At 43.0% G+C, this 84,558-nt stretch carries 76 protein-coding genes, 1 tRNA gene, 1 other RNA gene, 2 pseudogenes, 2 riboswitches and 1 other annotated feature; of the genes and pseudogenes, 17 read left to right on the forward strand and 63 right to left on the reverse strand.

Features of this window, described 5'->3' with window-relative positions; all coding sequences use genetic code 11:
- Positions 1 to 418: 418 nt before the first annotated feature.
- From ACLTL4_RS00275 to ACLTL4_RS00305, 7 genes and pseudogenes are all read right to left on the reverse strand, one after another.
- Entirely contained in the window at positions 419 to 1,678 is a 1,260-nt protein-coding gene (locus tag ACLTL4_RS00275) for a DUF4179 domain-containing protein (protein WP_412320133.1), read from the reverse strand.
- A gap of 12 nt (positions 1,679 to 1,690) precedes the next feature.
- Positions 1,691 to 2,212: a sigma-70 family RNA polymerase sigma factor gene (locus tag ACLTL4_RS00280; protein WP_248835830.1), complete on the reverse strand. Its 522-nt coding sequence runs from the start codon at positions 2,210 to 2,212 to the stop codon at positions 1,691 to 1,693.
- Between the two features lie 235 nt (positions 2,213 to 2,447).
- Positions 2,448 to 4,751 (reverse strand): hydratase, encoded by a 2,304-nt coding sequence (locus ACLTL4_RS00285; RefSeq protein WP_147632908.1) that lies wholly within the window; start codon positions 4,749 to 4,751, stop codon positions 2,448 to 2,450.
- 130 nt (positions 4,752 to 4,881) lie between these two features.
- Positions 4,882 to 5,475, reverse strand: a pseudogene (locus ACLTL4_RS00290) (ABC transporter ATP-binding protein); the annotation flags it as partial.
- A gap of 16 nt (positions 5,476 to 5,491) precedes the next feature.
- Complete coding sequence (locus tag ACLTL4_RS00295) at positions 5,492 to 6,229, reverse strand: tyrosine-type recombinase/integrase (protein WP_022118231.1); 738 nt, start codon at positions 6,227 to 6,229, stop codon at positions 5,492 to 5,494.
- Between the two features lie 7 nt (positions 6,230 to 6,236).
- Positions 6,237 to 8,105, reverse strand: coding sequence for a D-alanyl-D-alanine carboxypeptidase family protein (locus ACLTL4_RS00300; RefSeq protein WP_412290939.1), 1,869 nt, complete (start codon positions 8,103 to 8,105; stop codon positions 6,237 to 6,239).
- Positions 8,106 to 8,219: 114 nt separating this feature from the next.
- The gene (locus ACLTL4_RS00305) at positions 8,220 to 8,816 is read right to left on the reverse strand and encodes a nucleoside recognition protein (protein WP_412290940.1); all 597 of its coding nucleotides are present in this window, start codon (positions 8,814 to 8,816) and stop codon (positions 8,220 to 8,222) included.
- Between the two features lie 132 nt (positions 8,817 to 8,948).
- Between ACLTL4_RS00305 and ACLTL4_RS00310 the strand changes: the two genes are divergently transcribed.
- Together ACLTL4_RS00310 and ACLTL4_RS00315 are read left to right on the forward strand one after the other, a co-directional pair.
- Positions 8,949 to 9,034 (forward strand) — tRNA-Ser (locus tag ACLTL4_RS00310).
- 93 nt (positions 9,035 to 9,127) lie between these two features.
- On the forward strand, positions 9,128 to 9,985 hold the full coding sequence (locus tag ACLTL4_RS00315) for a homocysteine S-methyltransferase family protein (protein ID WP_022118584.1): 858 nt from the start codon (positions 9,128 to 9,130) through the stop codon (positions 9,983 to 9,985).
- A 174-nt stretch (positions 9,986 to 10,159) separates the two neighbouring features.
- On the opposite strand, the gene ffs is transcribed toward ACLTL4_RS00315, so the two are convergent.
- From ffs to ACLTL4_RS00345, 6 genes are all read right to left on the reverse strand, one after another.
- Positions 10,160 to 10,421, reverse strand: an RNA gene (gene ffs, locus ACLTL4_RS00320) — signal recognition particle sRNA large type.
- A gap of 60 nt (positions 10,422 to 10,481) precedes the next feature.
- Positions 10,482 to 11,399 carry a quinolinate synthase NadA gene (gene nadA, locus ACLTL4_RS00325; protein WP_173866190.1) on the reverse strand — a complete coding sequence of 306 codons (918 nt, stop codon included), beginning with the start codon at positions 11,397 to 11,399 and terminating at the stop codon, positions 10,482 to 10,484.
- A complete protein-coding gene (locus ACLTL4_RS00330; RefSeq protein WP_022118586.1) occupies positions 11,396 to 11,947 on the reverse strand; it encodes a transcription repressor NadR in 552 nt (183 codons plus the stop codon). Before ACLTL4_RS00330 ends, nadA begins: the two co-directional genes overlap by 4 nt.
- Positions 11,948 to 11,961: 14 nt before the next feature.
- Complete coding sequence (gene nadC, locus ACLTL4_RS00335; protein WP_147632915.1) at positions 11,962 to 12,813, reverse strand: carboxylating nicotinate-nucleotide diphosphorylase; 852 nt, start codon at positions 12,811 to 12,813, stop codon at positions 11,962 to 11,964.
- The gene (locus ACLTL4_RS00340) at positions 12,806 to 14,095 is read right to left on the reverse strand and encodes an L-aspartate oxidase (RefSeq protein WP_022118588.1); all 1,290 of its coding nucleotides are present in this window, start codon (positions 14,093 to 14,095) and stop codon (positions 12,806 to 12,808) included. Before ACLTL4_RS00340 ends, nadC begins: the two co-directional genes overlap by 8 nt.
- Before the next feature lie 92 nt (positions 14,096 to 14,187).
- Complete coding sequence (locus tag ACLTL4_RS00345; protein WP_264297096.1) at positions 14,188 to 14,322, reverse strand: hypothetical protein; 135 nt, start codon at positions 14,320 to 14,322, stop codon at positions 14,188 to 14,190.
- Positions 14,323 to 14,370: 48 nt separating this feature from the next.
- On the opposite strand from ACLTL4_RS00345, the gene ACLTL4_RS00350 reads away from it, so the two are divergent.
- On the forward strand, positions 14,371 to 15,753 hold the full coding sequence (locus ACLTL4_RS00350) for a CapA family protein (RefSeq protein ID WP_412290944.1): 1,383 nt from the start codon (positions 14,371 to 14,373) through the stop codon (positions 15,751 to 15,753).
- A 688-nt stretch (positions 15,754 to 16,441) separates the two neighbouring features.
- On the opposite strand, the gene ACLTL4_RS00355 is transcribed toward ACLTL4_RS00350, so the two are convergent.
- The 3 genes from ACLTL4_RS00355 to tadA all read right to left on the reverse strand — a co-directional run bounded on the left by ACLTL4_RS00355 (position 16,442) and on the right by tadA (position 20,431).
- Complete coding sequence (locus ACLTL4_RS00355; protein WP_412320134.1) at positions 16,442 to 17,473, reverse strand: YibE/F family protein; 1,032 nt, start codon at positions 17,471 to 17,473, stop codon at positions 16,442 to 16,444.
- Positions 17,474 to 17,675: 202 nt separating this feature from the next.
- Positions 17,676 to 19,832: a purple acid phosphatase family protein gene (locus tag ACLTL4_RS00360; protein WP_226911758.1), complete on the reverse strand. Its 2,157-nt coding sequence runs from the start codon at positions 19,830 to 19,832 to the stop codon at positions 17,676 to 17,678.
- Between the two features lie 125 nt (positions 19,833 to 19,957).
- A complete protein-coding gene (gene tadA, locus ACLTL4_RS00365) occupies positions 19,958 to 20,431 on the reverse strand; it encodes a tRNA adenosine(34) deaminase TadA (RefSeq protein ID WP_412320135.1) in 474 nt (157 codons plus the stop codon).
- Positions 20,432 to 20,608: 177 nt separating this feature from the next.
- On the opposite strand from tadA, the gene ACLTL4_RS00370 reads away from it, so the two are divergent.
- Entirely contained in the window at positions 20,609 to 21,346 is a 738-nt protein-coding gene (locus ACLTL4_RS00370) for an anaerobic ribonucleoside-triphosphate reductase activating protein (protein WP_412320137.1), read from the forward strand.
- 142 nt (positions 21,347 to 21,488) lie between these two features.
- Here ACLTL4_RS00370 and ACLTL4_RS00375 read toward each other — a convergent pair whose 3' ends face one another.
- The 13 genes from ACLTL4_RS00375 to ACLTL4_RS00435 form a co-directional block, all read right to left on the reverse strand.
- Positions 21,489 to 23,156, reverse strand: a complete 1,668-nt coding sequence (locus ACLTL4_RS00375) for a leucine-rich repeat protein (RefSeq protein WP_173882146.1) — start codon at positions 23,154 to 23,156, stop codon at positions 21,489 to 21,491.
- The gene (locus tag ACLTL4_RS00380; protein WP_173882145.1) at positions 23,110 to 23,523 is read right to left on the reverse strand and encodes a hypothetical protein; all 414 of its coding nucleotides are present in this window, start codon (positions 23,521 to 23,523) and stop codon (positions 23,110 to 23,112) included. The genes ACLTL4_RS00375 and ACLTL4_RS00380 overlap by 47 nt, the downstream gene beginning before the upstream one ends.
- Before the next feature lie 330 nt (positions 23,524 to 23,853).
- The gene (locus ACLTL4_RS00385) at positions 23,854 to 25,104 is read right to left on the reverse strand and encodes a hypothetical protein (RefSeq protein WP_412320138.1); all 1,251 of its coding nucleotides are present in this window, start codon (positions 25,102 to 25,104) and stop codon (positions 23,854 to 23,856) included.
- 123 nt (positions 25,105 to 25,227) lie between these two features.
- The gene (locus ACLTL4_RS00390; RefSeq protein WP_022118149.1) at positions 25,228 to 26,400 is read right to left on the reverse strand and encodes an NADP-dependent malic enzyme; all 1,173 of its coding nucleotides are present in this window, start codon (positions 26,398 to 26,400) and stop codon (positions 25,228 to 25,230) included.
- A 167-nt stretch (positions 26,401 to 26,567) separates the two neighbouring features.
- Positions 26,568 to 26,849, reverse strand: a complete 282-nt coding sequence (locus tag ACLTL4_RS00395) for an acylphosphatase (protein WP_022118148.1) — start codon at positions 26,847 to 26,849, stop codon at positions 26,568 to 26,570.
- Positions 26,850 to 26,904: 55 nt separating this feature from the next.
- Positions 26,905 to 28,356, reverse strand: coding sequence for an aminoacyl-histidine dipeptidase (locus ACLTL4_RS00400; RefSeq protein ID WP_173895741.1), 1,452 nt, complete (start codon positions 28,354 to 28,356; stop codon positions 26,905 to 26,907).
- 21 nt (positions 28,357 to 28,377) lie between these two features.
- Complete coding sequence (locus tag ACLTL4_RS00405) at positions 28,378 to 29,163, reverse strand: SGNH/GDSL hydrolase family protein (RefSeq protein ID WP_173865993.1); 786 nt, start codon at positions 29,161 to 29,163, stop codon at positions 28,378 to 28,380.
- A 7-nt stretch (positions 29,164 to 29,170) separates the two neighbouring features.
- Entirely contained in the window at positions 29,171 to 31,066 is a 1,896-nt protein-coding gene (locus tag ACLTL4_RS00410; RefSeq protein WP_022118145.1) for an ABC transporter ATP-binding protein, read from the reverse strand.
- Entirely contained in the window at positions 31,050 to 32,810 is a 1,761-nt protein-coding gene (locus ACLTL4_RS00415) for an ABC transporter ATP-binding protein (RefSeq protein WP_022118144.1), read from the reverse strand. The genes ACLTL4_RS00410 and ACLTL4_RS00415 overlap by 17 nt, the downstream gene beginning before the upstream one ends.
- Complete coding sequence (locus ACLTL4_RS00420; protein WP_022118143.1) at positions 32,803 to 33,312, reverse strand: MarR family winged helix-turn-helix transcriptional regulator; 510 nt, start codon at positions 33,310 to 33,312, stop codon at positions 32,803 to 32,805. Before ACLTL4_RS00420 ends, ACLTL4_RS00415 begins: the two co-directional genes overlap by 8 nt.
- Before the next feature lie 123 nt (positions 33,313 to 33,435).
- Positions 33,436 to 34,155 carry an N-acetylmuramoyl-L-alanine amidase family protein gene (locus tag ACLTL4_RS00425; RefSeq protein ID WP_226911760.1) on the reverse strand — a complete coding sequence of 240 codons (720 nt, stop codon included), beginning with the start codon at positions 34,153 to 34,155 and terminating at the stop codon, positions 33,436 to 33,438.
- Positions 34,156 to 34,358: 203 nt separating this feature from the next.
- The gene (locus ACLTL4_RS00430) at positions 34,359 to 35,282 is read right to left on the reverse strand and encodes an Rpn family recombination-promoting nuclease/putative transposase (RefSeq protein ID WP_173865992.1); all 924 of its coding nucleotides are present in this window, start codon (positions 35,280 to 35,282) and stop codon (positions 34,359 to 34,361) included.
- Between the two features lie 403 nt (positions 35,283 to 35,685).
- Positions 35,686 to 35,862 carry a recombinase family protein gene (locus tag ACLTL4_RS00435; RefSeq protein ID WP_022117962.1) on the reverse strand — a complete coding sequence of 59 codons (177 nt, stop codon included), beginning with the start codon at positions 35,860 to 35,862 and terminating at the stop codon, positions 35,686 to 35,688.
- A 382-nt stretch (positions 35,863 to 36,244) separates the two neighbouring features.
- Here ACLTL4_RS00435 and ACLTL4_RS00440 point away from each other — a divergent pair, with 382 nt between their 5' ends.
- From ACLTL4_RS00440 to trpA, 8 genes are all read left to right on the forward strand, one after another.
- On the forward strand, positions 36,245 to 37,132 hold the full coding sequence (locus tag ACLTL4_RS00440; RefSeq protein ID WP_173865990.1) for a hypothetical protein: 888 nt from the start codon (positions 36,245 to 36,247) through the stop codon (positions 37,130 to 37,132).
- Positions 37,133 to 37,193: 61 nt separating this feature from the next.
- Positions 37,194 to 37,460: a binding site (T-box leader), on the forward strand.
- Between the two features lie 144 nt (positions 37,461 to 37,604).
- Positions 37,605 to 39,062 (forward strand): anthranilate synthase component I family protein, encoded by a 1,458-nt coding sequence (locus tag ACLTL4_RS00445; RefSeq protein ID WP_412290955.1) that lies wholly within the window; start codon positions 37,605 to 37,607, stop codon positions 39,060 to 39,062.
- On the forward strand, positions 39,062 to 39,628 hold the full coding sequence (locus tag ACLTL4_RS00450) for an anthranilate synthase component II (protein ID WP_412290956.1): 567 nt from the start codon (positions 39,062 to 39,064) through the stop codon (positions 39,626 to 39,628). The genes ACLTL4_RS00445 and ACLTL4_RS00450 overlap by 1 nt, the downstream gene beginning before the upstream one ends.
- 56 nt (positions 39,629 to 39,684) lie before the next feature.
- On the forward strand, positions 39,685 to 40,698 hold the full coding sequence (gene trpD, locus ACLTL4_RS00455) for an anthranilate phosphoribosyltransferase (RefSeq protein ID WP_412290958.1): 1,014 nt from the start codon (positions 39,685 to 39,687) through the stop codon (positions 40,696 to 40,698).
- Between the two features lie 3 nt (positions 40,699 to 40,701).
- Positions 40,702 to 41,487: an indole-3-glycerol phosphate synthase TrpC gene (trpC, locus tag ACLTL4_RS00460; protein WP_215659074.1), complete on the forward strand. Its 786-nt coding sequence runs from the start codon at positions 40,702 to 40,704 to the stop codon at positions 41,485 to 41,487.
- Positions 41,484 to 42,095 carry a phosphoribosylanthranilate isomerase gene (locus ACLTL4_RS00465; RefSeq protein WP_412290960.1) on the forward strand — a complete coding sequence of 204 codons (612 nt, stop codon included), beginning with the start codon at positions 41,484 to 41,486 and terminating at the stop codon, positions 42,093 to 42,095. Before trpC ends, ACLTL4_RS00465 begins: the two co-directional genes overlap by 4 nt.
- Positions 42,096 to 42,127: 32 nt before the next feature.
- A complete protein-coding gene (gene trpB / locus ACLTL4_RS00470) occupies positions 42,128 to 43,312 on the forward strand; it encodes a tryptophan synthase subunit beta (RefSeq protein WP_147632682.1) in 1,185 nt (394 codons plus the stop codon).
- Positions 43,305 to 44,078, forward strand: coding sequence for a tryptophan synthase subunit alpha (gene trpA, locus ACLTL4_RS00475; RefSeq protein WP_412320139.1), 774 nt, complete (start codon positions 43,305 to 43,307; stop codon positions 44,076 to 44,078). Before trpB ends, trpA begins: the two co-directional genes overlap by 8 nt.
- A gap of 57 nt (positions 44,079 to 44,135) precedes the next feature.
- Here the strand turns inward: trpA and ACLTL4_RS00480 are convergent, their stop codons facing one another.
- The 8 genes and pseudogenes from ACLTL4_RS00480 to ACLTL4_RS00515 form a co-directional block, all read right to left on the reverse strand.
- On the reverse strand, positions 44,136 to 45,218 hold the full coding sequence (locus ACLTL4_RS00480) for an ATP-binding cassette domain-containing protein (RefSeq protein ID WP_022118118.1): 1,083 nt from the start codon (positions 45,216 to 45,218) through the stop codon (positions 44,136 to 44,138).
- A 104-nt stretch (positions 45,219 to 45,322) separates the two neighbouring features.
- A complete protein-coding gene (locus ACLTL4_RS00485; protein WP_022118117.1) occupies positions 45,323 to 46,333 on the reverse strand; it encodes a FecCD family ABC transporter permease in 1,011 nt (336 codons plus the stop codon).
- A 4-nt stretch (positions 46,334 to 46,337) separates the two neighbouring features.
- On the reverse strand, positions 46,338 to 47,477 hold the full coding sequence (locus ACLTL4_RS00490) for an ABC transporter substrate-binding protein (protein ID WP_173897767.1): 1,140 nt from the start codon (positions 47,475 to 47,477) through the stop codon (positions 46,338 to 46,340).
- The gene (locus ACLTL4_RS00495) at positions 47,474 to 47,923 is read right to left on the reverse strand and encodes a hypothetical protein (RefSeq protein ID WP_215658742.1); all 450 of its coding nucleotides are present in this window, start codon (positions 47,921 to 47,923) and stop codon (positions 47,474 to 47,476) included. Before ACLTL4_RS00495 ends, ACLTL4_RS00490 begins: the two co-directional genes overlap by 4 nt.
- 82 nt (positions 47,924 to 48,005) lie before the next feature.
- On the reverse strand, positions 48,006 to 48,593 hold the full coding sequence (locus ACLTL4_RS00500; RefSeq protein WP_215658743.1) for a hypothetical protein: 588 nt from the start codon (positions 48,591 to 48,593) through the stop codon (positions 48,006 to 48,008).
- 85 nt (positions 48,594 to 48,678) lie between these two features.
- Positions 48,679 to 49,941 (reverse strand): sirohydrochlorin cobaltochelatase, encoded by a 1,263-nt coding sequence (locus tag ACLTL4_RS00505; RefSeq protein WP_022118113.1) that lies wholly within the window; start codon positions 49,939 to 49,941, stop codon positions 48,679 to 48,681.
- A gap of 183 nt (positions 49,942 to 50,124) precedes the next feature.
- Positions 50,125 to 50,306: riboswitch (cobalamin riboswitch) on the reverse strand.
- Between the two features lie 226 nt (positions 50,307 to 50,532).
- Positions 50,533 to 52,152, reverse strand: coding sequence for an AAA family ATPase (locus ACLTL4_RS00510; protein ID WP_412320141.1), 1,620 nt, complete (start codon positions 52,150 to 52,152; stop codon positions 50,533 to 50,535).
- A gap of 55 nt (positions 52,153 to 52,207) precedes the next feature.
- Positions 52,208 to 52,384 (reverse strand): annotated as a pseudogene (locus ACLTL4_RS00515) (sugar O-acetyltransferase); the annotation flags it as partial.
- Between the two features lie 378 nt (positions 52,385 to 52,762).
- Here ACLTL4_RS00515 and ACLTL4_RS00520 point away from each other — a divergent pair.
- Positions 52,763 to 53,245, forward strand: coding sequence for an RNA polymerase sigma factor (locus tag ACLTL4_RS00520; protein WP_022118110.1), 483 nt, complete (start codon positions 52,763 to 52,765; stop codon positions 53,243 to 53,245).
- A gap of 67 nt (positions 53,246 to 53,312) precedes the next feature.
- Positions 53,313 to 53,828 (forward strand): hypothetical protein, encoded by a 516-nt coding sequence (locus tag ACLTL4_RS00525; protein ID WP_412320143.1) that lies wholly within the window; start codon positions 53,313 to 53,315, stop codon positions 53,826 to 53,828.
- Between the two features lie 351 nt (positions 53,829 to 54,179).
- Here the strand turns inward: ACLTL4_RS00525 and ACLTL4_RS00530 are convergent, their stop codons facing one another.
- The 6 genes from ACLTL4_RS00530 to ACLTL4_RS00555 all read right to left on the reverse strand — a co-directional run bounded on the left by ACLTL4_RS00530 (position 54,180) and on the right by ACLTL4_RS00555 (position 60,970).
- Positions 54,180 to 57,530, reverse strand: coding sequence for a leucine-rich repeat protein (locus tag ACLTL4_RS00530; protein ID WP_412320144.1), 3,351 nt, complete (start codon positions 57,528 to 57,530; stop codon positions 54,180 to 54,182).
- A 147-nt stretch (positions 57,531 to 57,677) separates the two neighbouring features.
- Positions 57,678 to 57,941, reverse strand: coding sequence for a 30S ribosomal protein S18 (gene rpsR, locus ACLTL4_RS00535; protein ID WP_022119136.1), 264 nt, complete (start codon positions 57,939 to 57,941; stop codon positions 57,678 to 57,680).
- Positions 57,942 to 57,963: 22 nt separating this feature from the next.
- The gene (locus ACLTL4_RS00540; protein ID WP_022119135.1) at positions 57,964 to 58,404 is read right to left on the reverse strand and encodes a single-stranded DNA-binding protein; all 441 of its coding nucleotides are present in this window, start codon (positions 58,402 to 58,404) and stop codon (positions 57,964 to 57,966) included.
- Between the two features lie 15 nt (positions 58,405 to 58,419).
- On the reverse strand, positions 58,420 to 58,707 hold the full coding sequence (gene rpsF / locus ACLTL4_RS00545) for a 30S ribosomal protein S6 (protein ID WP_022119134.1): 288 nt from the start codon (positions 58,705 to 58,707) through the stop codon (positions 58,420 to 58,422).
- A 201-nt stretch (positions 58,708 to 58,908) separates the two neighbouring features.
- Positions 58,909 to 60,594, reverse strand: a complete 1,686-nt coding sequence (locus tag ACLTL4_RS00550) for a glycosyl hydrolase family 18 protein (protein ID WP_022119133.1) — start codon at positions 60,592 to 60,594, stop codon at positions 58,909 to 58,911.
- A 217-nt stretch (positions 60,595 to 60,811) separates the two neighbouring features.
- Positions 60,812 to 60,970, reverse strand: coding sequence for a hypothetical protein (locus tag ACLTL4_RS00555; RefSeq protein WP_022117920.1), 159 nt, complete (start codon positions 60,968 to 60,970; stop codon positions 60,812 to 60,814).
- Positions 60,971 to 61,720: 750 nt separating this feature from the next.
- On the opposite strand from ACLTL4_RS00555, the gene ACLTL4_RS00560 reads away from it, so the two are divergent.
- Positions 61,721 to 62,485, forward strand: coding sequence for an adaptor protein MecA (locus tag ACLTL4_RS00560; protein WP_022118283.1), 765 nt, complete (start codon positions 61,721 to 61,723; stop codon positions 62,483 to 62,485).
- Positions 62,486 to 62,631: 146 nt separating this feature from the next.
- Here ACLTL4_RS00560 and ACLTL4_RS00565 read toward each other — a convergent pair whose 3' ends face one another.
- The gene (locus tag ACLTL4_RS00565; RefSeq protein WP_022118282.1) at positions 62,632 to 62,841 is read right to left on the reverse strand and encodes a DUF1858 domain-containing protein; all 210 of its coding nucleotides are present in this window, start codon (positions 62,839 to 62,841) and stop codon (positions 62,632 to 62,634) included.
- Between the two features lie 217 nt (positions 62,842 to 63,058).
- On the opposite strand from ACLTL4_RS00565, the gene ACLTL4_RS00570 reads away from it, so the two are divergent.
- The gene (locus ACLTL4_RS00570) at positions 63,059 to 63,232 is read left to right on the forward strand and encodes a DUF362 domain-containing protein (protein WP_022118281.1); all 174 of its coding nucleotides are present in this window, start codon (positions 63,059 to 63,061) and stop codon (positions 63,230 to 63,232) included.
- Between the two features lie 65 nt (positions 63,233 to 63,297).
- On the opposite strand, the gene ACLTL4_RS00575 is transcribed toward ACLTL4_RS00570, so the two are convergent.
- From ACLTL4_RS00575 to ACLTL4_RS00615, 9 genes are all read right to left on the reverse strand, one after another.
- Entirely contained in the window at positions 63,298 to 63,960 is a 663-nt protein-coding gene (locus ACLTL4_RS00575; protein ID WP_173897774.1) for a helix-turn-helix domain-containing protein, read from the reverse strand.
- A 275-nt stretch (positions 63,961 to 64,235) separates the two neighbouring features.
- Positions 64,236 to 65,564, reverse strand: coding sequence for a replicative DNA helicase (gene dnaB, locus ACLTL4_RS00580; RefSeq protein WP_022117926.1), 1,329 nt, complete (start codon positions 65,562 to 65,564; stop codon positions 64,236 to 64,238).
- Positions 65,565 to 65,578: 14 nt separating this feature from the next.
- A complete protein-coding gene (gene rplI, locus ACLTL4_RS00585; RefSeq protein ID WP_022117927.1) occupies positions 65,579 to 66,025 on the reverse strand; it encodes a 50S ribosomal protein L9 in 447 nt (148 codons plus the stop codon).
- Positions 66,026 to 68,077 carry a DHH family phosphoesterase gene (locus ACLTL4_RS00590; RefSeq protein ID WP_022117928.1) on the reverse strand — a complete coding sequence of 684 codons (2,052 nt, stop codon included), beginning with the start codon at positions 68,075 to 68,077 and terminating at the stop codon, positions 66,026 to 66,028. It lies immediately after the preceding gene.
- Between the two features lie 73 nt (positions 68,078 to 68,150).
- On the reverse strand, positions 68,151 to 69,251 hold the full coding sequence (locus tag ACLTL4_RS00595; RefSeq protein ID WP_022117929.1) for an AI-2E family transporter: 1,101 nt from the start codon (positions 69,249 to 69,251) through the stop codon (positions 68,151 to 68,153).
- Between the two features lie 28 nt (positions 69,252 to 69,279).
- A complete protein-coding gene (locus ACLTL4_RS00600) occupies positions 69,280 to 70,062 on the reverse strand; it encodes an RluA family pseudouridine synthase (RefSeq protein ID WP_022117930.1) in 783 nt (260 codons plus the stop codon).
- Positions 70,063 to 70,084: 22 nt separating this feature from the next.
- Complete coding sequence (metK, locus tag ACLTL4_RS00605; protein WP_147632695.1) at positions 70,085 to 71,272, reverse strand: methionine adenosyltransferase; 1,188 nt, start codon at positions 71,270 to 71,272, stop codon at positions 70,085 to 70,087.
- Positions 71,273 to 71,472: 200 nt separating this feature from the next.
- Positions 71,473 to 71,569: riboswitch (SAM riboswitch) on the reverse strand.
- A 14-nt stretch (positions 71,570 to 71,583) separates the two neighbouring features.
- Positions 71,584 to 72,876: a UDP-N-acetylglucosamine 1-carboxyvinyltransferase gene (locus tag ACLTL4_RS00610; RefSeq protein ID WP_022117932.1), complete on the reverse strand. Its 1,293-nt coding sequence runs from the start codon at positions 72,874 to 72,876 to the stop codon at positions 71,584 to 71,586.
- A 308-nt stretch (positions 72,877 to 73,184) separates the two neighbouring features.
- A complete protein-coding gene (locus ACLTL4_RS00615) occupies positions 73,185 to 73,697 on the reverse strand; it encodes a shikimate kinase (RefSeq protein WP_022117933.1) in 513 nt (170 codons plus the stop codon).
- A 128-nt stretch (positions 73,698 to 73,825) separates the two neighbouring features.
- Between ACLTL4_RS00615 and ACLTL4_RS00620 the strand changes: the two genes are divergently transcribed.
- The gene (locus ACLTL4_RS00620; RefSeq protein WP_022117934.1) at positions 73,826 to 75,583 is read left to right on the forward strand and encodes a DUF885 domain-containing protein; all 1,758 of its coding nucleotides are present in this window, start codon (positions 73,826 to 73,828) and stop codon (positions 75,581 to 75,583) included.
- A 218-nt stretch (positions 75,584 to 75,801) separates the two neighbouring features.
- Here ACLTL4_RS00620 and ACLTL4_RS00625 read toward each other — a convergent pair whose 3' ends face one another.
- The 10 genes from ACLTL4_RS00625 to ACLTL4_RS00670 all read right to left on the reverse strand — a co-directional run bounded on the left by ACLTL4_RS00625 (position 75,802) and on the right by ACLTL4_RS00670 (position 84,198).
- Positions 75,802 to 76,188 (reverse strand): MarR family winged helix-turn-helix transcriptional regulator, encoded by a 387-nt coding sequence (locus ACLTL4_RS00625; RefSeq protein WP_147632703.1) that lies wholly within the window; start codon positions 76,186 to 76,188, stop codon positions 75,802 to 75,804.
- A 77-nt stretch (positions 76,189 to 76,265) separates the two neighbouring features.
- Positions 76,266 to 77,126, reverse strand: coding sequence for a 16S rRNA (cytidine(1402)-2'-O)-methyltransferase (rsmI, locus tag ACLTL4_RS00630; protein WP_248835547.1), 861 nt, complete (start codon positions 77,124 to 77,126; stop codon positions 76,266 to 76,268).
- Positions 77,127 to 77,133: 7 nt separating this feature from the next.
- Complete coding sequence (locus ACLTL4_RS00635; RefSeq protein WP_022118497.1) at positions 77,134 to 77,904, reverse strand: tRNA1(Val) (adenine(37)-N6)-methyltransferase; 771 nt, start codon at positions 77,902 to 77,904, stop codon at positions 77,134 to 77,136.
- A complete protein-coding gene (locus ACLTL4_RS00640) occupies positions 77,894 to 78,814 on the reverse strand; it encodes a stage 0 sporulation family protein (RefSeq protein WP_022118498.1) in 921 nt (306 codons plus the stop codon). Before ACLTL4_RS00640 ends, ACLTL4_RS00635 begins: the two co-directional genes overlap by 11 nt.
- The gene (gene holB / locus ACLTL4_RS00645) at positions 78,814 to 79,809 is read right to left on the reverse strand and encodes a DNA polymerase III subunit delta' (RefSeq protein WP_022118499.1); all 996 of its coding nucleotides are present in this window, start codon (positions 79,807 to 79,809) and stop codon (positions 78,814 to 78,816) included. Before holB ends, ACLTL4_RS00640 begins: the two co-directional genes overlap by 1 nt.
- A gap of 262 nt (positions 79,810 to 80,071) precedes the next feature.
- Positions 80,072 to 80,431 (reverse strand): hypothetical protein, encoded by a 360-nt coding sequence (locus tag ACLTL4_RS00650; protein WP_412320146.1) that lies wholly within the window; start codon positions 80,429 to 80,431, stop codon positions 80,072 to 80,074.
- Positions 80,432 to 80,528: 97 nt separating this feature from the next.
- On the reverse strand, positions 80,529 to 81,131 hold the full coding sequence (locus tag ACLTL4_RS00655) for a guanylate kinase (RefSeq protein ID WP_412320148.1): 603 nt from the start codon (positions 81,129 to 81,131) through the stop codon (positions 80,529 to 80,531).
- A 238-nt stretch (positions 81,132 to 81,369) separates the two neighbouring features.
- Positions 81,370 to 82,626 (reverse strand): RNA-guided endonuclease InsQ/TnpB family protein, encoded by a 1,257-nt coding sequence (locus tag ACLTL4_RS00660; RefSeq protein WP_412320149.1) that lies wholly within the window; start codon positions 82,624 to 82,626, stop codon positions 81,370 to 81,372.
- A 55-nt stretch (positions 82,627 to 82,681) separates the two neighbouring features.
- A complete protein-coding gene (gene tnpA / locus ACLTL4_RS00665; protein ID WP_412320150.1) occupies positions 82,682 to 83,092 on the reverse strand; it encodes an IS200/IS605 family transposase in 411 nt (136 codons plus the stop codon).
- Positions 83,093 to 83,334: 242 nt separating this feature from the next.
- Positions 83,335 to 84,198, reverse strand: coding sequence for an Rpn family recombination-promoting nuclease/putative transposase (locus ACLTL4_RS00670; protein WP_412291528.1), 864 nt, complete (start codon positions 84,196 to 84,198; stop codon positions 83,335 to 83,337).
- Positions 84,199 to 84,558 lie beyond the last annotated feature (360 nt).

Genomic DNA, 84,558 nt, shown 5'->3' on the forward strand with positions numbered 1-84,558 from the left:
CGCACCATATTTTACAATGCAGTTCGTCTGCACATTGCCAAAAGCTCCTGGCCTGACGGGGGGCGCTTAAGCGGAACAGCCTTTCAAGCCAAAAGGCAGAACATGAAAAAACAGTATCCACTCTTTTTACTATCTTGATGCGGAACGTTTTGATTCTAAAAACTTTCTGCGTGCACCAGCGTGGCAAAAGGCTGTTTCCTGCCAGCGTGTAAAATATGATATGAAGTGTTTTTAAAAACTATGGCCGTTCAAAAACGTACAGCAATGTGCAAAATGAACAATTCCCAAGAAGGCACTTTTACGTGCCCTTCGGGGAATTCGTTCATTTGCACATGCAATACTATTCTTTTGCAAACACTATTTTAAAATGTGCGGCATTTCAGTTCTTTACACCTGCCGGGAAACCAACGGTCAATTTTTATTTGTCAAATGTAATTTCTTTATGATACACTGCATGTTCTGCAATATATTCCTCATAGGTTTTCGTCTTTTTCTTTTCTTCGTAATCTTCGGAGAAGTAATATCCTTTCAGTTCGTTCATATATTCATCTTCATCGCAGAGGTAAATATTGACTTTCGAGGTATCATACCCATAGGTCTGGCGGCAGTCGGTAATATCTCCGGCGTAGTCCATGCGTTCTCCGTTTGCATCGAAGACTTCTGCGAAATAGTATTTGCCGTCTGTCTCGCTTTTGTCTTTCGGATATACTCGCAGTTCATATCTGGTTTTTACGACTTTTTCCAATCCGACTCCGTCATCGTTGACTTCGTTTACTTCCACGGTCTGTGTATCTTTTGTATCCAGTTTGACATTAAGATCAAAGTCCCAGTTTCCTTCGTAAATTTTTTCATCCGCAACCGTGAAGTTTACATTGTCAAAGCGAATGGAATCCAGTGCCATATGGCAGGTAAAGGTATCGGTCGGTTCTGTCTCCAGAGAACTTAAATCTACTCGCAGCATACCGGCAAAGGTGTGATCGTCCACAAATTTTCCTTCCATATAATTAAATAAAAATGTTTTTTCATCCGGCATGAAGCTAAAGGTATTCTCTCCGCTGATGGCTGCCTGGTCAAAGTTTAAAATATAGTCTTTGACATGATCTTTGATTTTTATATCTTCTGGAAATGGCTCTTCACTGTAAAGGCTCATAGCAATGTACATGGCATTTTTATTATAGTAAACTTCGGATAATGTCACAGTAATGCCATTGGATGTCTTTGTATAGGCTCCATCTGCCGGAACTTCCGAATCATCATCAATTCCTGTATTGCCATTTTTGCTGTCTGCATTTTTTACTGTTTTGTCCGCTTTCTGATCTGCTGTGTTTTCTGTGGACTGTGTCAGAGTTTCTGCAACCTGACTGAAATCTCCTTTTACGCTGGTGTTGTTTTCCACCTGTTCAAAAATGTGACCGATCAGTGGCATTTTTGCTGCAAAAGATGGATTGGAAATACATAACACCGATGCCAGTGCCACCGCAGCTGCCATTCCCATTCCGGCTTTTGCCGTTTTTCGAAACGCTGTTTTCTTCCGTCTCTTTTTCCCCTCTTCAATGCCTGCCCGGACCCGCTGATCCAGATCTTCCGGCACCGGAATCTTATCAAAGCCTTCGATCTGCTCCGGATTTTCGATATATTCAAATGTTTTCTGTTCTTTTTTCTGTTTCTCTCTATTCATCATTACGAACCCCTACCCTTCTTCTAAGATCAGTTTTAATTTTCTTTTTGCTCTGGAAAGATCTGATTTAACAGTCCCTTCTGCTCTTCCCGTATAAGCTGCAATTTCGGAAATTTTCTTATCTTCAAAATATTTCTGTTTTATGATAGTTCGATACGGCTCTTCCAGAGATTCAACTGCATTGTGCAGATCGATGATCTCTTCACGGCTTGCCCCGCCATTCTCTTCTGCTCTGTCCCGTATCTCCGCATCCAGGCTTCCGATTTCTCTTTCCGCTTTTCGGAACATTTCGTTTGCACAGTTATAAATAATGCGTGTCATCCATGTGCGGAAATAGTTCGGATTTTTCAGATCTTTGATGGAAAGCATCCCGATGGTAACGGCTTCCTGGAAAACATCTCCCGCCAGATCTACATTTTTTACATAGCAGAATGCATTCCGGTAAAAATAGTCTTTATGAAGCTGTATCAATTCTCCGTAAGCTTTTGTATCGCCTTTTTTGGCTTTCCGTATCAGCCACGCTTCGCTGCTCATGTTTTATCACCTCCCAGGTTCTATGCCGGATTTTTTTGTATCCTGCATTTTCTGTAGGTTAGATGCTCTCCACCGGTAAAAGGTTGCAATGATGCAAAATTTTTTGCCCCCAACATCATTTTCATAAAAAGGACGGCAAATTTAAAATCTGCCGTCCTTTTTATTTTAGATGCCAGGGTAAGCGTAAGAAGTACGAATTCGTATGACACCTTTTTAATCTTAACCTCTTTATTTTTTATTCTTCTGAAGAATCTCTGTAGTAGTTGATCAGACATCCTTTGAGGATAATCGTTCTTTCATCATCCGTCAGTTCATCCATTTTCAGGGTGATTTCTTTTAATCCATCTCCGACAACATAAGCTTTCATTTCTTTTGCTTTGTCTTTGACTGCCTGTTTTACGTTCGGGATAAACAGGTAATCGCCGTTTGCAAACGGAAGCTCCCCTTTGTCAATGATAAATGGAAGCATACCCCAGTTGATCAGGTTGGAGCGGTATCTCTTTGTCGCATATTCATTTGCGATGTTTGCCCAGCCGCCCAGTACTTTCTGACAGGATGCAGCCTGCTCACGTGCGGAACCATCTCCCGGTTTTACTGCGAAGATCGTGCTTCCGATACAGGTATTTTCACTGTTCATATCCGGATATGCTTTTTTGATCTCATCCCAGACCGGTTTGAGTTCATCAAAAGCTTCACATGGACAGTTTCCGGCTTCGCGGGCTTTTTCTGCTTTCTGTACTTCTTTTGCACGTCCTACATATGCCGGATCTTTTCTGGAGAGTGCAAATTCTGCCAGTCCAAGCGGGTTAGAACGGTAGGAAGATGTCTCTCCGGATGGGATCAGCTCGTCGGTTGTAGTAACCGGATCGTGGATCTCGGATACGACTTTCAATACCATATTTTCTGCCAGCGGTGCCATTTCCGGCCAGTCTTTGATGTTCGGACCAAACTGGATCTCCTGATCCGGATCTGCCACGCCCTTGCTGTCAAATACACGGTTTGCGTAAATAGAACTGTCGAAGTAATATTTTGGATTGCTGAAATCTACGTCCACATCGGTAGCCGCAGTCAGGTATCCTTTGTTTGCTGCAGTAGCTGCGATGGAACGTGCATCCATCAGTGCTACGGAAGAAATCTGGCCATTCTGCAGTTTGCTTCCTTCACGGTTCGGGAAGTTACGTGTAGAGTGACGGATACTCAGGGCATTGTTTGCCGGTGTATCACCTGCTCCGAAACATGGTCCGCAGAATGCTGTCTTCACGATCGCACCTGCTGCCATCAGATCTGCCAGTCTGCCGTTTCTTGCCAGTTCTACATAGATCGGAGTACTTGCCGGGTATACGCTTAACGTAAAGGCATCTGCTCCGATGTTGGAACCTTTCAGGATATCGGCTGCCGCACAGATGTTTTCGAATCCGCCGCCTGCACATCCTGCGATGATTCCCTGCTCTACATAGAGTTTGCCGTTATGTACTTTATCTTTCAGAGAATATTCTACCGCTCCGCCAAGGCTGACTTTTGCTTTTTTCTCTACATCGTCCAGAATATCCATCAGGTTTGCATTCAGCTCGTCGATGGTGTAGGTGTTGCTTGGATGGAACGGCATCGCAATCATCGGACGGATTTCGCTTAAGTTTACATAAACCATGCCGTCATAGTATGTAACTGCACCCGGATTCAGTGCTTTATAATCTTCACTTCTGCCATGGATATCATAGAAATCTCTGATCTTGTCATCATCGGTTCTCCAGATGGAGGACAGGCAGGTCGTTTCGGTTGTCATAACATCCACACCGATACGGAAATCTGCACTCAGTTTCTCTACGCCCGGTCCGACAAATTCCATGACTTTGTTCTTTACATAGCCATTTTCAAAGACAGCTCCGATGATCGCCAGAGCAACGTCCTGAGGACCGACACCTTTCATCGGCTCACCGTCCAGATAAATCGCTACCACACCCGGCATATTGATATCGTAAGTTTTGGAGAGCAGCTGTTTTACAAGCTCCGGTCCGCCTTCGCCCATCGCCATGGTTCCCAGTGCACCGTAACGTGTGTGGGAGTCTGATCCGAGGATCATCTTTCCGCCGCCTGCCAGCATTTCTCTTGCGAACTGATGGATAACTGCCTGATGAGGCGGTACATAGATTCCACCATATTTTTTCGCACAGGTAAGTCCAAACATATGGTCGTCCTCGTTGATCGTTCCGCCTACTGCACAGAGGCTGTTATGGCAGTTTGTCAGTACATAAGGGATCGGGAATTTCTCCAGTCCTGACGCTCTTGCTGTCTGAATGATTCCTACAAACGTGATATCGTGAGATGTCAGTTTGTCGAACTTAATCTTTAATTTATCCATATTACCGGATGTGTTGTGTTCCTGTAATATATTATAAGCGATTGTATTCTTCGCAGCCTCTGCTTTTGAAGGAACACCATCGCCCATTTTTTGTTTCAGTATTGCTTCTGCATCATGGTTATCTTCCACGATCTCGGTGCCGTTTACCAGATAAACTCCGCCGTCATATAACTTGACCATGTTCTACCTCCTGAAAATTGAAATCTTATTCACGAAACGGGCAGAATTCTGTCTTTTGCCCGCATAGGTAAAGTATAATCGCATCCGGCTAAAAAAGCAAGATGCGATTGTTTTCGGCATCAAACTTCTTTGCTTCATCTTTATCATGTGCAGCATAAAGTATGGTTGTGCCGTATCTTTCATGTAATTTTTCTATTTCTGTCCGGATCTGAACCTGAACTTTTTCGTCCAGACCATTTAAAGGCTCATCAAACAGAAAAAGTTTGGGTTTGCGGATGATCGCCCTGCCAAGAGCCACCCTCTTTTTCTGTCCTTCTGAGAGAATCTTCAGCCTGCGGTTTAACAGTTCTTCCAGTCCCAGCATATCTGCTGCTTCTTTTACAGCCGCTTCGATCTGCTCCGTGGAACATTTTTTCAGTTTCATTCCAAACGAAAGATTATCGTAAACGGTCATATTTTTATACAGACTGTAATACTGAAAAACCATGGCAATCTCCCGGTCTTTTGGTTCGACGTCATTAATCGGTTTTCCGTCCAGTTCCAGGATGCCTTCCGTCACATCTTCTGCTCCGGCGATCATACGAAGAACGGTGGATTTTCCGCATTTCGGAGAACCGGTAAGTATCACAAACTCTCCGTCTTCCATTTCGAGATTAAAATCTTTTACCGCCCAAAATCCATTTGGATACCGTTTGCTGACATGCTTAAGGGAGAGCTTTGCCATATTTTTTCTCCTGTTTTTATTTTGTGTTCTTGAAGTTATCCATCAGCTCTTCCAGCTCAGCGAGCAGACAGTCTACTCTGCCGTAGAAAGCGTCGTTATTGGTCGGATTATCCAGCTCTCTTTCGATATGTATCAGCTCTTCTGTCAGTGCATGGATACGGTTCTTTCCTGCATTGTCTTTGTAGAGCATGTAACGGCTTCTCTCATTTTCTTCCGGGGTCATCTTTTTCAGAACAACTTCTACGTTTGGTTTTTCTCCGATATAACGGTAAGTGATCGATGGTGATGCATGGTTCAGAAGATTCTGGATATAGTAAATATCGTTTGTCTCTTTGTAATATCTCCATGCAAAGGTTTTACGCATTGTCTGTGCACCGATCGCATTCAGTCCCATGCTCTTTCCGACGTTTTTAAATACGCGGTAAGCCTGTTCTCTGGAAAGCGGTGCCGGTGAACCGGAATGTCCGAGGATCAGATAAGCCTCCGGATCTTTGCCTTCTGTATACTGGCTGATGATCTCTTTGAGTTCCTGCGGAATCTGAAAAGTACGTTTGATATTTTTTGTTCCGATACTTGCTTCAATGCTGTCTTTATCCCTGATGTCTTTGTTGCGGAATTTCAGGATCTCCTGAAGCTGCAGACCGGTCCCCACTCCTATCTCAAATAAAATATAGTACTTGTCATCTACCTCTCTTAATTTCTGTTTAAATTTTTCAAGTGTTGTATCATCCTTGATCGGTGCTACCCAGTTCATACTCTTTTTAATCCTCCTCTTCTTTTTTCAGATCCTCTGTTTTTGGCTGTTCTGCCGGCAGGATCTCTTCTTCGGGTTTTTCTGTTGGTTTTATTTCTTTTGTTTCTTTTGTTTCCTGTGCTTCTTTTGCTTTCTGCCGGTCGATCAGCTCTTCCATTTCCCGTAATCGCTTCTCTTCTTCTTCGGCTTCTCGCTTTCTGCGTTCCTCTTTCTCAAGTTCTGAACGAATCTCTGACTCGATCTCTTGGAAAGATTTGCTGTCTATATTTTCTTCTATCTTTCTTCGCTGTTCTTTGTCCTGCTCGCGTTCTTTCCTTGCCAGCTTATCGTTTTTGTCACGCATGTAAGCGATGACGATAAGCGGGATCATAAGCAGGATCAGGATCATCCCTACCGTCGCAGACAGCATTTCGTGCTGATCTACCCAACCGTTGAAGGATGTCCATATATTCAGGAATCCAAATGTTATATTATCCATAAATTCATCAACTTTCTCTTCGAACCCTTTGCTGCCGGATGCATCTTTTTCCGGTGCTTCTGTACTTCCCGCTGTCTCTGTTTCACTGCCATTTGTGTCTGTCTGACCCTGCAGTGTCGCATCTGAAATTTCTGTCTTTGTCACCTCAAATGCCGGATTGTTAAACTTTAAGGTTTCCTCTCCGACTTCCCAGCCCTGATAACTGTAAACAATCTTGTTTCCGTCACAGAAACCTCGCTTCAGCTTGTCCGTTTTTAGTTTTTTCGGGATCGTAACGCTTACGGTACTTTTCCCTTCGACCGCCCAGATACCGGCTTCTTTCTGATCCAGAACGGATGCTGTGCCGAAATGACAGATACCTGCCAGCTGTCCGAGTGTTGTCGTATCAAGAGCCGCATCGATCTCTTCGTGGCGGAATTTGTCGAACCCGTAATCTAAAAGTTCCGCAGATTCATTAAAGGTTTTCCAGGAACCATTGACGCGAAGCTCAACACACACCAGCGTCTTGCCGTCTTTCTTTGCATAAGTAACGAGCGTGTTCCACGCTTCGTCCGTAAATCCCGTCTTGCCGCCCTCGCAGTCTTTGTAAGTAAACTCACCGTCTTCATAGAGCATTTTCTGGTGATTGACCAGCCAGCGGTCTTCTTTCATATATTTTGTTTTCGGGATTTTGTATTCGACTGTTTTTGTTATTTTCCGGAACAGCGGAATCTGAAAGGCTGCCTGAGCAATCAGTGCCATATCGTGGGCACAGGTATAATGTTTTTTGTTGTGCAGACCATGCGGATTGACAAAGTGGGTGTTGACGCAGCCAAGCTCTTTTGCCTTGTCATTCATCATCTTCACAAAATTGTCCATCGATCCGCCGACGTACTCTGCGATCACATTTGCCGCATCGTTTGCAGATGCCAGCATGATCGCATACAGGGCAGAACGGACTGTGATCTTCTCCCCGACGGACAGCCAGATCTGGCTGCTGTCCGAATCGATCGGAGCAAGTGCACTCTCAGATGCTTTCACTTTTGTATCCAGGTCACTGTCACTGATGTGCTCCAAGGCGACCAGCATCGTCATGATCTTGGTGATGCTCGCCGGATACAGTTTTGCTTCTGCGTTTTTGCTGTAAAGAAATGCCCCTGTATCCAGATCCATGACAGTTGCACCTTCTGCTTCTACCCGGGGACCCTGGGGCCATTTTTTCAATTCATTTGTCTCTATCGTCCAATCATATGCCTCTGGAGTTTCTTCTACATATTCCTCCGTCTCTTCTGTGTACGTCTCATCATACACCTGTTCATCCTGGGCAATATCTTCTGCCGCAAACAGAACAGTCGGAGAAATGGTTGCAAGTACTATGGCGATGATAAGAAGACATGAGAGAAAATTTCTTTTCTTCATATGCTATCTCCGTTATTTTCTGAAGTGCAGTTATCTGCTTTCCTTTTAACCCTTGGTTCTAAGTATATTATAATCATCCTGTTTTTTCAAGATTGTTATTACAGGATAACACTGTCAAAAAGTATCTTTTGTCATTTTTTCTTTTATTTTGCAGAAAATAACCGCCGTTGCCGTGCTTACCAGTGTTGCTGCGATAGCCGCTCCGGTGATGGCAGAGGGATTGCTGCTTCCGTACTGACTGCGATAGGCGATCACGCTGACCGGTATCAGCTGAAGGGAAGAAATATTTAAGATCAGGAAGGTACACATCTCATTGCTTGCGACTTCTTCGGGCAGACCTTTTTCTTTTTTTATTTCTGCCAGTTCTTCCATCGCTTTTAATCCCGCCGGCGTTGCCGCTGATCCAAGCCCGAGAATATTTGCGATCATATTTGCCGCGATATATTCCTGTGCCTTATGTCCTTTTGGAATCCCCGGGAAAAGAAAATGGATAAACGGCTTTAATTTTTCGGACCATTTTCTGATCAGTCCGGCTCCTCTGGCTATCTCCATCACGCCAACCCAGAGTGCCATCATTCCGGTCATGGTGATGCACAGCGTCACGGCATCTTTTGCCGATGCAAATGCCGCATCTGTCACTGCCTGCATATTTCCCGTGACTGCCCCATAGACGATCCCAAGCAGTATCATTCCTATCCAGAGATTATTCATATTATAGTTTTCACCATTGTGCTTTTATTTATCACAGTTTATGCACTTTTTTCATACAAAAATACATTCTCTGTTCTTTTTCCGGCTTGACTATTTTTTCCGCTGCATTTATAATGAAATGCGTATTCGCATGGAGACGTAGCGAAGTGGCCGTAACGCGCCTGACTCGAAATCAGGTTGTCCTCCGGGGCACGAGGGTTCAAATCCCTCCGTCTCCGTTAACTATTCAAATTAATATAAGTTTATACAAAAAAGTACTGTACGGCTCATTCTATTCACAGTGCTTTTTCTTGTATAATGGAGGAAAATCTATGCAGAAACAGGATTTTAAGAAACTTTTTGAACATGGACCTGTAATTCTGGACGGTGCGACCGGCTCTAATCTCATGAAAGCCGGTATGCCAAAAGGTGTATGTACTGAAAAATGGGTTCTGGAACATCCGGATACGATCATCCAGCTTCAGAGAGCCTATGCAGAAGCAGGATCTCAGATCATCTATGCTCCTACTTTCGCTGCAAACCGCATCTCTCTGGCAAATCACGGTCTTTCTGGTCAGGTAGATCATTATAACCACGCCCTTGTTGCTCTCTCAAAAGAAGCCGTACAGGGAAAGGCTCTGATCGCCGGAGATATCACCACGACCAGCAAAATGGATGCAGAATACGATGAGCTTCTTTCTGCTTATGAAGAACAGATCACAGCTCTGGTGGATGCAGGCGTGGATCTGCTGATCGCTGAGACGATGATCGGTGCAGACGAAACCATGGCAGTGATCGATGCCGCACATGCTGTCTGCGACCTTCCGATTCTCTGTTCTCTGACCATGCAGGCTGACGGCAGTCTTTTCTTTGGCGGAAATATTTTCGAGACAGCACCGATGCTCGAAGAGATGGGTGCAGATGCGGTCGGTATCAATTGTTCTACAGGCCCTGATCAGCTCGAAAATATTATCCAGAATCTTGCCGGCAGTCTCTCTGTTCCGGTCATCGCCAAACCAAATGCCGGTATGCCGACGATCAACGATCAGGGAATTGCTGTTTATGATATGACACCGGAGTATTTCGGCAAAAGCATGAAACGTCTTGTTGACCTTGGTGCCTCCATGGTCGGCGGATGCTGCGGAACAGATCCTTCTTATATTAAGGCACTTGTAAACGCAATCCGCTAAATTTTCTCTTACCCGGATCGTATCCAGACCGAACGTATGTGAGGCTTTGCAATTTTATCAGCCGATCAGGTATTGGCATAATAAAAAGACATACATCGCAGGATTTTTCTGTTTTGTATGTCTTTTTTATATAATCATGAATTTTTTCTTATTTTATTTGCTTGCATTTTTTTACCACGCACCGCACTTTGAACTTCCGCCACAAACGTTACTCCTACAGTTAGCTCAATCCAGGCACCCTCGCGTCACACAAAAGGTTCTGCTTAGTGCTGCTGCATTCCTGCCCTGACACGGTTCACAGATTTCTGTTGCACGAGACCCAAACGTCATCACCACTTATAGAAGGCAGCTTTGCAGCTAAAAACCCTCGGATTGGTATCACCCCTGCTGTAGCGGATTGCAGGTACAGGGCACCGCTATCTCCCCGGCTGCGTGGTCTAAGTTACTATATCGTGAATCCGCTGTTTTGTCAAGTTTTACTTCGGATTTTACCCCATCAGCCACCAAGCTCTACCATGCGGTTGATACATCTTCCTGCTCCTTCGAGCACGTTTTGCGGAAGGTGGATCTCTTCGCCGCCTCTTCCTTTCAGGCAGTTATAGACATCCATAAGTGTTGTGATCTTCATGTTCATGCAGGTGAGCGGAACTGCCAGCGGATAGAATTTTTTATCCGGACAGGCAAACTGAAGGTGTTCTACAATGCTGTTCTCTGTTCCGATGATAAATTCTTCTTTATCGGATTTCTTTGCAAAATCCATGATCCCTGTGGTAGATCCGACATAATCTGCTTTTTCGACAACTTCCTGACGGCATTCCGGATGGACCAGAAGCAGTGCATCCGGGTGATCTGCCCTTGCTTTTTCGACATCTTTTGCACTGACTACGATATGACGCGGGCAGCCACCTTTATAAAAAGCAAAGGTTTTTTCCGGAAGCTGTTCCGCTACATAGCGTCCCAGGTTCGGATCTGGAATAAACAGGATTTTGTCGTTTTCCAGATGACTGCAGATTTCCACTGCTGAAGAAGAAGTCACGCATACATCACATTCTGTCTTGAGTTCTGATGTTGTATTGATATACGCCACAACCGTATAGTCCGGATATTCTGCTTTTAAGGTGCGAAGACCTTCCAGATCAAGCTGTTCTGCCATCGGGCATCCGGCTGCAGGGTTTGGCAGCCATACTTTTTTATCCGGGCTTAAAATTTTACAGGTCTCGGCCATAAAACGCACACCGCACATGATCACGCCGCTGCATTTGCTTTTGGATGCCTGTACGCTCAGTCCGTAAGAATCTCCCATATAATCTGCTACTTCCAGAATTTCCTGACCTTGATAAGCATGAGCCAGAATACATACATCCTGTTCTTTTTTCATACGCAGGATCTCCTGCTGAATTTCTGCTATTGTCATTCTTCGTTTCCTTCCTGTTTTGTATTCTGCTCCCATGGCTGAAGCGGTGCCAGGAGTCCTGCTTTTTTCAGTTGTTCTTCGATCAGATCCAGTCTCTCTTCGCTCGCTGCTTCAACCAGATGATAGTGATAACCGGATGTTGCATTACTCAGTGCACTGGAATTACTGTTGTTCAATGCGGTAATAAATTCATTTACATCCTGTCTTGACCTGATATCCATTTCTGCACTGACTCTTCCATAGACTCTGTGGCTGATACTGATATTGCAGATCCTGCCGCCACAGTCCACGATCAGATTCATTTCTTCTGCTGTCTGATCCGATTCATGACGAACTTTAAATTCACGAACGCAGCTGCTGTCCTGCTGTATCACATATCCTCTTGTTGTTGATAAAATTCCCGGAGTCGCTGCACGAATCACTGCCATATCCTGCACGATCACCTGGCGGCTGACTCCAAACTGGCTCGCCAGTTTCCTTGCAGCAACCGGTTCATCTGCATTCTGAAGAAAGTTTAAAATTTCATTTCGTCTTTCCGCAGTATTCATAGTCCCAGCTCCTTTCAGACTGCATGAAGGTTCTTCATGGAAATGTCCAGAATCGGAGCAGAGTGTGTCAACGCTCCGCTGGATACGAAATCAACTCCGATTTCACGGATGCGTGCAATATTTTCTTTTGTAATGTTTCCGGAGCATTCCGTCTGTGCTCTTCCATCGATCAGTTCCACAGCCTGTTTCATCACTTCCGGTGTCATGTTGTCGAGCATGATAATATCTGCTCCGGCCTCCACCGCTTCTTTTACCTGCTCCAGGGTTTCTACTTCAATCTCGATTTTGCGTACAAACGGAGCATATTCTTTTGCCATTGTGATTGCTTTTGTGATGCTTCCGGCTGCACCGATGTGATTATCTTTCAGAAGTACACCGTCTGATAAGTTGTATCTGTGGTTGCATCCTCCGCCCACACGCACTGCATATTTTTCAAATACACGGCAGTTTGGCGTCGTTTTTCTGGTATCCAGAAGTGTTACTTTGCTTCCTTCCAGAAGTTTTGCGACCTGTCTTGTATAAGTGGCAATTCCGCTCATTCTCTGCAGATAATTCAGTGCCACACGTTCTCCGGATAACAGTACACGGATGTCTCCGGTAAGCGTTGCCATCAGCTCACCTTTTTTTACCTCATCACCGTCTTTGCATTTAAAATCAATTTCCGTTTTCTCATCCAACATCTGAAAAACTCTTGCATAGACATCCAGTCCGGCGATAATTCCGTCTTCTTTTGCGATCAGATCTACCGTTCCTTTTACCTCGGTCGGCATAACTGCATTTGTAGAAACGTCTTCACTTGTGATATCTTCCTGCAGTGCCATACGGATCAGCTGATCCGCCTGCATTTTCATAGTTATACTATTCATTTGCTTTTTTCATCCTCTCTATCTCATTCAGCACTTGTTTATGATACCCTTCCAAAATTACATTCTGGTCTTCATATTGATTCAGATCCAGTCGGTCCGGTCTGCACATCTCCGGTGCTTCTCCAAATATCATATCATCTGCTGCCCGTCTTGCAAAGACCAGAGATTCCAGAAGCGAATTGCTTGCCAGACGGTTCTTTCCATGGACACCATTGCAGCTTGTCTCACCGCAGGCATAGAGTCCACGCATGGAAGTCCGGCTGCTCAAATCTGCCTGGATACCTCCCATAAAATAGTGCTGTGCCGGAACAACCGGAATCGGCTCTTTTCTCGGATCAAATCCTTCCTCAATACAGTGCTGATAAATGTTCGGGAAATGCTGCATGATCGTTTTTTCACCCAGCGGACGCATATCTTCCCAGACAAAATCAGTACCGTCCTTTTCCATCTGCTCAAAAATCGCCTGACTGAGCAGATCCCTTGGCTGAAGTTCATTCGTAAAACGCTGACCGTTTTTGTCATAAAGAAGTGCCCCTTCGCCACGGACAGATTCTGAAATCAGGAAACGTCTTCCCGGTTTATGTGAAAATAAAGTTGTCGGATGGATCTGTATGTAATCCAGATGCTCTAATTTCACCTGATGTTTCATTGCAATACCAAGTCCGTCTCCGGCAATATGCGGATAGTTGGTAGAATTCTGGAAAAGACCCCCGATACCACCGCATGCCAGCACAACAAACTGGGAACGGATCGGATAAACATTATTTTTTGCATCCATTGCAATCACACCGCCGCAGATATTGTCTTTCGATATGATATCTACCATCGTCATATACTCACAGATTTCAATATTTTCTTTTGTCTTTACCTGATCCAGAAGCGTCTGCGTAATCTCTTTTCCGGTAATGTCCTCATGGAAGAGGATTCTTGGTCTGGAGTGTGCACCTTCTCTTGTAAATGCAAGCTCGCCATCCTCTGCACGCACAAAATCTACATTTCTCCACAGCAGATCACGAATGATATCGTTGGAGCTTCGGATCATCAGATTGACCGCTCTTTTATTATTTTCATAATGCCCTGCACGCATGGTGTCTTCAAAATAATCCTCATAATCATCTTCACCACGCAGCATGCAGATACCGCCCTGTGCCAGAAACGAATCTGACAGATCCGCCCCCTGCTTTGTAAGCATCAGAATTTTTTTTCTTTTTGGAAGATTCAGGGCACAGTAAAGACCTGCCGCTCCGGTACCTACAATAATGGCATCATAATATTCATTCATTTTCTTATACCTCTTTCCTGTCACGGATTTGTTTTGCCATGAACGACATTATACTACTGGTCTTTGCACGTGTCAAGACACCTGTATATTTTCTACTGCCTTCCTGTTTTAACTCCCATTACTTTTTTCATGGCATCAAAGAAGAATCTCTGCTCTTTTGTAAAAAGAACTGCTTTCACTCTTTTTTCACGGTTTACTTTTTCTTGTTTTTCCTCTATAATCACCATAGAGCAACCAGCCATGGGAGTTACTAAGTTTTCAGAAGGGGCAAAGTCATGGATAAAAACAAATTAAACCACAATGCTGACAGGGGCAGTAACAAACAGCAGCAGCTGTACCTAAACATCGCTTTTTTCGGTGTTTTCGCCTGTGCCGCCCTGATTTTTTTACTGCTGGCTTTTGATAAAATACCGCCAGTCAGTGAACACAAAAAAGCAGAAAAAGAAACGTTATCAACCGAAGCTCAGTCCGAGACCGGAACCGAGTCTGCCACACCGAAAGAAACACTTGCTGCTGAGACAAGCATCACGATCAGCCTGATGGGTGACTGCACTCTTGGCTCTGCTCCGGATTCTGACCAGTACAACAATTTTGATGCTTATCAGTCCGTATATGGTATTGATTATTTCTTCCAGAATGTGAAATCTTACCTGGAAGGGGATGATCTTTCCATTATCAACCTGGAAGGTGCACTGACAACCGCTGAGAATTCAGCCAGCAAGAGCGATGTTTATAAAGGCGATCCTTCCTATGTTTCCGCACTCTCTAACAGTTCGATCGAGGCTGTCAACCTTGCCAACGATCACACCGAAGATTACGGAACCGCCGGTCTGACCGAAACACAGACCACTCTGAAAGACGCAGGGATCACGACTTTTGGCAACGACGATACCTCTGTTCTTGAGATCAAAGGCATCAAGGTCGGACTTGTCGGTATATCTGCCATTGACAAACAGGTAAGTGAGTGCAGGACACAGCTGACAAATGATATCAATGCAGTAAAAGAACAGGGTGCAAACCTGATCATCGTAAATTTCCACTGGGGAGCGAACGGCGAGACAACACCAGACAGCGACCAGACAACACTGGCACACGCAGCGATTGATGCAGGGGCAGATCTGGTAGTCGGACATCATCCTCACGTTCTGCAGGGTATGGAAGTTTATAATGGAAGAACGATCTTCTACAGCCTGGGAAGCTTCTGCGATGGTGTAAATATGTACCCGGACGACATGGATACCGTTATTTTCCAGCCGACCTTTACTTTCAGTGCAGGCAAAGAGCTGACCCAAACAACGAATTCCATCATTCCTTGCACGATTTCTTCCGACAGCACATTCAACAACTATCAGCCGACACCGGCCGAAGACAGTGAGAAGACCAGAATCGAAGAAAAAGTCAAAGAACTGAGCAATCAGATCGGAAACAGCATTTCCGGAGATAATTCCGATGCAAACAGTACATCTGACTCCGCAAATACCACGGATTCAAACAGCACATCCGGCTCAGATGGAAATACAACCGCTTCCTCTGAAAGTGAGACTTCTTCCGAGAGCGAAACTTCCTCTGAGACAAGTTCAGATGGAAGCAGCAGTGATGGCAGCGATAATTCCGCTTCTGACGGAAACGACTCCACAAAACTGTTTTTACCGGAATAAAAATTTACCGTTGGTTTCCTGGCAGATGTAAGGAATGGAAATGCCGCACATTTTAAAATACTGTTTGCAAATGAACAGTATTGCATGTGCAAATGAACGAATTCCCCGAAGGGCACGTAAAAGTGCCTTCTTGGGAATTGTTCATTTTGCACATTGCCGTACGTTTTTGAACAGCCATAGTTTTTAAAAACACTTCATATCATATTTTACACGCTGGCAGGAAACAGCCTTTTGCCACGCTGGTGCACGCAGAAAGTTTTTAGAATCAAAACGTTCCGCATCAAGATAGTAAAAAAGCAGAGGCACAGTGACGGCGGCAAATTTTCGTTACTTTACTTCTGCTTTTTCATGTTCTGTATTTTGGCTTGAGAAAGCTTTTCGCTTAAGCACTCACTGGCAGGCCAGGAGCTTTTGGCAATGTGCAGACGAACTGCATTGTAAAATATGGTGCGTAAAATAATACAGCCATGATGAATTCGAAAACAAATCGCTCTGACGGTAGCAAGGCTTCCGTCGTGAGGTTTGCGATGTTGCCGCCCCAAAGAGCCGCTGTCTGAGCCTCGAAGAGGCGAGTTTAGGCGAAGGGCGGCTAACACACGAGCGAACCGAACAGGAAACGCAGCGTGTCAGGAGATTGTTTTCGAATCATTATGGCGTGCTATTTTACACAACTATTTTTTTATAACATTCATTTGTACATTCTAAAACCTCCGCTGTATACTTTCGCCGATATCACAGACACGATCGGCACAGTCAGTACAATCCCCAATGTTCCTGAAATTCCTTTTATTACTTCAATACCGATCGAATACATATTTACTACCTGAAGGTACGGCATAATGTATGCATAAATTAAGATCATCGTATTGATCGCTCCTCCGGTAAATGCGAGGATCAGTGTATTTGACATGGTACCCATCATATCTTTTCCCACATGTATCCCTGACTTAAACAGTTCTTTCGCCGTCAGCTCCGGTCTTTTATTATGGATTTCTTCTATTGTCGAGGAAATAGAAACTGCAACATCCATGACTGCTCCAAGAGATGCAATCAGGATACCGGAAAACAGTACTCCGCCTATCTGAAGTTTACTGTTCTGAGACACATACACCATCGTTTCGATATCTTCAATGTTATAACCTGTGATTCTGGTTATTTTTCCAAATACTGTCGCAAATATGCCTGCGATCAGTACGCCTGATATCGTTCCCGTCATAGCACAGATTCCTTTTTTTGTACTTCCGCAGATCAGATAAATCGAAACAATCGTCACCACGATCACCACTGCGACTGCTGCCAGGAAGGGAGAGACACCTATGTACATCAGCGGAATGTATAAGTAAATAATGCAGATAAAGGTAAAAACAAGTGCCAGCATAGATTTCAGTCCACGTTTTCCTCCAACCAGAAATAATGCCGCTCCTAAAACTGCAACGATCAGCCATATAAAATTACCTCTGTCATAGCCATAAATACTTCCTGACAGTTCATCGCCATAACTGCTCAGCTGCACGATCACATTCGTTCCCTTTTTGCAATAAGTTCCGTAAAGATAACCATTCATGTTGTTTGCTTCGCATATTTTTCCTTTATATTTTCCTGATGTGATCTCTACTTTCACATTCTGGCTTCCGCCATTGACTTCTTTGTTTACTGTGTTATCCTCTACAACCTCAACAACTTTTGCTTTTACAAAATAAAAATTATCATCTGAAAGCAAAGGAACTCTGGTTATATTGGAATTAAATAACCAAAGTCCCGCTGCGAAGATTATGAGGAAAACCACAAATATTGCATTTGAATATTTTTTCATTTTCCGAATCCTCTGTTTTAATATAGTTCAGTTCTGCAACCATTTGCTTTGTGGCCCGCCGCCTGTAAAGTCGAAAGCCACCTCACATCTTATGTGTTTCATCTGAAAATTATTTTGTTTTTACTTTAAATGTAATCTTCTGCTTTCCAAAGGAAGCCGTTACTTTTACTTTCTTTTTGCTCTTTTTCACAGCTTTCATTTTTCCTGTACTGGAAATTTTTACAACTTTTTTGTTTGAAGTTTTGTATTTTACGTTCTTTCCTGTAACACCGTTGATGGTCAGGCTGAGCTGTACCGTTTTGCCTTTCTTTAAAGCAATAGTTGAACCTGCTTTTACTGTCTTCTTTCCTGCTTTCAGCTGTAATTTTGCTGTTGCAGCAGGCGTTACGTTGTTGTCTGTATTGTTGCCGTTATTATTGTTGTTATTGTCATTTTTGTTTGTTTCTTTTTTCTGCAGATTTACTTTTGCTTCCAGAAGACTGTCATACTGATTTTCAAATTTTTTCTTTGCAATGAGCAGCTGCATATCCATAGTCTTGTCCAGTAAAGTTGAGAATCCGGCTTTTAAAGCAGTGCTGTCGCCTCGCTTATAATCACCCTGAGCATAGCCATAGTAATTCAGCATATCATTTGCATTATCTGCATCATTCGTCTTATCATATACGGCTGCCAGCTGTACTGCACCTTTATCCTCTGCTGTATATTTCATCAGGTCTTCGGCTGCTGCAATTTCGCTCTGCAGTTTATTCCAGGATGCTTCTGTATAACCATCGTTTTTGATTTCTTTCGCCTGTGCGATCAGATCCTTCATGGAAACCTTTTCGCCTGTTTTGTAAAGTGTATAATCATCTGCATATTTGTTTCCATTGTAATCGTATGTTTTGATAACGATGGATTCATCCGAAAAATCAATGGTTGAGAATGTCGGAATCTGTGTGTTGGAACGCTCTGCGATGTAATACTGTTTTGTGGTTGCCAGTTTATAGAACTTACTTCCTGATGCAGAACCAGCCGCAATGTAAAGTGTTCCTTCCGGATTGATCGCTACAGAATCATCATACTGGATCGCTGTTCCGTCTGCCATCAGATAGGATCTTGCATAAGAATGATCATGTCCGGTTAAGCACATATCAATACCGAACTCATCCATCAGCGGTGCAAACAGTGCTCTTAAGTTTGCTCCGTCTGTGTCAGAGTGCGGCTGACCGGAACCATAGATGTCGTGATGGAACATAACAACTTTCCATTTCGCATCCGGATTGCTTTCCACTGCTTTTTTCAGAAGTTCTCTGTGTTCAACGGTATTTCTGTTGTTGCTGTTCAGACTGATAAACAGTACGTTTCCATAGCTGAAGTAATAGTCAGAACCAGAGTTTGTGCTTCCAAGTCCGTCTTCTGAATTCGGATTATTGTAGTGATATTTATAATCGGTTCCTTTGCTCTCGTGATTACCAATGGTCGTTGCCAGCGGGAGCATTCTCAAAAGTGCCGGATAAGTAAATCCTGCATATTCGCTTTCTCTGACATTCTTTCCATCTGAACTGTCTGTTCCTGCATAGTCAATCTGGTCTCCTGCCGACAGAATAAAGCTTGCATTTGGTGCTGTGATCTTTGCCTGTTCCAGGGTTTTATTCCAGTTAAAGGTATCTACTGCAATATTGATATCATCGGCAGTTCCCTGACCCTGTGAGCCGGATGCTCCGATCTGCGGATCACCTACGAGAATTGTCTGAAAGTTTGTTGTCTTTTTTGTTGTATAGGACTGAACTTCACTCCAGTTTGGATTTTTTACATCATCGGTATAACTGTAATAATAGGTTGTATTTTCTTCAAAAAGTCCTTCAACCGTAACTTTATTAGATGCTTTATATGTATTTTTCTGATTCGAACGATTGATCTCCGTTGCCGTTCCTTTAAATTCCTGTGCATCGCTCAAATCTTCTTTTTTTCCGATTTTTACTGCCGGCTCGCCCTTTTTCTGGCTGTACCATGCAAATCCCAGATCTTTTGCTGTCTTACCAGGTGTTAAGATAATTCTTGATGAATCATAGGATTCACCTTCTCCGGTAAGATTTCCCTGATCGTCTTTTTTATTCCAGACATTATCTTTCCAGGTGGCATAATCTGAAATATTCTGTGTATCTGTAAATAATGTGCTGCTTGCACTTGTCTCTCCATATGCAAAAACATTGACCGGTGCTGATGTTGCTGCTACTGTTACTGCCATTGCTGCAGCGATGATCTGCAAAGCTTTCATTTTCTTCATATTTTTTATTCTCCTCTGCCTTCACAGGCTCTTTTTAAATGCATTTTGATTCTTTTATTGATAAGTCTTATCATTTGGCAGTATACAGGTGTTATGTAAAGACAGTTTGCGGATATGTGTAAAATCTAAGTAAATTTAACTTTCTTTTTTTCCCGCAGCTCTTTAAAAAATTCACTCAGCATGGTGCTGCATTCTTCCTGAAGAACTCCTTTTGTCAGTTCCACCTGATGATTGAAGCGATCCATCTGCAAAATATTTAAAACGGAACCGGCACAGCCAGCCTTCGGATTCATGCTTCCGATGACTACCCTAGATACTCTCGCCTGAACGATTGCCCCGGCACACATCTGGCATGGTTCTAACGTAATGTACATCGTACATCCTTCCAGTCTCCAGTCACCAAGTTTTTTGCTTGCTTTCCTGATCGCATTGAGTTCTGCATGGGAAAGTGTATTTTTATCGGTGTTTCTGCGATTGTAACCACGTGCGATAATTTTATCTTCATAAACGATCACGCAGCCAATCGGAACTTCATCCAGTGTTTTTGCTTTTTTCGCCTGTCGGATGGCTTCCTTCATATATTTTTCGTCTGTTGTCATATTTTTCTTTTGCCTTTCTGTAAATGTGGTATACTGAAAATATCATTTTTTATACAAATTCAAGTCGAACGCACGTGAGACTTAGCATGCGATTCCGGTCATCTCTGGCTAATATTTGCCTGACAGAATCGCTGTGTATACATTGATTTTTTGCAATTTTAATTCCAGGAGGTTTTTATGAATATTCATGGTTTTATCACTTTAACTCTATTAGATTACCCGGAGCATCTCGCTGCTTCTGTTTTTCTGGGCAGCTGCAACCTGCGATGCCCTTTCTGTCAGAATGGAAACCTTGTCCTTTCGCCGGAAAATGAACCTTCCATCTCCGAAGAAGAAGTGCTTGCCTTTCTGAAAAAAAGAAGCGGTATTCTCGAAGGAGTCTGTATCAGCGGCGGTGAACCTACGCTGTATCGCGAACTTCCGGATTTTATATCAAAGATCAAAGCTCTTGGATATCTTGTGAAATTGGATACAAACGGAACAAATCCGGAAATGCTTCGTTTTCTTTATGAAAATCATCTTCTTGATTATATTGCCATGGACATCAAAACGCAACCGGAACAATATGCAAAAGTTTCCGGGCTGCAGCCGGATGCTGCAGGCACACAGAAACTTCTGCAAAATATCAATCTTTCAAAAGAATATATTATGTCCTGCGGCATAGATTATGAATTTCGCACGACCGTTGTGGCGGAGCTTCACCGTGATGAGGATTTTAAGGAACTCGGGAAATGGCTGTCCGGATGCCGCCGCTATTATCTGCAGCCTTACCGGGAATCAGAACACATTCTTGCTTCCATGAGAAATCCAGATGTCTGTTTTCACGCTCCTGATACAGAATCTCTGCATCGTTATATTGAAATTCTTAAAAAGACAATTCCAAATGTGGAATTGCGCGGAAAAGATATCAAGTAAATAATTTTGGGCACATCTAAATTCCGTTTTACTGTCTCAACATTAAGTGCTTTAATCTGTTTTTCATTATACAAAAATGCCTGTGACATTTTATAATCCAAAAACGTCACAGGCACTTATTTTTATTCCGAGCATATTTCTTTTATTTAATTTTTACACTCTTTGGTAATCCGCTTGCTCGAAGCAATTTTGTATAAAGTTTCTTTTTTGATTTCGGAACTTTCACAACAGCATTCTTTGAAATACCTTTGAAAGCATTGCTTCCGATCTTTTTCAGGTTCTTGCTTTTAATTATAATTTTCTTCAGATTTTTACAGTTTTGAAATGCACTTTTACCAATCTTTTCCGTTGTTTTTCCAACAACCAAAGTTCTTACCTTCTTATTTCCTTTCAGTGCATTTTTTGCTACGGATGTAACCTTATATTTTTTTCCATTCAGTTTTACTGTACTGAAAATTCTCAGGTTCTTCTTTTTTTCACCATTCACTGTACTGGTAATCATCTTTGCAGTATTTTTTCCGGTTATGCGGTATGTAAAAATACCTATCTTATTCTGATCCGGAACCTGAGACGGTGTCTCCGGCGTCTGTGATTCCTCTGTCTCAACCGGCTTTTTTTCCAGTGCTGCGATTGCATCCTCGATTGCTTTTGCCATCTGGTCTACTTCCGCCTGCTCCGTGATATTCTTTCCACGTATCACTTTATCGATTGCTTCCTGTACTGCTGAAAAGTCTTTGTAATCGTCCTTCTTCAACGCATTTGCTTTTTCGATCGCTTCATCCACTTTCTTATAATCTGCGTCTTTGTACGTCAGAGTAAATGTTTGTGTATGGGTTGCTGTATCAGCTGTAATGGTAATTTCTGTATTTAAAGTCTCACAGTTGTCAGCAGTGATTTCCACCGGATAAGTGCCTGCTTCAAGTTCAGCAAAATTTGCCGTTTCCTGTCCATTTACTTTTATGACCGCACCTGTCAGTCCAGATGGAGTCACAGTAAAGAAAACGGAATATTTTACATTCGGCAAAAGCGGTGTTTCACCCTGACTGAAACGATAGATACCGCCAGCAGCACTGATTTCATTATAGAAATCTTCTGTTTTCATATACTCGATCGTTTTCGCTGTACCTGCCCCATCTTTATTTGCACAGGCAGATACATTTTCCGTCTCGGCAAAGAAATTATTTTCAAAAGTTGCCAGAGCTTTATCGGAACTGTCTTTTTTTCCTGCGATTGCACCAAAACGTTTATACGGAAGTGTGGCAGTATACTGCGTCAGATCAATTTCGCCGCCAAAATAGCAGTGGCTGACTGTATTATCACTGCCGTCCTTTGAATTCGTGCCAACCACACCAACAATACCGCCCATATCCGTGATTCCTTTTCCAAGTGGTGTCAGTTTACCGGTTGAACAGCAATTTATAATTTTTGCAGTTCCGCTGATCTGACCTGCGATCCCTCCAGTTTGAGGAGCGTAAGACTTTATATCTCCGGAATTAGAACAGTAACGTATTTCCGAAGTTCCCATGACCATTCCTGCAATTCCACCTACGTAAAAACTGCTCACATCATTGGTTATTGTGATATTACCTTTATTTTGACAATATTCTATTACTGTATTTTCTGCATATCCACACAACCCGAAAGTTCCGTTGATATACTTGTCATGATTATTGAACACTACTTCCGATATACAATCAGAAATTTTTGCACCATCCGTATATCCGGCAAGTGTACCTAAAAATACATATCCTTCCCCGGCATCATCAATATTCCCTTTGAGCGTCAGTCCGGAAATTTCCGCCCCCCCCAAGGAATCCGAATAATCCTCCAATATCCTCTTTTCCATACATTGAAGCATAATCAATATTTGAAATACTATGACCGTTTCCATAAAATTTACCACTGAAATAATGTTCAACATCTCCTTCGTCATTGGTACATCCGATCGGCGTCCACTCAACACCTGTCAGATCCAGATCTGCTTCAAGAGATACCACCGCATTTGTCCTGTTATCGTACTTACCGGCATTTACATCTTTTGCAAATTGCAAAAGTTCGTCAACGGCTGTGATAACTGTCTTGCTTTCCTGCCCGTTTTCTTCTGCCAGTGCTGTCGCTGGAACAAGCGACATCACAAGGCACAATGTAAGCATAAAACTCAGTAATTGTTTTTTCATACTCTTTTTCCTCCTGTCAGATAATGTCAAAATTTACATTTGCTGATTTTATGATGCCAGGGTCAAAAGGTCTAAATCCACATGAGCTTGCTCATAGGTGGATGAAAGACCTTGGGACCCGCTCCGATATGAGCATAAAAGTGGGATGATAATCCCACGATATGCGAATACTGGTGAGGATTGTGGAAGTGCAACGCACGGAACAATCCGCAGGCATCATAGTTGGGGATTTTTGACCCCATCATCATTTTATTATAACAGAAAACATTTTTAAATGGAACTAGCCAAACGGTTAGTATGTTGCGGTCTACAATATTTTTACAAAAACATTTATATCAGATTTTTGCACCAGTAACCAAAGGTCTGTTCTTTTATTTCCGATGTCCGCTCTGTTTTTGCCCTGCGAAACTCCGGAAATCCAAACATTTCTGCCATATTTTTTTCGCCATAAAATCCAGGGATTCCAAGAATATAGCCTCCCTCTTTACCTTTTCCTATCATCAGATGCTGATGCTGATAATATCCATGCATCAGAAAACTGTTGCTTCCCTGCCGCAGACCTTTCTGCCAGAGAATTTTTAAGTCCGATGGCTGAATGCGAATTGCATCTTCTATCTTTTCATCCTGCACCGGCTGAAAATGTATATAACGTGCTGTGGCACGATTCCATCTGGTATCCGTTCCCGGCTCGCAGCCCTGACATTTGTTTTCTGTTTCTGCACTTCTGATTTCGTTCTCGTTTTCAGATTTTCCCGCAGTTTCTTTTTGTGATATTTCTTCATCTGTTTCTTTTGGTCTTTCTTTCTGTGATACTGCATCCTGTAATTCCTGCGATATTTTTTCTGATACTTCTTTTTGAAATGTTTCTTCCGATATTTTTCCTGATCTATCTTTCAATGATACTTTTTCTGGTATTTCTTCTGACACTTCTTTTGAGAATATTTCTTCCTGTATCTCTTCTGCTGTGATTTCCGGCTCCGCTTTCGCATGTTCCGTTATATCCAGATTTATATTTTCTTCCTGCAATTCCTGATCAGCTTCTGACTCTGTAGATTTTTCACTTTTTTCGTTTTCCTTAATCCCAACATTTTCTTTATCTGTTTCATTTTCTTCAACGGCTTCTTTATCCGTTTCACTCTTTTTGACATTTTCTTCGTCTGTTTCTGCCTTTATTTCTTCTGGTTTCCCAAGATTTTCGATCGCAATTGGCTCATCATCGAAAACGGTCATCCAGTTTCTACCGCTCTGACTTCTGATATAGATTCCACAGACTTGTTCAAAACGACAGGATTCTTCCACAAACGGTTCTTCTGGAACGGTAAAACGCCGGTCAAATCCACTGCCCTGTGTCTGCCCTTCTCCGATCAGGAGAATAATAGGATTGTTTTTTCTGCTCTCTTTTGGCTGTCGCACAATTCCGAATACTTCTGTTTTTCCATCCAGCATTCTTATATTTTGAATATGTATCTGGATGCGGCAAATGGCATTTCGCAGTTCTATTTTTGCAAACCCTGTATTCTGCATCTTCTTTCCATTTACATATTCATAAATATAAGCCACAAAACGATGATAATCTGCCATCCATCTCGTCCTCCACAGACCTCGATTTTCTGGTGTGATTATATGCTCGTTTTGTGGCTCATATGCAAGGCAGATATTTCTGCCCTCTGTATCACAGAACTGTAACCATTTTTTCCGGTTCTTTTATATTCTTGCTGCTCCTGTTTCTCTTGCAACTTTTGCAACTGCCGCAGATACTGCTTCTTTTACTCTCGGATCAAATGGATCCGGAATAATGTAATCTGCCCTCAGTTCACTTTCATCGATCAGGTTCGCGATCGCATGTGCTGCCGCTGCGTTCATCGGATCATTGATATCTTTTGCACGTACATCCAGTGCACCGCGGAAGATTCCTGGGAATGCCAGTACGTTATTGATCTGATTCGGGAAGTCACTGCGTCCGGTACCGACTACGGCTGCTCCTGCCTTCATTGCCAGATCCGGCATGATTTCCGGAACCGGATTTGCCATAGGGAAAAGGATCGGATCTTTTGCCATGGTCTTTACCATTTCTTCCGTTACGGTTCCCGGTGCGGATACTCCGATAAATACATCTGCACCTTTCAGTACGTCAGCGAGGCTTCCTGCCTGTTTTTCTCTGTTGGTGATCGCTGCCATCTTTGCTTTTTCTTCATTCAGACCTTCTCTGCCTTCATAGATGGCACCCTTGCGGTCGCACATGATAACATTCTTCAATCCAAGCTCGATCAGCAGTTTGATGATCGCACTTCCGGCTGCTCCTGCACCGGACATAACTACTTTAATATCTTCGATTTTTCTTCCGGTAAACTTCAGTGCATTCAGCAGTGCTGCTGCTGTTACAACGGCCGTTCCATGCTGGTCATCATGAAATACCGGAATGTCGCAGCGTTCTTTTAGTTTTCTTTCAATTTCAAAGCATCTCGGTGCAGAAATATCTTCCAGATTGATGCCTCCGAAACTTCCGGCAAGAAGTGCCACCGTATTGACGATCTCGTCTACATCTTTGCTGCGAATGCAAAGTGGAAAAGCATCCACATCGCCAAATTCTTTAAACAAAGCACACTTTCCTTCCATAACCGGCATACCTGCTTCCGGTCCGATATCTCCAAGTCCGAGTACTGCTGTGCCGTCCGTTACGACAGCCACCAGGTTTCCTCTTCTTGTATACTTATAAGACAAATCAACGTCTTTTGCAATCTTCAGGCAAGGTTCTGCAACTCCCGGTGTATAGGCCACTGCCAGATCTTCCGGTGTCTCAATTTTTGCTCTGCTGATCACTTCGATTTTTCCATTCCATTTTTCATGCTGATTTAAAGCAAATTCTTTTTTATCCATTTTTATTTTCCTTTCTTTTTCGGATACAATTTGCATAGTAATTCTGTACTCTTATCATTACCAGATGACTGTCTGTTTACAACCATCTTTATCAAATCTGCATGAACACCTGACGTTTTCTTTTCTCACCCGTAACTGTTCTGTATCTTTACAGCTACTTTCACCCTTTAATAACCTGTTACACGAAATCCTTTTTCACCTGGCTGCAGCGGCATACGCCTTGCTTCTATGTCTGTGATCCGTATGGATCTGGCTTCATAGAGGCGGGCAAGGAGGCGGTCTATATCAGAATCCCGTCCCTGTACTTCCATCTCGACCCTTCCGTCACAAAGGTTGCACACCCATCCGGTCAGTCCGAGATCATCGGCAGCATACTTCGCCTGATAACGAAATCCTACCATCTGCACATCTCCGGAAAAATAAAAATGTTTTCTTACTTTATCCCTCATAGGCTTTCTCCTTTGCCTCTGCCTGATTTTTCATTCTGTATAAAACAGTTATAATTTATGCCTTAATATTTTCCAGCACTTTTACCAGATAATCCCACATACGTGCGGTAGAAGAAATGGAAAGAACTTCTTCTGTTGTATGGATATCCTTCATGGTCGGTCCAAAGGAAACTGCATCCAGACCTTCGATCTTCTCATAGAAAAGACCACATTCCAGACCTGCATGGATCGCTTTTACTTCCGGTCCGTCTCCGAACAGCTCTTTGTAAGAATCTACCATAATGTCACGCAGTTTGGATTCTTTGCGGTACTCCCATGCCGGGTAGTCGCCCTCTGTTACACAGTCTCCGCCCAGGAATTCGCTGAGGTAGCAAACCTTTGCAGTCAGTGCATCTTTTGCACTGTCAATGCTGCTTCGCACACTGCTGACAATTTTGCATTCTTCTTCGTTTAGCATCAGAATACCAGGGTTGATAGATGTCTCTACCAGTCCTTCGATGGAACCGCTCATTTTCTGGATGCCATATGGCACCTGTACCAGGAAGAAAATAATCTTTTCCTGACTTACCTGCTCCAGAGCTTTTTCGGTTGTCTCACCGATTTTTTTCACAGTCACGGTAATGCCTTCATCGGTTCCGGTATATTCCGTTCTCCAGTCATTCTGAAGTTTCTCTGCTGCAGCAAAAATTGCTTCTTCTGCTTCTTTATCTGCAACAAAAACAGCTTTTGACAGTCTCGGGATCGCATTGTCCTTTGTGCCGCCTTCCAGTGCTGTCAGGCAGAACGGGATATCCTGTTCCAGTGTAAATAAAGCCTGTCCGATCAGTTTGTTGGAGTTTGCTCTGTTTTTATCAATCTCTGCTCCTGAATGTCCGCCGTTCAGTCCGGAAATAACCAGCTCATATTTTTCTCCGCTTACCTCCTGATATCTGACCGGAATCGTTGTGATTGCAGAAAGTCCGCCTGCACAGCTTACCCACAGATATCCTTCTTCTTCGGAATCCATGTTGATCAGGTATTTACCTTTCAGCTGTGAGCAGTCCAGAGCTTTTGCTCCGAGAAGTCCTACTTCCTCATCTGTTGTGATAACCACTTCCAGTGCCGGATGTTTCAATGTATCATCATCAAGGATTGCCAGTGCATATGCAACTGCAATTCCGTCGTCTCCGCCAAGTGTTGTTCCGTTCGCAGTAACATAATCGCCTTCGATCATCAGATCCAGGCCATCTTTTTCAAAGTCGTGTGTGGAATCTGCTGTTTTTTCGCAGACCATATCACAGTGTCCCTGCAAAATAACGACTGGTGCATCTTCGTATCCTGCGGATGCTGCTTTGCGGATCACAACATTGTTGCTGTCATCCTGACTGCACTCCAGGTTACGTTCTTTTGCAAACTGTACCAGATAATCACTAATCTGTTTTGTATGATAGGAACCATGTGGAATTTTACAAAGCTCCTCAAAATAATAAAATACTTTTTCCGGTTTTAAACCACTTAAAACACCCATTTTCATTTCCTCCAGACATTTTTATTGTCGTCCGAATCCAGACAGCACTTCCATTGTATAATTAAATATTTTCTGATACGTTTCCGCATCAAAGTGTACGCCGTCCTGTGTGGAATATCCACTCTCCAGCAGATAGGAATTTGTCTCTATCCAACCAGTCTCTGACGGAAGATTATTATAAAGAATATTGTTAAAATTCGCAATATCCTCATTGGAAATATACGGATGATTTTCTACCGGATTTACCGACATATAGTAGACTTCGGCTCCTTTTTCCATCCACTGAGGAATTTTCTCTTTCAGAAGATCAATATATCCCCATGCATTTCCAAGATCGTTGACTCCCATATTGATAATGATCACAGATCCCTGCGTCACTGACTCATCAATCTCTCCAACGGCAGTATCCTGAAACCAGGATAATCCCGCTGAAACCTGACCGATCCACACGCAGCCGGAATCTCCGACTGTTTCATGCATGCCGACCGTCCTGGAATCTCCGACAAAAATATACTGCGTCACATCAAACGATGTCTCGCTGCTCTGCTCTTCCGTTTGTTGTTCTGTTTCCACTTGCTGCGTCTCCGTCTGTTCTTCTTTTTCCGACATTATTTGTGTTGCTTTGCTTACTGCAACAGCATTGGTACGGATACAGCTGAAATTGTATTCTTCCAGACAATCCCACGCCATATCCAGCAGCACTTCTCTTGTCGGTGTACCAAGCGGTGCCTTCGCCCCGGCTGTAAATGCCGGAATAAAAAGGCAGCACAGAAGCAGAATCCATCTGCTAAACTTTCTTTTCTTCATGATCACATCATTCCAGTTCAAATGCTCCTGTATAAAGCTGATAATATTTGCCTTTTTCGGCGATCAGCTTATCGTGAGATCCTCTCTCAATAATACGTCCCTGCTCCAGCACCATTATAACATCAGAATTTCGTACTGTCGACAGTCTGTGTGCAATAACAAATACGGTACGTCCTTTCATCAGAGCATCCATACCTCTCTGTACGATTGCCTCTGTTCTGGTATCAATCGAAGACGTAGCCTCATCCAGGATCATAACAGGCGGATCAGCTACCGCTGCTCTTGCGATTGCGATCAGCTGACGCTGTCCCTGTGAAAGGCTTCCGCCATTTCCTGTGATCACCGTATCGTAACCATTCGGAAGCAATCGGATAAAGTCATCCGCATTTGCAAGTTTTGCTGCTGCATAGACTTCCTCATCCGTTGCATCCAGTTTTCCGTAACGGATGTTTTCCATGATCGTTCCGGTAAACAAGTTTGTTTCCTGCAGAACCACACCAAGAGAACGTCTCAGGTCTGCCTTTTTGATCTTGTTGATATTGATGTCATCGTAACGGATTTTTCCGTCAGCCAGATCATAGAAACGATTGATCAGGTTTGTGATCGTTGTTTTTCCGGCTCCGGTAGAACCTACAAACGCCACTTTTTGTCCCGGTTCTGCATACAGACTGATATTGTGGAGCACGATCTTTTCTTCATTATAACCAAAATCTACATCATAGAACCGCACTTCGCCACGCATTTTTGTGTAAGTCAGCGTTCCATCGCCATGCGGATGTTTCCATGCCCACAGTCCGGTTCTTTCTTTTGATTCCGTCAGCTCACCGTTCTCGTCATATTTTGCATTGACCAGTGTAACGTATCCTTCGTCAACTTCCGGCTCTTCATCCATCAGTTTAAAAATACGTTCTGCTCCGGCAAGTGCCATGACAACCATATTCAGCTGATTTGAAATCTGACTGATCGGATTCATAAAGCTTCTGCTCAGCTGCAGGAAAGATGCAATCGTACCAACCGTCATACCGCCTGCACCGCCAAGAGCCATTGTGCCTCCGATTGTTGCCAGCAGCACATACTGCAGGTTTCCGAGATTACCCATGATCGGCATCAGGATATTTGCGAAACTGTTTGCTGCGGATGCATCCTTGCATAATTCTTCGTTTTTCTGGTCGAAAATCTCTTTTGCTTTCTCTTCGTGACAGAATACTTTGATAACTTTCTGTCCGTTGATCATCTCTTCGATATAACCATTTACATCACCAAGAGCTTTCTGCTGACGTATAAAATAATAACCACTCTTTCCGGCAACACGGCCTGTCACTTGAAGCATGATAAATACAAAGCAGAGTACAAAAATGGTAAGCTGCCAGCTTGTGAAAAGCATGGCAAAAAACACAGAAATAATTGTGATCAGAGAGGAGAACATCTGCGGGATACTCTGTGCAAGCATCTGACGCAGCGTGTCCGTATCGTTCGTATAATGGCTCATAATATCGCCATGTGTATGCGTATCAAAATAACGGATCGGCAGTGTCTGCATATGTTCGAACATCTCGTCTCGAATACGTTTTAACGTTCCCTGTGCGATACTTACCATCGTTCTGTTGTAAAACAGGCAGGCAAGGATTCCCACTGCGTAAATACATCCCATGATCAAAATGGAACGGAACAGCGGTGCAAAGTCCGGTGTGGCTGCCTGAAGCAGCGGTGTGATATAACTGTCGATCAGTGTCTGCAGATACAGTGAGCAGGACACCATGGCAAGTGCATTGACCACGATACAGATCAGGACAGCAGCAAAACGCAGTTTATAATGTCCGATATAAGACATCAGTCTTTTTACAACATCTTTATTTACTTTTGCCATTCCTTCCGGTCCTTTTTTGTTATTCGGCTGTCTCATCTTCGCTTCCTCCTTTCACCTGAGAATAGTAAACCTCCTGATAGATCTCATTGGATGCAAGCAGCTCTTCATGCGTGCCAACCGCAGAAATATGGCCTTTATCCATAACAATAATCTTGTCCGCATCCTGTACCGATGAAATACGCTGTGCGATGATAAATTTCGTTGTATCCGGGATTTCCTCACGGAATGCCTTTCGGATCAACGCATCTGTTTTCGTATCTACCGCACTGGTAGAGTCATCCAGAATCAGGATTTTCGGTTTTTTCAGAAGTGCTCTTGCAATACAGATTCTCTGTTTCTGACCGCCGGATACATTGCTTCCGCCCTGCTCAATGTAAGTATCGTATTTATCCGGGAATGTCTGGATAAAATCGTCAGCCTGGGCGAGCTGACAGACATGAATCAACTGTTCATCTGTCGCATTTTCATTTCCCCAGCGTAAGTTTTCTTTGATCGTTCCGGAGAACAGCACATTTTTCTGAAGAACCATCGCTACCTGATCACGCAGAGCTTCCAGATCATATTTTCTTGTGTCCAGACCGCCTACTTTCAGGCTTCCTTCTGTGACATCATAAAGTCTCGGGATCAGCTGAACCAGCGTTGTCTTTGCCGAACCGGTTCCTCCGATGATACCAACCGTCTCACCGGATCTGATATTTAAATTAATATCAGAAAGACAGATCTTATCCTTTTTCCCTGTGTAGCTGAAGCTTACATGATCAAATACAACGGAACCGTCTTTTACTTCTGTTACCGGAGATTCTCCATTTGTAAGGTCGCTTTTCTCATTAAGAATCTCTACAATACGCTCTGCAGATGCTCTGGAAATAATGATCATAACAAATACCATCGACAGCATCATAAGACTCATCAGAATCTGCATCGCATAAGAAACAAGGCTCATCAGCTGACCGGTAGACATACCATTTACCGGATCATTTCCGGTTGTAACGATCAGTTTTGCACCAAACCAGGAAATCAGAATCATACATGCATACATGCAGAACTGCATCAGCGGCATATTGAATGCGATCAGTTTTTCTGCAAATGTAAAATCGTTATAAATCGATGTGGAAATTTTTTCAAATTTCTCAATCTCATGATCCTCACGGACATAAGATTTCACAACACGGATTCCGTGAAGATTTTCCTGCACAACATTGTTCAGTTTATCGTAAGTTTTGAAAACTTTTTCAAATACTGGATGTGCATGTGTCATAATAAAATACAGTCCGATGCCAAGAATCGGTGCCGCCGCCAGGAAAATCACTGCCATCTCAGAATTTACCTGAAATGCCATAAACATAGAAAAAACAAGCATGATCGGTGCACGGACTGCCATACGGATGATCATCTGATATGCATTCTGCACGTTGGTAACGTCCGTTGTCAGACGCGTTACGATACTTGCCGTTGAAAATTTATCAATATTGGAGAAAGAAAAATTCTGTACATTGTAATACATATCCTTTCTCAGGTTCTTTGCAAATCCGGCAGATGCCCGTGCGGCAAATTTACCGGAAAGCACACCGAACATCAGTGAGATCATCGCTGTGACAGCAAGCAGAATACCCATCTTCCAGATATATCCCAGGTTCTGTGCCTGAATACCGTAGTCGATCAGTCTTGCCATCAACATCGGAATGATCACTTCCATGATTACTTCAAGCGTGACCATCGCCGGAGATAAAAGGGAATCCTTCTTGTACTCACGGATGCTCTTCATCAGTTTCTTAATCATGATTGGCCTCCTTATTATCTTTTTTTTCGTAACATTTGTTTTTTATCGAACATTCCAGATCTTCTATGAGGTTCTCGCGAATCTTCTGTGTCAGCTGAAACAGACAGTCAATATCGTCCGCTGTCATATCCTTTACCAACAGCCGTTCCATTCTACGGATTTGCTCTTTCACAAGATCACTGGCTTCATCGCCCTTTTCCGTCAGAACAATTTTCTTCAGTCTCGCATCCCCGGGATAAGACTGCATTTCAATATATCCATTCTGCTCCATTTTCTGCAAAATACCGGCAACAGTAGAGCGTGTAAGGCAGAAACGCTTCACAATATCCCGCGGAAAAATGTCCTTTTGAGGATTTTCTTTAATATACTTTATAATCCCGCCCTGGACATACTGGAGATCATAAATTCCACTTTTTTTCTTATCGTACTCAATTTTTCGATATAAAAGATTGGATAATGACAAGATCTCTCTGCCCACTTCACGTTTTTCTCCAAAATCCATCTTCGCTTCACCTCCTGTCTGATTGTTCGTTGTCGAACAATTATAAGGCGAATAAAATTTTTTGTCAATCGTTATATCGCACCAATTTTTTCATCTGAAATCAAATATTTTTGGAAGCATACTTTACATCTTTGCCGCAAAATATTTTTGGATACCGTCACAAATCGATTCTGCTGCCTTCTGCTGATAGGTATCTGTAATTAAAAGTGCTGCCTCCCTCTCATTCGACAGAAAACCGCATTCCACGATCACCGCCGGAGCTTCACTCCGTTTCAATATGTAGTACGTGTCATTCGCCTTGATTTCCCGCGGTCTTTCGATCTGCAGCTCTTTATTCATAACATTCTGAATACATCCGGCGATCTCCTTGCCCTCTGCCGAAGTCGTATAATAAAAAACCTGAGGTCCCGATACATACTCCTCCGTGTAACTGTTCTGATGAATACTGACCGCCATCGCCGGTTTTGTCTCCCTGATCTTTGCACACCGGTTCCTCATATCCGTGCTCTTTTTATTTCCCTGCTCCGGTCCCTTTACACTTTCGTCCGCCTCCCGCGTCATCACAACCTCAAATCCCGCCTTCTCCAGACAAACTTTTAGCTTCTTTGCAATCGCCAGATTGATATCCTTTTCCTTCGCCTGATTGATTCCAATCTTCCCCGGATCATCACCACCATGCCCCGCATCAATCAAAATAACCTTCTTCTCCACACTGCCGGAAGCCGGAAGTACATTTTTTACTCCGCCCGTAAAAAGCAGAATTGTACACGCCAGCACCAGAATTCCCATCCATACTTCCGCAGGGATATTTTTCAGCCGCAGATCATACATCAAAACCGTCACCCATTTTTGGACTCTTGTGACAGTTTATTCAGAAAGAAACCCATTTAAGAACAGGTTAAATGCAAATCATAATTACCTGGCACTGTTAGGACGCCACTTTTTCAGTGGCGTCCTGTTAGAAGTGGGAGTCTTCTCCGACTAAGATAAAAAATCTCTGCAAGAGTTCCTGCCGTAAGTCGCTCCTGCAGAGGGGAAATGTTCATTTAATCCAGTGCCTGTTCAAACTCCTGAACGGTATTTGCCTTTAATGCTTTTGTAAACCAAATGTCCAAAAGATCTACATCCGGTTCTTCTTCGATTCTTTTCCTCGTCTTTTCATCCACGCCTCCTTTCATTTCCAGCACACGTAAAATAAATTCCACTCTGCTGGCTTTCTTTTCCTCTTCCCTTCCAAGCTCAATTCCTTTCGCAATGCCCATCTTTTCCAGCCTCTCTGCCACATCACACATACTATGCACCTCCTTCTTTTTCTTGAACATTTCTTTATAACGGTCGTCACCTGTCATTACCTGCAACAGTTTTAACACTTCATCTACATGCTTTATTTCTGTCGGATCATCCGGGATATAATCTTTGTTCTTTCTTTTTTTCACAAAGAAATTTGCTACGATTCGAAAATCACTTTGGAATCTTTCTATTTCTTCCTCTGTAAGCCATGCGATCTCAAAGACCTGCATACTGTAGTCATTTACAAACTTATCCAGCCCTTCCGGTATTTCCATCAAAGATTTAATATTTTTCTTGCTGTTCCAGTGTCTGTCCGTTCCAAAGTATAATACGATTGTTACCACCGGAAGAATCTTTTTTCTCTCTTCCAATAACTGACTGCGGTACGCTGTCCCGTCATATCCTATCACGCGGAACGGCATATTTTTTTCCACAACACTCTGGTTCTCAATCCCGCAAATCGCAAGCTCTACTTCCTTTTCTTTCCAGTACTTGGCTACGTCTCGCTCCAGCTCATGTACCTTTTCATCTTCCGCCTTGTACTGTGAATGAATGGACGTATTTTCCAGTGCCTCCGGCAGGATTCTTTGTTCTCCTGCAAAAAGCAGTCCATTCATAATATCCGCAAATACATCATTATAATCTGCCAGAATCTTTTCTGTAATATCCTTTTCTCCCATAGCTTCTCCTTTTCTTTTGTTCTTTTTACGTGAAGAAGCCACAGGATGTAAGTTTTTCCCTCAAATAACATTTCAGGTAATACTGCTTACTTTTAAGTATACGAAAAATTTTTATTTCTTCAAGCCGCTTCACGCAGGTCTTTTTTAAATTGGATTTTCCTGCCGAACGGCATTGAATTTTCATTGAGTTTTGAAAAGCAATACGATTTTTGCTTTCTGTTTGATAGATATATAATATATTTTACTTCTGTTTTGTGTTTATTATAATTATCTATGTGATGTTTGTCAACTATTTTGTTATGTGCTTTGCATGGTATTTTTACATACACTTTATAAAATCAACATCAAAAGTAAACTTTATAACAATAGGGAGGCAACCCTCCCCATCAAAAAATTTCATCTTTTATCCTTCTTTTAATTTTCTGATCAGCTTACGATATTCCGGACGTTCAAAGTCTTTTCCGGACTGATAATCGCAGTAAATATTTTTTGGTGAAATACTATATGGTTTTAATGCCATGATCTGCCTGTCTATGTGCTGCTCTTTTGTAGAAACTCTGATATATGCATATTGTTCCATCTTCATCCTCCTGTGCTATGATTTTTCTCTTAAATAATACAAGCGCTGCCGCGAAGATGAGATGCCCCTTCGCTTCATAAATATTGCAAATAAATTTATATCTATATCAGTAATATATTTTATACAATATGTAACTCTCTATTTTATTTTTAAATTTTCTATAAACTTTTCAAAATCTCTTGTCAAATATTTCAATCAATGTTACTATATCTTCAAAGCATATTTCTCTTTACGGTATTTCTACCATCTGTTTTTTCTAATCTCATTTCAGAAATCCATGCTTTTATCCCATCAAAAAAATAAAAAGCAGGAGTTCTGAATAAAAAACAGAAACAGACTTTTTATCTGTCTTTTATCTCCTGCAATACAGGAGGTAATGCCTATGGCAAGAAAAAAGACAGCTGCTACGAAGAAAAAGCAGGCTGGAAAATTGCACACATCTGCAAACCGCAAATATAAAGACACGGTATTTCGTATGCTATTTGCAGATAAATCCAATCTTTTGTCACTCTATAATGCAATGAGCGGAAGCGATTATCACGATCCTTCCAAACTGCAGATTATTACACTGGAAAATGCGATTTATATAGGTATGAAAAACGATCTGGCATTTGTTATCGACACAAATCTGTTTTTATACGAACATCAGTCAACCTATAATCCAAATATGCCGCTTCGCAACTTGTTCTATATTTCCAGTGAATACCAGAAAATGGTGGATTCAAACAAACTCTATTCTTCGACACTGTTAGAGATTCCTGCACCGCATTTTGTTGTTTTCTATAATGGAACCACAAAGCAGGAAGACAGCTGGTACAACTACCTGTCAGACTCCTATCATAATTTTTCCGGTATTCCCGATCTGGAACTGAAAGTAGTGACCTTAAATATTAATAAAGGACATAATAAAGAATTGATGGAACAGTGTCAGACCTTAAACGAATATGCTCAATATGTAGAGAAAGTCCGTACTTATACAAAAGAAGACAACTTAGATAACGCTGTGGAACGTGCCGTAAATGAATGTATCCGTGATGGAATTCTCGCAGATTTTCTCGCCCAAAACAAATCGGAGGTAATTGCTATGAGTATTTTTGAATATGACGAAAAAGCAGTTCGACAAGTATACTATGAAGATGGACTTAAAGCTGGCATACGAACCGGCATTTTAAATATGCTGAAAGCAAAAAAGTATTCCCTGGAAGAGATTTCTGAAGTTTTTCAGGTTCCGGTAGAGGAGATTGAGCAAATAAAAAAACAACAAATATAATTTCCCTATTGACAAATCCCCACCCCGGTTTTATACTCAGAAACAACAAAATATTTATCACTTTAAACCGATGAACAAGAGAAGTAAGCAGGAAGTTTTATTCCCAGAGAGCTGCAGGCGGTGTGATTGCAGTAATAAAGATTTTGCCGAATGGACTTGTGAGGGCAGTCTGAAACTGTATATTTTCTTTATCAAGATATAAGGAGTAGGAACTGACGGTGGCTCGATCCGTTATCAGCAGAGTATGTATGAATGTACATAACAGAGTGGCTGCAATGCAGCAATTTGGGTGGTACCGCAGAAGTAATTTATAGCTTTTGTCCCTTTAGAGGGGACAGAAGCTTTTTTTATTATGTCAGGGTCATAGGTCTGAAACCACGATATGCAAATATTGGAGCAAATTGTGAGAGTACGAAATACGAAGCAATTCGTATGGCATTTTTATATATTTATAAAAGGAAAGGAGTATCGCATGTATCCAGATTGTGATGAGATTTTAAAACTTGCAAATGATTACGATATTATTCCGGTCTGCCGTGAAATTTATGCAGATGTTATCACACCGATCACGCTTCTTAGAAAGCTGTCCGGCATCAGCAGCAGATATTACCTGCTGGAAAGTATTGAGGGCGGCGAAAAATGGGGACGCTATTCTTTTCTCGGATACGATCCGGTGATGCGTGTTTCCTGCAAGGAGGGCGTGGTAACCATCGAAAAGGGCGATGAGGTTGCAACAAAGCAGACAGACAAACCGCTCGATGTTCTGCGTGAAATCATGAAGGATTACAAAGCTCCACGTCTTGCAGGACTCCCTCCTTTTGCCGGAGGATTTGTCGGATATTTCGCATATGCCATGATCGGATATGCGGAACCGACACTGAACATCAAAAAGGGCATGTTCAATGATTATGATATGATGCTGTTTGATAAGGTCATTGCCTACGATCATCTGACTCAGAAGATCAGCGTCATTGTAAATATGAAGACCGACCGTGTGATGGAGAATTACGGAAAAGCTGCTGCCGATATCCAAAATATCATCAATATTATCCGCACTGCCCCGGCTCCGGAAATCCCGGTTTCTTCTTCAAAAGTGAATTTTACCTGCAATGTCACTCAGGAAGAATACTGTAAGCTGGTTGAAAAAACAAAAGAATACATCATCGATGGTGATATTTTCCAGGCAGTTATTTCAAGACAGTTCTCCACTCCTTACGAGGGCAGCCTGATCAACCCGTACCGTGTACTGCGTACCACAAATCCTTCTCCGTACATGGTGTACCTGAGCATTGACGGTGAAGAGATCATGAGTACTTCCCCGGAAACGCTGGTCCGTCTGGAAAATGGCCGCCTGACTACATTCCCGGTAGCCGGTTCCAGACCGAGAGGCACAACACCGGAGGAGGACAAGGTTCTGGAAAAGGATCTGCTTTTCGACGAAAAAGAACTTTCCGAACACAATATGCTCGTCGATCTCGGCAGAAATGACCTCGGTAAAATTTCGAATTTTGATTCGGTTGAGGTTACAAAATACATGATGATCCACCGCTATTCCAAGATCATGCACATCTGCTCACAGGTTGAGAGCAATATCCGCAGCGACTGCGACGGCTTAAGTGCGATTGAAAGTGTCCTGCCGGCCGGAACGCTTTCCGGTGCACCAAAGATCCGTGCATGTGAGATCATCGAAGAACTGGAAAGTGAACAGCGTGGGATTTACGGCGGTGCACTCGGTTATCTTGATTTTACCGGAAACCTGGATACTTGTATCGCGATCCGCATGGCAGTCAAAAAAGATGGTCATGTGTATGTTCAGGCGGGCGGCGGTATTGTCGCTGACAGTATTCCGGAAAATGAATATATGGAATCCTACAACAAAGCACTCGCTGTTATGAATGCCGTGAAAAATGCAAAGGAGGTGCTGGAATAATGATTCTCTTAATTGATAATTATGATAGTTTTTCTTATAATCTTGTTCAAATGGCAGGAAGTATCAACCCGGATATCAAAGTCATCCGAAATGATGCCATGACCGTAGAAGAAATCCGTGCCCTCGCACCTTCTCACATCATTCTGTCCCCGGGACCTGGTTATCCGAAAGATGCCGGTGTCTGCGAAGAGGTTGTGCGGCATCTTCAGGGAAAAATCCCGATCCTCGGCGTGTGTCTCGGACATCAGGGCATCTGCGAAGTATACGGCTGCACCATTTCTCATGCAAAACAGCTGATGCACGGAAAAAAGAGCCGCATCCACATCGATAACAACAGTCCGATCTTCAAAGGACTGGACGAAGAAATGGATGCCGCCAGATATCATTCACTGGTTGCTGTCCGTGAAACCGTTCCGAATGTTCTTCAGGTGATCGGGGAAGATAAAAACGGAGAAGTGATGGCAGTACAGCATAAAACGTACCCGGTATATGGACTGCAGTTCCATCCGGAATCCATTCTCACACCGCAGGGACGCATCATTCTTGAAAACTTTTTAGATTTATGATGCCTACGGATTGTTCCGTGCGTCGCACTCCCACAATATACAGGAGGAAATTTACCATGATAAAAGAAGCTATTTACAAACTGATCAACCACAAAGATCTTACATATGAAGAATCACTCGCTGTTATGGGCGAAATGATGGACGGCACCGCAACTCAGGCTCAGATGGGTGGATTTCTGACTGCACTGCGTATGCAGGGGGAAACCATTGACGAGATCACTGCTTTTGCCACGGTTATGCGTGAAAAAGGTGTCAAACTTCACCCGGAACGTGATGTCATGGAAATTGTCGGAACCGGCGGAGATGAAGTCGGAACTTTCAACATTTCCACAACTTCTGCTTTCGTTGTTGCCGCTGCCGGAATTCCGGTTGCAAAGCACGGAAACCGCAGTATTTCCAGCCGAAGCGGAGCTGCCGATGTACTTGAAAACCTTGGTGCAAAAATGGATCTGACAGCCGAGCAGAACGAAACCGTTTTAAAGAAAACCGATATGTGCTTTATGTTCGCTCCGGTTTATCATTCTTCCATGCGTTACGCTGCTCCTGTCCGCAAAGAACTTGGCGTTCGTACCGTATTTAATATCTTAGGTCCTCTGTCCAATCCGGCGGCCGCCAAAATGCAGCTTCTCGGTGTTTACGACAAAGATCTTGCACCGGCTCTGGCTCAGGTTCTTTCCAATCTTGGTGTTACCCGCGGCGTGGCTGTCTGCGGCGATGACGGACTGGATGAGATTACCCTGACCGGTAAAACTTACGTCAATGAAATCCGAAATGGTGAAATCATTTCTTATACGATTACCCCGGAACAGTTCTGTTTAAAGAGCTGCGAGCTTTCCGAACTGATCGGTGGCACACCAAAAGAAAACGCTGAAATTACCCGCCGTATTCTGACCGGTGAGGAAACTGGACCAAAGCGTGACGTCATCCTGATGAATGCCGGCATGAGCCTCTATCTTGGCATCGACGGCATCACCCTTGCAGAAGGTATTGAAAAAGCAAAAGAAATGATCGACAGCGGAAAAGCTTACGCAAAACTTCAGGAATTTGTCAAAGCTACACAGGAGGCTTAATTTATGATTTTGGAACAGATTGCGGCAGATACCAGACTTCGCCTGATCGAGGAAAAGAAGCTGGTTTCCCCGGAAGAAATGAAAGAAAAAGCTCTCGCCCTTGCAGCAGATGAGACTTTTCCATTTGAAAAAATGTTGAAAGAACCTGGTATTCATTATATTTGTGAAGTCAAAAAAGCTTCTCCATCCAAAGGTCTGATTGCAGAAGATTTTCCATATCTGCAGATTGCAAAAGAATACGAAGCAGCCGGTGCAGATGCCATCTCCTGCCTGACAGAGCCGAAATATTTTCTCGGAAAGAAAGAATATTTAAAAGCGATCACAGATGAAGTTTCCATCCCGGTTCTGCGAAAAGATTTTACCGTAGACGAATATCAGATTTACGAAGCGAAAACACTCGGTGCAGGCGTTGTTCTTCTGATCTGTGCACTGCTTGATACCAAAACGATCCGCTCTTATATTGAAATCTGCGACCGACTCGGTTTGTCCGCACTGGTCGAAGTTCACGATGAAAACGAAATGGATTCTGCGATCAAGGCCGGTGCCAGAGTGATCGGTGTAAACAACCGAAACTTAAAAGATTTCACGGTAGATATCTCCAACAGCACCCGCCTGAGAAGTCTTGCTCCGGAAAATGCACTTTTCGTGGCAGAAAGCGGGATCAAAACAGCGAAAGATATTCAGGTATTAAAAGATGCCGGTGTAAATGGTGTGCTGATCGGTGAAACACTGATGCGAAGTCCCGACAAAGCTGCCATGCTTGCAGCCCTCAATGGAGGAGCCTTATGACAAAGATCAAAATCTGCGGTCTGAAACACACAGAAGATATTTCTTATGTCAATGAACTGCTTCCCGATTTTGCCGGATTTGTTTTCGCAAAAAGCAGCCGACAGGTCGATGCAAAAAAAGCAGCAGAATTAAAAAAACAGCTTTCGCCAAAGATCAAAGCAGTCGGTGTTTTCGTCAATGCCGAACCGGAATTTATCGCCAAATTATATCAAAAACAAATTATTGATCTTGCACAGCTGCACGGCGATGAAACCGCAGATTACATTCATAGATTAAAAAATTTATGCCCTTCCCTCCCGCTGATCAAAGCCGTTCGCGTACAAAGCACGAAGCAGATCCTGGAGGCAGAAAAGCTTCCATGCGATTATCTGCTGCTCGATACCTGGCAGAAGGATTCTTACGGCGGAAGCGGCAAAACATTTGACCGTTCCCTAATTCCACCGCTTGCGAAACCATGGTTTTTAGCCGGCGGACTGAATACAGAAAACATTGCAGAAAGTATTGCTCAGTGTCATCCGTGGGCGGTCGATGTGAGCAGTGCCGTTGAGACAAACAGTGTAAAAGACAAAGAAAAAATCAAAACATTCATTGATCATGTACGAAGATAAAACATTGTATTATATATAGAAAGGATTCACTTATGAGCAAAGGAAGATTTGGAGAATACGGCGGACAGTACATCCCAGAAACACTGATGCCCGCTGTTCAGGAAGTAGAAGAAGCTTACAACAAATACAGCAAAGATCCGGAATTTATCGCAGAGCTGGATGACCTGCTGAAAAATTATGCGGGAAGACCTTCTCTGCTCTATGAAGCAAAAAAAATGACCGAGGATCTCGGCGGTGCAAAAATTTATCTGAAACGTGAAGACTTAAACCACACAGGAGCACACAAGATCAACAACGTACTCGGTCAGGTTCTTCTGGCAAAAAAAATGGGCAAAACCCGTGTCATCGCAGAAACCGGTGCCGGACAGCACGGTGTTGCAACTGCTACCGCTGCTGCTCTGATGGGACTGGAATGTGAGATCTTCATGGGCAAAGAAGATACCGACCGTCAGGCACTGAATGTATTTCGTATGGAACTGCTCGGTGCAAAAGTGCACGCTGTCACAAGCGGCACAATGACTTTAAAAGATGCCGTAAATGAAACAATGCGTGAATGGAGCAAACGTATGGATGACACGCTTTATGTACTTGGTTCTGTCATGGGACCTCATCCATTCCCGACAATTGTCCGTGATTTCCAGAAAATTATCGGAGAAGAAATCAAAGAACAGCTGATAGAAAAAGAAGGCCGTCTGCCGGATGCCGTGATTGCCTGCGTCGGAGGCGGAAGCAATGCCATCGGTACTTTTTATGAATTCATCCCTGATAAAGAAGTCGCCCTGATCGGCTGCGAAGCAGCCGGACTTGGCATTGATACCCCGAAACATGCCGCTACGATTGCCAAAGGAAGCACCGGTATTTTCCATGGCATGAAATCTTTGTTCTGCCAAGACGAATACGGTCAGATCGCACCGGTTTATTCTATTTCTGCCGGACTTGACTACCCTGGAATCGGCCCGGAACATGCGATGCTTGCAAAAGAAGGCCGTGCACAGTACGTTTCCATCACCGATGAAGAAGCCGTTAATGCATTTGAATATCTTTCCCGCACCGAGGGAATCATTCCGGCGATCGAGAGTTCTCACGCCGTTGCCTACGCAATGAAACTGGCACCGACTATGGATAAAGATAAGATCATCGTAATTACTATTTCAGGACGCGGCGACAAAGACGTGGCTGCCATTGCACGATACAGAGGAGTGGATATCTATGAGTAATATATATAAGGCATTCGAAAATAAAAAAGCATTTATCCCTTTTGTAACAGGTGGGGATCCAGACCTTGAAACCACAAAAAATCTGCTGATCGCCATGGAAAAAGCCGGTGCCGACCTGATCGAGATCGGTATCCCGTTTTCCGATCCGATCGCCGAAGGCCCGGTCATCCAGGAAGCAAGCCAGAGAGCACTCGCTGCAGGATGCACCACCGATAAATTGTTTGATATGGTAAAAGAAGCCCGCCAGAGAGTAAAAATTCCGATGGTGTTTATGACCTATATCAACCCAGTCTATACCTACGGAAAAGAACGCTTCATGAAACGCTGCGTAGAATGCGGCATTGATGGAATCATCGTTCCGGATCTTCCTTATGAAGAAAAAGAGGAGCTTTCCGGTGTCTGCGAATCATACGGCATCGACCTGATCTCCCTGATCGCACCGACCTCCCACGAACGCATCCATATGATTGCAAAAGAAGCGAAAGGATTTGTCTACTGTGTATCTTCACTTGGTGTAACCGGCGTTCGAAGTGAGATTAAAACGGATGTTGCAAAAATGGTAGAAATGGTGAAAGAAGTAAATGATATCCCGGCTGCCATCGGATTCGGTATCTCCACCCCGGAACAGGCAAAAAAAATGGCATCCGTATCAGACGGAGCCATCGTAGGATCTGCGATTGTAAAAATTGTGGCAAAGTACGGAAAAGAATGTATTCCGGAAGTCGAAAAATATGTGAAAGAGATGAAAGCGGCAGTGGAGATTTGAATGTGCAAATGAACGAATTCCCCGAAGGACACGTAAAAGTGCCTTCTTGGGAATTGTTCATTTGCACATCTCAAAAAGCCCGCTCAACGGCTTTGCAAACTCCCCGCTTTTTTCGACATCCAGCGTACAGATCACTTTGTCGCACTTCTTGATCCATTCTTTTGCTTTCTGTATTTCTTTTTCTTCAATCCTGCCAAATGGTTTCACGGAGATCACTTCTGTCGCCAGTGCTTTTGCCGCGGGATAATCTAGATCGTTTTCCCACAGAATCCCCGTCACAAACGGCACTCGCTCTCTCTGTAATTTTCGAAAGACTGCTGTACCGGTTCCGTTTCCTGCGATCACAAAGACTTTCGGCTCTCCTTCTGTTTTCGGAAGTTCGAGATCTCCGGTACGTTCATCATAAGAACCTGTTGTCATCTGATAAAGCTGTGGGATGTAGCCCTGCGTAAAAATTTCTTCCGGTGTTCCAAATCGATCTACTTTGTCTCCTCTGACGCAGGCTATTTTATCGGAAATACGTCCTGCCAGGTCCAGTTCATGCAAGGACATGATTACGGAAAGATTTCGTTCCCTGGACATATTCTGGATGATGGATAAAAATTCCAGCTTATAGCGGATATCCAGAAAAGAGGTCGGCTCATCCAGAATGATGATATCCGGCTGCTGGCAGATTGCTCTCGCCAGCATTACCCGCTGTTTCTGGCCGTCACTCGTTTTTGAAAAATCACGGTCAGCAAGCTCGTGGATGTGCACCAGTTCCATTGCCTCATCTACCAGTTTCCAGTCTTCTTTTGAGAGTACGCCGAACTTCCCGGTATATGGATAACGTCCGGTCGCAACCACTTCTTTGCAGGTCATCATTTCCGGTCTTACCCGTTCTGTCAGCACAACCGAAAGTTTTCTGGAAAGCTCTTTTCCGCTGATTTGTTCCGTCTCTTTTCCATCCAGCACAACGACTCCGCCAAGCGGTTTCAGCTGTTTTATGATGCTTCTCAGGATCGTCGTTTTTCCCGCTCCGTTCGGTCCGATCAACGTCAGGATTTCTCCCTTTTTCAGACTGATCTTGATATTTTTTATGAGCGGAACGCCGTGATAGCCGACGGTCAGACCTTCCGTATAAAAATAATATTCTTCCATATGCTATTCCGCCTTTTCTAAATCAAAAATTCAAAAATATTTCTGACATTCTTGCTGCAAGATATACCTTATGCATTGCATGAACTGTTCCATGATTCCTGATTTCACACTTTTTCTTTTTTTCTGTGAATCATAATATAGATTACCACCGGTGCCCCAAATACCGCTGTGATCGTACTGATGGAAAGTTCTGTCGGAGCAAACATGATTCTTGCCAAGAGGTCACAGAGCAGGCAGAACACAGATCCGCCAAGGAAACACGCGGGTATCATGATGATCGGTTTTGCGGTTCCGAATAAATTTTTAACCAGATGCGGAACAGCAATTCCGACAAAGGATACCGGTCCTGCAAAGGCTGTCACACAGGCTGACAGAATACTGGATAACAGCACGAGCAGTATGCGAAACAGCTGTACATTCAGTCCCATATTCTGGGCATAAGATTCTCCCATCTGATAGGCACTGATCGGTTTTGACATCAGAAAAACGCAGATCGAAGTGATCCCGACAACGATCGCCATGATCACTACATTATCCCAGGTAATCCCGGAAAAACTTCCTTTTGACCAGTTATGCAGATTGACAATATCGGCATCGTCCGCAAATGTTACCACAAAATCGGTAATCGCAGAACAGATATATCCGATCATAACGCCGCTAACGATCAGCATCGACATCTGATCGGTCACTTTCGACATCAGGATCACAAATCCCATACAGATCATGGAACCAACAAAAGCTGCCATGATCATCACCCAGGAACTTAAATGCAGGGCATTTCCAAGGGAAGCTACCATGACAAGTGCCACGACCAGTTTTGCTCCGGAGGAAATCCCCAGTGTAAACGGTCCGGCGATCGGATTATGAAAAAAAGTCTGCAAAAGATATCCGGACAATGCCAGCCCGCCGCCCAGGATTGCCGCTGCCATTGCTCTCGGAAAACGGATTCCCATCACAATATCCGTAAAGGTTTCATCCGCTCCATTTCCCCACAGCATTTTCGGTATCTCCGAAACCGGTATATTTACACTTCCGATGCATATATTCAAAACCAAAAATAAAAATAACAAAGCTGCAAGAATGATAAATGCAGCACCATATCTGCTTTTTTTCATCGTATCACTCCACCTTATACAGATAAGTCAGGTCTGCATCGTCTCCGGTCAGCATTTTTCGAATATCGGATGTGATTGTCCCAAGTTCCATTGTTGACTGATAGAGATTCTTGGTCGTGCAGTATACATGTCCTTCTTTCACCGCTTTGAATTTCTCAAGCAGCGGGCTTTTTGCCAGAAGATCCTGCATAGAAGACAATTCTCCCTCTATTGTACTATTATAAATAATATAGTCTGCATCTTTTGCTCCGGCATAAAATTCTTCCATCTGAAGGGAAACTGTAGATGTCGCTTCCTCCTCGTCACCTAGATCATCAAAAATATAGCTTCCGCCGGCAAGTTCAATCATTTTCGGCAGATAATCCGCACTTTTTCGCACATTTGCTTCCCCATTTGTCGTGATATAGAAAAATGCCACCGTTTTTCCGGTTGCATCCTGATCACTCACCTGTTCAAACGCTTTCGCTTCTGCATCAAACGCCTGCTCTGCCTGATCTTCATGCCCGGTCAGCAGCCCGTAAAGTTTGACCCATTCCGTACGTCCGAGCGGATTTGTCTCATAGCTGGAATGATCGACCAGAACCGGAATATTAAATTTTTCCATCTGCTCTTTTACTTCCGGTGTATGCAGAATCATGGTATTCTCGATGGCAAGCCCACAGTTTTCATTCAATATCATCTCATAGTCCGGGGCTGAATATTTCCCGGCATAAATAATATCCCCATCTTCCATGGCTTTTTTCGCCTCTTCTATGTACCAGCCATCTGCTTTCAGCGAGCTGAATCGAACCGCATCCAGTGCATCTGTCGCCACAAACATATCCATCGCCGCCGAAGCCGCCAGATAAATATTCTGGATCGGCTGCTGCAGCACCGTGATATCCTTATCCATATCTTCCGGCACAGATTCTCCTTCCGGTACGATCAGATATTTCCCGTCATCTGCGATCGTGACAAGTGCATAATCATTCTGATAATAATCCACCGCAAACATCTTTGCGTACTCCAGTTCCATGCTGTGGTCGTATGTCAGATCCTTGCTGATATCAGTATTTCGCTTTTCAATCGTATCCTGTTTTTGCGATGCACAGCCTGCCAGCATCAGGCAGAATACAACACCGAGTACCCCCATTATTTTCTTCATTTCTTTTCCTTTCGTCTCATCCTGGTAACAGCCGGTATGAACACAGCCACTGCAACTGCAATCCATAATGCGATATTTACCGATCCACTCATACCTGATCCGGAGCCGGACGCTGTCACGGTGTCTGATGCAAAGGTCAGCGTATATTCGATTTCATGCGGTACACTCATCGCAGTCGTATCTGCCATTACCGTCATCGGTTTATCAAATTCTGCAACCGGAACCTCAAAAACAGAATTTCCTTCCGTATTGACCGGAAGAAATTTTTCACCGTCAACCAGCATATAGTCATAATGTGAACTGCTCCATTTAATCTCAGCTGTTACTTTTCCATCTTTTACCGAAATGTCAGTCGGAGAATCGATCGTTGCTCTTCCGCTTCCGCCTTCCATCGTAACTTCTGCGGTGTATTCACCGTCTTTTAAATTTAGTTCCTCTGCTGTCATGATTTCTCCTTTTCAAGATAAAAAGCTGCTGCAAAATATGTAGATACATATCGCAGCAGCTTTTCGCAAAATCTGATATTTTTTATTCTTCTGCTTTTACCGGATTGGAAACGCTGACTTTATGGTCATACCATTTTCCTTTTGTTCCGATCAGTGCCAGATCAAATTCCTCGTCGATAGCCGGAACAGGAACATCAAATGCATTCACTTCTTCTGCCGGTTCACCGTCATTATAATCTACGGTTTCCACAACTGGCTGCAGCAGTTCTGCTCCATCTTTCTGTGCATCTTCTGCAAGTCCCGGATACAGATTTACAATGTTTGTAGAACGCAGCGTGATATGAATGGTCATCTTTCCGTCTTTTACGGTCAGAGTTCCTTTTCCATCATACATTTCATTGACCTGGAACATACTGCTGTCTGTATTAAAATCAGCAGTGTACGTTCCATCTTCCAGTGTTGCAGCGGCTTCTGTTGCCTCTGTGTCTGCGGTCGTTTCTGCTACACTCTCTGCCTCCTGTGTTTCTTCGGTCTGTACCTGTGTTTCAGAAGCTGCCTCTGTCTGTGCAGCACTCTGTGTTTCTGTCTGGCTTGTGCTGTTTCCGCAGCCAACTGCCAGTGCACAGCTAAGTGCCATTAATCCTGCTAATGTAATGATTCTTTTCTTCATTTTTGTTCCTGTCCTTCTATTTTGCTTCTTTTTTCAAGAATACCTCTGACATTCCTGCTGCGAGGTACACCTCATGTATTACTTATTACTCGTTTATAGCATCTGCTGTATGAGCAACGTAGAGATCCTGGATTGCTTTGATCTCACCCAGACCTGCGATCTGTGTATCAATGCTGTCAAATTTTCCGGATGCCTCAAACTGGCTCTTCCAAGAATCGTCATCATCGCCTGCCATATCGTTGTTTGCATGATCTCCAGCAACAACCATCAGCGGACGAAGGATTACTTTTTTGTATCCTGCTGCAGATACAGCTTTGATCACTTCTTCGCATGCTGTCTCTTCCGGTTCGCCTTCAACGGTTCCGATAAATACATTTTCATAACCAAGCTCTTTCATCTGAGCCTGCATCTGGCTGTAAGAAACTTTTGCTGTATGAGAAGTTCCATGTCCCATAAATACAAATGCAACGCCATCTTCTTTTGCTGCATCCAGGGAATCATAATTTGCTGTTGCTACTGCTTCAGAAGTGATTGCTTCTGCTACTGCTTTTTTATCATCGTTTACAGTATCTGCATCATCTCCGACCTCACCCAGCAGCGGTTCTGCTACTTTTACAGATTCAAATTTATCTTTATATGCATCTACGGCATCCATCAGTTCGTCATACTCTGCACCATGCATCAGATGTGTAGGCTGAATAACCAGATTTTTAACGCCATTATTTACGGCACGTTCCAGAGCCTGATCCATGTTGTCGATGTGCTCATCATCACGAGCCTGGATGTGATTGATAATGATCTGTGCTGTGAATGCTCTTCTTACAGACCAGTCCGGATTTGCAGCCTGCAGTGCATCTTCAATACCTTTGATATCAGCAACACGGCTGTCATTGAAAGAAGTACCAAAGCTTACAACCAGGAGTTCGTTTTCACCGATCTCATCACCATTGCGCGGATCATCTTTGGATGCATCACCGGTATCTCTTCCGAAATAATCCGGATCAGCTTCTTCGCCTTCAACCAGTTCTTTCTGAGCATCTGTCAGAGCATCCCATGCTTCTTTTGCTTCTTTACACTGCTCGTCTGTGTTCTCATTTCTTTCCTGAACATAAATTGCATCGATCAAAGCTGCTACTTTATCTGCTGCTGCCTGATCATCTTCTGCTTCCGTAGCTGCTGCTGTTTCAGAAGCTGCCTCGGTTGTTGCCGCTTCGGTAGCTGCTGCTGTCTCGGTTACTGCAGTTGTCTCTGTCGGAGCAGTTGTCTCTGCTGTTTTGCTTCCGCATCCTGCCAGCATAGATGCTGTAATTGTTGTTACACATAAAATCGTTACCAGTTTTTTCTTCATTTGCCTTTCCTCCCAAAATAATACTTTTATTTGAAACAAATAAGATTTGGGAGAAAAAGAAAATCCAACGAACACACGTCGTTGGACTGTATACTGGATAACAACAGCCAAACCAGAACTTCTTCGGCTTCGCTGTTTCTATTTCAATTCGGTACAATCAATCCTCGTGACCTGGAATATCTATTCCCCGCACCACAGTCTGGCAGGTCTCCTGGCTTACAGTTTTAACGCACATTGCCGCCTTCCCGATATCTCAGTGGCATAATAAGCAATGCACTCCTGTTTACAGTGACGAGATCGCACGGGTCTTTCACCTGTTTCCCTATTCTCCGCCTTGCGGCGGCACCAGCTGCTTCTTATTCTATTTCAAATATTCGTTCCTAACAGTCCGATAATTACCCTATAACCTATCATTTATATCTGACTGTTATTTACATTTCCAAATTATAGCATAAATTTTAAAATAATCAACTGTTTTATGTTATTTTAACTCAAGGCACAACCATAAAAAACAATTATCTATATCAATTCCCGTTACTACCATAATATCGATAAATCTGATTCATACCTCACTTTTTCTTCCTTTTTTACTTAGCTATTTATTAATAATTCTTCTATTTTACAGGTATGTTTTTTTGTTATTTTATCATATGAAATCCCCACTGCCAGAATATTTTGCGGGTATTGTCTGTGTTCTCCCAGTTTTCCTTTGAAACGTAATATATAATCTTTTTCTTTAATCTGTTTGATAGCTTCTTCTGGTGTCTGATCCACTTTTAATTCCAATATGATGCCCTTATCTTCATATCTGACAGGATAAAAAATAAAGTCCTCAAATCCTTTTCCAGCTTTATCTTCTCTTTCTATCCTATAAAAATCTCTTGCAGAAAGATAAACCAGATTTACAATCGCCGATAATTCCACCTCATTATTATAAGATAAGATTGGCGTTTCCGTATTATGTGCATATTGCAAAATTTCAGCCATAGTATCTGTATCTTTATTTAAAGTCGCCTGTAACATTTTATTAGAAATATTTGCAAGTCTGTATATATATCCCAGGGATTTTTCCTTTTTCATCATAGATGCATAGCTTCCCTGTAACTCTTTATTTGGAATAAACACGCAGCCATTATCATACGTCAATAACCCATAAACAACCATCGCCGAATATATTTCTTCCTTTGTATCGAGCTGCTGTGCCGTTGCTGCATATTCCTCAATACCCGATGGTATTTTTTCTCCTGCAAACATGAGAACCAGATCTTCCTGTACGTCATCTATATTGTTTTTAACATAGCTGAACACGGAATCATATTTTCCTGAGCTGACCCAGTAATTTGACAGCTGATTATCGGACAATGCACATACAACCGAACGCGGATTATACAATCTCTGACCGGATGCTGTGTGATAACCGTCATACCATTCCCTCAAGCCCTCTCGGTCAATTTGAGGCTTTTTTGTATTCTGAAGATATTTTTCATACAACTTATCTACTTCTTCATCTGAAAATCCAAAATACTCACTGAAACGAATACGTGTTGCCATATTATATTCCAGAAACATATTCAATTCCGATCCGTCGGAATATTTTGCAATCGGCAACACCCCTGTCATATAGGCAAGCTCAACATAACTCTGTCCTTTTAATAATAATTTCAAAAAAAGCAGATAGTCTTCTCTGTTCTTTTCTGTCATAAATGACATGTGAAATACCGCATCCCATTCATCCATAACAAAAATAAATTTCTTTTTTGTTTCATTGAATATTTTCGAAAAAATATCCCATATAGCATCTTCCTGCTTTAAATACAAATCCGAATATTTTTCTCTTAAATCATAATATATTCCCTCTTCAATGCGAGAAATATATTTTTTATAGCTATCACATTCTTTCGGCATTTCACTGAAATCAATATATACCACATCATGTTTATTTAAATGCTCTTTATATTTTGGATATTCTGAAATTTTAAGTCTGTCAAAAATATCAGAACCGCCCTCCGATTTTTCAAAAAAAGATGCTATCATATTCGCCATAACCGTTTTTCCAAAACGCCTTGGTCTTGTGATACAGAAAAATCTCTGTTCCTGTTCCAGAGCCGGTATTAATTCTTCCAGCAGCTCTGTTTTGTCTACAAAATAAAGACCTTTCGTAATTGTTTTGTATTTATCATATGGCTCAATACTGTTTAAAAACATTCCCATATCAATTCCCCCGAAAATCCCCTTTTCTCTGCTGACTTAATCTTATCAAAAATTCTTATTTCTGTAAATCAGAAGGTTCTTTTCTGAACTTCTCTGCATCCAGTGTCTTGATCACCTTCGCCGGATTTCCAACTGCTACCACATTATCCGGAATATCTTTCACGACAACACTTCCGCCGCCGATCACAACATTGTTTCCGATCGTAACACCCGGCATAACGTGTACACCGGCTCTTTTCTTTTACAGATTTATCCCCTTCATTCACACATGAAAAAGATACTGTTTCTATTATATCGTTTTCTCTGAAAAACGAAAATACTTTTTTGTAACCTTTTTCCCTGCTGATTTGTATTATAATTGAAAGCACCTTGATCAAGGACTTGCAATTTTTACGATTCAGGCAGCAAATACTTCAATCTGCAATGAATTGTTATCAAATTGTAACTGTTCAGAGCCAAGCAAAATTTCAAAAAACAGGTATAAAATGCTTGCATTTTTAAAACTGTTTTTGAAATTTTATTTGGCGGATACGCCACACCGACGAAATGCGTAGCATTTTGGAGGTTGGCTCTGAACAGTTACATCAAATTTTATATTTTAGGAGTACTCATGAGACAACCTGTACAGGAACTGATCGAACGCTATCAGAACAATCTCTACGCCATCGCCTTTAACATCTGTAAAAATCAGGCAGATGCAGAAGATGTTGTTCAGGATACATTGATCCAGTATTACACGACAAGCAAAGATTTTGAAGATGAGCAGCATATCCGTGCGTGGCTGATCCGTATCGTGATCAATAAAGCGAAAAATACAACGCTTGCTTTCTGGCGGCGTAACAGACGTTCGCTGGAGGATTATATAGAAACGTTAACTTTTGAAAATCCGGAATCTGAGAATTTATTCGAGGAAGTTCTGAAACTTCCCGAAAAATATCGCATCGTTATTCATTTATTTTATTATGAAGATTATTCCGTCAGGGAAATCGCCGATATTTTAAAGCTCTCGGAAAGCAACGTAAAAACACGCCTGTCACGCGGACGCTCTCTTCTGAAAACAGCACTGAAGGAGGAATGGGAAAATGACGAATAAAGAAAAATACAAACAGGCCTTTTCGGTTTTGCATACCTCCGATATCTCTGAAGGGGAGGTCAAATATATGGCAAAATTAAAAAAACAGCAGAAAATGAAACTTGCGGCGGCTGCAATCGCAGTCTGCGTGATCGTTGGCGGAACAGGAACGGCTTACGCAGCAAATGTCGGCGGAATCCAGCGAACTATCCAGCTTTGGATGCACGGTGACCAGACAAGTGCCACTTTTGATTTAAATACCGACAACGGTTCTTATTCTCTTGAATACAAAGATACCGACGGAAACACCGTCACTCAGGGCGGAGGCGGTGTTGCCTTCGATGCAGACGGAAACGAACGTCCTCTGACCGAAGACGAAATTATGGAGGAACTGAACGCACCGGACGTAGAATATCTCAATGATGGCAGTGTATGGATTTATTATAAAAATCAGAAAATAGAGATCACCGACAAATTCGACAAGGACAATGTCTGCTATGTAAAAATCGAAAACGGCGATGAAACAATTTACATGACCGTTAAATATCAGAATGGATATAGTACTTCTCCTGATAAATATCCGGATCCACGCAGTTTTAATTAGTCTTCAATTTTTAACCTGAATTCTGAAACCAATTATTTTTATCAAATCAAGCGGATATTCGCAATCCGCTTTGCTACTTCCTTGATTTGGTTAAATTTCAAAAAATGTGCAGGCTTTGAGTTTTCCTCTGCCTGCACATTTTTATGTTTCCTCTCGCTTACGGTTTTCTGCTTTCTGTCTGTTGCTTATTTGACTTTTACAGAAAAGCTTCCGGTGCTCCTTTTTCAAGGATCCATCCAGTACCACTTGATTCAAAATCATCTTTTTGAGGATAATAATATCCCCTTATTCCATAATCAACAACTAAACTTACAAGAACCACTAACACTATTACTATAAATTGTTTTTTCATTATTTAATTTTATTGGCTGCGATCCCGCCTTTTTTGAAGATTCTTACATAAGCTGCTTTTTTGTTCTTTGGCACTCTAACCGTTATCTTCTTTGAAACGCCCTTAAATGCTGATTTTCCAACGGTTTTCAGTGTTTTTACTTTCTTCAGGTTTACGGCCTTTAAGTTCTTATCTCCTGAGAAAGCACTCTGTCCGATGGTCTTCAGTTTGTTTCCGTTTACCGTAACGGTTTTCAGTTTCGTGCAATTTGCAAATGCCTTCTTTCCGATCTTTTCTACGTTGCTGCCGATGCTTACGGAAGTTACTTTTTTATTGCCTTTCAGGGCATTGGCTGCAATAGCGGTTACTTTATAAGTTTTACCGTTTGCTTTGATGTTTTTTGCGATTTTCACGCTGCTCTTTGCTTTGCCTTTTGCAGTCATGTTTTTCACTTCAACCGTATCATTTCCGGTAACTTTGTAGTTAAAGATACCGGATGCATCTGCGATCACGCTGCCGATTGCCGGGGTCTGGCTGTTGTTATTTCCATTATTACCGTTGTTGTTGTCGTTATTATTATCCGGTTTCTTTGCTTCCAGTGCTTTCATGGCGATGTCTAATGCATCTGCAGCATCTTTCAGCTGTTTTGCAGTTGCTGTTTCAGAAGCATTTACTGTCTCTGCAGCACTCTTTGCTTTTGCAAAATTTGCCCAGCTTTCTTTTGTGTAATCTGCTTCTTTCTTTTCTGCCGCCTGTGCAATCTTTGTCTGTACTTCTGTTTTGCCGGAGGCTTTTACTTCATCGAGTTTGCCCAGTGCTTTCTTTAAAGCATCGTCTGCTTCTTTGATTTCCAGTTTGGTTACTTTTTCTTTCTGTGCAACTTCTTTTGCTTTTGCGATTGCCTCTGCGATACCGGACTTGGCAAAAGTTCCTTCCGGATAATCTTTTTCCAGATAAGTTCTCTCTGCAACCTGTGCATCGGTACTTAAGATCGCTTTATCGTTTACTGCTGCCGGCTCATCGCATACGATATTGTATGTCACACCGTCAATCACCGTTGTGGTTCTTCCGATCTCGTTTGCTTTGATTGTCACGGTTGCTTCCGTCGGTGTTATTCGTTTCTCTGCTGCTCCAAGAAGTTTTGTCTGATTTCCTGTTCCATTCGTTGGGTAGAGAACAATAACATGGTCTTTATTGTCTTTATTAAAGATATTGGCGATCAGATATTTTTTACCGGAAGTAACTTTTGATACTCTCTGATATCCCGGAACAATATCTCCTGCTTCTGCTTTGTCCTTTTTCTCAAGCAGAACCACCTCATAGGTCCCATCTGTAAAGCTTGCATTATAGAGTCTGTTTGCGTTGAAGTCCATGTTTGTATAATAGAAAATTACATATCGTTCTCCGTTTTCTTTGCAGATACGGAAAGTATCACTGCCATCTGTCGGCGTTACCAGCATATTATTTTTTGCTGCTGCACTGAAAAATGAATTTGCACCGCTTTCATTGGTGAGATATACCTTTTTATTTTCATTATATACTGCATACACATTTGCTGTTCCGGTTGAAGTAAAGGTAAACTCTGCATCTGTCAGATTCAGTGATATATCATTTTTTGCTGCAAAACTGCTCAGGTCAGAATTATTGTTTGCTATATGTGCATACATCGGCACAACTTCTTTTTCTACACCATCTACTTTTGCATAATTTACATCTGCAACCTTTTGATCTGCTTCCGTCGTAATACCTGTTTTATGTTCTTCTGCCACCTGGTAAGACCTTGTATAAGTTTCATTTCTAGTAAGTTCTACGCCAAGCTCTAAATCATTTATATAACCATCTGCCGCAAGCTGGGCGATATCATAATTATCATAGCGTATGCTTCCTCCGCCATTTTCCCAGAGAAGTCCTACCGTTCCGTTTTTCAGCTCTGACATACAGGAATACTGATAAGTGCCGCTGTTTACTGAATAGCTGTTTTTTAAAGTCAGCGTCTTGTCTTCTTCTACCAGAAATGTAAATATTTTACCGTTTGCTCGTCCACTTCCGCCCGGGGCAGCTACCAGGATTGCCTGTTTTCCATCAATCGTTTTAGAATAATTGATCGCTGTCACATTACAGGTTGATGTACAAGAAACGCCTGTCTTGACCGGCTTTGTAAATACATAATCACCGGATGTATTTCTTACTGCATCTGAATAGCAGACCACTCCCTGTCCGCTTCTGAAGAACATACGCAATGTTCCGTCTGAAAGCTCTACGACTTCACTTTCGGATGACCAGTAACCACCTGCGGCTGCTCCTGGTACGTCATTGGATCTTTCCCATGTTTTTCCATTATCATCAGACCAGATAATGCTTGCATTTTCTTCCCCATCGCCATGATCATAGAATGGAATGACGATCGTACCATCTGAAGTCAGTACCCCCTGCCCCGGAGATACCAGCAGTGCTGTCTCTTTTGTCGGACGTTTGATCTGTGGATTCAGGATTTCCGGATCTGTCCAGGTAAATCCATCATCGTATGTTTTTGCATACATCATATATCCGGTATTGTATACATGCAATGCAGATCCTTTATAGAAAATATTCTGCTGAATATCCGTATTGGAATTAACCTGTTTCTGTGTCAGGGTATCTTTATACTCTCCATTTTCTACTTTATACAGGTTGTACCACTTATCCACGCCATATCCTGTTTCCGAATGATCGGATCGTTTTAAAATTTTTGCATATCCGTTCTCATCCCAGTCCCCTACATAATAAGCATAAGTTGTGGCATCGTCATCTTTTGGCTGTGTGTTTACATTGTCATAATTATCCGTTACTGCCAGATAATCTTTTCCGTTTACTTTAACATAACCGGTTCCTTCTCCCGGAGCTTTATAACCGCCCATTGTCGTTACGCCGGTTGGGTTTACATCGGCAATACAATAAATTTCTCCGTCTTTTCCCTGTACCAGTGCCGGGTCGATGATCGTAGTTGCCGTATTGCCGATATAACCATCGCTGTCCGGAAAATACAGCGGGAATGAATAATTCCAGGTCTTACCATTATCGGTTGATACAGAAGCGATCGTATCCAGTCCGCCGCCGTCACCGGTTGTAGAATATCTCGCATCCGCTGCTGCCAGAAGATTTCCCTTCTGCGTAACGATAAATGCCGGGATACGGAAATACTGACTTCCCGCTGTTCTCTCTGCAAACGGCTGGTTCTGTGTTACATGCTCTGCTGTCGTGTTGATCGGACCTGCTTTCAGCAAGTCTGCTGCGTCTGCTTTCGCTGCCGGAAACACAGCTACTGCAAGACCACAAACAAGAGCTGTTCCAAGCCCCTGTTTCCACAGTTTTCTTTTTTCGTTCTTTTTCATAGTTTCCTCCTTATTTTCCCTCCTGTGATTATTCAATTTTACTATATTTTTACTGTTTTGTCCAGCAAAAAAAACCTTCCTACAGCACTTGCATGCTATAGAAAGGTTCGCCGCTCTTTTTATAATCTTTATATTCTCAAATTTTGATTAGTCCTGAACGTATGGCATAAGAGCGATGTGACGTGCTCTCTTGATAGCTACTGTCAGAGCTCTCTGATGTTTTGCACAGTTTCCTGTGATTCTTCTCGGAAGGATTTTTCCTCTTTCAGAGACATATCTCTTCAGTTTGTTTACATCCTTGTAATCGATTTCGTTGTTTTCTTTACCACAGAAAACGCAGACTTTTTTTCTTCTGCGTCCGCCTCTTCTCTTCATCGGAGAATCTGGTCTTTCAGATTTATTGTAAGCCATTGCTGTAAACCTCCTTTAATGTCTAGTTAAACGGTAATTCTTCGTCAATACCGTCCGGGATATTCATAAATCCATCGCCGCTGGCTGCACTCGGTTCCGGTCTTGCAGGTGTATAGTTATTTCCATTTGCCTGAGACGCAGCTTTGCTTTCAGCAAACTCCTGATCCTCTACTACTACATCTGTAGTGTAAACCTTGTTGCCATCTCTGTTGGTATAGCTTCCTGTCTGGATACGACCTGTAACGACTACCTTCAGTCCCTGATGGAAATACTTCTCCGCAAACTCTGCACTGCGTCCGAACGCTACACAGCTGATAAAATCAGCGGTTGCTTCGCCATCGCGTTTGTTGAATCTGCGATCTACAGCCAATGTATATCTTGCAACTGATGTGCCGCTCTCCCCTGCGGAATAACGAACATCCGGATCTCTGGTCAAACGTCCCATTAAAATAACTTTATTCATTCTAAATCTCCTTATTTATGCTTCCTGTCTTACGCATAAATATCTGATAACATTTTCCATGATACGGACATGTCTTTCGATTTCTGCCGGAGCTGTAGCATCAGCTTCGAACTGAATGAAATAGTAGAATCCTTCTTTCATCTTCTGGATTTCGTAAGCTAATCTCTTTTTACCCCATTCGTCAACATTAGTAACTGTTCCGCCGTAACGTGCAACGTATTCTTTTACTTTTTCTACAGTTGCTACTCTTACGTCATCCTCAATTTTTGCGTTAACAACAACGGTTAATTCGTATTTGTTCATGCTCTTCGCACCTCCTTATGGTCTCTGGCCCACTATTACCTTCGTGAGCAAGGAATTCAATGTTTCAAAATGGCTGCTTGTCTGCAGCCACTCACAATTTTTGATTTTATCATATTTTTGCAAGACAGGCAAGTATTTTTTCTTATTTTTTGCAATGTTTCCGCCTCGCAGCCAAACCTGACTTTGAAGCAGAATCATGATCTAATTCACATATTTCGCTATTACATCCCATATGGATGATCTTTCAAATCCAAGCTTCCACTCTGCCACTCCGGCCAGACCATATTCCTGCACAAGTTTCATCTTCTCTTCGATCGATGCTTCGTTTTCCAGCCAGATCTGACAGAAATTGCCATCTTCATCTGTGAACTCTGCATAATCCTGTGATGTCTCGCTGCTCCATCCGGCAGTCACCTTGTAATCGGACAAGATCTGGTCTGCTTTATCCATGCCGATCGCCTCACTGCTTACTTCACCGGAAGCATTGGTCTTCCATAATCTCGTGTAGAACGGAATACCGCTGATGATCTTTTCTTTCGGAACGTTTTCCAGTGTTCCGGTAATGCCGTCTCTTTCATAGGAAAGGGATGCCACGGAACCGGCATCGGAGCCGACATAGTGTTCATCATAGCCCATAATGATCACATAGTCTACGACTTCGCCAAGCTCTTTCTGGCTGTAATGTTCATTGAAACTGTATGGCGACGGGACATCCACCGAAAGTACAAGATTATTATTCCTGCACTTTACAGAGAGTTCTCTCATAAACTGCACATAGCTTTCGGAAGTTTCTTCCGGTAAGGATTCGATATCGATATTAATGCCATCCAGCTGATAGTTGAGTGCTTCGGTAATCAGCTGTCCTTCCAGATTCTCTCTGGATGTGGTAGTGCCAAGCACAGTGTCGGTATCAATATCCGTACTGAAATTGTCCATCAGTCCCCAGACTTCCATATCATTCTGATGTGCGGTATCTACATAGTCACTGCTTGCAAGAGAAGAAATATCTCCATCGTTGCTGCTGATAGAAAACCAAGTCGGTGAAATGACATTGACCCCTTTTACATCCTGAATGTCCGCTGCAAGTGCATCGTTTGAATCCTGGCTCGTCACCTGATGCCAGAGAAGATTCATGTCATAATCTTTATGTATGCTGGTGTACTCTGCCGCCCGGAAATCACTGGTGACCTGTTCTTCGTAGCTGTCAGAAAGCTTTTTGCTCTTCATATAGCCAATATATCCATCCGCAGTCAGAACTTTTGTCCACTCTTCTTCCTGCTCCAGAACTGTCACTTTATCTCCGGTCGCTTCTTTTTTTAGAATCGGACTTTTAATATCTGCATCCAGACGTACGCTTTCTTCTTTTATCACATCCGAAAAGGTTTTCGTTCCCCACTGATTGTTTATAATAATATGAAGCGGTTCCTGCTCCACCGAATACTGAAGTGCTGTATACTGTGCCAGATAATCCAGTGCAATATAGACATTTCCATCCTGCGAAACAACGATCTGATACGGCATGCTGCCATTTCCGGTAAGCGTTGTATATTCATTGCTGTCATACGGAAGTTTGATAATATCCACTGCCGTTGTCAGTATGACCTGCTGTTCTTCATCGCTTTTATAAAGATGATCGTTCAGATTTTCTTTTGCAGTCGCATATTCTACATATGCCGTGCCATCCTTCACAAGTGCTTTCCCCTGTTCCAGACGGTCCGGAAGTACGACTGCTGCATCCTCCCCTCCGGAAGTGCCAAAATATTCATTGCCATCCATCACTTCTTTGGATGGGATATATCGATTTACAACTTTATATCCTACGCCTGCCGCAGCCACCGCCAGGATCAGCGGCACTACGACCTTCACAGGACTTTTCTTTTTCTTCATTCATTGTACCTCCATACTATGATGCCTGCGGATTGTTCCGTGCGGTGCACTCCCACAATCCGCCTCAGTATTCGCATACTGCAACATCGTTTTTACAACGGAATACATCGTTTTGATTCAGTGTATCATAGATTTATGAACGAAAGATGACTTAAGTCTACATTTTTTATAATCCTTCGACCTGTATGGTTGTCTTCTGTACTATGGGGATTTGTCATCAGACCTCTTTCTTTTTTATATAGTCGAATCCGATTCCTATAATGTGATCGTCATCATCGCTTACAAAATCTCTCATATACTCCTCTTCTTCCCGGATCATGCACTGGTGCATGATATCCGAAGGTGTACTTGGCTTTCCATTCAACCACAGCTTCATGCCTGCTCTGGCATATGCATTTAATTCTTTTTGCAGTCGATGTTTCCGTTTTTTTCTGCTGCCTATAGTTCCACCCCCTCTTGTTAAACTTAAAGATTCTGCTGACATTATCGTGAGAATTTAAATCGAATACACATAAGGCTGCTGCCTGACATGCAATTCCGGTCAGCATTGCTGACACGAAAACAACACCGTATACGAAATCTGTAAATCAGAAACATTCAAGCCTTTTTCTATTCTTTTGCAAAGTGCAGTACGTTCTTTTTTGTTCCGATCAACAGTACTTCAGGATACCAGATAACATTCATTGTACGAATGCAAAGTACCAAAGAGTTTACATGGCATCTTTTAAGCTCAATATTGCTTTATGGAGGTACAATCATTTTTTTGGAATATTGCGGAGAATCCCGCATAAGATAATAAAAAGCGACAGAATTCGCTTTCTTATTCATTTTGATTTTTGATGTTGCTTAAAGCATTGTTTCATCCTCACATTGATTATTATATACTTTATGTTTGAAAAATGCAAGATGTTTTTACACTCTTTTTATAATTTTACACTGGCAATCTACTTTACTTTTTGATAGTATGCAGATATAATTATAAGATAATAAGATGCTAGGGTCAAAAGTCTGAAGACACAATGTGCTTGCACAGGAGTGGTTTTATGGCATCTTTTAACCTTAATCAATATCATAATCATAGTAATTCCAATAAAAGGTTAACATATCATAGATAGGATGTGATAATATGAAGATAGAAAAAATCAACGATAATCAGATTCGCTGCACGCTTACACGTCAGGATCTGGCAGACCGTGAGATCAAGCTCAGTGAACTTGCTTACGGCACAGAAAAAGCAAAGCTGCTGTTTCGTGATATGATGCAGCAGGCCGCATACGAATTTGGTTTTGAAGCAAATGACATTCCTTTGATGATAGAAGCGATCCCGATTTCTTCCGACTCTGTAATTCTGATCGTTACCAAGGTGGAAGATCCGGAAGAACTTGATACACGTTTTGCAAAATTTTCACCGTCAAATGGCGAAGAGAACAACAACATCACTCCGCCGGCACCGGCACCTCTTGAAGGAGCCGATGATATCCTGAATCTTTTCAATAAGATCCACGAGGCAAGAAAGATGGCTGAAAATGCAGCAGCAAAAACTTCTGAAAAGAAAGAAAAGACTCCTGCAAAACCGGAGATCAATCCGGAATCCTTTCATTTGACGAAACTTTACCGTTTCCGCGATCTGGACACTGTGATCCGTGCAGCACACATTCTGCAAAATTCTTACCAGGGTTACAACACGCTCTATAAGAATCCGGAAGGCCGTGAGTATCTGCTGACACTCAGCAAATCTGCACACACACCAGAAGAGTTTAATAAAGTCTGCAATACCCTTTCTGAGTATGCTTCCAGCCTGAAATACACACCGGGCAACGAAGCGTTCTTTGAAGAGCATCTGGAATGTATCGTTGCGGATGAGGCTCTGCAGAAGCTTGCATTGATCTGATCGATATGAAATCGATAGTCAGAGTTTCTGAACCGATTCGCTGCAAACGGAAATAGAGTGTAGAAAAAGCGTCTCCGCCTGGGAAATCCTGGTGGAAACGCTTTTTATTTTTTAATGGATATTCACAATCCACTTTTGCTGTCTGTTTATGCCTGTTTGCTTTCAACAAATGCATTTACTCTTGCTACCAGCAGATCCGGCTCGATACCATGAACAAGAGCTGCCTCTTCGATGGTCTCCATCTGTGCGGATGGGCATCCAATACAGTGCATGCCGCCTGCTACCAGTACGCCTGCCATTTCAGGATCCATTCTTAAAATATCGCCGATAATCATATCCTTGGTTATTTTCTGCATGATTTTCCTCCTTTATCATTCTGTACAGACTTAAATTTCTCATAAAAATCTGTACCTGATTTCTTTTGACAGGTTGATTATAATATGTTTTTGTACTTTATGCAAGGCATAGAAAAAACCTCTTGTATATTCCAGACTTATGTATTAAAATGGGATAAAGATTCGGAGAGCCGAATCCTGTTGAAAACATATTTCATAAAAATAAGGAGGTTTTATCATGGCATACGTTATTACAGATGAATGTGTAGCTTGCGGTACATGTGCAGAAGCCTGTCCGGCAGAAGCTATCAGCGAAGGCGATGGCAAATACGTAATCGATGCAGATGCATGTCTGGATTGCGGTACATGTGAAGGAGAATGTCCTACAGGTGCTATCGTAGCAGGTGAATAATTAAAAAATTTTATAAAAGCAAGGGGAGCTGCGTAAGCAGCTCCCCTTGTTTTTCTATTTTCTTTTTATTTAAAAATCCGAAACCATTTTTTATGGCTTTCCTTCTCTCTTGTCGCTGCCACCATCTGCCGGTTATGCTGAAAGGAGCGAATGGTTTCATCCAGATTTCGGTAACGTTCTTCCTCTCTTTTTTCCTGGATCTTCATCAGGATCTCCATTTCTTTTAAAACACTGTCTGCAATCCGATTTTCCAGCTCCACATTATTTTCCTGAAGAGCACGTTTCATGATATCACCGACAATGTCCTGAAATTTTTCCAGGTTGTCCAGTGAATCTACAAACGGAAGTATGGTCTGTGGTTTCGGGACTTCCTGTGTGCTGTCTTTTAAATTCGCATCCGAATCTGTTTTTTCTGTATGTTCTGCTTTTTCAGTTTTTGTTGCTGTGTCTTTCATTACTGCATTTTTCTCTTCTGCGATTTCCGTTATTTCTTCTGCTTTTTTCTGTATTTCCGGAATCAGCACCTTGATCGCTTTGAGCTGAAATCCTTTGTCCCGCAGTTCTTTGACTTTCTTCATGATATAGATCGTTTTATCGGTATAGTAGCGATGTCCAAGTTCCGTTCTGCCCACTTTGATGTCCAGCTCTTCTTCCCAGCTTCGAAGTACATGTGCCTCCACCCCTGCCTGTCTGGCAGCATCGGAAATCATGTATCTGATCTCGCTCATCCTCTACCTCCCAATATTGTAACCGTTCAATACTTTCGCAATTACAATGCAAAACCAGTTAAAGTAACTGCTTCCATTTGTATTGAATCATTACTTATGTTTTTGGACGTTGTCCCTTTTTGATGCCTGCGAGTTTGACCCTGGCATATTTACATGAGAATGCCAACGAATTTGTACCCTGGCATTCTCATATGATTGTAACATATTTCTTTCTCAAAAACGTAAAAAAGATATCGCAAAAAGCGACACCTTTTTCATCCCGGAAACTCCCGGCGTTATTTTTTTAAGTTTGCAAATTTGGTGAGGTTTGGCAGCCATGCAAGCTCTACCGTACCGATTGGACCATTACGCTGTTTGGCTATGATGACTTCTGCAATGTTCTTTTTCTCGGAATCTTTATTGTAATAATCATCTCGATAAAGGAACATTACAACGTCGGCATCCTGCTCGATCGCACCGGACTCTCGCAGGTCGGAAAGCATCGGTCTGTGATCCGGTCTCTGCTCTACTGCACGGCTCAGCTGAGAAAGTGCAAGCACCGGAACCTGAAGCTCTCTGGCAATCTCTTTTAAGGATCTCGAAATATCGGAAATCTCCTGCTGTCTGGAGTCTGCACGTTTGCTTCCTGTCATCAGCTGCAGGTAGTCGATCATGATGACATCCAGACCTTTTTCTGCTTTGTATTTGCGGCATTTGGAGCGAAGCTCCGCAACGGAAATACCAGGCGTGTCATCGATGATCAGGTTGGAACGTCCAACGATCCCGGCTCCTTCGATCAGTTTCGCCCAGTCATCATCGCTCAGATTTCCGGTACGAAGCTGCTGTGAATCTACCTGTGATTCGAGTGCGAACAGTCGGTTGACCAGCTGTTCTTTTGACATTTCCAAACTGAAGATCGCTGCCGTATAATTTTTCTTAAATGCCATATACTGGGCTATGTTCAGTACAAATGCGGTCTTTCCCATGGAAGGACGAGCTGCGATCAGTACCAGGTCGGAAGGCTGCATACCGGTTGTCTTGTAATCCAGATCAATAAATCCGGTCGGGATTCCGGTCACGCTTCCTTTGTTTCTCGATGCCGCTTCAATCCGGTCGAGTGCCCGCAACACGACATCTTTGATCGGCACAAAGTCTCCGGAATTTCGTTTTTGAACAATATCAAAAATCCGCTTTTCTGCTGATTCCAGAATATCTTCCAGTTTTTCTTTTTCGCTGTAGCAGTCATTTGCGATCTGTTCATTGACTTTGATCAGTTTTCGCAGAACTGCCTTTTCATGTACAATCTGTGCATAGGCATCTGCATTTGTAGAGGTCAGTGCAGAAGTCAGCAGATCTTTGACAAACTCCAGACTGCTGATCTCAGGCGGTACGTCTTTTTCACGCAGAAGATTCTGCAGCGTGATCAGATCTACCGGTTTGCCGTCATTATAAAGCTCTACGATCGCATCAAAAACAATGCCGTACTGATGCTGATAGAAATCGTCTCCGCTTATGATCTCGGAGGCTTTGATGATGGCTTCCTGATCCATGAGCATAGCACCGATTACAGACTGCTCTGCCTCAACACTGTGGGGCAATACCCGCTTGATCAGTGCTTCTTCCATTTTTATGCCCCCTGTTAAATACCTTCTACTACGACTTTCAGCTCTGCTGTTACCTTCGGATGCAGCTTAATCGCAACGCTTGTTGTGCCGACTGCCTTGATTGGATCTTTCATCTGGATCTTCTTCTTATCGATATCATATCCAAGCTGTGCTTTTGCAGCTTCTGCAATTTCTTTGCTGGAAACAGAACCGAATACTTTTCCGCCTTCGCCTACTTTTACAGAAACTTTTACCTGTGCCTTTGCCAGTTCTTCTGCAAATGCTCTTGCGTCTGCCAGCTGTTCTTTTGCAACTTTTTCATCGTGTGCTTTTTTCAGTTTCAGATCATTGATGTTCTTTGCACTTGCTTCCAGTGCAAGTTTTTTCGGGAACAGCATATTTCTTGCATATCCATCGCTTACATTTACCATTTCACCTTTTTTTCCAAGTGCTTTTACATCTTCTACAAGAATAACTTTCATTTAAATCGCTCCTTCTTCTATCATCGTTCTTATCGTACTTTTCAGCTTATCTTTTGCTTCTTCAAGTGTCACTCCGTCCAGCTGTGCCCCGGCGATATTCAGATGACCGCCTCCGCCGAGACGCTCCATAATGATCTGCACATTGACCTCATCGATGGCTCGTGCACTGATATAAATACGCTCTTTGTATTCTGTCAATACAAAAGAAGCCTTGATACCGACAATGTTCAGCAGTTCATTTGCGGCCTGAGCACCGACTACAGTCGGGCTTTCCAGATCCTCACTCGGACAGCAGCTGATCGCATAATACTGCTCAAATACTTCTGCGTGGCGAACCGCTTCTGCTCTCGCCTTATAGGAACTCATGTCATTCCGGAACATCTTGCGGACACGCGTCACATCTGCTCCACATCTGCGTAAGAATGCTGCCGCTTCAAAGGTGCGGACCCCTGTTTTCGCCATAAAATTGTTGGTATCAATAATAATACCTGCATAAATACAGTCTGCTTCTTTTCCTTTCAGACGGATATCATCTGCAAAGTACTGCAAAATCTCTGCAATCATCTCACATGCGGATGATGCATACGGCTCGATATAGGACAGAACCGCATTTTTGATCACTTCGCTGCTCTGGCGGTGATGGTCAAGCACAACGATTGTCCTGGTCTGATTCAGGATCTCGGAACACTCTGTCATGCTTGGACGGTTCGTGTCAACAACCACCACAACGGTGTCGTGATCCACGATCTTTCTCGCCTGCTCATGTGTCACAAACATATCTTCCGGATATTCTTTGTCATTTAGGAACAGATTCACCCACTGACGGATCGATCCATTGATATCTCCGAGAACAATATGGGCTTTTTTGTCAAGAATCCTTGCCGCACGCCATACGCCGACGGCTGCTCCGAAAGAATCGATATCCGTGATCTTGTGTCCCATGATGACCACATCTTCGTGGCTTCCGATAAATTCGCGAAGTGCATGTGCCTTTACTCTTGCTTTTACACGCGTGCTCTTTTCCATCTGCTGGGACTTGCCGCCGTAGTAAGAAATTTTATCGTTATCTTTTACGACTGCCTGATCACCGCCGCGTCCAAGAGCAAGCTCAATGGCAATTCTTGAAAACTCATAATTCTGTGCATAAGTACTGCCGTTCACTCCGATACCGATACTTAAAGTGACCTTCATTTCGTTTCCGATGTTGACCGTCTTTACCTCTTCCAGAAGGGAAAAACGGTTTGCTTCCAGTTCTTCCAGTGACTTATATTTCAGAACTACAAAATACTTGTCCTTCTCAAGTTTTTTTGTGATACCGTCCAGATTCGCCACATATTTGCTGATCTTACGGTCGATCAAGGCAAGCAGAAGGGAACGTCTTACCTCCTCCACGCTCTCAAGCACTTCATCGTAATTGTCCAGGTAGATCAGTCCGGCAACCATTTTCTGTTCCTGATTCTGACGGATGTAATAATTCAGCTCCGTATTGTCAAACAGATACAGTGCGATCAGATAATTCCCTTCCTGCGGAATATCCACAATCGATACTTCCTCGTTGAGATCTCCCATTGAAAGTTTCTGCAGATGTGCCTGATAATCGTTTTCATTATAAAAAATCTGCACATCTGTTTCTTCCTTTTTGCACGGAAGTGCAGACGCATCAATCTCCGGAAACAGGTTTGAAATATTTTTCCGATACCTGGAATCCTTTCCTGTCACATCACAGAATGCATCATTCATCCAGAGTACTCTTCCATCCGTATCGAGTACTGCATACGGAATGGAAAAATTTTTCAGCATCCCTTTCTGGATCTGGGAATACTGGGATGCAAACGCAATCATCTCACGGAGAACAAACGGACGGTAACGCAGCATCAGAACAGACATCAGAACCCAATAAGCGGCAGTAAAACAAAATACCAGAAATCCTGCTTTCACATCGATCGCAAAAACCAGGATATCCAGCATCACAAGTAAGACCGCCACGACTGCCGGCCACTGCATATAGGATTTTAATTTTCCGCTGTGCCTTACCTTCTTTTTCTTATTCATTGCATCTTCTCCAAACCCTCAGTTACTATCAAAGCCTATCATACCATTTTTTCCGGAAATAGAAAAGGTTTTTTTACGCTTCCAGCCATTCCCTGACCACCTCTCTGATAACAAGCAGCATCAGCGGACCAAGCAAAACTCCCGTCGGTCCGAAGATGCAGATCCCCACATATACTACAACTGCGATAACAATGGGATATACGCCCAGCTTTTCCCCTAAAAGCCGTGGCTCCAGGAAATCCCGCGTGCTGTTGGTAATGAGAAAGAAAGTCAGGTAAGCTGCGGCATGAAAGAAGTCTCCACGAAACAGTTCCAGTGCCGCCCACGGAAGCAGGATCGTCCCTGTCCCGATAAACGGAAGTGCATCCAGAAAACCAATCAGGATCCCGACCAGCAGGGCATAGGAATTCTGCAAAACCCACAGACCTGCCACGCACTCTGCCATCACTGCCGCCATGATCAGAAGCTGTGCCCGAAGCCACAGACCCGCCATCTGCCACAGACGTTCCCCAATCCGCACCAGATGACGAAACGTGCTGTATTTCTGCAATTTCTGACAGATTTCATCATAATCTTTGATGATCAGCAGGACAGCCACAAAAATCACAAAGAGCACACTGAACCATTCTGCGGCAACGACTGCATACCGCACGGAATATCGAAAAACCTGCGTGATATTGACTGCCTGTATTTTTTCCGACATTTTTTCAATGTTCTGGTAGACGATCTCTCTGATCGCCTCACTTTTCATCCCGAATTTCTGATTGAGCAGCACACAGCATCCGTCGATCATCGTTTCCATCTTTGCCTCGTACTGATCAATATGCAGAAAAATGCTGCGAATCTGTGCAAACAGCCGCACACCGAGGAACCACATGCATACGCCTGTTATTCCAAGGACCAGGCTCATCATGCAGAACAAAAGACTCCCTTTTCCTACTTTCCGAAAACACGGATATTTTTGCAGACGGATGGCAGCCGGATTTAAAATCCTTACAATCAAAAAAGCCACCAGAAATGGGGCCACATAGACGAATATATATTTAAAAATGATATATACCGCCATTATGATTCCCACAATTCCGATTGCTTTTCTGATTTTTGTATTCATCTTCGCCGCACCTTCCTTATCCGCTTTTATCGGATTTAGTATGTACGACATAATCTTTTTCATTCTGTTATCCTGTTTTTACCGGATATTGCTATTCTTTGCGGAATTTTTCAAACGCTCCTCCTTCCGGAAGAACGGTGAAATCCATCTGTTTTCCGGTTTTCGGATGCTGGAAACTTAAGCTGTAAGCACAGAGTGCCGGAGTTTCTTTTTCGCGTGTTCCTGTCGTTTTTGCGGATTTTTCGTCGTATTTTTTATCACCCGCAATCGGCATGCCCGCTCCGGAAAGCTGTACACGGATCTGATGATGCCGGCCGGTCAGAAGTTCGATATCTACCAGGCTGAGATCCTCTGTTTCTTCCAGGATCGCATAACGCAGTTTGCTTTCTTTTGCACCTTTCGTTCCCTTTGGCACAATATAAGAAGTGTTTGTCCTGCGGTCTCTCTGAAGATAATCCGTCAGTTCCTGATATTCTGCTGCTGTTTCTGTTTCTTTGTATACATCGGCATTTCTACGCACAACTGCACAATATCGTTTCACGACCTGACCGCTGCCCTTCCGGTCTGCAATCTGACTGCTTAAATTCGCTGCTGCCTGTTTTGTCTTGGCAAATACGATCACGCCCTGGACCGGCTGATCTAAGCGATGCACAACTCCAAGATATGGCTCCCCCGGTTTCCCGGACTCTTCCAGAAGATACAGTTTCAGAATGCTGACCATATCTTTGACTCTGGAATTTGCACTCTGAACCGGAACTCCTGCCGGTTTGCGACATACGAGAATATAGGGATCCTCATACAGAATCCCGATATTCCCTACCATTTTGATACATTGTTTCTGATTGCTGTTTTCCTTTTTCGTTTCTCCACACATAATTCTGTCTGCCTCAGTCAGATTACAGATATTTTTTCAGTGCATCCACCTTGTCCAGTTTTTCCCATGGCAGATCCAGATCGTTGCGTCCAAAGTGTCCGTAAGCTGCTGTCTGTTTGTAGATCGGTCTTCTCAGATCCAGCATTTTGATAATGCCGGCCGGTCTTAAATCAAAGTTCTCACGAACGATTTCTGTGATCTTTTCGTCAGAAAGTTTGCCTGTTCCGAAGGTATCTACCATAACAGAAGTCGGCTGTGCCACACCGATCGCATAAGAGAGCTGGATCTCGCATTTGTCTGCCAGTCCTGCTGCTACGATATTCTTTGCTGCGTAACGTGCTGCATAAGCTGCAGAACGGTCTACTTTTGTGCAGTCTTTTCCGGAGAATGCTCCGCCGCCGTGACGTGCATATCCGCCGTAGGTGTCTACGATGATCTTACGTCCGGTCAGTCCGCTGTCTCCGTGAGGTCCGCCGATCACGAAACGTCCGGTCGGATTTACAAAGAATTTGGTGTTCTCATCTACCAGTTCCTGTGGCAGGATCGCATCAAATACATGTTTTTTGATGTCTTCGTGGATCTGTTCCTGTGTTACGTCCGGATCATGCTGCGTAGACAGAACAACTGCATCCAGTCTTGCCGGTTTTCCGTTTTCATCATATTCTACGGTAACCTGAGTTTTTCCGTCCGGTCTTAAGTAAGGCAGTGTTCCGTCTTTGCGGATCTTGGTCAGCTGGCGTGCCAGTTTGTGTGCCAGTGCGATCGGATAAGGCATGTATTCTTCGGTTTCGTTTGTTGCAAAACCGAACATCATACCCTGGTCACCTGCACCGATTGCCTCAATCTGATCATCGGTCATCTTGTGTTCTTTTGCTTCCAGTGCTTTGTCTACACCCATAGCGATATCGCCGGACTGCTCATCGATTGCTGTGATCACACCGCAGGTATCAGCATCAAAGCCATATTTTCCTCTGGTGTATCCGATCTCACGGATCGTATCTCTTACGATTTTCTGGATATCAACGTATGCTTTTGTGGTGATCTCACCCATAACCAGTACCAAACCGGTTGTTGTTGCTGTCTCGCATGCTACACGGCTCATCGGATCCTGCTCAAGCAGTGCGTCCAGAATCGCATCAGAAATCGCGTCGCACATTTTGTCCGGATGTCCTTCTGTTACAGACTCGGATGTAAATAATAATTTCTCCATTTGTCTCTCCTTTTTTAATAAATGAATGTATGATGCCTTTGAACTGTATGGAATTTTTACAATTCTGACATCGGTAATTTTATAGTTCCTGATAATATGAAACTACATGGTTTCTTTTTATAATCCCACAGAATGCTTTTCTGTGGAACGAAAAAAGGTCCACAAAAAGCGGACCTCTTATTCCAATGATAAGTTCAATCCTCTTATTGTTCGAATACTCGCTCAGGTTGGCACCTTCCTTTAAGGGGTTGCCGTGACTTCACAGATCCTATGTATCTCCATCACTCTGAATAAGAGAAGCTATTTAATTTTCAACCAACTCTCAGTTTGAATTTCTGAATTTCCTTTTCGGTGCTAACTCGTTCAATCTCAGCACCAAGGCTGCGGAGCTTGTCTTCAAAACACTCATATCCACGCTGAATATAGACAATATCATCGACAACGGTGACACCTTCTGCTGCCAGTCCGGCGATCACCAGTGCTGCTCCGGCTCTCAGATCCGGTGCACTGACTCTTGCTCCTGTAAACCCATCGGTTCCGTAGATAATAGCAGAATTACCTTCTACTTTAATCGTCGCACCCATTCTGGTAAGCTCGTCCACATATTTGAAACGATTCTCAAAAATGCTCTCTGTCACAATACTGGTACCGTGTGCCAAAGCCAGGGCAACTACGATCTGCGGCTGCATGTCGGTCGGATACCCCGGATACGGCAGTGTCTTGACGTTTGTGCTATTTAAACGTTTGGATGCTACCACACGCACAGCATCGTCAAATTCTTCTACCTCACAGCCGATCTCGACAAGCTTTGCTGTCGTTGCTTCCAGATGTTTCGGGATGACATTTTTAACCATGACATCGCCTCTGGTCGCTGCTGCTGCAAACATAAAGGTTCCGGCTTCGATCTGGTCAGGAATAATGGAATACTCTGCCCTGTGAAGCTTCTGAACACCGCGGATACGGATCACATCGGTACCGGCACCTTTGATATTGGCACCCATGCTGTTCAGGAAGTTCGCCACATCGACAACGTGCGGCTCACGTGCTGAATTCTCGATGATCGTGTATCCCTCTGCCATAGATGCTGCCATCATGATGTTGATCGTCGCACCTACGGAAACCATATCTAAATAAATATGTGTTCCTTTCAGCTTTTCTGCCTCTGCAACGATGGAACCGTTTCGGATACTCGTTGTCGCTCCCAGTGCTTTGAATCCTTTCAGATGCAGGTCGATCGGTCTGCTGCCGATGTTGCATCCGCCCGGAAGCGGTACTTCTGCTCTTTTATATTTTCCAAGAAGTGCTCCCAACAGATAGTAGGAAGCTCTGATTTTCTTAATAAACTCGTAATCTACACTTACCTGACCGATCATAGAACCATTGATAGCCACTTTATGACGGCTGATCCTGTCAACTCTGGCTCCGATCACACTGATCGCTTCGAGCAGGACATTGATATCCTGGACATCCGGAAGATTATCGATTACCACGGTCTCATCTGTCATAATCGCCGCTGCCAAAATACCAAGTGCCGCATTTTTCGCTCCGCCGATTTCAACTTCGCCCACCAGGGGATTGCCGCCTTTAATTACATACTGTTCCATAGACACCTCTATTATTAAAATATACTCTCTATCTCTGATGCATCCGTTACCGCTCTGCATCATTATCATCATTTTTCAAATTGCTTTTTTTACTTTTTAACGAAATTCTGTAAACGTCCGGAAATGACGTAAACACCTGCGAATATGTGCCGAGGACAAAAAGCGATTCCCCTAACATCATAATTTTTATTATACCACAAACTTGGTGTTTGTAAACAAAAATTAAGATTTCAGTAAAAAGCAACGAAGATACATTTCAGGAACCGTGGATTTTAGCTATATTCTCCGTAACATTCTTGTAACAACCACTATTTTCTGCTCCGATATCGCAAAACCACCTGTTCCATCGTCTCTTCCACGCTCATGTTCGTTTCATCGACGGTGATATCAGCATATTTTTCATAAAGTGGAATGCGTTCTTCATAAAGGCTCTGCAAGGTCTGGCCTTCCTGAAGTGCGACACCTCTGCACCGCAGGTCACCGAGTCGCTCCTCCAGCTCCTCGCAGGTCAGTTTCAGATAAACGACCGTTCCGATCTCTTTTAAATGCTGCATCGCAGAATCTCTGTATACAACACTTCCGCCGGTTGCGATCACGCATCTTTCTGCCTCAATGGAAGCATTGACGCGTGCTTCAATATCAAGAAATCCTTCCGTACCAAATTCTTCGATCAGTTCCGGAAGCCTCTTTCCTTCCTGACTCTGGATCTCCAGGTCGGAATCAATAAAACGATATCCCAGTACTTTTGCAAGCACAACACCAACGGTGCTTTTTCCTGAACCCGGCATGCCGATCAGGATGACATTTTTTGAACTCTTCATTTCTTACCACCTGCCTGTTTTTTCATAACTGTATCACAGCAGATATGGTTTGTAAAGATTGCTTCTTAATGGCACATATTTTTTCCCTTCTGCACGTACACTGTAAAAAACAGTTCAGGTATCTGCCTATGTCCTCCTTTCTTTCCAGACTTCGCAGGCACAAACTTCTGCTTGCTTTTCTTCCTGCTCTTATCTTTCTCTTTTGTTCTGTTTTTTATTATGAAATCAATCATTCTTTTGTCGCTTTCTGTGATACAGTCTTTCGAAATGAAATTACAGAAAATACTTTAAATCTGCACTATACACTGGAAAACCCGGAAATTTTAAATCTTTCTGATCCGGATGTTTCGTTTGGTTCCATGAACCCGGAAGTTCTCGCAGATTCTTTTTCACAGCAGAATATTTATCTGGAAAAACTTTTCAAGTTTCCCAAAGACTGGCTTTCCACAAAAAACCGTCTCACTTATGATATTTTAACAAGTGCTTTTTCGTTACAGGCAGAGGGTGAAAAATACCTGCTTTACGATGAGCCGCTCGGTCCGTCTCTCGGCACACAGGCACAGCTGCCGGTTCTGCTTGCAGAATACAGTTTTCATAATAAAAAAGATATTGAAACGTATCTGGCTCTTCTTTCCGGGCTTCCGGAATACTATGACAGCATTCTGCAGTTTGAACGTGCCAAATCAGCTGCTGGACTTTTCATGGATGCTTCTGTCGCTCAGGGCGTGATCGACCAGTGCGATGCTTTTCTTAAGACCGGCGATCAGAATATTCTGTTTACCACTTTTGACAGCCGCATCGCCTCTCTTGATTTTTTAAATGAAACCGAAAAAGAGAAATACTGCTCTTTGAATCGGAAAGCCCTTGCCTCCTATGTTATCCCGACTTACCGGAAACTTTCCAAAGGGATTTCTGCGTTAAAAGACAGCAGCAAAAACGCTCTCGGTCTTTGTTATCTTCCGGATGGCAAAAATTATTATGCTTATCTTGTCAAAGACACGACCGGCTGTTATGACAGAGTGGAAACGATTTTTAAAAGAATCCAGTCACAGCTCGTAAAAGATATCCACAAGCTGCGTCAGATCGCACAGAAAAATCCACAATTATTTTCCGATTCCGGGGATGAAACGCTGAAAACGGTGAATGATCAGATTTCTTCTGATCCAAAGGAGATTCTGAATGATCTGAAACGGAAAATGGCAGAGGATTTTCCGGAAATCGCGGACGTGACATACGAAGTCAAATACGTTGAAAAAGCTCTGGAAGATTATTTAAGCCCGGCTTTTTATCTGACCGCACCGCTCGACAACCGCAACCAGAATGTCATCTACATAAATCCGAAAATCGGTTACCGTGGACTGGATCTCTATTCGACACTTGCACACGAAGGTTATCCGGGCCATCTGTACCAGACGATTTTCTCGAACGACTCCGGTATCCGCCCTGTCCGCAGTCTGACAAATTTCGGTGGTTATGTGGAAGGCTGGGCAACCTACGTGGAAATGCAGTCATTTTCTTACGGATGTTCTGATAATATCATTGCCGAAATCTATCGCCTGAACCGTTCTTTAAACCTCGGCATCTCTTCTTTTCTTGATATTCTGATCCATTATTATGGATATGACCGCCCGCAGACGGCAAAGGTTCTTTCGCAGTTTGGCTTAAATGGAGAAGGGACTGCCGATGCCTTTTTCAACACCATTTTGGAGGCTCCTGCAAACTATCTGAAATACTATGTTGGCTATCTTTGTTTTGAAGATTTAAAACAGGCAGCCCTGAAAAAAGAAGGTGCTTCTTTTTCTTTGAAAAATTTCCATAAAAAAATACTGGAAACAGGTCCGTGCCCATTTCCAGTATTGTATAAATACGTTCTGCAAAAATCATAATAAATTTTGCGGTTATTTCCATGATGCCAGGGTCTAAAAGTCAAAATGTCGTTCTTGCTTGCAAGATAAGACATTTGAACTTGAGACCCGCTAAACATGAGGAAGTAGCTATTTACGCAGTAAATACGCGGATTCCGAATGTTTATAGAATTGCGGGAGTTACTTTGTAACGGAGCAATTCGTAGGCATCAATCAGGGTCTAAAGGTCAAAATGTCGTTTACTGCTGATACTGCTCAAAAAAGCCGATCAGATTGGTGAGTGCCTGTGCCAGCACTTCTTCTTCCTGTTCACTCATATTTGCAATCGTCGCCTTGATCATTTTGTCGTGAAAGAGGCGATGATGCTCATATGCTCTCCGGCCTTTTTCGGTAAGAGAAATCAGCACGACCCTTCGGTCTTTTTCGCTGCGTGTACGATTTACATAACCTTTTTTTACAAGATTGTTAACCGCAATCGTCAGCGTTCCGACCGTAACAGAAAGTTTTTTGGCTACGAAAGACATATTTCGCGGTTCATCAATGCCGATTGCCTCGATGATATGCATATCGTTATTGGAGATCTCGCTGAATTCCCCCGTCCGGATCGCTTTTTCTTCCAGTGTCATAATATCATGGAACAATCGAACCAGAACATTATTTAACGTGTCGTATGTCGTACTCACAGCTTTCCTCCTTCTGCTTTTCAGGCTTTGTCTCTGTCAACTAATTCCCGGTAGACATCTCTTTTTCCGACTCCGCGGTCTTTTGCTACCTGTTTCATCGCTTCTTTTTTATCCATGCCCTGATCCAGGTATTTCTGCATATGTTCTTCGATGTCCATCTCTTTCCAGGCTGCCTGACTCTCCTCTTTCATCTGCTGCCGGCTTCTGCCCTCGAGCACCAGTACACATTCGCCTCGCGGTGCTTCCGCTTCATAGTACGCCACTGCCTCTGAAAGTGTCGTGGTGAATGCTGTCTCATGCTTTTTCGTCAGTTCCCGCAGAACCGTCATTCTGCGGTCGCCAAGTGTTTCCAGAAGTTCTTTTAAGGTACGCACCAGCCTGTGCGGTGCTTCGTAAATGATGATCGTCCTGGTCTCGTCTTTTAATTCTTCCAGAACTTCCTGTTTTTCTTTTTTATCCGATGGAAGAAATGCCTCAAAACAGAAACGTCTGGTGGATAATCCGGAAAGTGTCAGTGCCGTCACGCAGGCACAGGCTCCCGGAAGGGAAGTCACCTCAACACCGTTTTCATAGCACAGACGCACCAGATCTTCACCTGGATCGGAAATGCCCGGCGTACCGGCATCGGTGATCAGGGCGATGTCTTTCCCTTTTTTCATTTCTTCTATTAAAACATAGGCTTTTTCGATTTTATTGTATTCGTGATAACTCGTCAGCGGAGTATGGATATCAAAATGATTTAAAAGCCGGATGCTGTTTCTGGTATCCTCCGCCGCGATCAGATCGACCTCCTGAAGCACTCGCAGAACACGCATCGTAATGTCTTCCAGATTTCCGATCGGAGTTGCACACAGATACAGTTTTCCCTGATTTTCGCTCATATATTTCTCACCTTTCCGAATGCTCTTTGACCCTGGCATCATTATATCCGTAAATATCATAAATCTGCTTTGTATACACGCCCGGTTTCTCATACACGATCAGCGGCGGCTCACAGGTGATCCTTGATTTTGCACCTTTCATGGCTTCGATCAGGACCATGTTCGGTTCTTTATCGATATACGGATGCACCATCTGCATTCTCTTTGGCTCAAGTCCGTACTTCACAAGCAGATAAAAAATCTCCGCCAGCCGGAACGGTCGATGTACCAGATAAAACTTTCCGCTGTTTTTCAGAAGTTTTGCTGTCTGGACGATGATGTCCTCCAGCGTGCAGTAGACTTCATGCCTTGCGATCATTTTTGCATTATCCGGATTGACCAGACCGTGATGCTCGATCATATACGGCGGATTACTTGTGACTACATGAAAAGAAGCCGAAGCAAACAATGTCCCGGCCTCCTTGATATCGCCTTCTACAATAGAGATTCGCTCTTCCAGATGATTATACCGAATGCTTCGCATCGCCATATCCGCACTCTCATGCTGTATCTCAAGACCGGTAAAATGTCCGGCTTTTGTCTTTGCCGCCATCAGGATCGGGATAACTCCAGTCCCGGTACCAATATCCAGAACGTTATCTCCCGGCTTTGCCTTTGCGAATCCGGAAAGCAAAACCGCATCCATTCCAAAACAGAATTTTTTCGGATTCTGGATGATATGGTACCCGCTTCTCTGCAGATCATCCAGTCTCTCATCCGGATACAGTTTAATTGTCATTTAGTTTTGATTTTCCTTCCTTTTTCTCCATTGCTTCGAGTTTCTTCAGCTCTTGTTCTTCCTGTTTCCCTGCCCCGCCGTTTTTCTCTTTTCTTCTGCGAGGTTTGAACTTGAGCTGTTTGACATCGTATTCACGGATCTCTTTTTCGTCCCCGACTTCCACAACCACTTTTACGGTCTGACGAAGCACGTTGACACTGTGTACTTCTCCTTTTAAACCGTCCTCAGTCGTCACCGTATCATTGACCGCCGGCAGACGGCTGTTCAGATACTCGTAAGTCTCCTCTTCATTTTTCAGGCAGCACATCAGTCTTCCGCAGACACCGGAGATCTTGGTCGGATTCAGTGAAAGATTCTGCTCTTTTGCCATCTTGATTGAAACCGGTGCGAACTCAGATAAGAATGTATGGCAGCAAAGCGGTCTTCCGCAGATGCCGATACCTCCAAGCAGTTTTGTCTCATCCCGCACACCGATCTGACGAAGCTCGATACGTGTCTTAAATACGGATGCCAGATCTTTTACCAGATCACGGAAATCGATTCTGCCGTCCGCCGTGAAATAAAACAGGACTTTGTTGTTATCAAACGTATATTCTGCATCGATCAGCTTCATATCCAGCTTATGTTTGCGGATCTTCTCGGCACAGATACGCATAGCATCCTTTTCCTTTGCCAAATTGCGTTCTACTCTTGCATCGTCATCCGGTGTTGCGATACGCATAACGGCTTTCAGCGGCTGAACTACTTCGTCATCCGGAATCTCCTTTGGATTGGCTACGACGCTGCCGTATTCGATTCCTCTTGCTGTCTCAACGATCACATGGTCTCCCTTTTTGATCGGCAGTTTTTTCGGATCAAAGTAATAAATCTTCCCGGCCGTGCGAAAACGGACACCAACAATTTTTATCATTATACCAAATTCTCCTTTATAAGAAGAAACAGCAGTTCCATGGTCAGATCAAAATTAACGTTTGCATTCAGACGCGTTTTCGCTGTCTGGAGTCCCCGCAGAATATTTTCGATACCTTCGTAGGAACTTTTATTGATCTGATCGGTGATCACATTCAGCTCATCTTTAAAAATGAGCCCATTGCTGTCTCTTGTCGCTTTAAAATACAGGATGTCACGATACCACACCGCCAGAAAATCCAGATAATCCTGAATATCAATCTTAAATTCGGATACGGATTTCACCGTTGCGATAATATCGTTGATCTCCATCTTAGATACATTTTTCAGCAGATGAAGTGCTGAATTTTTGATTTCATTAAAGCTGTCCGATGTTGCCAGCTGTACGGCTTTTCCGATATTGCCCTGTGCAAATGCCACGCAGACATCCGCCTCATAATCCGGCACCTGTACATGCTCCATCAGATACTGCTTGACTTTATCGTCTGCGACCGGTTTCAAAGAAAGCATAACGCATCTTGATAAGATGGTCGGCAGAAGTGCTGATGCATTGTTTGCAAGCAGCAGAATCACTGCATATGCAGGTGGCTCCTCGATTGTCTTCAGAAGTGCATTCTGTGCAGCCGCTGTCATTTTCTCCGCATCCGGCACAATATAAATTTTATATTTTCCACTGTATGGCTTGATCAATACATCGTTCACAATCTGTGTTCTCACATCATCCACGCTGATGCTGTTTGGCTTTTCGTGCATCAGATGTATGATGTCAGGATGGTTGCCGCTCTGTGCCTGTACACAAGAATGGCAGCTGCCACAAGGCTCTGTGCCTCCCTTTTCACACTGCAGTGTTTCCGCAAAAACATCTGCCAGCAGCTTTTTGCCGCATCCCTTTTCTCCACTCAATATATACGCATGGGACACCTTCCCAAGTTTCATCGCACTTTTCAGATGCGTAACAATCTGCTCATGTCCTACGATTTCCTCAAATCCAGGCATATGCTCACCCCTCTCTGATTTTATCATTCGTATACCCAATGATTTTCTATTATATCATAAATAAGCGGCTTTACCTAGAGTTTTTTCTTTACGATACATTTCTTTTTGAAAAAAGATACCTGTAAACGACTGACCAGTTTTATTATGTAAGATTATATCCTGATGAGAATTTACAGATATGGATAGATGCAGAAGATTCACTAGAAATCAAAAAAAGCAGCGTGAATACCTGCTTTTAATGTGGAAAGTTGAGATCGTCATTCTAAAACCCGTATTCCATAAAGAAAATTGCTATTTTATCTAATTTTCCTTCATTATATTCTGCAAAATCCAAATAATATTTTGGAATACTTACCGCTTGCATTTCTTTTTTATATAGCCATTGTCTTGTTTTGGCTTCCGGAGCAAAAATAACTGCTTGATTTTCACTGGAAAAAATCTCATTATAAGTACATGCTGAACGGTCTAAAACACACTTCCAATCCATATTCTCATCCTGAAAATATCGATTTAGTTGATTCAAAAATTTCTTTGCTTTTTGCATATAAATGACATTCATAATTGGATTATAATGTTCTCCCTCTATTACAGGAATTTCCCATACTAAACAACACGTTTTCATTTATAGATCCCTCCTTGCCAGATTTTATGTTTTCATTATAGCGGAAGCACTTTGACACTCCCCCACCTACAGGACGCCACTGAAAAAGTGGCGTCCCTTAGAGCTCGGAGTCTTCTTGCTGGAAGAGGATAAATTCTGTAATCTCCTCAACACACTTCTGCAGTTCTTCATTCTGAAAACGCTTTTTTATTCCTGCCTTCTCCAGGTTTTCTTCCGAAAAATCAGCACTGTCTGCCAGAAAACGCCGACACATCTCATCATAATTCGGCTTTATCTGTCTGCGTTCCCGATCCAAGGCCCTTGCCAGACGCATCCCGTCCTCAACCTCGACATAAATCGGCACAATTCGTTCTGCCCCATAATAATCCCGCAGTTTTTCATAGGAAACCAATGTTCCGATTGCCAGATAATCTTTTGTATCCAGATCTGTCTGCTCATCGTCTACCGTAAAATATTTCCAGACTCCGCCAACGACCTGATATGCCCGCAGCTCAATCACCTTCCCGGCATCCTGAAACTCCGAAAGCCTCTCTTCATCCACAAAATGATACTGCACACCATCCGTCTCATTCGCTCTTGCCGGTCTTGTCGTATACAGTACAATCTGGTGCAGATTTAATTCCTTTTTTTTCAATATTTCCTTAAAAATCGTGTCTTTTCCCGATGAACTTTTGCCCATCATATAAAATATTTTTCCCATATTTTTCCTTACTTGTTTCCAAGAATACTTCTGATATTTTTGTTGCTCACCGCCCACAGGCGGGAATCTCCTCACATCTGATATAAAAATGCCCCGAACAGTTGAGGGCATTCTGTTTCGTAATCTCATATCTGATAGTGAACTACTCGGTAACTGAGTTACCAGAGCATCTGAAATCTGGCGGGATACCGTCTTTTTTCAGGGTGCGTCCATGACACCAATACTGCTTGCCTTTCGGCTATGCAGCTACTTTTATTATATCTGGTTTTTTTAGTCCGGTTACGGACAGTTCCTTCTGTTTTCCGGATACGGAAAGATATTTCCGCAGGATATTAAATGCGCCTACCGCATCTGCATTGTATCTTACTCCGTCAGTTACATACATGCCCCGTTCTTTTCGGTTTGATGCTTCTGCATATCTTTTTGATACTTCTGGTGATAACGGGCTGCACTGGCTGGTATAGCTTTCTTCCTGCTTTATCAATTGTATTCCATACCGTTTTAGTTTATATTCCAGCATGATATACAGCCTGTTATATGGCAGGCTGTGAAGCTTCTGGTTGGTCTTATGTCCCATATCTTTTTCTTTACGGATATTTCGAATGTCTCCCACAACTACACAGCGGATATCTTCTTTTCTGCAGTATTCTGCGATCCATCTGGTTACTTTATGAAGGTAATCCTTCACTGCATTCTGCTTTTTCCTGTAAAGCCGCTGGATATGTTCCGATGTTTTTGGATATTTTATTCCTCTTTCTGATTGCTGTGCATACCATACAGACTGCACTCTGGCGATTTCTTTATGAAAATATCTTTCCAGAGAAAGATACTTTCTTCCCAGAATAAAAGCTCGGCCATTTCCGGAATCATAACAGGTCATCAGATTATGAAGTCCAGGATCAATAGATAAATAATGTCCATTCTGGGAAAGCTGTTCCGGCTCTTCCATCTCATAGATAACAATAAGGTCGCATTTTCCGTTTTCCGGTGGATAGATCCGCAGCTGCTTTATATGATCCATGTTCCTGAAAATCTTATTTTCAAGATATAGAAATTTATCATGGATCCCGTATGTTTCTTCCATGTAGCTTTTCAGATCCTTTGGCAGAGACAGCCGCAGCTGGTCTGAACCTTTCTCATGCCGGATCCCCATCTGCATGTATGTAACCGGGATATTGTCCTGTTTAAAACGGGGCGGATTCGGATCTTTGATCCCTCCGGTCTTTTTCAGGACATAAAAAGATTTCCATGCTTTATCCAGCTGCTTGCAGGTCTCCTGTGCTGTCTGTGACGGAAGCTGTTTATACCACAGATTTCCTTTATGTGCTTTTTTCTGATAATACCAGTCAGGATACTTTTCCAGTCCCAGCTCTTTATAATGATGACGTTCGTAGTTGCAGACATTCCAGAGTTTGGAAGCTGCATAACACATATGCCCTATGATATTGGAATATTCCGGCCGGATTTTTACAGATGTTCTGTGTGACAGCAGCATCCCTCTTCCTCCCCTCAGACAGTAACGCGGATCGGTATTTACAGTCCGCTTTAACTTAATACGACTTGCTCTGATGTTCCATATAACGGCGGATATTTTCCTCAGATACAGATCCGATCGTTTCCACATAATAGGAATGGTTCCACAGCTCTCCCTTCCATAGCTGGTTTCTTATTTCCGGAAAACGTTCGAACAGTTTTCTGCCGGTAATCCCCTTCAGATACTTGACGATTGCTGTTATGGACAGCTTTGGTGGAGCTGTTACAAAGCAGTGGACATGGTCTCCTTCACCACATTCAAATAAATGAACAGTAAAGCCCTTGTCCTCAGCAATCTGCTGCACCAGTTCCTTTAGGTATTCCTCAATTTCTGAGTTTAATATCTTCCGTCGGTATTTCACTGACCATACCATATGGTAGTTGATATTACACACGCAAGTTCTATAATGTATTAGATTTTCTTTCATACATATAGTATAGCATAATGCACGAAAATGTGCAATACAAAATCGAACATATTTTCGTTTGATTCTATGCCGGTTACGGCATTAATGTCACTGGAGTCAATGGCAGGGAGATTATTATATTATTTTCAATGTGCAGACATGCACACTCCTACACTTTCATCTCGGTAATTGAATTGCCGAGGATTCCCCCTTATTGTCCTAACATTAATCCCTTTTCCATTCAAGGCATTCTTCGTTTTGCTTTACTGTTCCGGAATTATATTTTCTGGCAACTCCGCAAGTCTTCTGGCTTCTTTCTCGTCAAATCCTTCCTTACACAAATTTTTATACACCAACATTTTTCCTTTTATTTCTCCCTCACTCCTGCCAATCTCTATTCCTTTTTCTATCCCCATTTTTTCCAGTCTTTCTGCCACATCACACATACTCCGGACTCCTTTCTTCTTTTTCCTGAAAATTTCCTCATAACGCTTATCTCCTGTCATGACCTGCAAAAGCTTCAGCACTTCATCCACATGCCTGATCTCTGTTGGATCATCCGGTATATAATCTCTGTTTTTTCTTTTCTGTACAAAAAAATTTGCCACCACTTTGAAATCACTGCGGAAATGACTGATCTGCTCTTCTGTCAGCCATGCAACCTCAAAAACATGCATCTGGTAATCATTTACATACCTATCCAGACATTTAGGAATTTCCATCAGTTCTTTGATCTTTTTTCTGCTGTTCCAATGCCTGTCTGTCCCGAAATACAATACAATTGTCACCACCGGCAGCATTTTTCTTCTTTCCTGCTGTAACTGATTCCGATATGCCGACCCATCGTATCCAATGATGCGAAACGGCATATTCTTCTCCACGATACTCTGATTTTCAATTCCACAGATTGCAAGTTCCACCTTCTCATCCTTCCAGTATTTTGCAATATCACGCTCCAGTTCATGAACCTTGTCATCTTCTGCCTTATACTGTGCATGAACGGTTGTATTTTCCAGATCTTCCGGTTTAATCTCCTGTTCCCCGCCAAATAGTAATCCATTTATGATATCTGCAAAAACATCATTATAATCTTCCAATACCTTTTCTGTAATATCTTTTTGTCCCATAGGCTTCGCTCCTTTTTCTGTATTTTTACCTGTATACGAAGCCATCTGTTTTGTATCTGAGCTGTATTTTTACATTTTCCGCAAATACCTTGAACTGTATCGAGATTTCCTCTCGTACAATCGTATTAGACCAAAAGATGCCATTACATAATTTTTCAGCCGCTTCGTGCAGGCTTTTGATTTGTGGATTTTCCTGCCGAATGGCATAGAATATCGAATAAGATTTGATGTATTGATTTTGTTTGTGTTTATTATACTTGCGTATGTGATGCGTGTCAACCTTTTTGTTTCTTTTTCAAAAACATCCAAATAAAAATTGACCGAGCTCTTTAGAGCGAGGGATGCTTCTTGTCCGAAGGG

This window comes from Hominisplanchenecus sp. (assembly GCF_046967715.1).
Classification (GTDB): domain Bacteria; phylum Bacillota; class Clostridia; order Lachnospirales; family Lachnospiraceae; genus Hominisplanchenecus; species Hominisplanchenecus faecis.

Excerpts from the sequence above, each read along its gene's own strand:
- ACLTL4_RS00360 (WP_226911758.1), bottom strand. The coding sequence starts at position 19,832 with ATGAAGAAAATGAAAGCTTTGCAGATCATCGCTGCAGCAATGGCAGTA.
- ACLTL4_RS00525 (WP_412320143.1), top strand. The coding sequence starts at position 53,313 with ATGGCAAAATTAAAAAAACAGCAGAAAATGAAACTTGCGGCGGCTGCA.
- ACLTL4_RS00350 (WP_412290944.1), top strand. The coding sequence starts at position 14,371 with ATGGATAAAAACAAATTAAACCACAATGCTGACAGGGGCAGTAACAAA.
- ACLTL4_RS00450 (WP_412290956.1), top strand. The coding sequence starts at position 39,062 with ATGATTCTCTTAATTGATAATTATGATAGTTTTTCTTATAATCTTGTT.
- tnpA (WP_412320150.1), bottom strand. The coding sequence starts at position 83,092 with ATGAAAGAAAATCTAATACATTATAGAACTTGCGTGTGTAATATCAAC.
- ACLTL4_RS00595 (WP_022117929.1), bottom strand. The coding sequence starts at position 69,251 with ATGAAAAAGATTATGTCGTACATACTAAATCCGATAAAAGCGGATAAG.
- ACLTL4_RS00390 (WP_022118149.1), bottom strand. The coding sequence starts at position 26,400 with ATGGATAAAAAAGAATTTGCTTTAAATCAGCATGAAAAATGGAATGGA.
- ACLTL4_RS00560 (WP_022118283.1), top strand. The coding sequence starts at position 61,721 with ATGAAGATAGAAAAAATCAACGATAATCAGATTCGCTGCACGCTTACA.
- ACLTL4_RS00620 (WP_022117934.1), top strand. The coding sequence starts at position 73,826 with ATGTCCTCCTTTCTTTCCAGACTTCGCAGGCACAAACTTCTGCTTGCT.
- tadA (WP_412320135.1), bottom strand. The coding sequence starts at position 20,431 with ATGACAACAGACGAAAAATATATGAAGGAAGCCATCCGACAGGCGAAA.
- ACLTL4_RS00655 (WP_412320148.1), bottom strand. The coding sequence starts at position 81,131 with ATGGGAAAAATATTTTATATGATGGGCAAAAGTTCATCGGGAAAAGAC.
- trpB (WP_147632682.1), top strand. The coding sequence starts at position 42,128 with ATGAGCAAAGGAAGATTTGGAGAATACGGCGGACAGTACATCCCAGAA.
- ACLTL4_RS00370 (WP_412320137.1), top strand. The coding sequence starts at position 20,609 with ATGAATATTCATGGTTTTATCACTTTAACTCTATTAGATTACCCGGAG.
- ACLTL4_RS00380 (WP_173882145.1), bottom strand. The coding sequence starts at position 23,523 with ATGAAAAAACAATTACTGAGTTTTATGCTTACATTGTGCCTTGTGATG.
- ACLTL4_RS00305 (WP_412290940.1), bottom strand. The coding sequence starts at position 8,816 with ATGAATAATCTCTGGATAGGAATGATACTGCTTGGGATCGTCTATGGG.
- trpC (WP_215659074.1), top strand. The coding sequence starts at position 40,702 with ATGATTTTGGAACAGATTGCGGCAGATACCAGACTTCGCCTGATCGAG.
- ACLTL4_RS00300 (WP_412290939.1), bottom strand. The coding sequence starts at position 8,105 with ATGAAGAAAAGAAATTTTCTCTCATGTCTTCTTATCATCGCCATAGTA.
- ACLTL4_RS00495 (WP_215658742.1), bottom strand. The coding sequence starts at position 47,923 with ATGACAGCAGAGGAACTAAATTTAAAAGACGGTGAATACACCGCAGAA.
- ACLTL4_RS00555 (WP_022117920.1), bottom strand. The coding sequence starts at position 60,970 with ATGAAGCTGTGGTTGAATGGAAAGCCAAGTACACCTTCGGATATCATG.
- rpsR (WP_022119136.1), bottom strand. The coding sequence starts at position 57,941 with ATGGCTTACAATAAATCTGAAAGACCAGATTCTCCGATGAAGAGAAGA.
- ACLTL4_RS00480 (WP_022118118.1), bottom strand. The coding sequence starts at position 45,218 with ATGGAAGAATATTATTTTTATACGGAAGGTCTGACCGTCGGCTATCAC.
- dnaB (WP_022117926.1), bottom strand. The coding sequence starts at position 65,564 with ATGGAAGAAGCACTGATCAAGCGGGTATTGCCCCACAGTGTTGAGGCA.
- ACLTL4_RS00340 (WP_022118588.1), bottom strand. The coding sequence starts at position 14,095 with ATGAATGAATATTATGATGCCATTATTGTAGGTACCGGAGCGGCAGGT.
- ACLTL4_RS00635 (WP_022118497.1), bottom strand. The coding sequence starts at position 77,904 with ATGACAATTAAACTGTATCCGGATGAGAGACTGGATGATCTGCAGAGA.
- ACLTL4_RS00540 (WP_022119135.1), bottom strand. The coding sequence starts at position 58,404 with ATGAATAAAGTTATTTTAATGGGACGTTTGACCAGAGATCCGGATGTT.
- ACLTL4_RS00485 (WP_022118117.1), bottom strand. The coding sequence starts at position 46,333 with ATGAAAAAAAGCAGATATGGTGCTGCATTTATCATTCTTGCAGCTTTG.
- metK (WP_147632695.1), bottom strand. The coding sequence starts at position 71,272 with ATGGAGAAATTATTATTTACATCCGAGTCTGTAACAGAAGGACATCCG.
- ACLTL4_RS00405 (WP_173865993.1), bottom strand. The coding sequence starts at position 29,163 with ATGAAGAAAAGAAAGTTTAGCAGATGGATTCTGCTTCTGTGCTGCCTT.
- ACLTL4_RS00510 (WP_412320141.1), bottom strand. The coding sequence starts at position 52,152 with ATGGGAATGTTTTTAAACAGTATTGAGCCATATGATAAATACAAAACA.
- trpA (WP_412320139.1), top strand. The coding sequence starts at position 43,305 with ATGAGTAATATATATAAGGCATTCGAAAATAAAAAAGCATTTATCCCT.
- ACLTL4_RS00600 (WP_022117930.1), bottom strand. The coding sequence starts at position 70,062 with ATGTGTGGAGAAACGAAAAAGGAAAACAGCAATCAGAAACAATGTATC.
- ACLTL4_RS00420 (WP_022118143.1), bottom strand. The coding sequence starts at position 33,312 with ATGGATTTTGGAGAAAAACGTGAAGTGGGCAGAGAGATCTTGTCATTA.
- holB (WP_022118499.1), bottom strand. The coding sequence starts at position 79,809 with ATGCCTGGATTTGAGGAAATCGTAGGACATGAGCAGATTGTTACGCAT.
- ACLTL4_RS00500 (WP_215658743.1), bottom strand. The coding sequence starts at position 48,593 with ATGAAGAAAAGAATCATTACATTAGCAGGATTAATGGCACTTAGCTGT.
- ACLTL4_RS00430 (WP_173865992.1), bottom strand. The coding sequence starts at position 35,282 with ATGGGAGAAAAGGATATTACAGAAAAGATTCTGGCAGATTATAATGAT.
- ACLTL4_RS00570 (WP_022118281.1), top strand. The coding sequence starts at position 63,059 with ATGGCATACGTTATTACAGATGAATGTGTAGCTTGCGGTACATGTGCA.
- ACLTL4_RS00385 (WP_412320138.1), bottom strand. The coding sequence starts at position 25,104 with ATGGCAGATTATCATCGTTTTGTGGCTTATATTTATGAATATGTAAAT.
- ACLTL4_RS00625 (WP_147632703.1), bottom strand. The coding sequence starts at position 76,188 with ATGACACTGGAAGAAAAAGCGATCCGGACGGGGGAATTCAGCGAGATC.
- ACLTL4_RS00435 (WP_022117962.1), bottom strand. The coding sequence starts at position 35,862 with ATGGAACAATATGCATATATCAGAGTTTCTACAAAAGAGCAGCACATA.
- ACLTL4_RS00445 (WP_412290955.1), top strand. The coding sequence starts at position 37,605 with ATGTATCCAGATTGTGATGAGATTTTAAAACTTGCAAATGATTACGAT.
- ACLTL4_RS00575 (WP_173897774.1), bottom strand. The coding sequence starts at position 63,960 with ATGAGCGAGATCAGATACATGATTTCCGATGCTGCCAGACAGGCAGGG.
- ACLTL4_RS00660 (WP_412320149.1), bottom strand. The coding sequence starts at position 82,626 with ATGCTGCTGTCACACAGAACATCTGTAAAAATCCGGCCGGAATATTCC.
- ACLTL4_RS00440 (WP_173865990.1), top strand. The coding sequence starts at position 36,245 with ATGGCAAGAAAAAAGACAGCTGCTACGAAGAAAAAGCAGGCTGGAAAA.
- rpsF (WP_022119134.1), bottom strand. The coding sequence starts at position 58,707 with ATGAACAAATACGAATTAACCGTTGTTGTTAACGCAAAAATTGAGGAT.
- trpD (WP_412290958.1), top strand. The coding sequence starts at position 39,685 with ATGATAAAAGAAGCTATTTACAAACTGATCAACCACAAAGATCTTACA.
- ACLTL4_RS00400 (WP_173895741.1), bottom strand. The coding sequence starts at position 28,356 with ATGGGTGTTTTAAGTGGTTTAAAACCGGAAAAAGTATTTTATTATTTT.
- ACLTL4_RS00615 (WP_022117933.1), bottom strand. The coding sequence starts at position 73,697 with ATGAAGAGTTCAAAAAATGTCATCCTGATCGGCATGCCGGGTTCAGGA.
- ACLTL4_RS00520 (WP_022118110.1), top strand. The coding sequence starts at position 52,763 with ATGAGACAACCTGTACAGGAACTGATCGAACGCTATCAGAACAATCTC.
- ACLTL4_RS00565 (WP_022118282.1), bottom strand. The coding sequence starts at position 62,841 with ATGCAGAAAATAACCAAGGATATGATTATCGGCGATATTTTAAGAATG.
- ACLTL4_RS00330 (WP_022118586.1), bottom strand. The coding sequence starts at position 11,947 with ATGAATACTGCGGAAAGACGAAATGAAATTTTAAACTTTCTTCAGAAT.
- ACLTL4_RS00505 (WP_022118113.1), bottom strand. The coding sequence starts at position 49,941 with ATGAAGAAAAAACTGGTAACGATTTTATGTGTAACAACAATTACAGCA.
- ACLTL4_RS00345 (WP_264297096.1), bottom strand. The coding sequence starts at position 14,322 with ATGGTGATTATAGAGGAAAAACAAGAAAAAGTAAACCGTGAAAAAAGA.
- ACLTL4_RS00415 (WP_022118144.1), bottom strand. The coding sequence starts at position 32,810 with ATGATTAAGAAACTGATGAAGAGCATCCGTGAGTACAAGAAGGATTCC.
- ACLTL4_RS00640 (WP_022118498.1), bottom strand. The coding sequence starts at position 78,814 with ATGATAAAAATTGTTGGTGTCCGTTTTCGCACGGCCGGGAAGATTTAT.
- ACLTL4_RS00410 (WP_022118145.1), bottom strand. The coding sequence starts at position 31,066 with ATGAGACAGCCGAATAACAAAAAAGGACCGGAAGGAATGGCAAAAGTA.
- rsmI (WP_248835547.1), bottom strand. The coding sequence starts at position 77,126 with ATGAGCGAAAATCAGGGAAAACTGTATCTGTGTGCAACTCCGATCGGA.
- ACLTL4_RS00395 (WP_022118148.1), bottom strand. The coding sequence starts at position 26,849 with ATGAGGGATAAAGTAAGAAAACATTTTTATTTTTCCGGAGATGTGCAG.
- nadC (WP_147632915.1), bottom strand. The coding sequence starts at position 12,813 with ATGAATAGTATAACTATGAAAATGCAGGCGGATCAGCTGATCCGTATG.
- ACLTL4_RS00490 (WP_173897767.1), bottom strand. The coding sequence starts at position 47,477 with ATGAAGAAAATAATGGGGGTACTCGGTGTTGTATTCTGCCTGATGCTG.
- ACLTL4_RS00610 (WP_022117932.1), bottom strand. The coding sequence starts at position 72,876 with ATGGAACAGTATGTAATTAAAGGCGGCAATCCCCTGGTGGGCGAAGTT.
- ACLTL4_RS00285 (WP_147632908.1), bottom strand. The coding sequence starts at position 4,751 with ATGGTCAAGTTATATGACGGCGGAGTTTATCTGGTAAACGGCACCGAG.
- nadA (WP_173866190.1), bottom strand. The coding sequence starts at position 11,399 with ATGACAATAGCAGAAATTCAGCAGGAGATCCTGCGTATGAAAAAAGAA.
- rplI (WP_022117927.1), bottom strand. The coding sequence starts at position 66,025 with ATGAAAGTTATTCTTGTAGAAGATGTAAAAGCACTTGGAAAAAAAGGT.
- ACLTL4_RS00275 (WP_412320133.1), bottom strand. The coding sequence starts at position 1,678 with ATGAATAGAGAGAAACAGAAAAAAGAACAGAAAACATTTGAATATATC.
- ACLTL4_RS00280 (WP_248835830.1), bottom strand. The coding sequence starts at position 2,212 with ATGAGCAGCGAAGCGTGGCTGATACGGAAAGCCAAAAAAGGCGATACA.
- ACLTL4_RS00590 (WP_022117928.1), bottom strand. The coding sequence starts at position 68,077 with ATGAATAAGAAAAAGAAGGTAAGGCACAGCGGAAAATTAAAATCCTAT.
- ACLTL4_RS00550 (WP_022119133.1), bottom strand. The coding sequence starts at position 60,594 with ATGAAGAAAAAGAAAAGTCCTGTGAAGGTCGTAGTGCCGCTGATCCTG.
- ACLTL4_RS00530 (WP_412320144.1), bottom strand. The coding sequence starts at position 57,530 with ATGAAAAAGAACGAAAAAAGAAAACTGTGGAAACAGGGGCTTGGAACA.
- ACLTL4_RS00670 (WP_412291528.1), bottom strand. The coding sequence starts at position 84,198 with ATGGGACAAAAAGATATTACAGAAAAGGTATTGGAAGATTATAATGAT.
- ACLTL4_RS00465 (WP_412290960.1), top strand. The coding sequence starts at position 41,484 with ATGACAAAGATCAAAATCTGCGGTCTGAAACACACAGAAGATATTTCT.
- ACLTL4_RS00315 (WP_022118584.1), top strand. The coding sequence starts at position 9,128 with ATGCAGAAACAGGATTTTAAGAAACTTTTTGAACATGGACCTGTAATT.
- ACLTL4_RS00295 (WP_022118231.1), bottom strand. The coding sequence starts at position 6,229 with ATGAACTGGGTAGCACCGATCAAGGATGATACAACACTTGAAAAATTT.
- ACLTL4_RS00650 (WP_412320146.1), bottom strand. The coding sequence starts at position 80,431 with ATGAAAACGTGTTGTTTAGTATGGGAAATTCCTGTAATAGAGGGAGAA.